A 115,343-nucleotide genomic window follows, 5' to 3' on the forward strand; every position below is an offset into this window, starting at 1 on the left:
TTACGGGGAATTGGTGGTGTCTAACATTAGAAGCTAACGACAAATTAATCAAAGTATCCTTGAACGTTTCCGTCCCCTTACGGGGAATTGGTGGTGTCTAACGGCTCGTGCTTCGTGGAATGAGAGGGCCATGCCTCCCAGTGTTTCCGTCCCCTTACGGGGAATTGGTGGTGTCTAACTAATAGTTGTGGAGTAAAAAGATAGTAACAGGTGACAATAGTTTCCGTCCCCTTACGGGGAATTGGTGGTGTCTAACGGTACGACTGTTATATGTGTGGGGGAAATTAATGATACCGGGTTTCCGTCCCCTTACGGGGAATTGGTGGTGTCTAACTGTTGGCTGGTGCTACCAAACAGAACCGCCAGACGTAAGCGACGTTTCCGTCCCCTTACGGGGAATTGGTGGTGTCTAACAGTCACAGTTCAGGCTAGCCAGGTAAAAGAACACGCTACGCGTTTCCGTCCCCTTACGGGGAATTGGTGGTGTCTAACATTATACAGATGCTGTTAGCTCTTTAAGAATATCGTTTCCGTCCCCTTACGGGGAATTGGTGGTGTCTAACTGGCGGTAGCGGCCCTTCTGCGGACGTTCGTACCGGTTTCCGTCCCCTTACGGGGAATTGGTGGTGTCTAACCCTACCCTTTGGAAACTATTGATATATTTAGTTTTCAAGGTTCAGTTGCGCCGAGCTACGGATAAGACAAAGTAACTTCAAGCATCAGTAGTAAAATCTAAAAGCTATTTTTATGAAAATTTAGCTTTACAGATAATTTAACCAAAAAATCGCCAGTAGTCAAGGCAAAAAACCAAACTTTTCTTTTATTAACACAACTTTACTCTTACATACTCCTGATAAATCGCTGCGACAAACTTGCCGATAACTTTACATTCTGTTACAAACCGCCAATCACTAGCAAAATCATCAACTTCAGCCTGCAAATCCCCACCAAAGACCAGACATCAAGCTTCACAAAATTAAATAATCTGGCGGTTCGTAAGGAGGTTGACTTCCATAAACTCGCGTTTGCTGTTTTGCAGTTGCATCTAGGGGATAAATCCTCAAACTATCCTCATTCAACTTCAGCGTAGGTAGCCAACGCTTCTCCAGTAGAGAGTTAATAGTTGACTCATCCAAAGGACACTCAAACACCGAATACTGTACCCGTTGACAGCGTTGTTCTAACAACTTCGCCAACTTAGTCCGCCGCTTATCGTCTGGTATGTCGTAACACACTAAATAAAGTTTTGGCATTAATTGAGTTTTCCCCAGAATTAATCTCATGTTCGTAGTCAGGACTTTAGTGCAATTGCAAGAAAGGACTAAAGTCCTGACTACAAACCAAGTTACTTAATCACAAACGCCTCATAGTCTAAACTCGACTGTAATAAACAGCGTCCTAAACTGCGGCATTGTTCTAGTAAAATTTGACTCAAGCTTAACTGACGATTTTGCGGCGGGTAAAGCATGGTAGTGCGAAATCTTCTCTCCAACTCACCCAGTAATAACTTTTTCGCCATAGTTCCCAACCAAATCCCCACCCCGTCAGGAGAGGGTAGAAAATCATCAGGTGTCAATAAATCCGCCTGAATCAGAGAAATCACCGCTTGGTCTACCACCACCGGTCTAAATTCCTCCATCAAATCCAACACCAAATTCGGGCGATAAGGTTCAATTGCGTGAAAAAATCCCAAATATGGGTCAAGTCCCGCCTGAACACAAGCCGCAAACACCCGCGCCAACAATACCCCATACCCCCAACTCAGCAACGCATTCACTGGGTCTAATGGTGGACGGCGATTGCGTCCGTTAAAATTCCACTGGCTAGGAAACCAATGCTTAAGTGCTTGATAATAAGTACGAGCGCAAATCCCTTCTACTCCCATCAGTTCATTCCGATTGAGGGGAGTTGTAGTCTTACCCAACTGGGAAGCATAGACACTGATTAAATCTATCGCCTCCGTTAATTCGCTAATTTGTCCATTAGTAGCACGGTTACGCCGTTGTAGCAGCACCCGTTGGTTACGAACTTTACCGATAACTAACTTTTGTGCTAACGCCATCCCGAAAGTAGTTTCCACAGTCCGGTATTGCGCTAGGCGAATAGTCGGGTTAGTCGCAAACTGTCCTTGAAGACGACCGCGAAATTGTCCATCTTGACGCAAAAAAATCGTCTCAATACCCCGGTCGAGTAACCGAGAAATCACTACATCCGTTAACTGTACGCCGGGTAGAACTATAACTAGAGTCAATTCCGCCAAGCGACACTTTGTAGATTGTTGCTGTTTCACAATGATTAAGGATTCATTGCGATCGCGCACAATAGTTCCTGGTTCAGTTAAATATAGGGTGGTCATGTGTAATTCGTAGTTCGTAATTCGTAATTCGTAGTTAGGAGTGGGGAATTGGGGTAACAATTTTCTCTTGTCCCTCTTATTCTCCACCATCCTGGAAGACCCCTCTTCCAAGGGGGTGTACAATGGGGTCATCCTAAATTAACGAGACGAGGTAAAGATTGTGTCTACATCTGTAGCGAAGAAATTGATACGCTATCGTAGCTGGATTGTGGCGGTAGTGAATGCAGCAACGACTTGGGTAATTTTGATTATTGCGCCGCTAGGTTTGTTCGCGGTGATTAGTTGTACTGTCGCTGTATTTTTAGGTAGTTTACTAGTGGGTGAGATTTGCGACAGGCTTTCATTCCAACTTTTGCGTAACCTCCAGCGCGATATCATGGAAGCCAGGCGCGAGACAGATAACCTTGATGTGGGACTTTCTAGCTATCTTGACTTATCCACACAACAAGAGGAAAAACGTAAATAAAACCATCAGGTTTGTGCTTAAGCAAACAGCAGAACCATCAAAATTTGTAATATCAGATGCCATTGATGAAATTACCTGCTAATAATATCTAAGGTCAGGTTAATAACTGCGACATCAATTATTAAGTATTTTTGCGGCTGTGAAATTTGTTCATACACGCCGACATGATTGTGCAAAAGATTGGATTGCTTAGATAAATGTCTCAGTAGGTGCTGTTTGTGAATTTTATTTAAGCAGGTAAGAATTTTGACAAAGTGTAAAGATTATTTCAAGTAATTAAATTACTAAGATTGCCAATTTTATGACAGACTCTCAAAAAAATATCGCCGTAGCAATTAGCTGGTGTTTAGCCTGGGGTAATCAGCGTGAACCTAATAATTTAGTAACTCAAACGCGTAAAGCGTTGACGGAGAAAAAAGAATTACCGCAAGAATTTCAGGAGTTGGTGAACAAGGTACAGAAATTACAAGCGGAAAACTTTCCTGATACTCTAGAGAAATTAAAAGCCTTACCAGCGAAATATCCAGAACATTGGAATGCTGAAATTGGCTTAGTTTATGGTGGTGCGACTAAGATTAAACAATATGTATTTGAAGCCGCCAAACTCCCAGATATTCGTGGTGCTTCTGCACTGCTGGATAGAATTAACCTAGTTGACTTACCTGCTTTTTTTCACTGCGAAACTCATGATGATTATCCCCAGTGTCAACGTGCTGAAGATTATTGTCAGAACGAAGTTAGAAAAGAATGGTTAGACAAAGATAGAAATTTTCCTGAACTTTCACAAGCACTCATTCCAGAATTAATCATTTATTCTACAGGTGGAAATATCTTGGCATTTTGTCCGGCTGCGTTTATTGATGATTTAGCTAACGCAATTGAAAAACGCTACACCGAAGAAACGTTAACGGCTAACTCTTGTGCAGTTGGTGAAAAATTTAAGCTGCTAGAAATTAGATGTGGGCTATTGCCAAATATTATTAATAATGATACATTTTGGATGGATAAATATTTAAATAATCTCAAACATCCATTAATCAAAGCTTATTTTGAACAACCTGATACATCACCAGAAAAAGCTTTTGAAGAACGCAAAACATTTAATGAATTAGCTGGTAAATTAGCATCCCTATTTAATCAACGACGTAACGGTAATGATATTTCTGATCGTCCCAGTCGTCGCTATCCACCAATGTTTGAAACCCATCCTTATATTATAAGAGATGAAGGCGATCGCCGTTCGGCCGTCATGCAAGCTGAAGAACTCCCCAATCAGCCTTGGTTTTCCGAAGCCTCCGCACGTAAGCGATTAGTAGGACAAATAGCTAAACGAGATAATAGTTCTACAGAATGGTATAAAAAATCAGGTTTTACATGGCAATCTGAAGACAATGCTATAGAAAGTTGGGTAAATAAATTTGAAGATTTCTTATACGAAATACCACATAAATATTATGGTAAAGTTCGCTCAGAAAATATTCACCCTAGCCGAGTGAAAGAAGCACTTTCTGTCAGAGAAATTGGTGATGCTTGCCAATCTAAAGGTTTCGTTGCCTATATCTACGCAGATGGTAATAATATGGGTGGTTACATTCAAAAAGTAATTAAAACACCAGAAGATTACAAAAATTTTAGTAGAGACATTTTTAAAGCTACAGAAGAATCTGTATATGCAGCCTTAACAGAACATCTCGAACCCCATAAATTAAACCAGAATTTACAAGCCGAAAGAAAAAGTACAAAAGCAGTTTGGATTCATCCCTTTGAAATTTTAACAATTGGTGGTGATGATGTGATGCTGATTGTCCCAGCCGATAAAGCATTAGCTATTGCTAAAACCATCGGCGAAGAATTTGAAAAAATACTTCTCAACAAAAGTGGTGATTATCAAGAAAATAAAACTTATCAACCTCAAGATGTGCATCGTTACCATCATACAAAACAGGTTACTGGTGAGAGACAATGCAAATTAAGTATGTCAACTGGTGTACTCATCACAGCAGAAGATACGCCGATATACTATGCACAAAAGCTAACTGAACAACTACTAAAATCTGCTAAAAAACAAGCAAAAGAACTGAAAAAAAATGACTACTATGGTGGTACTGTAGACTTCTTAGTGATGAAATCAGTCACAATGATTTCATCTAATATTAGTGAGTTTCGCTCAAACGGATTAACTAAAACTGGAAAACTCCAGCAAAAACTCAAATTGTATGCTGCACCCTATACACTGCATGAACTTGGTGGATTATTAGCAACAGCTAAGGCTTTGAAAGAGGTTGAATTTCCCAAGTCGCAACTTTACCAAATTCGGAGTTTGCTAGAACGAGGTAAACAAACAGCTATACTCAATTATCTATATTTCCGAGCGCGACTGAGTAACAAAAAAGCTCAAGAATTGTTAAAAACCCAATTTGAGGACGCATGGTGTAAACCTAAAGATGACAAAAATAAAGGAAACCTCGCACCTTGGATGTCTTTAAAAGAGAAGAAAGAAGACTCAGATGATAAAGTCACCTATGAAACTATTTGGCGAGAGTTAGTAGATTTATATCCGTTTATCGAAAATCCCAACAAAAAATTTAAATCTTCTCAGTCAGAAGCGGGGGTCTTGCAATCATGATTACATTAGCAAACTTACCCCAAAACCAAATCACAACCATCAAACTTACAGCAGTAATTGATACAGCTTTGTGTGTGGGTGCTGGTGGTTCTGATGGTTCACTTGCAGATAAACCCATAGTCCGCAACGCTAAAGGACAATTAATCATTCCCGCGTCCCAACTCAAAGGAAGACTGCGCCACGAATGTGAAAAATTAGCTAGGGGTTTAGGATGGGAAATATTTGATTCACCTAAAGCTGAAACCTTAACTCCAAAACAGGAACAAGTAGACAGCCGATTTTTAGACGAGTATCAAATACAAGGTTACAAAGGTTATCACTGCTTAATTTCCCAGATATTTGGAAATCCTGTACTTCCATCTCGCATAGTCGTTGATGACTTGATTTGTCCTCTAGAACGAGATGATTTACCAGAGGTATTACGTCCCGGTGTCACCATTAACCGCCGCCGTCACACCGCAGAAGATAACAAACTCTACTTTCTAGAAACTTCCCCAGCTAATAACCAGTTGGAATTTATCGGACACATTCACCTATTACCAGACTGTCCTACCCAGACTAAACCATTGATTTTAGCAAGCTTGCGGCATATTCACGCCCTGGGGGGAAGTAAATCGGCTGGTTTGGGTTGGCTGAGTTGGAAAGACTTGCAAACTTTACCACAAGATGATCAAGCCTGGGAAACGCTACTACCAAAACCCAACTAATTCTAGTTTTAATTACGAATTACGAATTGCGAATTACGAATTATCATGAAGCGGATTAAGTTAAATATTACAGCATTATCACCACTGGCGATCGCCGGTCAAAAACCTGGTTCTGTCAGTGAAGCCGAAGATCACATTCCTGGTTCTGTAATTCGGGGTGCTTTAGCATCTCAGATTTTACAACTATCCCAACAGCAAATAGCAGATATAGCCGACCAAGATTTAACAGCCAATGGTGGTGAATTTGCATCATTATTTTTAAGTGATGAACCAGCGATTTTTCAGAATGCTTATCCAGGCGTAGCTAAAATCGGCGAAATTTCCCAGGTTGTAACTGATGATGTGATGGTTTTACCAGCTACAGCAGTTAGTTCTAAAACTAAGTCCGGCTTTAAGTCCAACAAAGGTAACGGAGTTTTTGATACTTTAATTGACCGATTCTGTGCAAATGCGTACAATTATCCTTACGATCCTAGTGATCCAGAATCTATCAAAAAAAACACAGATACACGGGTTGAACCATACACCGGGTTTTACAGTTGTCACGATGGCAAATATCGCAGTCATTCTGTTAGCACCCGCTTTTTAACACGAGTGGGAATTAACCGCCGTCGTGCTACATCCGAGGAAGAAATACTTTATAGTATTGAAGTTTTAAATGAATCATTTGTAGAGAACCCTAAAGAACAAAATTGGCATCCTGTAGTTTATCGCAGTGCAATTTTACTTGAAAATGAAGACTTAGCTAAATCTCTCGCAAAATTTATTAATGATAATTCTCATATATTTCGGTTAGGTGGTGCGACTTCAAGAGGTTTAGGTAAAGTTCAAATCGAAGCGGAACTTGAAGAAGCTAGCACAGATGTTGAAAAAAGAATTACTAAGTTTAACGAACAATTAAAACAGCGTTGGCAACTTTGGTCAGTTTTCGGTCAACCAGAAAATAACTTATTAGAAAATTGGATCTACTTTACCATTGACTTACAATCTGATGCAATTCTGACAGAAAATTGGCGACGCACCACAGTTATTTCCGAGAAAATGCTCAAGCAGTTTACAGAAATCAATGATTGCTTAGAACTACATACAGCCTACAGTAGCTATAACTATCGTTCTGGCTGGAATGCTGCTTGGGGTTTGATGAAAGATATAGAGTTAGTCACAACTAGAGGTGCTGTTTATTTATTTAGTGTGAATAAAGAAAAGGAAAAAATATGGACTGATAAACTACAAGAATTAGAACTGAAAGGAGTAGGCGATCGCACCTGCGAAGGCTTTGGACAAGTGCAAATTTGTAATGAATTTCATAACGTATTTAGGGAGAATGCAAAATGAGTGATTTTTCAGAACAACAGAAGTTACTAAAAATCCAGAAAGGTATCCGCCAAGTTGAAGATGATTTAGTTAAATGGATTCAAGATGCTTTAGATAATAAACAATCTTATGGTGATTTAGAAGAATCTCAATTTCGTAACTTAGTGCGTATTTCAGACACAACAGACAGTGCAGAAGTAATTAAGAACTTCTTGCGTTATCAAGTAGGACGTGATAAGAAATGGGGGAAAGGTAAAGGTTCTTTAGCAGAAAAGATAGTTGAAGATATTGACACCAATATTAAAAAAACTGCTGAAGATATAGCAAAATCTTGCCAAGCCGACTATAAACCTATTTGGCTAGAATTGATTCGCCGTTATCTAGGATATGGCGCACGATATCTGAAATTTTTACGAGATGGAAATAAAAATTAAAAATTATTTTATAGTAAGGAAAACAGTATATTTATGCAAAAAATTCTTTTAGTCACAGTTGGAGGTTCTTATCAACCCATTATTACGGCTATTCGTGAATTAGAGCCTGATCGCGTTGTTTTTATCTGTTCTGATGGTAGTAAAGGTAGTAAATCGCAGGTAATAGGAGAAGGAACACCATGCGAAATCAGGCGTGGAACTGAAGTAATTGAAAGATTACCTAATATTCCAACACAGCTAGGATTAGGTGATCGGTTTCAACCAGATAGAGATTTGATTTTTATTCAAGAACCAGATGATTTAGCTGAATGCTATCTTAAAGTGACATCCTCTATTCAGAAAATTCAACAAGATTCACCAAATGCTCAATTGATGGCTGACTATACAGGCGGTACTAAATCTATGTCTGTAGGGTTAGCAATGGCATCTGTTGATTATCAAATCACACTGTATGTAACTACAACTGTCCGCACAAACATTATTAAGGTTGACAGAGGAGAATTAACAGGACAAGCCAGTATAGCACCTGTAGTTGCACAGCGAACTATTGAACAATTTTTACCAATTTTCTTACAACAATACAACTATCCTGCTGCGATCGCACAACTCAGAAGACTCTTATCTTCTATGTCATTACCACCTGAAACTAGACGTAAAATTCAAAGCTTATATGCTTGTTGTTCAGCTTTAGATGCTTGGGATAGATTTGAACATAGGGACGCTTTAGATTTACTTGAGCCTCAAATGAGACATCCTGAACTTAGAAAACTAGCGATATTTCTCAAACGTGTAATTAACAGCAGAGGACAAATAGATAAAGATTTCGATTGTAGTAGTGGTACAGAGGGACATGGCTACGAAATTGTACAGGACTTACTAAATAATGCTCAAAGACGTGCGGCTCAAGAACGTTATGATGATGCTGTTGGCAGACTTTATCGAGCTTTAGAATTATTAGTTCAGATTCGTCTTAAGAAAACATACGGTATAAAAACAGGTGATGTTGATATTCAGCAATTACCAGAGGCTTTACGAAGTGAATATGAGCAACAACGCTCTCCTGTTAAGGGTGTAATTCAACTAGCTTCAAGAAAAAGTTACGAACTGTTAGGTAAACTTCCCAATGACCCTATAGGAAAGCTTTATCAAAAAAATGCCAACAAAATTATTAATGTTTTAGAGGTTCGTAATAACTCATTATTTGCTCATGGGTTTAAACCGATTAATAGTGATGATTATCAAAAAGTAAGTGAAGTATTTACCAATTTTATTCAATCTGCTATTACATCTGTTGTTGAACCTAAATTACAATTACAACCTCCACAGTTTCCCAATACTTTAGAAGTTTAAAACCTATGTTTGACACCTTCAAAAATCGCCTAGAAATCACAGGCGTACTCACCACAATCACAGCCTTAAGAATTAGCGCAGGTCGTTCTAGTGAACCCATAGGCTCAGATTTACCTGTAATTAAAGATGCTTTGGGTAATCCAATAATACCAGGCTCTAGCTTTAAAGGTGCAATGCGATCGCGCCTAGAAAGTTTCCTCCGTGGTATCAATCCAGATTTAGCAGCCAATCCCGCCATAGAAGCCGAATGGTCAATTACCAATGACCGGATGAATGGAGAAAATGGTATTAAGAAAGATGTTGAAAAAGAACTTGAAAAATATCCCCAAGCAGAACGAAGTGGAAAAAGGGATCAGTTACTCACAGAGAAAATTATTAATGAAACTGATCTAATTTCTCTCCTCTTTGGTTCACCCTGGATAGCCAGCAAATTCCAAGTGCGTGATTTAACAATAGTAGCGGACACATGGTTTGGACAATATCAAGAAAGAGACGGTGTCGCTATCGATAGAGACACCGAAACCGCCGCAGACGGGAAACTCTACGACTTTCAAGTTGTACCAGCAGGGACGCAGTTTCAATTTAAAGCGGTGGTAGAAAACGCCGAGGAATATGAACTGGGACTGTTGATGATTGGGTTACACCAGTTTGAGACGGAACAGATACCACTCGGAGGAGGGCGATCGCGTGGCTTAGGTGTGGTTAAACTAGATATTGAGAAAATGCGCTGGCTTGATGTCAACAACGACCCAGAAAAACTATTAGCTTACCTACAAGAATTAGTTAATACGAATACAGGTGAGGATATACCCAGCTATGAGGATGGTAAAACATTCAAGAATCAATGGACTCAAGCACTTATCAATAAGTTAGGTGAGAATATATCTAAGACTCCCAGCACTGAAGCAACACAAAATTCTTGAGGAGGTCAATATGGCTTTCAGTAATTTCAAAACCATCGGTGAAGTTCTCAAAACGTTTCAAGTCACTTATACCGAAGCCAATTTTATTAATGAACTTGCTTTTACTATTTCTGACTATTTCCGCGAAGATTTAGAACTGATGATGCGGGATGCTGTTGTTGATAACTCAGAGTTTGCTATTTGTGAAAACCTGATTTATCCAGTTATCAAAGAAGTCTGGAAAACCTACCGCCATCATTTTATCCTCTGGAGTCATCAATCATTAAATTATCACGAAAAATTATCGGGTTTTCCTGAATATATTTTAGCTAAACGTTCTCCATTAGGAAAAGTAGTATTTGACAAACCATATTTCATTTTAGTAGAAGCCAAGCAAGATAACTTTGAAGCTGGCTGGGCGCAATGTCTAGCAGAAATGATTGCGGCTCAACGACTCAATGGAGAATACCAAATAATAATTTATGGCATTGTTTCTAATGGTGCAACATGGCAGTTTGGTAAATTAGAAGGAGAAAAATTTACTAGAAATATCACGCCTTACACTATATACGAACTAGATAAATTATTTTCTGTTGTAAATTTTATATTCCAACAGTGTCAAGTACAGCTAAATAATTTAGTAGCAGCTTAATCTTTATTATCAAATAAATCCAATCATGCACAAAAGATTTGTCAATCACTGCACAATTCATTTAACCATCATACCTGATGGGCCGATTTTAATTAAATCAGGAAAAGAAGGAGCAGACCCCACAAAACCTGATATGGAATTTGTCGAAACCTATCACGCTGGGGGACGTTCAATTTATTTACCAGGGAGCAGTTTAAAAGGAGCAATTCGCGCTCATGCAGAACGCATAGTTAGGACTGTAGGGAGAGATAGACGCGATAATAATTCTAGTTTACCTTGGGCGAATGACCCTTTAAATGATAAATATGACTATCTCAATAATGTTAAATCAACCAGCGATATTTATAAACTTTCTTGTTTTACCGATCAAATGTTTGGTAATACTTCTATTGCTAGTCGTGTCAGAATTGAAGATGCTCACCCAGATAGTTCACAGCCTCTCAGAATTGAAGAACGTAATGGTGTAGCCATTGATAGAGTATTTGGTTCTGTCGCAGTTGGGCCGTTTAATTATCAAGTCTGCACTGCTGGGGAATTTAAAACTAAAATCCATCTCAAGAATTTTACTTTAGCGCAATTAGGTTTAATTGGTTTAGTCTTGCGAGATTTAAATGATGGTTGGTTTGGTTTAGGCTTTGCCAAATCTCGTGGATTGGGTACTGTAGAAGTGAAATTAAATCAAGCTGTTGTACAGTATCCTGGTTGTATTTTATCAGAAGATAAACAGCAAATTTATGCTCTGGGTAGTGAGCAGAAATGGAGTAAGACTTTTCTTTTAGGTGTAGGGGAATTTTTACAAATTGAAGATGCAAAATTATATGGTTTTGCTAAACCAGACCATCAAGATACACCAGTCGCCGCGCAAGAAATGGATTTAGGTTTTGGTGTCCAACTTGTTTGGAGAGAAGGGACAGTTAACGATTTATTTGCAAGATGTGTTAGGTCTTGGAGTCAGTTATTAGTGGGTGCAAAATGAATCCTTTTGTTGGTTACAAGCAAGTACCGTTACAAGTTACTGAACTGATAGAATTAATCACAAAAATGGCTGAATTATCCCCGAAAAATAGTAACTTTTTTTTACGGTGGAGTCATCAAGTAAGTGGAATTATAGATAAGTCACCAACAGCAAATGAATTTCCAATGCTGGAAGGACAGATGTTTAATTATGATTATGAATTACGTTGGAAGCAAAAACATAAAAATACATATGAAGTGCTAATGTTGAGTATTTTAGGGGAATATTCAGGTTTTGAATTATTGGGTGAAAATTGGTTGACCAAAGACCATGATGCTCATTTATATCTACCTACAGAAACTCGTTTTCCTAAAGGATTCTCTCCTACAGATGTAGATGTAAAACAGCGATATTTTATTGATGAAAAAACCGCATCTGTACATTTTGTTGCTCTCACTACTAAAAAATCAACATGACAAGAACTCCTCCCCCACTACCCAGAAGACCGACTCCTAGAGAGTCATCTAACCCAGAACTAGCACCAAAGCCTTATGAGTTCGTTTCTTTCCCGTCAGAACGTCCTAACTTACAGCGTCCGGTGGGACATCATAAATATTTAAGCGATCGCCTACACGGTACACTCTATCTTACCCTAAAAGTGCAGACATCCCTGCACATATCCACCGGGATAGTTGCAATGGGTAGCGATATCGGTAGCAACCGCATCCCTCTAATTAAAACAATGGCGCAGGGAGTTGACCAAAAGCTCTCAATTCAAGGTAGTTCTCTCAAAGGTTGCATTCGGTCTGTATATGAGGCTGTAACCAATAGTACATTAGCTGTTATTACTTCTAAGTATAGAGATAAAATTCCCACAGAACGCCTACCTTGTCGCAACAAAGAACAACTGTGTCCAGCTAGTCGGGTATTTGGTGCATTAGATTGGCAAGGTCTGCTAGATTTTAATGACGCAAAGTGTGAAAGCATGGGCTTTAGCACTGGATTTATGCCATCCTTATATCGTCCCCGACCAGACCAAAGTAGCGCATACTTTATTAGAGGTAAAGCCGCAGGTCGTAAGTTTTATTACCATACCATTAAAGCCATTGATAAAGGACAAAATTCTGGTGTCCCCGTCCAACAAGCGGGGAGAGAATATACTTTCAAAACTCAATTACATTTCAAAAACTTACTCCCAGAAGAATTAGGAACTTTATTAATTGTATTAGGACAAGATTCTAAATATCCCTTAGCTTTAAAAGTCGGTGGTGGTAAGCCTATTGGGATGGGAACAATGACAGTAACTATCGATAAAATCAAACAGCCGCAAAGTTTAAAACAGCGTTATTCATCCTATGAAATTAGCGAAGCTGATGAACTCACAGGAGAAAAATTAGCACAATTTAAAGAGCAAAATATTCAAGTTGCACACTCACGCCTCATTCAAAAACCACAACTAGAAGAACTGACACAAGTGCTGCGCTACCCCACTGACCGCGAACCACCATCAGGGATGTATTAACTATGACCATAACAGATGCACAATGGGAAATTGCTCATGCGATCGCTCTAACTCTAGTAAAAGATAATACTGATGTCAACGAGTTAGGCAAAGCGGTTGCTTATCTGCGTGGTTACGTTCATCAACCAGATGCAACTTCCAGGTTTTTTAAGTATCTCAAAACCTTGGTAATTAATGGTAGGCAAATAGGACACAGTGGGAAAACTACAGATTATTATCGCAGTATCGATAAAGCTTGTAGCGATTATCTCAAAAGTGTTAGTGATGCTGACACCATCCTGCAAATTTTAGGTTGGGTATCTCGCCTCATGCGTTATTACAAAGATGCTGGCGTTCCCATTGGTGAAATTGCTACTCCTACAGCACCATCTGTAGAGTCAACGCGTCAAGCAGAAATTGCACAGGCCAGTAGTAATCAAAATTTTGTGGTAGGTCAAATCATGGAAGCTATAGTTACCGCCATAAAAGGTAATAAGGTGACTTACGAAATTCTAGAAACTACTCAAAAGCTGACTCAAAAAGAGCCAAGAAAAGCACCATTGCTGAGTGAGGGACAAAAAGTTAAGGTTGAGATTTTAGATTTCAAAGAAGACGGAAGCATAAGAAAAGTACAATGTATTGAATGATACTAAGTTCTGTAATGTATTGAATGATACAAAATTTTTATTTGGCAGATTTATATTTTCCAATGTAACATTAAATTATTACTCAAAATGAAGAATTTTGAGTGTTTAAGATTAAAACTTCTGGAGAAAAACAATGTGTCAAGAAGGCTAAATAATCAAAAGCAACCGACTCAACAGTATCGACAACCTCTAGCTAGCGTATTTAATGTGGAGAATGTAGTTATGAAAACCCAATTCAATATCTCTGTGTCCGTACAAGTCACAGTGTCTTCTCGTATATCTCACTTTGTCTCAAAGGATAGTCACACCTCTGCACTACAAAAAGAGGAAGTGCCTAAAAATTCAACCAAATTCAGCCTTCAGAGTAATTATCAAACAATTCAGCGTCTCCTAGGAATTTTATCTGTCTTACTGGTTGCTACAAATAATGGCATTCAAGTTTGGCAAAATTTACATAGTAACGAAAATATTAGTTACCTGTCTGATCAGTTATCTAGCATAAAGAAAGTTCAGCTAAATTCTAGAAAAACTGAATAAATATAAAAGCCTTGCTTTTGCAAGGCTTTCCTCAAATCCTTCTTAATAATGGCTAAGAACTAGTCTTTCTTAAGATGTTGCTGAATTATTAAATTTCAGAATTCACTCTATCAAAATCCTACTCTCTGTGAGTCCATATCTCTGTTTGAGATAAATTCATATCTGAATTCAGCAATGCTTGTCTTATCTTGAGACCAACTTGACTTTATCAGTCTGTAAAGATATTGTTTTAAATACTAGGAGCAAGATGTTTCAAACGCCTTAACAGGCTTTTCCGCCTACCCCGCAAGGGGATTGAAACACGCTCCTAGACGTTGATACTACCGTTGATTCGGTTTTTTCAACTTCCCCGCAAGGGGATTAAAAAGCGAAAAACTGAGCAACAAAAGTTAATGAAAACAAAGCCTTATAGTGAGTTGCGAAAGCGAATGACACCTGAGCGTAGGGCAGAAAGTGCAGCCCGTGCTAAGATGATGCTGCTTCAGATTAACCTGATGGAACTGAAGGAATCTTTAGCACTGACAAAAAATGAGTTAGAAAATGACCTCAGTTTTTTTTGAGCCTGCGATTTCTGAATTAGACACCCAAGAAGATATTCAAGTATCTACACTCTCTCGTTGTATTCAAGCTTTGGGTGGAAAGTTAAAAATAGTGGCTCATTTTCCCGATGAAGAGATTACCCTAGCTAAATTTGGTTGATAGCTAATTATATAAAATAGGGGAATGTAGTTGCAAAGTTTACATTTGGTGTTAACTTTGCGATCGCTACCAATCACTTTATTCCAACTACTATGTACAAGTACAATCCCTTAGACTGCTTACCTTCATCGACAGAATTACCAGACTCGGATGATACACCAGTGGATAACGAACTGCAAATATTAATTCCCAATTTGTTGTTAGCCATCTTAGCGACAATCTGGCAAAGCCGTGATGATTGGTTTTTTGGTATCAATATGGGTATATATCATACGCCAAATCAAGGCGCGATCGTTCCAGATGGATTTCTGAGTCTGGGTGTAGAACGTTTCGTGGGTGAAAATGGACGTTCTAGCTATGTTCTATGGGAAGAAGAGGGTATTCCCCCAATTTTAGCTTTAGAAGTAGTTTCGCAAACTTACAACGGCGAATATGAGCAGAAAAAAATTGATTATGCCGAGTTAGGCATTTTGTATTATGTCATTTACGCACCAACGCGGCTACGGCGTAAGCGTCAGCGTTTAGAAGTTTATCGCTTAGTAGAAGGTAAGTATATTTTACTGTCAGGTGATAAAATCTGGATGCCTGAAATTGGCTTAGGTATTGGACGCGAACGGGGGACTCATCAAGGTATGACGCGGGAATGGCTGTTTTGGTATGATGAAGCAGGTCAGAGATATCTGACACCAGAAGAGGCAAAATTTCAGCAACAGCAACAACTAGAACAAACTCAGCAACAACTTCAAGAACTTTTAACTAAATTACAACAAAGAGGAATTGACCCCAATACACTTTAACAGTTATCAGTAAAGGCTAAACTACTCAACCTTCAACGCCCGCCGCGCCAGCTTTGCGTAAGTCTTCACCGTTTCATAAGGCATTTGCAAATCTCCCGCCACCACTTGCAACGACTCGCCCATTTCCCGCCGTGCTAATATAGTTGCCCACTTTGATGCTACCTCAGAAGCGCGATCGCCTCCCGTCCTTTTTCGTTGGGCTGTAAATATCTCCGTTAACTCCTCAATTCTACTTGCCAAGAAACTTTCTACCTCTGGTACATCTGCGACAACTTGCGACGACCAACCCAAGCGGGTTTGACCCAAGCCAAATGTCGTTTTATGACCAGTACCGCAATAGGGTGCTAACTTACCTAAAGCATAAAACAACTGATAAAATTCCGGTTGTTGCAACGCTTGTCTAGTCAAACTAAACTCTACTGCACCTGTAAAACCTGTCACCGCACCCTTCTTGCCTGCTAGTATTTTTACTGAGGCGATTTGATGACGGGTAATCAGCACAGACTCATCTACCCAAGCTAGAAATGTATCTTGGGCTATCGGTATTCCTGAAAAATCATTCCAACGGCGTAGGTAACTATGAAATACATTCATCGGTACAGGTAAGGGTAGATGATGACCTTTGCGACGAAAGCTAGTAGGACTGATAAATCTTAAACTGAGATTTCCTCCATCTTCAGCATTAAGTAATTGAGTATAGGTTGTAGGCGCATGAACAATATTACACGCAAGAATCTGTAAAGGTGCATTCCGCAAACTCACCTCTGAAGGCAGATTTTTGACCCACTGTGCCAACCATTGCACCACTCTACCTGATAATGCTGTCACAGACCAACGATAGGTTTGATTAGCAAAAATTTTTAATTGCTTCCCACTACTGACTAATTCGCCATCCAATGCAGAGATAGTGAAGGGTTTTTCTGACTCGCCATCATGGAGATAAGCAGAAAGTTCTGGATTGGTTGAACGTACTTGGTCGAGAAACCAGGCATGGAGTCCAATGGTGTACTGAGGGTACAAAGACACATCTACTTTTGTGGCTAACTCAAATTCCAGTCCGACTAATTCTGTCTCTAGTGGCCAGTCGGGGTCAGAATTTGGGAGATTGATTTTGTTCTTGGGGCGACGCACCATTTATGCACTAGGTTGAGAGAGACAATGTTGCATACTTGCAGGATGACTTTGTTGGTTTTGTAGCATAGACAAGATGCCCGCCCTAATTATACAAGTTAAATGTGTAATACATTAAGCGATCGCCCTGGGAGGATTTCATCAACCTAGGTTTTTTACACTCTGCTAGCTGATCATAGAGAAAATCAGATGCGATCGCTTCAGGAACTTCTCAAGGGTGTGTTAGGCGATGACCAAATTGACTAAGGTAATTCCAACTTAGAGGCGTTAAGTTGGCTCATTTAACAATATATTCCGGTACTAGTGAAAATTTGCAGTTTGCAGAAACAACCAGACGCGCAAAAAATACCACCTAAAAAATAAATATCTCCATCTCTGGGTGAGAGCGTTAGCGCAGCTTACTGTAGGTATCGCTCTCACTAGACACTATATATTTGATCCCCGGATATGGCTTTGAGTTTAGAGGTAAATGATTCCGAGCGATCGCTCTTGGCTGGGGTAAACTGCCCAATAGGTGGATGATTTAGAGTGATGGATGGATCATTTGTCTCTTGATGGGGGGGTTCTGCGGGCTTTAACCTTGGTTGCACAGCAGTCGTCACTGCACCCACCGTAGACGCTGCCAAAACTCTTGTTTCTGGTAGTGGTGCGGCTTTTTGCAGGAATGTTTCTTGGTGTTTGACATTCATCAATTGAATGGACGACTGGCTACCATTGTCATTTTCGACTGGCGGGGATGAAACTAACACCAAATCGGGATCATAGTTGACTCTCTCAGACACCGTTGGTTGTTGGTGAAAATTTAACGCCGTCGTGGTAGTAGCCGTTAAACTGGCGGGAAATTGGCTACAAATTAGGCGTTCAAATTCCATATTAAAATGATAGAAAACTTGCCCTCGGCGCAGCCAAAATGCCAATATTTGCTGCACGGAAATTCCTTTATAGCGTCCTTGATAGAGAGCTTCAATGACCGCTAAATGTAGCCAATCTGGTGGATATTGTTTCCGCCAACGATGAATTAGCTCACTAGCACTGTAGCCACTGAGGTCAAAACTATAGTGAATTAAGAGGGCGATCGCCAAGTTGGCACAAGTTACTGGTACTGATTGTGACATGGGACTGTTGGACGCTGGCAAGAGGTGTAGATGATCTACCCAGTGCTTCTGGGAGACTAACCTGTAGGGAACTGTAGGATTTGTTACCAAGAGTTTCCAAGCTGATAAGCAGTGTCTATTATTCTACTTGGTCAATTGTCAACTGTCGAAATTATATAGGCTGAATTAACACTTGGCGCACGTTGAATTGCAACTAAGGCTTGATAGACCATTGCGGCAACTTCTGCCCTGGTTGCTTCCCGCGTGGGTGCTAGTAGTTTGGGGTCGGGGTGGTTAACAATAATTCTCTCTTGGGTGGCAGTAATTACGGCTTTACGGGCATACTCAGGAATTGTATTACTGTCAGTATAAGTGAAACTATTATTATTGGTTGTTGATAAGGCAAGTCCATTAACTAAGGAAACAATCACCTGTAGCCTTTGGACATTTTGGTCGGGGCGGAAAGTGCGATCGCTAAAACCACTGACAAAGCCACCACTAGCGGCGATTTGTAAAGCCTGATAAGCCCAAAAATCTTTGGGTACGTCAATAAAGTCTGTAGCTGGTCTGCGGGGTGTAGGGTTGAACGCACCCGCCACTAAAGCCGCATATTGGGCGCGGGTCATGGGTTTATTGGGCTGGTAACTACCATCAGCAAAACCATGAGTGATCCCCATATCTGCCAAGCCGCGAATAAATGCTTCCGCCCAGTGTCCGCCGAGGTCGGTGAAGGTGGGAAGGGCAACATCAACCCTCACAATATAAGGTGAAGCGATCGCCTGTTCTTGTCCATTTGTCACTAAAGCTTGATAAATTAATGTAGCAACTTCGGCGCGGGTGATATCTCGCAGTGGTTCTAGTTGATCTGTTTGGGGATAATTTACCACGAGTTGTTTTTCGGTGGCGGTAGCAATGGGATTGGTGGCATAACTGGGAATTTGGGCGCGATCGCCATATACACTTAACACATTGGGACTACCACCACTCAGCTTTAAGCCATTCACAACAGAAACTATCGCCTGCACCTTAGTTAAATTCTGCCCTGGTCGAAATGTACCATCAGGGAAGCCGCTAATAAAACCCATCTGGGCGGCTTTGGTAATTGCTGACGCTGCCCAAAAGTCAGATTTGACATCTTTAAATTGACTTTGGGGATTATTAGTGGGCAAATTAAAGGTTTTGGCAATCACCGCCGCATACTGGGCGCGGGTAATGGGCGCATTAGGGGCAAAAGTGCCATCAGGAAAGCCGCTAATAAAGCCCTTACCTACCAAAGCTTCCACAAAAGCAGTAGCCCAATGTCCAGCTAAGTCAATCAAACTGGTGTTAGCCGACTGCATGGGGTTATCTATGGTAGCGGCGAGAAAATTCACCTGACCCTTCACTTGGGTAGGATTTAACTTGTTACCCACAGAAATCAATGGCTGGACTGAGGAATTTTGAATATCAAATCCTCCATTGTCACTAAATATATTCCCGGCTACATCTTGAGTATTACCCAAATCAGGGACGGCATTTTCATTGACGAGTAGCCCACCTTGGGTATTTTTAATAATCAGGTTATCACGCAGCACCGGCCTAGCATTGCGAGAAAGTGCGATCGCAGTCCGATTATCAGATAATTTATTATTGGCAATTAAAGGTGCAGCAAAGTCACTAATAACGATACCCAAGGGATTCTTTTGCAAGACATTCCGCAAGACTTCCCCTTTACTATTACGTGCCATAAACACACCACTAGCGGCATTCTGCACAAATACATTATCGAGAATATATGGTTTAGCCGTACCGCTAGTAAATACACCTTCTCGACCGCAGTTAGTAAAAGTATTGTTGACTATATGAGGTGCTGTTGATTCCAGCCAAACCCCAGTTCCCTTAGCCACGGGATTAGTCACAGTCACACCTCTGAGACTGGTTTTATTCAATAAAACTAAGGTGACATTCTGCACACCAAAGCTAGGGCTTTGATATTCTCCACTCCCAGAAATTAAAATACCCGCACCTTTATTAGCTTCATTACCAAGCACCGTCACCTTTTCGGGGATTACTAGGGGAAACACTTCCTTATTCACAGTGCTATAAGTCCCCGCCGCCAACTGAATAATTGCCGGGGAAGTTGCTTTTAAAGCACGAGTCAGGGTTTTAAACGGACTTGTCCGTGAACCAGAGTTAGCATCATTCCCCGTAACAGGGTTGACATAGAGTGTGGCAATGGGGTTAGTATTCACCATTGATAATTAAGCAGCAATTGTTTAAATGACACCATGATAAAACAACAGTAACGGGAAATTGGGAATAGGGATAGGGAACAGGTGATAGGTGACAGGGGATAGGAAGGACTTTTAAGTCACCACTCTTCATTTCTGAATGTGGCTAAGGCACGGAAATAATTTTATGACTAGAAGATTGCATATTTTTCTTATTATCCTCAGATAAATCTAAAAGCCAGATTCTGAATTCTTCCCGAATAATCACTCACAGCTAGGAACACAGACTATGTTTAAACATGGAGTTTTAGCTTCAGTTGCAGGCGGCATAATATTAAGCTTGCTAACGACTGCTGCCGAATCAGCACAGGCATCTACTCTTGTATTTAGTGGATCAGGAGCTACAACAAATACTGCCTTCAATGATTTTCGCACAGCGATCGGCGGTGGCAGCCGCATTAATTGGGATGGTGTTCGTCTTGATGGGACTGATGCTAACCCTAACACTCAAATAATTGATTTGGGAAAAACAGTTGCAATTCCGGTTGATCGCTTCCAAGGTGCGGGTGCGCTGTTTTCAGAGCCTTATGCAGTCAGTGGCGATGGATTTGCTAGTGTCAATCCAGATACAGCAGGCCAGTTTCCCGCCTTCAGTCCGAACAATACCTTTGTGATGTTCGATTTCAACTCCGGCGAGTTTGAGGATCGTTCCATTGACCAAACCTTCGTATTGCCTGGCACAAACATTGCGGCTGGGACACGAGGTTTTGGTGCGATCTTCGTTGATGTAGAAGATCCCACAAGCAGCAGTATCGAATACTTCGGCACTACGAGCAGTGGCAATAAGGTCAGTCTGGGTAAGTTTTTCGTCCCCGTTGGAGCATCAGGAGAGACTCAGTTTTTGGGAGTTCTCTTCGACAACCCTGTTGTGACCGAAGTAGAATTAACCGTTGGGAGTAAAGCCCTATTTAGCTTTGATGGCACGACTATCCAATCATTTGGTAGTGAAGATTTAGCAAATGGTATTGATCTAGTTGCCACCGATGATTTCGTTTTTGCTGTACCAACTTTAGCAACCTTGACTCAAGTCCCAGAGCCAACACCACTCTCTGGTTTTGGGGTTGCCGCATTTGGAGTGATTGGTTTTCTAACAAGAAAGCGTCTCAGAAGGATTTAATTAATACCAATTTTTTTAAGCGTTCGAGGTAGCGTGCCGGAGGCTCTAGCTATGCCGCCGGCTTTACCTTATGCTTTGCTCCAGTCTGAATGACATTTTTATACCCCTTCCAACTTTTCAAACATCCTCTAAGAGATACTATACAAGTGCTTGACTACAAACAATCATCGGAATTGGCTGAGATAATACTGGCAGATGATTATTATTCCATTCCTGCATATTATGTTGTCGGTAAATCTGCACTAGTTGATTAAATAAATTCTGTCCTGTTAAACCATTACGGCGCAAAATGTTTAACTCTCGATGAATAGCTTGAGTTAGGGGGCTGCGAAACACACTTTCTAAAATATTGACTTGAGCTTTTAAATCTTCATCTCTAAGAGATTTAAAAAAAATTCTCAGTTCGCGTAAAATATATCTTTGCCCTTGAGTTAAACGCTGATTATATTGCCGTTCTGATTGACGATGTTTAACTTCTTCGGCAAATTGATATTTGATGGACATCACCACTGAGTTATGATTTTCTGGTAATTTATAGGTTGCAGCATTAGCATCTGATTTGATTGCGCCTAAAATTCGCGGGATATCTCTAGAAATAATCTTGCCGTTATTATCTATCAAAAATAACTGTTGATAACCTTTGATATCTGGTCTATTGGGGTCAGATGCTTCACAAAAAATGAATGTGCCTTTAGATGAAAGAGAAAATTTAGCTGTACGTATTCCATGTCCCACAACATCGGAAACAAAAGTACCGCCATAGTCTCTAATGTTTTGGACTGCATGATTAACGGCAACTTTTTGGAACTCTGCTAATTGTTTAGTAATTTTATTATCTTCTAAAATTAGGTCTTTGGGTTCTGTATCTTCTAAACGGTCTTTGACTAAACAATAAAGAGTTTTCATGTAAACATCATAAGGACTGACTGAAGCAACAGCCCAAGATTTTTGCATTTCTTGCATTAAGGCTGCATTAAAATCTTCTGCTTCGTTCCATAGTTCATTAAACGAATCAGTTAATTCTGTATGGTTGTCGTTACCGTGAATCATGACATTGAGTTCGGTATTGTGAGTAATACCGGAAAGGGTCAGATTAGATGAACCAACAATTGCAATACCTTTTTCGGTGCGTTCTAGGGGTCTACCTTGGCTATCATAGACAGTACCGTAGTCAAATATATAGGCTTTGGCGTGTAAAGTTCCTTTGGTGTAAACGCGGACATGAAGCCGTTTTTCTGCTATCATCTGCACGAGATTTTTTACTAATATCTCGGCTGCATCTGTTTGATCCATTAGTTCTATACTAGAACGGATATTGGCAGATGTATTGTTAGTTATCTGTTGTACTTCTGTTCTTTTGGGATAGTTTTGGGCTTCAATTTTATCGGCAATTAATTCTAGTCGTCGATATCCTTGGGCGATTTGTTCTATGGTTTTATTGTTGCTGGTGTTACCAATTAATAAGCGTAATTCTTTGATGTTTGTTAGTTTTTCTGCTATGGCGGTGAAGCCGGAAAGGAAGAAGTAACCGACGGCAAAATGTGCAGATGATGATGATGTGAGAATACAGTTGATTTGGTCTACTAATTTCTGTTGGCGATTGTCTATAATGTCATGTATAGGCATAAGTAAAAGAGTGTAAATAATTGAATTTTATAGTATATGTATTATATGTAGGGTGTGTTAGGCGTAAGCCGTAACGCACCGAAAGCTCCTTATATATTGATGACATCTTCGTAAATTTCTGGCATTGTGAGGGTTAATCCTATTGAGTTTAATTTTAATTCGTCTCCCTGGTTTAATATTTCTAGTGTCCAATTCCCTTGAGTGTCTTGGCGATAAACTTCAATTTTGATTTCATCTTGGGAAACTAATACATATTCTTGTAAGCTTTGTAATGTACGGTAATTGACAAGTTTTTCTCTTCTGTCTGTTAGTTCTGTGCTGGGTGATAGGACTTCGATAATTAAGCAGGGAGAGTTTAAGTAAAAGCGGTCTTTGTCTTCTGGGTCGCAGGTGACGGTGACATCTGGATAATAAAATAGGTTTTTGGCTTCGTTGGCTAGTTTGAGTCTGATTTTCATGTCAGCCATGAAGACGCTACAGGAACTACCCCGCAGATGGGAACGCAGTCTTGAGTAAATATTCCCTGATATGAGATTGTGTTCTTTGCTACCACCAGACATGGCGAATATTTGTCCGTCCAGGTATTCGTGACGGGTTTCGCTGGATTTTTCTAGTTCTAGGTATTCTTCGACGGTGAAGAGGTTTATGGGTGAGTACATGGTTTTACTTTGTTAGTCTCTTCTCTATTATCTGTAGGAAACCCAAGGTTGGATTTTCTGCGCTGAGAGTGATGTCTTTTTTGTTTCGCGCATTCGCCCTTGGCGTTCCCGCAGGGTAGGCGCAAAGGCGCAAAGAGGAGGGATGGAGAGTTTAGGAGTTAAAAGGGTGGGTAAGTAAAATGGTGTAAAAGTTTGTAGTGAGGACTTTAGTCCTCTCTTTGAGATGTTAGGGGAAGACGGAAGGGCTAAAGAAAGCCCTTACTACGAACTCAATTTACATTGCTTGACATTTTATAGTCCGTAAAGGGCGGCTACTCTTTCATCTATTTCTTTTTCCCAGGTTTCGCAGTTTACGCCTTTTGCATCTAGGCATTTTTGGACTAGTTGAGATATGGTTTCTTTTTCTGTGGTGGAAGCAATAGGTATGGGAATTTTACTCATGTATATACTGCGTAGTTCTAGGGTATTCCCTTGGATTTGAGAACAAATATTTTTGAGATATTTCCATACATTATTTGAATTTAATACGCCTAGTAAATAAAGTTCTGATGAGGGGATAATAAAACATTTATTATTCGGAAATAGCCCTTTATTGTCAATTGTAAAGCGTGATTCTTTAGCCATTTCTGGATAAATTATTTTAGGCTTCTCGAAGGAAGATATATATTGCATTTGTGGTTGTTGTAATTCATACCAGTTTTGTTTTGTGGCTCTATTTTCTAATTGTTGGCGATATAGCTGTAAATGTTCTATTACTCCTGGAAATTGATTTATATCAATTCCATGATATATATATAGTAAATATTTATTTTTATATTCAATACGCCATTTACGAACATTATCGCCTACCACCAAAGGTTTAATAATATTATTGTTGTTTGCATTGATTGTGATAAGTTCTTCTTTTTGGATTTCATCAATGTAAAATGCGTTGTTATATCCACTAACTATCCCACGGTAAATTTTTCCTTGAATATACTCATTTAATGGAATACCTACTTTTTCCATCTGCTTAATTAAGCTTGTAGAAGCATCAGTTGCTAATATCCAAGTTGACCCTATAATTGCACCATCTAGCAAGATATTTCCGATATGTGTTAAAAAATTCTTGGGTGACGGCTTCTACATCAAATTCTTGATCATGGCGTGTTTGAATTTCTAATGGTGACGCATTAGCGGGAATATCTTCTAAATCTAAGCGACTGATTATTTCTGAGGCGGTGCGTAATTGTTCGTCTTCTCCAACGGTAATACGACGGAAAAGTTTACGTTTTTGGAGGGTGTTATCGTATTTGACGTTGAGAAAGTGCCAGCGAGAATGAGATTTATTAGAAAATATAAATAGTGCATAGGGGTGTTCTTTTAAAAGATGATCTACAATTTTTCTTTCCCCTTGTCTAGATAATTCTTCAGATTTTAGTCGTGAGTAAATTACATGAAAGGCGTTATTAGTCCCACCTGATGCTAATAATAGGGGTTCTTCTATCAGTTCGTTAGCAACTGCTTCAGTTAGTTTCCGCCGCGAAAGGGTTTGATTAATTCTTTCGTAGTTTAATTGACTCCAAAATAATTTTTTGAGGGTGTCGATGTTTTTAAGATTTCGGAGTGAATCTAAGACTGACTGTTGTAGTTGTAAGGTGAACATAATATGGAGGTAAATTTTTGGTATAAGTCTGCACGGCAAGGTGTGGCTACTATTTGAAGTAGCAGGAGGAGGTTTGATTAAACGCAGAGGTACGCTGAGGTTTACGCGGAGGTACGCGGAGGTTTAATTAGTGTGAGAAATTTTGATAAGTTTAAATTGAGGTGTTAGGCATTTATGGGTGATGCTTAACAGTAAATAAGGGCAATTTATAGATGATTAATCTTTGAAAATTTTATGCTTAAAGTTAACTTTATATTTTTGATACTTGCCTCAGTAATGGCACTGATTTAAAGGAAATTTTACACCTTGCACCAGTTTTTCATGCCTTACACACCTATACTTCTGGGCAACTTGTGGGCAGTTTTTCACGTCAACGAGTGAGCGATGAGCCTGGCACTGATCAAGAGTGTCGGTAAAATGTCACTATTGTTGAGTACCCTAGTTTAAGTTGCGATCGCTAGATAACCGATGATTGAAGTTGAACATCTCAGTAAAATTTACGGTTCTACCTCAGCAATTACTGATGTAACTTTTAATGTTGAACCGGGGGAAATTGTAGGGTTTCTGGGGCCGAATGGCGCGGGAAAAACTACAACGATGCGAATTTTGGCGGGTTATCTCCCAGCTAGTAGTGGTACAGCTAAAATTGCTGGCTTTGATGTCCATGAAAGTTCTTTGGCTGTGCGTCAACGCATTGGCTATTTACCGGAAACGCCGCCGTTATATCCTGAGATGACGGTGGAGGGATTTTTGCATTTTGTCGCCCATATTAAAGGTATATCAGCAGGCGATCGCGCCGCCAAGGTGAAAGCAGCTATCAAACGTTGCAATTTGCAAGAAAAAAGTCAGGTAATTATTCGCAAGTTATCTAAAGGATATCGTCAACGGGTCGGGATTGCTCAGGCGATCGTTCATGATCCCCCAGCAATTATTTTAGATGAACCAACGGTGGGACTTGACCCCCGACAAATTATTGAGGTACGCAACTTAATTAAAAGCCTCGCCGGGACACACACAGTTATCCTGTCTACCCACATTCTCCCAGAGGTGAGTATGACCTGTAACCGCGTCACCATCATTAATCGCGGTCAGGTAGTTGCAACTAATACACCAGAAAATTTGATGACGCAGTTGACAGGCGGTGCAGGCTATGAAATAGAAATTGAAGGAGAAGCCGCCCTAGCCAAGCAGGTATTGCAAAACATCGCAGGTGTAAATTTGGTAGAGTCTGTACCTGTGAATGATCCTAGAGAAAACCGTGCCTACTTGCGGGTGCTTTCACAGGCGGGAAGCGAACCAGGAAAAGATATAGCTACAACTTTAGTCAGTTCTGGATTTAGTTTGCATGAAATGCGGCGTGTTAGTGCCACCCTCGAAGATGTATTCTTGCAACTAACCAGGGAAGAAAAAAATTTAGCCACAATTGACAAATCACCAGCTAGTGAAGGAGAAAAAGCGTAAATGGGTATAGTCCTGAGTAACATTATTGCCATTTATCGGCGAGAGTTACAGACTTATTTTGTCTCGCCTTTAGCTTATGCGATCGCTGGCGTGTTTTGGTTGATCGGCGGCTTATTTTTAGTGATGATTTTGCTGGGGCCAGATGGAATTTTACCAGCCGTCGCCTTTATCGATTTACAAGGACAACAATTAAACGTCCCAGTCCCACCTATTGATGTCCCCTACGAATTTATTAAAGCTTTTTTAGACCGCATGGGTTGGCTGTTGTTATTTATTTTGCCGATTCTCTCAATGGGACTCTATGCTGAAGAACGCAAACGGGGAACTTTAGAACTCCTAGCCACCTCCCCCATTACCAACTGGGCTGTAGCTGTCGGTAAATTACTAGGGGTAGTGACATTTTTTACTACTTTGATTTTACCGCTAATGGTGTTTGAAGCGATCGCCATTAGCAGTTCTAATCCCCCCCTATCACCTGTAATTCCCTTAGTGGGACACTTGGGTTTAATCTTATTAGCGTCGGCAATTCTATCTTTAGGAATGTTTATTTCGTCGTTAACGGACAGTACAATCCTCTCTGCTGTTTTCACTTTTGCTTTAGTTATATTGCTGTTATTTGTTGATTTAATCGCTAAAAGTATTGGTGGCCCCATAGGTGAAATTATTGGTCATTTTTCTTTGCTAAAACATTACAACACAATGATTCAAGGCATCTTTGATAGTAGTGCCTTAGTTTTATTTGGCAGTTACATCTTTTTAGGTATCTTCCTCACCGCGCAGTCAATTGATGCACTGAGATTTCAGAGACAATAGGGGTTTAGGTGACAGGTGATAGGTGACAGGTGACAGGGTAGTAGCAATTATCCCCAATGACTAATGACTAAATAAAATGACAACTATTAAACAAAAACAACTTTGGAAATATTTATTCTTACTGGGGCCGTTTTTCACTGTAGCGGGTTTAACGGCTGGGTTAGTGGCTGAGAGTTGGGGAGTTGTTCCCCTAGTGCTGCTAATTACAGGAATTCTTATTTGTGGCTTGTGGGTAGCTTGGCAAAGTCAGCGCAGTCAATGGTGGAAACGGCGTTCTACTCAAGCTGGTACTAACGCTTTGGTTGCAACTCTGGCGGTATTGCTAATCGTCGGATTAATTAACTTTTTAGCGACTCGCTACCAAGTGCGTACAGATTTAACAGATACGCAATTGTTTACTATTTCCCCCCAATCACAGGAATTAGTCCGTAACCTTAAGCAACCGATTAAACTCTGGGTGTTTGATGTTAACCAAAATCCTCAAGACAGGGAACTGTTAGCAAATTATCGCCGCCAAAGTTCAAAATTTCAGTTTGAGTATGTTGATCCCCAAGGTAGACCGGGATTAGCAGAAAAATTTGGTGTGAAAGATTACGGGGAAGTATATCTAGAAGCTGGCGACAAGCGGCAATTAGTACAATCAGTAAATGTCAATGAACGCCTCTCAGAGATTAAGTTAACAAATAAACTGCAACAATTATATAGCGATCGCATTGCCAAAGTTTACTTCCTCCAAGGTCATGGCGAACATCCCATTACCACTGGTGAAGGGGGAATGTCACAAGCTATTCAAGGTTTAAGCGATAAAAATTACACTGCTTCACCATTAAGTCTCACAGACAATCCCAAAGTTCCTGATGATGCTGATGTTGTCGTTGTGGCTGGCCCCAAACGCGAACTATTTGATGCTGAGGTCAAAGCTTTACAAGCTTATCTCAATGGTGGTGGCAACGTGTTACTCATGGTTGACCCCAATACCAACCCCAACCTCAACAGTTTGCTACAAGAGTGGGGGGTGCGTCTAGATGATCGTTTGGCGGTGGATGTCTCCGGTGCTGGTGTAGGACTTGGCCCTGCTGCACCTATCGTTAGAGATTACGGACAACACCCCATTACTCAAGATTTTCGCAACGGTATTTCTTTTTATCGTCTAGCTAGACCTCTGGAAATTACCCCAGTCGCTGGTGTGCAGTCTACTCCTCTACTCCAAACTAAACCCTATCCCGATAGCTGGGCAGAAAGCGACCTCCAAAGTGAAAAATTAGAGTTTAACCCTGACAAAGACCTCAAAGGCCCTCTAACCTTAGGTGTGGCTTTAAGCAAAACAATACCAGCTAAACCCACAGCCACACCTGCACCAACTACTTCACCCACACCACAGACTCAGGCTAGTCCTACTACTTCCCCGACTACATTACCCACACCCCAAAATCAAGCTAGTCCTACTACTTCACCCACACCCCAAAATCAGGCTAGTCCTACTCCTTCCCCGACTACATTACCCACACCACAGACTCAGGCTAGTCCTACGGAAGCTCCTCAAGCTGAACAGCCGTCTGAAAAACCTGCTACTGAGTCAAGGTTAGTAGTGATAGGGAACTCAGATTTTGTCACAGATAGGATATTCCAACAGCAACTTAATGGTGATGTATTCCTCAACTCAGTCACCTGGCTAAGTCAGCAAGATCAACAACCCCTTTCGATACGTCCCAAAGAACCGAAAAATCGCCGTATCACCATGTCAGCCGCCCAAGCCAACTTTCTCACCTTGTCTTCTGTGATAGTTTTACCCTTAATTGGCTTTATCACCGCCGTTGCTATTTGGTGGAAACGGCGATGAGTATGGGGACTATTGACTGTTGACTATTGACTATTGACTATGAAATTACCAAAAACAACTTTGATTTTAGTTTTACTCGCACTGGGGTTGGGAGGATTCGTTTATTTCTACGAAATTCGAGGTGCAACTCAGCGTGAAGAAGCTAAGGTGAATCAGCAGCAAATTTTCTCTTTTGCTGAAGAGGATGTGCAGGCTTTGACGATAAAGACTGCAAAACTTACCCTGAATTTGGAACGCAACCCTGAACCTAACCCTAAGTGGTTGCTCAAGTCTCCTGTGTCAGAGCCAGCCAATGATGCAATTGTTTCTTATTTAATGGATTTATTGGTTAAGGGGAAGAGCGTTAGCGCAGCTCCACCAAAGGTGGCTCGCAGTTTATCAATTCCAGCTAATCAAGCGGGAGATTTTGGTTTAAATCAACCCCAAGCCACTATCAATATTAAACTGAAGAATCAAAAAACTCATCAGATAGTTTTAGGCAAAGCCGACTTTAACCGTCGTTTCCTCTATGCCCAAGTTGACCCAAATACCCAACCAAATGGCAATATTAATGTGCTGTTGGTATCTACCGATTTTGAAAATGCGATAAATCGAGAATTATCTGAATGGAAACAACCTACAAATCAGGTTGAGCAAACGCCTACACCAAGCACCCCTGAACCGACTCCAACCAATAGCCAATAATATCACAGTAGAACCTAAATACGCGCAACAAAAATCAAAACTTTGCGCTTGCTTCCTTATGCTTGCAATGACGAAAATACGTTATTGTTGCGTAGTTCGTGTATAGGTGAGGTTGGTAATGATATATTATCTTTTTAATTTTCTGTTTTTATGACTGAAGCAACCGCAACCTTACTGATTTCTTGTCCAGATCAACGGGGACTAGTGGCAAAAATTGCCAATTTTATCTATTCCAATGGCGGTAATATTATTCATGCCGATCAACATACAGACTTTGCGGCTGGGTTATTTCTCTCCCGGATTGAATGGCAGTTAAAGGGCTTCAATTTACCGCGAGAATTAATTGGGCCTGCATTTAATGCAATCGCCCAACCTTTAGGTGCTAAATGGGAACTCCACTTTTCTGATACAATCCCCCGTATTGCCATTTGGGTAAGTCGCCAAGACCATTGCCTTTATGATTTGATTTGGCGACAACGCGCTCAAGAAATGTCTGCTGACATCTCCTTAATTATTAGTAATCATGCTAATTTAAAACCAATCGCCGACCAATTTAGTATCGACTTCCATCACATTCCTATTAATAAAGACAATAAACCAGAACAAGAAGCTAAACAACTACAATTACTCCAAGAATACAAAATTGATTTAGTTGTTTTAGCTAAATATATGCAAATTGTTACTCCTGATTTTATTGCTAAATTCCCTCAAATTATTAATATACATCACTCATTTTTACCTGCGTTTGTGGGTGCTAATCCCTATCATCGAGCCTTTGAACGGGGCGTTAAAGTCATTGGTGCAACGGCTCATTACGCCACTGCTGAATTAGATGCGGGGCCAATTATTGAGCAGGATGTAGTCAGAGTTAGCCACCGCGATGAAGTTGAAGATTTAATTAGAAAGGGCAAAGATTTAGAACGCATGGTGTTAGCTAGAGCAGTACGTTTACATTTACAAAATCGAGTTTTAGTCTACGGTAATCGCACTGTGGTATTTGAGTAAATAACTTTTTTTACCCATATTCCGCAGGTATATTTTAAATGTTATTTAAGTTTAAAACCATCATGGGGCAGGGCTTTCAGGATAAATTAACTTAAACTATCCTCTAAATAGCCCGCCATCATTCGTTTCATGTCAGCAATCATACCATCAACATTTCCACCATCTTTCTCAATGTCTTTTTCCTGCTGTATGAGATAACTCATACCTTTATAGAGGGCTTTCAATATCCGCGCAATCTGCCAACCCTGGATGGGGTTCAGTTCCGGACAAACCCGTAGGAGTAAATCGTAGATGGTTGCCAGTATCTCCTGATCGACCTGTTGAGCGGCTTCAGCCATAGTTCCTCCCCCTTCCTGCCCAGCATTTAGATGTCTAAAGGCAGGATGTTTGCGCTCAAAGGCAATCATCGGGTCAATCACTCGATCAACTATCGTGGCAAAATCTAGACCGGACACATCCTGTTGTAGCGAGGTCAACGTATTGCTGCCCAATTGCTGCATATATCGCTCCCCCAACGCTGTGAGGATTGCTTCCTTGTTAGAAAAATACTGGTACACTGAGCCAACTGAAATACCAGATCGCTCGGCTAAAACATTGGTGTTGATAGCTTCTGCCCCTCCTGCCGCCAGCAAATCGGCGGCAGTGTCCAGGATTAAATCACGCCGTCGCTGACCACGCTCTCCTGATGGACTACGGCGGGTTTTTTGTAATGTTGGATTACCATCCTCTGAAACGGTTGACTTCACTGTTTTATTCTCTGGCGATTGACGATGTGAGCTTTTACTCATATACTTCCAAATGTAGGTGTGAGTAATAGCTCACATTAACAAAGTTCGGACTAAATCTACAAGGAACACGCTCACCAGGGGATAACAATCATGAGTGGCAAAACAGCTTTTGTGACTGGAGCGACAGGTCTGCTGGGTAGTAATCTTTGCCAATTGCTAATCTCGCAGGGATGGCAAGTGAAGGGGCTGGTTCGGTCTATTGATAAGGCTAAACGCTTTATGGGAAGCAGTGGAGTTCAATTTGTTCAGGGTGATATTGAGAATGTGTCTGCCTTTGCTCAGGCGTTAAAGGGAGTAGATGTGGTGTTTCACACGGCGGCTTTTTTTCGGGAGTATTATCAGCCGGGTAATCACTGGGAGAAGATGAAGCGCATCAATGTAGATGCCACAATGGAACTTTTGCAAGCGGCAGAAGTGCAAGGGGTAGCAAAAACGATTTTTACCTCATCCAGTGGAGTGATTCAGACCTACCCACATCAGGCTGCTACTGAAACAGCACCTTACAGCAAATTCGCCCAAAAGAACCTTTATTTCAAAACTAAGATTTTGGCAGAACAGGAAATTTATCGGTTTCTGGAGACTAGCCAAATGGATGTGGTGATGATTTTGCCCGGTTGGATGATGGGTCCTGGGGATGCAGCACCGACTTCTGCGGGGCAACTGGTGTTGGATCTACTAGCAGGTAAGCTGCCAGGGATAATTAATGGTGGTGCTTCATTGACTGATGTTCGCGATGTAGCGGCAGTTATGGTTACTGCTGCCGAACGAGGGAAAAGGGGTGAGCGTTACATTGTAGCGGGATCACTGAAAACAATGAAGGATATTGCTTTAGAACTAGAAGCGATTTCAGGGGTGAAAGCTCCGAAAATGGAAATTCCTGATTGGATTGCACTTTCTATCGCTTGGTTGTTGGAAACCTGGGCAGGTTTGACGGGTGGGGTCAACTCTATGCCACTGGCTGGTATCCAAACTTTATTGGAAAAAGCGAACTTAAGTTCAGCCAAAGCTGACCAAGAGTTGGGAGTAACCTTTCGCCCCTTCAGGGATACGTTGAAAGATACAGTATTGTGGTATCAGTCTGAAGGCTATCTATAAAGACCTGTAGGCGATCGCTTTCTTACTGAGTAATATTCTGAAAAAGAAGATGCGATCGCCTATCAAAAAACTGTTTAAACCATTTCTATCTCTATCTGATGGTTTTTTAAGAAATCATATGTGAAATGATCTACAACATTTGTATCGACAAGTTCTAGATTATAAAAATCTACAAACTCATGATCAAAATATGGGCCTGCGTGCCAAGTGCCTTCATTTAACTTAATAAAACAATTACCCGGAATGCGGAAAGCAGCAATTTCTGCTAATACTGGTTCATGCAAATCATTATGGGGAGGACAAACTGCAATTAACCAATCTTTCCCTTCTAGAGAACCTAAACATTGTGTACATTGCACATGGCGAGTAATTTTATGAAACTTACGTCCTCGCTTTTGCAGTCGCATAATATAAAAACGCGGAGTGCCATTTTTTAAGTTGAGTTGAGCATCTTCTAAATCAAAAGCTTTCCCATCATCGCTAGGAAAAATTACTTGTCCATAAAGTTGAAAGTTTTCTGGTGTAATCCATTTCACTTGTAATTGTTCTACTGTTTGTGACGTATTCATAAAATTCTCTGTATAAGGTGAAAGGTAGGAGAAAGTTCGCGTAGCGTGTCGCAGACAAGGTAGGAAGAAAATATATTACTTAGCACCGGCTAAACGCCGCGCTACCGCTAACAGCACTCATTAATTACCATTGTAATTCTTTAGGAATCAGTGACTTAGGAATGATAGAAACTTGTTTTTCTCTATCACTAGGTTTTGTGTACCACCAAGCCCAAGTAATCAGAACTGCTTGTAAGGGAAGTCTAATTGCTTGAAACCAAGACGAATCTGAATATGGGATGTGTTCAATCTGAATATGATTTATTGCCTGGTTAATATTTGCAGGGAAAACCGCAATAAATAATGCAATTATTCCCCACGCCGCAGCTTGACTGACAGGCGGAACTAATAAACCGATACCGCCTAAAATTTCATAAAACCCACTCAAATAAACTAACCCTAAAGGATAAGGAAGTTGTGGGGGCATAATTTTGACGTAGGGTTCTGGGATAGCAAAATGTGTAATGCCAACTATGATGAGAGATACAGCCAGAATTATACGTAAGAGTTCTTTGTGCTTGTTCATGGGTGCGTCTAATTTATTCAATATCTCCACTGTTTCAGTTTGACTAACTAATATCAGCTTGTCTTCACTCAACAGTGGGAAAATTGACGCATATTTTGCCAAATAATACTTACGACTTTAGATTATTGTAGTAACCAAATGACTATTAATCTCAGGTTATATGACACTCAATTTTAGTCGCCGTCAATTTGTCTTGTATGGTTCAGCTACCGTTGCTACCAGCTTACTGCTAAAAGCTTGTAGCCAGACCACGACAACCCCAACAGTAAATAGTGGTGGTGGAGGGTTAAATAATTTTTGCTGTGGTGGATGATGTATTATTTTTGCCTCGCGCAAAGGCGCAAAGACGCAAAGAGAAGAATTTTTATCTATCCTCAAATGGGTTCAAAATGTCTTCAGGTAAAGGTGCATCTTGAAAATTATTACAAGCCAATAGTAATTAGTCACACCTGAATTTCCGTTAATTTAACTTCTGTGATGAATCTCTATTTAATGAGTATTGTATCTGTTTAATAATCTCAATTACTTCACTAGCAGATTCTTGCAACTCAATTTTTGCTTCTTCTGGTTTTTCATCCATCCATTTCATTACTTCCTCAAGAAGAGATTTTTTCCTGTCTTGTCGATGTTTACCACTTGGCATTTGTAATATCACATCTACTTGTGGGTTAAATTTTGCTGGGTAATATCGTTCAAAATCATGCTCGGAAAACTGAAGGAAATTACTCTCATTCCAACCACTACGAGTATATTTACTTTTTAAGTCTTCAATAATTTTCGCCTCGTTATCTCCTCCATCTACAACGACCCAAGCTAAATTTTTATAAATTGGTTGCAGGTGTAAAAAGACAAATAGATTATCAAAATCTCTAAACTTGGTTTCAACCTCATTGAGAGAATTTGCTGAATATGTACGTAGCCTACCTTTCAATTCAGGCACAAACCAAGGTATGAGATAATCTCTGATTATTCTCTCTGCTGAGGATTCTTCAAGAATTAACCAAGCTGACCACAAATCCAAATCAAAAAATTCATACCCCAATTCTTCAAGAACTTTCCGTCTAGCTTCAGGAGTATTATCTACTTCTTGTATGTGCGATGTAGGTAGGCGATTTTGAAACTCCATCGATACTGAAAAAAGCTTAGAATTAGGGCTTGCACCTAAATATTTAGCCACTATATTAGAGTGTGTTGTAATTATAAATTGATTATTGGCTGATTTTTCCCTAATCAAAGTAAGAAGTTTCTTTAACGCTTTCGGGTGAACATCATTTTCTGGCTCTTCAATTAAAAATAATTGATTTTCAGCCATACACAAATCAACAATTAATCCTACTAAGTTTGCAACACCTTCGCCCATAGCATCTAATGGTATATTTGCCTGGTTAGTTACTATATAAGCCGCTTTTTTGCCATTAGGTGAAGCAGTTGATGTAACTTGAAAGCCTATTATATCTTGGCAGGCTTGAAAGTATTCTGAATATGCTGGCATTTGAGGGTTGCATATACGATCAATTTTTGCGTATAGATGAAGCAGATCACCCGTTACAGAATTAGTTATATTCAAATTTATTGATTCGTTAAAACCAGCTACTTTTCTTTTTGAGAGATAGGGATATATAAAATTGTTAGGTTCTTTATTTAATATTTGTTCATTGTTCAAATCATTACTTGAAGGAAAAATCATTCTGTTACCAGCACTGAGAAACTCAAGAGTTATCGCATTTTTTAATATATTTAATTTAAATGAGAATTTATCTTCATAAAAACGTCTTAAAAACTCTACATTTGTATCATCAATCCATAACTGAACATATCCATTATCTTTGGATATTCGTAAATCCATGCTATTTAAACTAAAACCTTGTTGAATCCATAAGATAGACCTTAATAAACTTGATTTTCCCGCATTATTAGAACCTACTATCAGATTAAGTCCTTTAGCAAGTTGAATATTTGCATTAGAAAAGCTTCTAAAATTTTTTAATTCAATTTCAGAAATCCACATATAACTTATTTTGAGAGAGGTCAATAAAGTCTATCAACTATAACATCTCTATAGAGCATTTGTACTATAGAAATGTATCAAAATAATAGGGTAAGTTGTGCAAGTAATCAACTACCCTATCAATGTATTAAAAGCTTCCAAGTAAATAAACTACTTAAGAACTTAACCCAAAGCCGAATTTAAATCATTCTGCGCTTGTTCCAATGCTGCTGGTAACTTACTTGCATCGCGTCCGCCGGCTTGGGCGAGGTTTGGTCTACCACCGCCGCCACCGCCGCAGATTTTCGCGATCGCACCAACAAATTTACCCGCCTGTAAGCCTTTCTTGTTCACTTCAGGACTAAAGGCTGCAACTAAGCTGACTTTCCCCTCTTCAGGAACAGAACCTAACACCACTGCACCGTTACCGATTTTTTGCAGTAAGCGTTCGGCTGCGGTTTTTAATGATTCGGGGTCAACGCCTTCTAGCTCGGCGACGATGATTTTATGATCGCCTAAAGTGGTTGCTGTTTGGAGTAAGCTGTCAGATTTAGCGATCGCCAATTGTCCTTTCAGCGTTTCTAGTTGCTTCTCTGCATTCCTTAGTTCGCTTTGCAGGGTGGTGATTCTGTCTGGTAGTTCTTCGGGTTTGACTTTAAAGCGATCGCTTAAATCTTTAACTACTTTATCCCGTACATTTAGGTAATCTAAGATTGCGGGTCCGGAAACAGCTTCAATCCGCCGCACCCCAGAAGCCACACCAGCTTCAGCAATAATCTTGAATACGCCAATCTCCGCAGTATTACTGACGTGCGTCCCACCGCATAATTCCATCGACACATCAGGAAAATCGATGACGCGGACTTCATCACCGTATTTTTCCCCAAACATAGCTACAGCACCTCTAGCTTTAGCTTCAGCTAAGGGTAATACTTCGATTTTGGCAGAGTGGGCTTCGGCTATCCAGGTGTTAACCTGTTCTTCAACTTGTTGGATTTCTTCTGGAGTTAAAGCGCGGGGACAGTTGAAGTCAAAGCGCAATCTGTCAAAGGATACCAAAGAACCGGCTTGAGATATACCCTCATCCACAAATTTCTTTAATGCTGCTTGTAGCAGGTGAGTTGCTGTATGGTTAGCCTTAGCGCGACGACGACAAGCGCGATCAATTTGGGCGGTGACGGTATCGCCTACGCGCAGTGTACCGCGTTCGATGCGTCCGAAGTGGACAAAGAAATCGGATTCTTTCTTCACATCTTCCACGCGTACAACCACACCATCGCCGGAAATATAACCGCGATCGCCGATTTGTCCACCCGATTCGGCATAGAATGGGGTTTGGTTGAGGACAATCTGCACGTCTGTTCCGGCTTCGGCTTCCTCTTGAGAAACGCCACCCACTAATAAAACTTCGACTTTCGCTGTTGCTACTGGTTGGGTGTAACCGATAAACTCGGTGGCGTGGATGTGTTCTGCAAGTTTGTCGAGAGAACCTTGCACTGTTAAGTCAATGGTTTCGTGTGCGGCTTTGGCGCGTTCGACTTGCTTCTGCATCTCCACTTTAAAGCCAGCTTCATCAACGGTGAGGTGGTTTTCCTCAGCGACTTCTTGAGTGAGTTCTAGGGGGAAACCGTATGTATCATATAGTGTGAAAGCACTTTCACCACTAATTTGGTTTTGCCCTTGCTGTTTCACCTGTTGGATAATTTCCTCTAGGAGTTTCTCACCTCTATCTAAAGTTTTGAGGAAATTTGCTTCTTCTCGTTGCAGTTCGGCTTTGATTCCTGCTTCCCGTTGGCGGACATTGGGGTATGCTGATTCAGAAAGGGCGATCGCACTTTCGGCGACTTGGTTAATAAATTCCCCAGTAATACCAATTAATCGCCCATGACGCACCACTCGCCGAATTAATCGCCGCAATATATAACCCCTCCCCACATTGGAGGCGCGGATTTCATCAGCAATCATGTGGACAACGGAACGGACATGATCACCAATGACTTTTAAAGAAACTTTGGTGTTTTCATCACTGTTATGGTAATCAATCCCCGCAATTTTGGCGGCTGTCTCGATAATCGGGAAAATTAAGTCAGTTTCATAATTATTCGGCATTTTTTGGAGAATTTGCGCCATTCTCTCCAAACCCATACCGGTATCGATGTTTTTATTTTGCAGGGGTGTTAAGTTACCTTCTACATCCCGGTTGTATTGCATGAACACCAAGTTATAAAACTCGATAAACCGGGTGTCATCTTCTAAATCTATATTCTCATCGCCCCGTTCTGGGTGGAAGTCGTAATAAATTTCGGAACAAGGGCCACAGGGGCCAGTGGGGCCAGATACCCAAAAGTTATCATCTGCACCCATACGTTTAATTCTGGCTTCAGTTACACCAATTTGATCTCGCCAGATAGCAAAAGCTTCGTCATCTTCTTCATAGACGCTGACTACTAGTTGTTCTTTGGGTAAGCCAAAAACTTCTGTGGAAATTTCCCAACCCCAGGCGATCGCTTGTTCCTTAAAATAATCACCAAAGCTAAAATTACCCAGCATCTCAAAAAATGTATGATGCCGTTTGGTGCGTCCGACATTTTCGATATCGTTGGTACGGATGCACTTTTGGGAAGTTGTCGCCCGGTTAAATTCTGGTGTGCGCTGCCCCAGGAATATCGGTTTAAATGGTAGCATCCCTGCGATCGTCAACAGCACAGTGGGATCTTCTGGCACAAGGGACGCACTAGGCAACATTTGGTGTCCCCTTTGAGCATAGAAGTTAAGGAATTTGGCGCGAATTTCGTTACCGCCTATGAACTGGGGGTTTGAAGACATGGGAAGAAATGACAAATTAGTTTTATTTAAGGATTAAGGGCTAGTACCGCCGTGAATTCAAAATTCGTCTGATAAAGTTGGGCGGGACGGAAACCGACACCGCTACGCCATTTGCTACAACCGGGAGAACCCCGGCAACGCAGTGGTTCAACTTTGCGCTTATTTACACCGTACTGTAATAGTAGTCCTTCATTGTAGCAAGTGGCGTGGATTTAGGGGGATAAAACCACATTTTGCAACCAGCACTCCAGATGTGTGTACACATTAGCCCTTTGGGAGAAGGTTCAGCGTCTAGGTGTTAGGTAGCAAATGGGTTTTTTACGTGGTTGATTACTCTTCCACCGCGTTAATCCTACCACATTTAAGTGAGGACTAAAGCCCTTAATCGTGGTTTTCATCCCTGGTCTATTTACACAGCCTTTCCCCTAGGAATAAGCACTTTGGATGCAACTACATAGCTTTTTTTCAGGGGTTTCAACCTACCCTTTATCAAGGGAAAGTTAAGGAATAGTAACTACTTATGATTTTATTGAATTAAATTAAATTAATTCGTATTTATTTAAATTCAAAAAGCTCAATTTTAATAATCTGGAATATCTGCACAATTATATATATATAATTCAAATATCTTGCGGTTTACCAATTTCATGGTTGTATTTACTAATGCTATCTAGCTTTGTTACATTATTTCTTTAACGTGCTTAAAAATAGACAAAATAACTTATTTTATTAGTATTTTTGCACGAGTTTTATTAAAAATTTACATTTGGTAAACAGTATATAAAACTACGTAATTATTTGGGACTGTTGCGTATTTTCACGCTAAAAAGCTTTATTTTAAGTAAAATTACTTACAAAATTTTGGTATATAGTATATATGAAAATATATTTTTTTAGTATTTTATACTGAGGCTTCACAATAGAGATTACTATGATATTAAAGGTAAGTTAAATTTTAGTTTTCTTGAAGCGTAAATTATAACTTTATGACTAATTTAAATTCGCTTAAATTATCATCACCTGATAAATACATAATTAATATGATGCTTCTGTATAATATTCGGTATTTTTACTGTTTTATCAATCAAAATCAAAACAATAGACGATTAAAATAAATGAAAATAATCTAGTCTTTATATGTTTTAGTAAATGTATTAAGAGGATATTAAATTTTAAGGTTTTTGTTCATGCCAGATGTAAGAATGTATAGATATATACAAATACTTTTGGGAGAATAATAAATCTATAAGGTATTGGCAAAATAAACTTAAATATTAGCAAGAATAAAGGCAAAAAGCACAGCAATGAAAAGCAGCATTCTGGTCTTTGGAAGTCATAACTTTCTTGCCACACTTCCCGATCAGATTCATGATGCTAACACTTTTAATTTAAAAGTGATAAGTGATTTTAATCAGGCAGTGTCGCACATAAAAATTGTGCAGCCCGATATTATATTTGTGCAGGCAAGTTGGAAGGGTAGCATAAAAATTTGCAGCTGGTTAAAAGAACAAAACCAGCTATCCTGGATACATTGTATTTTAGTAGAAGATCGTCCCTATCTGTTATTTGAAAAAAGTCAACGCGGTTGGGAATGGGAGTTTGAGATAACTGCTCATGCCCTAAATTTAGGTGCAGATGCTTATATTTGGTTATTAACTGAAGAGACAAACGATCGCCTCACAACTGCAACCAAAAGTTTAATCTTAAGTCAATTAACAGTTGGTGTGCGAAAAGTCCAAAAGTATCGCGATTTGATGAATACTAATGATATTCTCTCAGCGATTGCTTTAGCAGATTCACTAACAGAATTAAATAATCGTCGCGCCCTAGAATGGGATTTACCCAGACAAATCAACAAAGCCCGGACTCAAGATATTCCCTTGAGCTTAATTATTATAGATGTAGACTTCTTTAAAAAGGTTAATGATCAACATGGACATTTAGTTGGCGATCGCCTTTTGCAATTGCTGTGTAGCCGTCTGCGTCATAATCTACGTAGTCAGGATATAGCATTCCGTTACGGTGGTGAGGAGTTTGTAGTGCTTTTACCTCATACAAAGGGTGACGAAGCACTGACAGTAGCTGAACGTCTCAATCGTATAGTTAAAGAACAACCCTTTGCTATCAACGGTAACTTACATCTGCATATCACCATCAGTTTAGGTGTGGCTTATTTCCTACCCAATGATGATGAAAAAGGAATGAACTTGTTAGATCGTGCCGATCAGTGTCTATTGGCCGCTAAAGCAGCTGGACGAAACCAAGTCATGGGTTGGGAAGAATACTCCCAAGTTTCCAGCCTGGAAGCTGTTTCTTAAAAGTAGGGGTATAGGATCAAAACCCTTAGACCCCTGTTAAGAATTAGCGATCGCATTTTGGCAATCTGCAACTGTACCGCGTTGTCCCATAACTTGGACTAAGGCTTGGTAACTAGACCAATTTTCTTGTAAGAGAGTTTTGGCTTGTAGGGCGTAAAACCTTTGTTTCTGCTGATAGGCTGACTCTGAAAAACCTAAAATCTTCAAGACACTAGCTAATTTACTTTGATCATCAGTACCACCTTCAGACTGATCAAAGACTAAATTTTCAGCTGCAATACCTGCCATGCAAACAGTGCAGTAACGATCCACCATTTGGGTACTAATTTTACCTTTCTCCAACTGCAAGGCTAATTCTTGATCATCAAAAGTCACGCAACCTTGTCCAGATTGCCCTTGTTTCCAAGCTTCCCACGCACTGAGGGTATAGCCTGTGACGGGAATTCCTAAAAGGTGGGCGACGAGGAAATGTCCAGCTTCATGGTGAATAATGCGATCGCGGTGTTGTGGAGAAAACCCCGCAATCCAATCTAAAATAATCGTACCCCCCTTACCCTGCAAGCTGAAACTATCAACCGTGGCTATACCCAAAATTGTGAAGGTAGCGATCGCGGGGATAGTGGGGGATAAGTTGATTAACGGCCCCAACAATGTCGATAGCGTTATCAGAAAAACAGATATGGCAACTAGATTGAGGGCGGTTTGGCTCATAATTCGTAATTCGTAATTAAACGGGATTTTAATGATCTTGTGCTTAATCTTCCTTAATTATATTGATGAATGCTCAATGCTAGAAATGGGAAAATAGCATGAAATGAGTTAACGATGATGAAAACACGGGTAGAGTCGCAGGGTGAGAATCCTAGAGATTGGTTGTGGCCATTCTGGCTGGCTTTGCCACTTTATCCCTACGGTAGACGGCGGACACTTTGCCGAGAAGTAGTTAAAGACACGATTTGGACATTCGACCAGCTGCATGGCATTCTCTACACCATAGTCCCCATTCGCATGACTGTGATCAAGCTAGATGCAGGTGGTTTGTTAGTTTATGCACCTGTGGCGGCAACTCCAGAGTGTGTAAGACTTGTGAGAGATTTGGTAGCCCAGCATGGAGAAGTTAAGTATATTATTCTGCCAACAAGTTCTGGTTTAGAACATAAGGTGTTTGTTGGCCCCTTTGCCAGATGTTTTCCCCAAGCACAGGTATTCATTGCTCCCCACCAGTGGAGTTTCCCCTGGAATATGCCCCTGAGTTGGCTAGGATTTCCCCAACGCACACAGGTACTACCAGAAGATAGCAACCAAGTTCCCTTTGCTAATGAGTTCGACTATGCAATTTTAGACATTAACTTAGGACGAGGCTCATTTGTAGAAGTGGCAATGTTCCATAAGCGATCGCAGACTCTACTTATAACCGATGCAGTATTATCCATACCAGAAGATCCACCAGCCATCAGCCAATTAGACCCCTACCCTTTACTGTTTCACGCCAGAGAACACGCACACCAAGTTATTACAGATAATGCCACCAACCGCCGCCAAGGGTGGCAGCGCATTTGTTTATTTGCCATTTACTTTCGTCCCGGTGCGCTGCAAATCACTGGACTGGGGGAGATGTTACGCGATGCTATGCAAGCACCAGATCACTCACCCAAGGCATACTTTGGCTTATTTCCGTTTCATTGGCAAGATAATTGGCAGCAGTCATTTACTGCACTGCAAGGTAATGGTAGACCATTTGTAGCCCCCATTTTACAAACCCTAATTTTTCCCCAAGCACCAACCCAGGTACTCAATTGGGCGAATCAAGTCGCAAAATGGAATTTTCAGCAGATTATTGCCTGTCATTTTGATGCACCATTTGCAGCTAGTCCCGATGAATTTCGTCAAGCATTCGCTTTTTTGGAGAAAACCCCTTCTCACTTCAGTAACCAACCTCTCCTAGAAGCAGATATACAATTCATCAAAGAATTAGAAAGCAATCTAGTGCGCCGAGGTATCGCCACACCAGCAAAAGATCAGGTTTAAGGCATTAGGAAATTCAATGCGTGGATTTTAGATTATTCAATCCAAAATCTAAAATCTAAAATTCACCTGTCGCCTGTCACCTGTCACCTGTCCCCTGTCCCCTCGCCCCATACTCTTCCGGCGTATTGATATCCAATAATACAGCCGGATCATCAAATGCAACCTTGTTAATTGCACCGTAAAATTCTTGGATAATTTGACGTAAGCCTAGAGTTTCTTCGCGAATATTTGCTAAGTGCGATCGCATTTGATGAGCAAACAATATAGGATGCCCCATTTTATTTTGATATACAGGTGCTGTAATTAAGGCTGAATTGTCTTGATGTGCTTGTAATAGTTGCTGGTAAATCCCTGCTTCTCTGGGTTGATCAACTGCGGAAATTGCTAAAGTTTCAAAATTTGGGGGAATATGTTCTAACCCTGCCAAAATAGAAGTTGTTTTCCCAGCATGACTATGAGGATTAATCACCGTTAAACTACCAACAAGACAATCCTTCTGTCGGTCAATATTATGTGAACCTAACACTACTACAGGAGTAAAGCCGATACTCAACCACTGTTCTTGTTGATAAGTTAATAGATTTCGACCTGCACCCCAACTTAGTGAGGTTTTGCAGATACCCATGCGAGTAGATTTACCCGCCGCTAAGATGAGAGCAAACTTTGTCAATTTACGTTCCAGTTCCAATTATGATGGCAATTGCTCTGACCAACTCATCCGGGTCGATGGGTTTGGCAATATGTTGTTGAAATCCTGCTTGGAGTGCTTGTTGTTGGTTAATTTCTCCCGCATAAGCAGAGAGTGCGATCGCTGGAATATTTCCTCCCTGCTGAGGTGAGTATTGTCTAATTTGCTGAATCAGACAATGACCATCCATTTCTGGCATACCGATATCAGACACTAGTAAATCAGGCACAGATTGATTGAAGAGAGTCAATGCCTGTAATGCTGAAGCGGCTGTAGTAACTTCTGCGCCCGCTTCTGTGAGGATGAATTGAGCCAAATCGCGCATATCTGGATCATCATCCACAACCAATATTTGAATACCTTTAAGGTCGATCGCACTTGACAAATGGCTATGAGCTGAAGATAGCTCCTGTTCAACAACCCTTAAAGGCAATCTGACTGTGAATGTTGTTCCCAGATTTTGCCCTGGACTATCTGCCTCAACTGTTCCCCCATGCAGTTCTGTTAATTGGCGGACAATAGCCAGTCCTAATCCCAATCCACCGAATTTTCGTGTCGTCGCGCCATTCTCTTGACGGAAGTATTCAAATACGTGTGGTAAAAACTCTGGGCTGATGCCAATTCCTGTGTCTTTAACTTGAAGTTGAGCATACATTTCCACCTGTTCTAGTTGCACTTCAACTTGTCCTCCAGTGGGAGTAAACTTCACAGCATTAGAAAGGAGATTCCAGACAACCTGTTGTAAGCGGTTGGTATCACCGGCAACTGTTCCAGAGACAGGATTGAATATGGTTTGGATTTGAATATTCTTGGCTTCTGCTGCCAATCGTACTGTTTCTAGGGCGGCTTCAATGGTTGCAGCTAAATTAACTGGTGCGACATTTAACGACATTTTTCCTTGAAGGATGCGGGAGACATCCAATAAATCCTCAATCAATTGCGCTTGCAACTTAGCATTGCGTTCGATTGTTTCTAAGGCTTGGTCAGCTTTTGCGGGATCTAGCCGCTTACTTCGCAGCAGTTTTGTCCAACCTAGAATCGGATTGAGGGGCGATCGCAATTCGTGGGACAGCACAGCCAGAAATTCATCTTTAATTCTGTTAGCCGCTTCAGCTTTGGCGCGAGCGTTTTGAGCTATGCGGTAAAATTGAGCATTATCGATCGCTAAGGAAGCACGGCGAGCTAGTTCCTCAGCTAATTGTAAATTGTTCTGGTCGTAGCGTTGTCCAGACTCGGCACAGATGAAGGAAATCACGCCCAGAATTCTATCCTGGATGCGTAATGGCACTGTCATGGCAGATTTAAACCCAACAGAGCGCAAAATTTCTAAATGTTCTGGATCACGAGCTGCTTGTACTAATAATTCATCGGGAATATCTGGTATTAACTCTGATTTTCCTGTGCGTAATGTCCATGCAGCACCTCTAGGAGCATCCGGGTTCAGAGGATATTTCTGTCTGATTTGTTCCGCCCATTGGAGTTTGCCGGGGTCGATGTGAGCTACTGCAATCTGCTCGATAGAACTATCTTCTTTCACTATGTGGACTGTACACCAATCTGCTAACTCTGGTACTGCCAACTGTGCTACTCGCTCTAGGGTAGTTTGGTAGTCGAGGGAAGATGCTAAAACTGCGCTGGCTTCTGCCAGAAAGCGTTGATTGCGCTCTAACCTGACTTGCTCTGTGACATCTATCACATACGCTAAAACATCTTCTAATTCATGGTTGGAGTTGGTTGTGGGCAGATAGTAAACATTGTAATAACCGGGGGAGCGATCGCTACGACCAGGAGCATTGATAGGGAGGCTGAGTGCAATAAAGCGATTTCCTGTCTTGTAAATCTCATCAAAGACTGCAACTATTCCAGGATCAATTTGACCAAAAAGTTCAGCAACTGAATGTCCTAAATGCTGTTCACGAGTGAGTCCATTGATTTGAGCTAATGCTTCATTAATTGCAATAAATCTCTGTTTGGCATCTAATAGAGCAATTCCCACCGGAGAAGTTTCAAAAATGGTTTTTAGCTGGCGTTGTGCGGTTTCGGCTTGCATTCGGGCAATGCGTTCACTCTCTAGTAATTGTTCTCGTTCTTGTTCAGCTTGTTTGCGCTCTGTAATCTCAACGACAGCACCAATGGAATTTTTTGGTTTCCCCTTCAAGTCGTAAGTAAACTGTCCCCTAACTTCCACCCAGTGAATAGAGCCATCTGACCAACGCAGCCGATATTCGTGGTGGTACTCTTTCTTAGCCCGCTTGGCTTGCTGAAGTTTAGCCTTAGTTTGTGCTAAATCATCTGGATGCACCCGATTTGCCCAAAGTTCATAAGTGGGTTGACACTCATATGGTTGCAGACCTAACACCGTGAAGTGTCCTTCTGACCAGCTTATTGCACCAGTTTTTATGTCCCAGTCCCACGTTCCCATACGTCCGACCTTCAGTGCCAATTGTAACTGCGCTTCACTTTCCCGCAATGCTTCTTCTGCACGCGATCGCTCTGCGGCTAACCAAGTTTGTTCAGCAATTTGCTCCATCAGTGCCACTTCCTCCTCTGTCCAGTAATGAGGAGTAATATGGTGCAGCACAAATAACGCCACAAACTTTCCTTGTTTTACTAACGGCACACATAAAAGAGATTTGGTTTCAATGGCATCAAAGGCAGCCGCACCCGCTCCCCTAGTCCGAGGATCACTATCCACATCATCCACAACAATTGTCTTGCCCTGCTTGAGTTCCGCAATGATTTCCTGTCCAAAAGAATTCATGTGGTGAGAGCCAACCACGCTGATCACGCCGTTGCAGTAGTCGCGCTTGATGATAACGTATTCTTGGGTGGAATCAATTTCACCATAGGTACACCGAGTAACTTGGAAATGCTCCCCTGTGGCACACACCACCTGCCGCATAATTTCCTTCGTGTCTTGAATGAAGCGAATAGCATCATTTAATAGAATTAAAAATGCTTGTTGTCTCTCTTTGGATTGCAGCTGTTCAAGCAGTTGTTTGCGCTCTGTAATATCGACGGAAACGCCAATCATGCGAACTCCCTGTCCAGTGGCATCAAGATAAACTCTTCCTTGACTGTTAAGCCACCGCACTACTTTGTCTGGAGCAATTACCCGGTACTCTTGCTGATAAACTATTTCCCCGCTAGCTGCTCTTTGAGTTGCTTCCCTGATTTGCAGCTGATCATCTGGATGAATCACGTCTACAAATTCTTCTGCCGTACCTTCTTCCAGCCCCCAAACCCGGAGTGCATTGGGAGAACAGACCACGCGATTGGTGATTAAATCCATGTCCCAGGCAACCATCTGCGCCGAGGATAAGGCAAGTTGTAAGCGTTCTTCAGTCTGTCGCAGCTTTTCCTCAATCTGCTTGATTCGCGTTACATCTTGAAACATCCCAATGGCAACGGCCGGATGCCCATACATTGCCGGTAAGGTTTCTCCCCAGCAAAGTGTCGAGCGAATACCTCCAGGTGTATGCCAGTTCATTTGATAGTTTTGCAGCCGTTCTCCCTGCGCTAATAGCACCGCAGGCATTCTCTCGGTGGGGATGCGATCGCCATTGGCATCGGTGCAATAGTAAGCATCGGGGTATTCATCCAGGGATTTATTTTTCGGTATGTCGCCCCCTGCCAATTCATTAGCAATGCGATTAGAGAAAGTAACTTTTGCTGTGACTGGTTCAACAAAGACCGTTGGTGTTGGCATCAAATCCAACACAGTTTCTAACCATTTCTGCTGCTTTTCTAATGCCTCAGTTTGCTGCCTTAGTGCTGTTTCTATTCGCTTACGCTCGGTTATATCTTGAAATACAGCCACAGCCGCCACAATTTGATTTTGGCTATTGAGAATGGGTGCAGAATTGACACTAATAAAAGTTTGCCTATCATCACTTTGTAGCTTTAATTCTTCATTAGAGACTACCTCACCTGTTTGGAGCGATCGCGCCAATGGATAATCATGCGGAGCATACATATGTCCAGCAGAGTCAAAGGCTACAAATGGTGTAATAGGTGCGTATTCTTCGAGTTCCAGGGACTGTTCATAGCTGTACCCAATAATTTGTTTGGCTTGTTCATTTGCCAGAACTAATTTGCCAGATGCAGCATCGGCAATTAGCACACCTGTTGGTAACTGCTGTAAAACAGCTGCAAATCGACTATGTTCAGTCTCAAGCTCATGCCGCAACCGCTCCTGTTCTGCCTCGGCTTGTTTGCGATGTGTGACATCACGAAAATACACGGTTACACCCTCAGCCGAAGGATAGGCGTTGGCTTCTAAGCAACAGCTAACAGGCTCTCCAAATTCTTCCCATGAAACAGCAACTTGTTGAGCTACGGCTTGATGCAGTGCTTGATATGCTACACCACCTACCAGTTCAGGAAACACTTCATGCCAAATATGTTTACCAATGAGTTCCTCTGGCGTTTTATGTAAAATTTTAGTTGCTGCCTGATTCACATAGGTGTAGTACCAATTGCGATCAAAAGCAACAAAGGCATCTGTAATGCTTTCCAAGATTGTTGTCACCCGGCGTTCAGTTTCTTGAGCAGCAAGAAATTCTGTGTGTTGTTGCTGAGTAAGTCTTGTGTCGGTCATGTCCCGACTAATGACTATCACGGAAATGGGTGTTCCCTGTTCATCCAATTCAGGAACTAACCGCGCCTGATAAAACCGCACACCAGACGGGGTGGCAAATTCAAATTCAATTTCCTGTTCTTGAGCAGTGGCAAACACCTGACGTAAATGCTCTTCCCAGAATAAGCATATGGGGTCTGACATAAATTCAGACATGGATTGACCGAGTAGAGTATCCCGCGAAAATCCCAAGGCTTGCTCGACAATACGGTTGGCATACAGGCAACGAATTTGCGAATCGAAGCGAGCGATCGCATCTGGTGCATTTTCCAGTAAGGCTGCTAACTCTTGTTTCTGCCGCTCTAAGGTGGCGATTACTTGCTTTTGCTCCAGGATAAGTTCTTGTAACAAAGCGTTTTCAGGACTTGCCCTAATTTCCTGGAAATCGAGATGCAGCTCATTATCCAGGCTGCGGGCAAAGTATTCAATTAATTCTGAACGAGAAGTTCCTTGTTTTTGCGCTGCCTCATCAAGCGATCGCCACGCTGTACTAGTAAGAGATATACCAACTCGTTGTTTCTTTTCTAATTCCCAATTGCTAATAAACTTACCAGTAGAGTCGCGCTTCATGTAGATTCATCCGTAGGCATACACGGTTGTTTATATTTAATCTTAATTACGCCCTAATTAGGATCTTTCTTAAGACTGAGGTTTTTATTTAAAGAAAAGTTCGAGTATTTTTCGATATCTCCAAACTGGAAGGCTTTATTAACAACACTATTATTCACAGCGTATACTCAGCAAGGATATACCTTATGAGAGCAGGACACCCTAGATTATATTTTCTGATAGCGATCGCCCAGTTCCACCCCGACGCACTTTAATTAATTCTGCACAGATGCTAACTGCAATTTCTTCTGGGGTTAAAGCCCCAATATCTAAACCAATGGGTGCATATATCCGGAGCAAATTACCCTGAGCTTGCAACATTTTATAAACAGTATCAACACGTTTTTTACTACCAACCATGCCAATATATTGTGCATGACAATGCTTTAATATTTCTAAAGCTGATATATCTTGTAAATAACCTCTAGTCACTAAAGCAATATATAAATTAGAAAATTGCTGAATAGTTTCCAAAATTGAGCTAATAGGTTGTGCTAAGACTAACGAGGCATCGGGAAATCTTTCTGGGGTAGCAAAATCTAGGCGATCGTCTTGTATTATAGTTTTAAACCCTGCTATCTTAGCAATCTTAGCTAGGGGAATAGCAATATGACCTGCACCAATAATTAATAGAGTCGGTGGTGGTAGTAAAGGTTCAATTAAAGTATGATTTTTTAGTTGCGGTAATTCGGGGACATTTGCTGTTTCTAAGTAGGGTTCGGCATTGATATTTAAAGGTGTAATAATTGCCCCTGGTTGACCAGATGTAAGTTTATCGATAATCTCATTCACTAAGCTTAAACTAGCATCACCTGACCATAACTCCAACCATACCAACATTGTGCCACCACAAACACCTTGAATTTCTCGGTGCGGTGCGCCTGATAAATCAATTTCTACCAATTGCTTTTCGCCATTTTTTAAGACTTGCAAAGCTTGTTGATAAACTTTACCTTCTCCCGCACCGCCGCCAATTGTACCGTAAGTTTTCCCATCGGCGCAGATCATCATTTTTGCACCTACTTCTCTGGGGACAGAACCTTTGGTACTAGTGACTGTGGCTAAAACTACACCACCTTGTTTTAAAGCCGCCGCTAGTTGTTGGTAAAACTCAAGCATGAGAACCTGATTGTTTTGTTATTGACAATTTACCAATTGATTTGCAACATTTGATTTCCACCTTTCTGGAACTCGTAAGCAACAGGTTTCACCTGTACTTTAAAACCTTTGCTAGATAGCTCCTGAATAACTGGTTCAAGGTATGGAGATGCTTCACCATCAAGCTGAAGCAAAGGGAAAATCCGAATTTCTGGAGCGATTCGCAGAAGTTCATGAATCGAATCCATGTGTAAATCCAGCGATAACTGTTCCGAATACAGAAAGAGCAAATGAGAACAGACACATAATTCAAACTGATGATCAGTAAATTCTAAACTGGGTAAAGATTGATCTAAATAACGCCCTACAGCTTTCCCCTTTTCATAATCCCATAAAAATTTTTTCATGGCGGCGAGCCGAGCCTCACCAAGCTCATCAGCATGATGAAAGTTCTTCCAAATATAGCGATGAGCGTTTTGCTTGACCTGTGAAACGACTGTCTCATAAGTTTCTCTCACACGCTGCTCAATCTGTGCAGCAGAAAACTGATAAATCGGATCAATAGACACAACAGAGTATCCTAATTCTGTCATTTCAGCGTTGAAGCTAGCCGGCCCATCGCCGCACCCCAAAATTTTGGTGTTCAAATCTGCCTCTGACAGATTAAACATCAATTTATACTCTTCTAGAGTTCTACCCCAAGGGACAACTTTATTGAGTTTCATTTTTAAACGCATAACAGGTTATTTCATATCTTGCCTGCTTTAAGTTTGAATGTTACCCCGCATCACCAGAGATTTTCAGATTTTCTGGATAATACGGTATCCCCAACCTATTTGCTACGGTTTTCATCACAAGTTTGTTTTGTCAACCCCTTGTAAAAAATATTTACATAATGTTATATTCAGTTACATAAGCAAGCAAAGGAAAAAAGACATGACAAGCAAAGGCTTCACAATGAACGAACTCGGTCAACTCAACAACTTTGCCATTGAACCAAAAGTTTATGTAGATCAAACCCCAAGAGCAGGTTTTACCGAGTACGCTGAGAAACTCAATGGACGCTTGGCGATGATTGGCTTTGTCTCACTTATTGCTGTAGAAATAATCACAGGAAACGGCTTGATTGGATGGCTGACAAACCTGTAACTAAGTTTGCAAGTCAATTTTGAATATTTCACTCAACAAATAAAAAAGCAATAAAACAATGAAAACTGACTTTGATTTTCCGACAAAAGATTTAATTGGAACTGTTGTATTTAGACCTGATTTCAACAACTTTGAAACTATCAATGCTAACCAAGCTTGGTCATTATTTTTCAGTGCAGGTCAAGATGATAAAGGACTGGGGGAGGACACTGAATTAGGCAGATTTTTCACCAACATTTTAATTGCGGTGGGAGTAACAGGAACTCTGTGGGCAACTTTTTTCAGCAATTTGGGGTAAAAATTTGAGTTCTGCTTGTAAATTTAATAACTTTATCTGAAGCCTTGGTTCTTGTAACGAAGGCTTCTTTAAATATTTAGCGATCATTCAAAACAAAATGAAGAGAGAGTTACTGGTATCTTGCACGATTATCAATAAACTGGTGCAAGATGTTAGTATAAAGCATACCTTTCAGAACAGCAAAAATTTATACTTCTGGCTTCTGGAAGCAAATGGGTTTATGAGGCTTCGCAATTTTCACAAATCACCTAGAATCGCCACATAATTTCTTAAAAATAGAAAATATACCAATAATTTAAATATGATCTATCTTTAGTTAGACAGAAAAATACTTATTTTTATTTATTTTGGGTAAAGAATAGCACGATTTAATACGTACAAAAAATACAGTTAGATTAATTTATCTGTGTTTATTTAAGTTTTCACGTGTCTAAATTATAGGGTTTAAGTTTACGCTACCCTAGAATGCAAAATCATCTTTAGGAGTTGACATACTATGTCAGAATTGATTCAGACGATCCTGGATAGTGAAGAAAAAAGTGATTTGCGGGGCTTTGTTAGTCAATTACGCCAAAAAGAGCAGAATTATTTACTGCGGAATGACATCTTGAATGAATATAGTGAATACTGCACCAAATTTGAGAAGCCAGAGACGTTTTATACTTCTTCTCACTTAGGAAAATTAATTTACTATACCCAAGAGATTATTCAAGAAGACTCAAATCTATGTTTTATCATTCGTTCCAAGATTGCTAGTCAAGAAGTTTATCGCCTGACAGCAGACTTAGATGTTGAGTCGATGACGGTACAGGAATTATTAGATTTGCGCGATCGCTTCGTCAATAAATTTCATCCCCAAGATGGTGATCTGCTAGAGTTAGACTTTGGCCCTTTTTACGACTACACCCCAGTCATCCGTGACCCCAAAAATATTGGTAAGGGTGTAGAGTTCCTCAACCGTTATCTATCTAGCCAACTCTTTCAAGACCCCAAACAATGGCTAGAAAGCCTATTCAACTTCCTCCGCCTACATCATTACAACGGTGTCCAGTTATTAATTAACGATCGCATTCAATCACAACAGCAGCTTTCAGATCAAGTTAAAAAAGCTATCAACTTTGTGAGTGATAGACCCAACGATGAACCCTATGAACAATTGCGGTTGCAATTGCAAACGATGGGTTTTGAACCAGGTTGGGGTAATACAGCCTCTCGTGTGCGAGATACCTTAGACATTCTGGATGAATTAATCGACTCACCCAACCCCCAAACTCTCGAAGCCTTCATCTCTCGTGTCCCGATGATTTTTAGAATCGTCCTGGTGTCAGCACATGGTTGGTTTGGACAAGAGGGGGTTTTAGGTCGTCCTGATACTGGTGGTCAGGTGGTGTACGTCCTCGACCAAGCCAAAAATTTAGAAAAGCAACTACAAGAAGATGCTGTACTCGCCGGCTTGGAGGGGTTAAATGTCCAACCCAAGGTGATAATTCTCAGTCGCCTCATTCCCAACAGTGATGGGACTCTTTGCAACCAACGCCTCGAAAAAGTTCACGGTACAGAAAATGCCTGGATTTTGCGTGTCCCTCTGCGGGAATTTAACCCCAATATGACGCAAAACTGGATTTCCCGATTTGAGTTTTGGCCTTATCTCGAAACCTTCGCCATTGACGCAGAACGGGAACTGCTGGCAGAATTTCAAGGTAGACCAGATTTAATGGTGGGTAACTATACCGATGGGAACTTAGTGGCGTTCTTGTTGGCGCGACGGATGAAAGTGACTCAATGCAATATCGCCCACGCTTTAGAAAAATCCAAATACTTGTTTAGTAACTTGTATTGGCAAGATTTGGAAGATAAATATCATTTCTCTTTGCAATTCACTGCTGATTTGATTGCGATGAATGCAGCCAATTTCGTCATCAGCAGCACCTACCAAGAAATTATCGGCAAAGCAGATAGTGTAGGGCAGTATGAATCTTACAAATGCTTCACCATGCCTGAGTTGTACCATGTGGTGAACGGGATTGAATTATTTAGTCCCAAGTTTAACGTCGTACCGCCTGGGGTAAATGAAAACGCCTATTTTCCCTATACACGTTTTGAAGATAGAGTAGAAAGCGATCGCTCACGCATTGACGAAATGCTATTTACTTTAGAAGACCCTAGCCAAATCTTCGGTAAACTCGACGATCCTCATAAGCGTCCTATCTTCTCAATGGCGCGTCTAGACCGGATTAAAAACATGACTGGTTTAGCAGAATGCTTTGGTAAAAGTAAAGAACTGCAAGAACATTGCAACTTAATTTTGATCGCCGGTAAGTTGCGGGTGGAAGAATCAGACGACAATGAAGAACGGGATGAAATCGTCAAACTTTATCACATTATTGACGAGTACAATCTGCATGGTAAGATTCGCTGGCTGGGTGTGCGCCTATCAAAAACTGATTCTGGCGAAGTGTATCGAGTCATTGCTGACCACCAAGGTATTTTCGTTCAACCAGCTTTATTTGAAGCCTTTGGTTTGACAATTCTGGAGGCGATGATTTCAGGATTACCAACGTTCGCAACCCAATTTGGTGGGCCATTAGAAATCATTCAAAATAAAGTCAATGGATTTTACATCAACCCTACGCATTTAGAAGAAACAGCCCAAAAGATTCTAGAATTTGTCACTAAATGTCAAGAAAATCCCCAATATTGGAGTGTGGTTTCTCAACAAGCAATTGACCGAGTATATAGTACCTATACTTGGAAGATTCATACCACTAAACTGTTGTCATTAGCCAGAATTTATGGTTTCTGGAACTTTACATCCAAAGAAAAACGTGAGGACTTGTTGCGCTACCTTGAGTCTTTATTCTATTTAATTTACAAACCCAGGGCGCAAGCACTCCTAGAACAGCATAAGTATCGATAACAATTTCTAATTCGTAATTGTAATTAAAAATTACGAATTACGAATTACGAATTATTATCGATATACCGTCAACGACCTCCAAGTATTTGACCCGACTACGCCATCTACTTGGAGATTACGCTGTACTTGAAAGGCTTTAACAGCACTTTCTGTTAAAGCCCCATAAACTCCATCAACGGGAAGATTATAGCCATTGGCAACTAATAATCTTTGCAAGACTCTCACTGCACTACCTGAATTACCAAAACGTAGATTTGGTACATTTCTGATAGACCTTTGAGAGCGTCTAGCAATAATAATTTCATTACGGATTTGTTGGGCTATAATACGTGGTTGACGCGGAACTTTTACCCTCACAGCCTGAAAATTTCGGAACTCATCTACACTATAAGCATCCTTGATTAAATCTGTTTTTTTAATCGAAGATTGTTGATTTTCAGGATTGAAAGCTAATTTAATATTTGAGGAACTTTCACTTGGCGGCACGAATTCAGGCGGCGTGATTTTTGCAGATGACACTAACTGATATGGCTCAACATATGTTGTTTTTTTCACGCCATTGTCAAGCTGAATTACAGGCTGCTTGGGTACAATCGACGGAGGAGTTTGCTTGATTGCTAATACACCCGTCACCAGCAAGACAATATCATTCATGGTAATTGATGTCACTATCACCCATATTTCCTTTGACAGAAAAAATTCATTAATTCCGGAATAGTGCTTACTTAAATCTAATGAGTTAAATTTTGAGCAATTGTAGAAAATTAAAAATCAATGAGTTAGAGTTGCCAACATCATGTCCTGATTACTTTTGAGTTGGAGATTTTTTCCTGGTAGCAGAGTTTTAATTCCTCCAAGTGATTTTTTGATACTGCAAATGACAGCAGTTAATCATTTGGTTAACTGCCAAATTGCCTATATGCAGCATTTTGTAATTTATTTGCTAATAAACTTGACAAGAATAATAAACTCTAGATGCCAAAGAAATTATTCCACCTTAAGCGGTATATCTATATGTGTATTTTTTAGATTTGAGAGTTATAAATTACTTATGGGATCAGTGTTGTAATAATTAGTTTTAATAATTCTAAAAAATGTCAAAATTACTACTAAAAATAAAAAGTGATGGCGTAACCACCCAGCGTAGGCGATGACCTCCGGTCGGTCGGAGACCATCGCCTGAAATTCAACTCACTAAATTAGACGCAAAATCCCCGACTTCTTGAAAAAGTCGGGGATTTGAAGAAATATTCAACTGTGAGAACTACTACCCAAGACCCTCAATTGCTGGGTGAAAGTAAAAAGCGAATCCCAGTACAGTGTAAGCAGCTAATAACAAAGTCCCCTCCAACCAATTAGACTTACCATCAGAACTAATACTATTAGCAATTAACACCGATACAACCACAGCCACTAATTCAAAGGGTTGAAAATCTAAATCCATTGGCTGACCTAGTATCCACCCGGCAATTACTAATACAGGGGCGACAAATAGGGCAATTTGCATACTAGAACCCACAGCCACTGATACAGAAAGATCCATTTTATCTTTCATGGCTACGGTGACAGCTGTGGCGTGTTCTGCTGCATTACCCACAATGGGAACTAATATCACCCCTGTAAACAGTGCTGTTAACCCTAGTTGGGAAGTCGCCACTTCTAGGGTATCAACCAATAACTCCGACTCTAACGCTACCAACAGGGTACATACTAACAACACCCCACTCCACAACCAAATATTTGGTTTAGTATGGGTTTCCTCAATTTCAGTTTCTACCACACCAACATCATATAAATAGGCGTGGGTTTTCATGGAAAATAGTAGGGTGAGGGCGTAAACCAAAATCAACACCACAGCCACCGCCAAAGAGAGATTTTGCAGGACTGGTTCGCCAATGCCTTTAGCAGTGTAGTTCATTGCTGTGGGTAGCAACATGGCAATTACGGCCAAATTCATGGAAGAAGCATTTACCCGCGCCACAATTGGTTGGAATGTCTGTTCTTTGTGTCGTAGTCCACCCAAAAGCATCGAGAAACCCATTACCAGTAGTAAGTTACTGATAATTGAGCCGGTAATACTGGCTTTGACAACATTAACTAGTCCAGCATTCAAAGCCACTAACGCAATAATCAGTTCGGTAGCATTGCCAAAAGTGGCGTTTAACAGCCCCCCCAAGCTTGGCCCTACCACTACTGCAATTTCTTCTGTAGCTGTACCCATCCAAGCAGCCAGGGGCAGAATTGCTAAACCTGCGGTGATAAAAACTAGCAAGTCTCCCCATTCGAGGAAATGCGCCGCCAAGGAAATGGGACTAAAAAGTAAGAGAACGAGAAAAAGAATGTTTTTAGCTGACATTTGTGATATTTAATTGATCTGTTTACCAGTCATATTGCTGAGTACTGTTAGCGGTAGCGCGGCGTTTAGTCAGTGCTGAGTGAAAAGTGCTGAGTTGGTAAATGACAAGACACTTTAAACCAATTCGCAATTCGCAACTCGCAATTACGTGTTGTAACGGGGATTTACACCCCGCCACAACACTTACGGCTTGATAGAAGCCGGGGATTTAAACCCCTACTACCTTGTTAAGAAAAAGTATATTTTGTCAATCAGGCAAAATACCCAAAAAGCTTTGAATGGAAATGATCATCGTTAAAGGAAGTGGCGGAAGTTCAGCAGCCAAAGTAGTCTTGTTATGTCCTCGGCGCGCGAACTGAAAGTTTTTAGCAAGCTTGTAAATTTATTGGTGTAACTTCTTTCCAGGATTCTGACTCATTAGCCGCACACCAAAGATCATATTTTTGTTGCAAGTTGAGCCATAGCTCAGGAGTTGTTTGCAAAGCAGTAGATAAACGCAGAGCCATGTCAGGTGTGATGCTTGCTCGTTCGTTCACTATCTCAGACATTGTTTTACGGGATACACCAATGATGTCAGCAAAATCAGTAATTGTGATATTAAGTGGCTCAAGATACTGACGCTTGATTAAGCCACCGGGGTGTCTGGGTTTTCTTTTGGTGATCATCGGCTTCAGTCTCCTAATGATAGTCTTCGTAGTTTACGTCGTAAGCATCACCCTCTTCAAATGTGAAAGTTATACGCCAGTTTTTGGTGACAGTAACAGACCACTCCCCTTTTCTATCACCTTTTAGTTGGTGTAGTCCAGAACCGGGGTATTGCATATCTTTGATTTCGGTGGCAGCGTCAAACGTGTCAAATATATCTAGAAGCTTTTCTGCGTGTGCTGGCTGAACTCCACTCCTGTTATCATCTTCAAAAAGTTTTTTAATACCCTTATGTTTAAAAGTTTTAATAGTCACAGATATTGTAACCCCTAGGGTTACATGAGTCAATTATATGTTATGTCAACAAGGTAGCCAATGTAAACTATAGTTGCAATTCCTTATGATTTCGTAATTTTCTTTAGCAAAACTCTAAATTAAAAATGATATTTTTACACCACAAATAGTTTTTAATATATTAAAAGATAATTAAACTTTTCATTATTTCTGCCAATCAAAAAAAACTCAAATAATAAGCACCGTTCAAAACAACCAGTAACTAGTCCATGACGGGGTATCATAACTAATAGTTCCGTCAAATCTGGAAAACAGCCTGGCGATAACGCAGATTTACTATCATAATAAGATCACATTTGTCGTAATTTAGCTGTATTCCGTACTCATAGTTTTCATATATACCGGATTTTGCTTTCAAACTGGTGTAGAAATGTTTGAAGTAAATGTTTCCGGCATAAGTGTAAGTTTTTTTTTGGATAAATATACATGACTTCTGCTGCTGAACGGCCAGCTATCTCTGGCTCAACATCAACATCAACATCCAATTTCCCTAACAAAGATCCTCACAACAGCGATCCCTTGAGCAAAGCTACAGGTGTGTATGTGACGGTGCATGGTCATTTTTACCAGCCGCCACGGGAAAATCCTTATTTAGATGCCATTGAACGTCAACCTAGTGCCTCACCTTTCCATGATTGGAATGAGCGCATTCATTGGGAATGCTACCGTCCTAATGCTTTCGCCAGAGTGTTAAATGACCGAGGTGAAGTGACGGGGATCGTCAATAATTACGAATATATGAGCTTTAATATTGGCCCGACTCTGATGTCGTGGCTAGAACGCCATGATGTGGAGGTTTATCAACGAATTTTAGAGGCGGACGCAAAAAGTTGTCAGCGATTGCATGGTCACGGGAACGCGATCGCGCAAGTATATAATCACATCATCATGCCCTTGGCGAATGAACAGGATAAATACACCCAAATTCGCTGGGGGAAAGCAGACTTCCGTTCTCGCTTTGGTCGTGATCCCGAAGGGATGTGGTTAGCGGAAACCGCTGTAGACTACGCAACCTTAGAAGCTTTGGTGACTGAAGGTATTCGCTTTATTGTCCTCGCACCATCCCAAGCTCTGCGTTGTCGTCCCTTCCCATCAGAAAATGATCCCCAACCAGAATGGCACGAAGTTGGCGGTAATCAGATTGATCCCACCCGTCCCTATCGTTGTTATTTGCGCGGGGATCGGGGAATGGGAAATCTCAATGACCAATTGCCAATTCCCACTTCCCAATGCCCATATATTGATATTTTCTTCTACGACGGCCCCATTTCACGAGATATGGGTTTTAGTGATGTCGTCTATAATTCTCACCACTTTGCCGGGCGCATTGGTTCAGCTGTGCGTGGGGATCACCGTCAGTCACAATTGATTTCTGTGGCTACAGATGGGGAAACCTTCGGACACCATAAAAAGGGAACAGAAAAAACGATCGCCTACGCTTTTATCGAAGAGTTTCCCCAAAATGGTTGGACAGTGACAAACTTCGCGCATTACCTCAGCTTAAATTCACCCAGATGGGAAGTTGAGTTAAAATCTGTGACAGCCTGGAGTTGCGCCCACGGTGTAGACAGATGGCAAGATGACTGTGGTTGCGGAGGTGAAGGCGGTATCTGGCATCAAAAATGGCGGCGGCCATTGCGGAATGCTTTAAATTGGCTGCGGGATCAGTTAGTTGCAGTTTATGAAGAATCTGGGAAACAATTATTCCGTGATCCCTGGCTAGCAAGAGATGAATATATTAATGTCATCCGCGATCGCTCTGCTGCCAATGTTAGCCGGTTTCTGGCTCGTCATCAAACCCATAAACTCACCGCCGCCGAACAGGTAGACGCTTTGCGCTTATTAGAAATGCAGCGTCATAGTTTATTTATGTTCACCAGTTGCGGCTGGTTTTTTGAAGAACTTTCCCGCCCAGAGGGAACTCAGATTATGCGCTACGCCTCCCGCGCATTGGAACTGGCGGGAGATGTGGCTGGTGTGCAACTAGAAAAAGGCTTCCTCAAACGCCTGGGTTTAGCTCCCAGTAATGTTGATACTTTTAGACACGGTGCAGAAGTATATCGCCAACTGGTACAAACTGCCCAGATTAGTTTTAAACAAGTAGCGGCCCATTACTCCATTACATCCATATTTAATGGTCAGGGATCAGCCCCCGGTAATCACCAAAAGCACATTTATTGCTACACCGTCAATGAAATAGACTACCAATTGCAACGGATGGGATCGTTGACTTTAGCAGTTGGTCATTTAAAGTTAGTCTCTGATATCACCTGGGAAAGCGAAAACTTAGTCTTTGCCGTCCTGCATTTAGGCGGTTGGGATTTCCACTGCTGCATTCAACTATTTACCGGACGACGGGACTACAGCCAGTTGAAAGAAAAGCTGTTTAGCGCACTGCAACAAGCTAGCGCAGCCCAAACCATCTTGGTGATGACACAGGTATTTAGTGGTCAAGCATACAACTTGCAAAATCTGTTTGCAGAAGAACGCCACCGCATCATGCGGTTACTTTCTCAAGAAACCCTGACACGGTTAGACCAACTTTACACCCAAGCCTACCGCGATAATTATGGTGTACTAGTAGCCTTTCACCGCGATGAGCTGGCTGTACCCCAAGAGTTGCAAGTGGCAGCCGAGATTGCTTTAGGATATCGCTGCATGACTACATTGCGATCGCTAGAGCAAGATATCACCGAACCTGCGTTGGTTTGGAATCACATAGTAGAATTAGAGGCGATCGCCACTGAAGCGAAACATCTGCGTTGTCACTTAAATATTCCTGAAGGCAAGCAGATGCTAGAACAGTTGATTTCGCGGTTACTCTGGAGATTGCTGCACGATAGCAATGGTAGTTTTGCTACTGATATCCAATGCCTAGAACGGTTGATTGATGTGGCATATCAGTTAAATATTGGCATTTCATTACACCAATCCCAAGAACTATACTTTAGCTGTCTGCACAGTCAAGTCATACCCTTATGTCTGACTAGTCAAGAAGATCCTCATCAGTGTGAGAATTTACTCAAGTTGGGGCAGAAGTTGATGGTGGATGTTAGTTCTGTTCTGAATTAATTGGCGTAATAATTCTAGTTTAGTAATTATGCCGGGTGTGTACTAAGTTATACGTCCGGCTTTTATGCAACTTGATGATTAATTTGATTGACTTTCAACTGTCCTGCTGATTTTAATTTCACGCACTAGCTTCCTTTTTTGGTTCAAAGGAAGTTCCACAAAAACATCCCGCGCCATCTCTGCGCCGTAGGCTATACAAGCTAGGACATCTTCTCTTTCTATACTTGGATAAGCTTTCAGCACTTCTTCAATTTTTGCGCCACCAGCTAAATCTTATTTGTAATCGCCTCTAGTTCTAACATATCCATTCTTTATCATTATTTGGCTTTCCTATCTCTCTATCTAGCAATGAATTTAATTTTGTGCGATTACGTAGAGAACCTGGTTACAATTTCCGTAACGGAACTGACGAAAGCTGTAGAAAGAGGTTAGGTTAGTGTTTAAACAACAGCCGTACCCCAGCAGCTATGGTAAAAGAATTAGCAATCCGCACCTGTGGATTAACTAAGCAATTTGAACGGCACGTAGCCGTTAATGATGTTGACTTAGAAATCCAAATGGGTGAAGTATATGGACTGATAGGCCCCAATGGCGCAGGTAAAACAACTCTCATTCGGATGTTGGCAGCAGCTGAAGAACCAACTACGGGTGAGATTTATATTAACGGCGATCGCCTGCGTCGTGACAAGAGTAACCCCACCCTCAAACGTCGTCTTGGCTACCTCCCCGATGATTATCCACTGTATGAAGATTTAAATGTCTGGGACTACTTAGATTATTTTGCCCGTTTATATCGTCTGCGAGAACCACGCCGCACCCAACGCTTACACGAAGTTTTAGAACTCATCCAACTGGGTAATAAACGCCACAGTCTCATTTCTACCCTGTCGCGAGGGATGAAGCAGCGTTTGAGCCTAGCACGGACTATTATCCATGAGCCGATTTTACTGCTTTTAGATGAGCCTGTTTCTGGACTTGACCCCATTGCCAGAATGCAGTTTCGGGAAATCATCAAGGCGTTGCAAGAAGCAGGGATGACAATTTTAATTTCTTCCCACGTCCTCAGCGACTTAGCAGAACTATGTAGTTCTGTAGGCATTATGGAGTTAGGTTTTTTAGTAGAAAGTGCTTCACTCCAACATCTTTATCAACGGCTGTCTCGTCAACAAATAATTTTAACAACATTAGGTGATTTAGAGGCACTTTTAAGTGAAGTTAAACATCATCCTTGTGTAGAAGAGTGGGAAAAATTACCAGGAAAAAATAGCTTAAGAGTGAATTTCTCCGGGACACAGGAAGACTGCGCTGAATTATTGCGATCGCTAGTTAAATCTGGCTTTCCTATTACTGATTTTCACTGCATACAAGAAGACCTAGAAAGTATTTTCTTGAAACTGGGACACAAACAAGCATCTTAATTATTTAATGGGGAGATTTTCCAATGATGCTGAATTTTATCGATAAAATAGGTGACTGGAATCCTCAATTATTGAGAGAAATTAAAGGTCGTCTCAAGGTTTTTAATATAGTCATTGCTGTTTGCTTATCGCTTATTGCTCAACTGGGAATTTTTCTATATCAACTTGGTTCTTATCCTGGCGAAAAATATGCCATGTCAGGAACATACTGTAATTTAAGTGCAGGGTATCAACAACGCCTTAATTCAGTTTACCCATTAATTAATCAAGTCCAGCAAAAAATTAATTCCTATACTAGTAAGCCAAATTTTGATCCGGTAAAACTTCAGGTATTAAAAACACAACTTGCCAACTTAAAAACTGAACAGACCAAGCTTAATAAGCTTTTGTATGATACATTCTGCCCCACTGACCAAATAAATCTTCAAATATGGTGGCGAGACCACTGGGAATATATATTCTTAACTCTCAGTGTGATGTTTGTCTTTATCTTATTAGTTGCAGGCACATATTTACTCATCAATAATTTAGCTCAAGAAGATCATCGCGGCACTCTCAATTTTTTGCGTCTCACTCCTCAATCAGAGATGAGTATTTTAACAGGCAAAATGTTAGGAGTGCCAATTGTTATTTATCTCATAGTTCTAACTGCCTTACCTTTACATTTGTTGGCTGGATTATCTGCCAAATTTGCCTTTAGTCACATTCTGAGTTTTGATATAGTTCTTGTGGCTAGCTGTATTTTCTTCTACAGTTATGCACTGCTATTTGCTTTAATTAGTCGTTGGTTTAGTGGCTTTCAACCTTGGTTAGCTAGTGGTGCAGTGTTACTATTTTTGTTCATTACCCTGAATTTATCATCACACAGCACCAATATTCACAATACAGCTACGTGGTTGAGACTGTTAAGCCCCTTTGATATGATGGGTTACCTATTTGGTAACTTATTTAGTCGCTATGATCAATCATCTCTTGATAAATTACAGCTTTTCTATTTACCACTAGGTAAAAGTCTTGTGGGTTTAGTAGGCTTACATTTACTTAACTATGGTGTTGGCATTTACTGGGCTTGGCAAGCACTACAGCGTCGTTTTTGCAATCCCAATACAGCAGTTTTGAATAAATCTCAAAGTTATTGGTTTGTAGGTTGTTGTCAATTAGTTTTTTGGGGATTTACTCTACAATATACAAATAACTATTGTTCTCCTTATGTGAACAATTGCTACTACGATTTGAATCATCAAATAGGACAAAACTTTTTTATTATCGCTTTTTTTAACTTAGTTTTATTGTTTGGGATGATGGTAATTTTATCACCTCATCGTCAAGAAATCCAAGATTGGTCAAGGTATAGTTATCACCAAGTTTCTAATCGCAAATGGTTTTTGAATAATTCATGGTTAAAGGATGTAATTTGGAGTGAAAAAAGTCCGGCTTTGATAGCAATGGTTATTAACCTTTTAATTATTCTTACCCCCTTAGTAGCTTGGATTATTCTTGCCCCAGCATTAAATTTCCATCATAACAATGCCATTGATTGGGTGAATAAAATTGGCAGAATGAAAGCTATTCTATCTGTAGCCTTATTTATTAGCATGATGATGATATACACTACCTTAGCTCAACTCATGCTATTAATGAAAAATCCTAAACGCGGTATTTGGGCAATGGGAACTGTAGGTGTAGTCATGTTTATACCACCCACCATTTTAGGATTTTTAGGCATTTCACCCTCTGAAAACTCCCTAATTTGGTTGCTGTCTAGTTTTCCCTGGGTGGGGATACAAGAAGCTGCAACAATCACAGTTTTTATGGCACTTTTATCTGAGTTAACTGTTTTAACATTGTTGAACTTTAAACTCAATAGGCAGATAAAATTAGCAGGAGAATCTGCCACTCAAGCATTGCTCGCCGGACGTTAACTATATCGTTTGTAGTGTTCGCGTAGCGTCTCGTAGAGAGGACTTCAGTCCTCTCCTTATCCATGAAAGACTACGCGAATAAAATAAGGACTAAAGTCCTTACTACGAACTAAAAATCATCTGCCTGTTGCATACTTCTTGCAAACCAATTACCAAACAAGTTTTAACTATGCACACTAATTGGCTAAATCAAATCGGAGACTGGAATCCCCAACTATTAAGGGAAATTAAAGGAAGGCTAAATAAACGTAATGTGCTACTAGCAATTACTACCTCGTTATTGAGTCAGTTGGGAGTGTTTATTTATTTCCAAACTCTCTTACCGAATAGTGATCATATCTTGTATCCTAGACCTAATAGATACTGTGCAGACAAGTATTTAAATATTGCAAGTCAATGTTTTTTAGATGCTTCCGGCAATATAAATATAAACTGGCAGCTATGGTTTCAAGATACATTCACCTGCTTGAGTATGATCGGATCTTTTGCAATTCTCGTGGCGGGTAGTTATCTACTTATCCACGATTTATCTGCTGAAGAAAGACGTGATACGCTGAATTTTATTCGCTTGAGTCCCCAATCACCACAAAGCATTCTCTTCGGTAAAATGCTAGGAGTTCCCATACTTGTATATTTGGGAGTATGTATAGCGATTCCTGTACATTTGTGGTTAGGTTTAAATGCTGAAATTCCTTTGCGCTTCATTTTCAGCTTCTATGCAATTGTGATTACTACTAGCCTGGTTTACTTCAGTGGCGCACTGTTATTTAGCTTAGTTGGTTCTTGGCTAGGTGGCTTTCAAGCTTGGTTAGGAAGTAGTGCCGTTTTAGGGTTTCTCATATTAACTCGGCAAGGACTCAGAGATGAAATATCATTTGATTACCCCATTGCAGTCTTAAAGCTGATTAACCCCTACTATTTTATTCCTGGCTCAGGTTTATCTAATTTCCAGTGGTTTGCTCTACCATTAGGCAATAGTTGGGCAATAATCATTGGCTTTGCTGTATTGATTCACTTACTGGGGAGTTATTTTTTCTGGCAATCATTGCAACGTTGCTTCCGCGATCGCAATGCTACCATGCTAACTAAACAGCAGAGTTATTTACTCACTATTGCTTTCACAATTATCACCATCGGCTGTGCAAATTGGTCAAAATTAGTCTTTGGTGAGGGCAGTTATTCTTCTGCATTAACAGAAAATATGGCTACCCTGATATTTCTGAATTTGTTTTTGTTCTTGTATTTAATCGCCGCACTGACTCCCCATCGTCACACCTTACAAGATTGGGCGCGTTATCGTCATATGGCTTCTCCGCAGGGAGGTAAGCGTAAGTTAATGCAAGATTTAATTTGGGGTGAAAAAAGTCCGGGTGTAGTAGCGATCGCCATTAATGCCATAATCGCTATTAGCGGCTTAAGTTTTTTCACTCTCATCTCTTTAAGCAGTGCCACTGACAAATTCTATACCCTAATCGCGCTAATTTTTGCTAGTACTTTAGCAGCCATCTATGCAGCCTTAACCCAGCTACTTTTATTGATGAAAAATGGACAGAGGCTATTTTGGACTAACGGTATTCTGGGTGCTGTGATAATTTTACCCGTAGTCACTTTAGCCATATTATTTTCCCGTATCCAAAACCAAACTTTCTTGTGGCTATTTTCCGTAGCTGCACCTATTGTTGCTTTGTCCCCATTACGCGAATTATCAGCAATGACAAGTTTCTTCGCAATTATGGGACACACAGGTATTTTAGGTTTGTTGTTGTTCCAAATGACGCGCCAACTAAAGAAAATGGGAGAGTCGGCAACGAAAGTGTTATTGGCAAGTAGTTAATTCTATTTTTCAGAAGGGACACAGAATGGTAAAGTTTGAGGCTAAGAGGCAGCATAATTTGTCATGATTGATCTAATTACGAATTAATGTAATGCCACAAAATAACTCAGCCGCTATTGAATTCTGTGATGTTACCTTTAGCCGCAACCATCGTCCTTTGGTGTCGCGGCTCAATTTCGTTATTCATCGGGGGGAAGCGTTAGTATTACTCGGACGTAGTGGTAGCGGTAAAACTACCACTATGAAATTAATTAATCGTCTGTTTACACCCACTCAAGGGGAGGTTTTATTTGATGGTGTGCCGACAACCCAGTGGGATGAAATTAAACTCCGGCGTAAGATTGGTTATGTCATTCAAGAGACTGGTTTGTTTCCCCACTTTACAGTAGAACGTAATGTGGGTTTAGTCCCTAGTTTGGAAGGTTGGCAACCTAAACAAATTAAAACACGAGTATACGAATTATTGCAGTTGGTAGGCTTAGAACCGACACAATTCGCTAGGCGTTATCCCCACGAACTATCAGGGGGACAAAAGCAAAGAGTCGGTGTAGCCAGGGCGTTAGCAGCAGATCCACCTGTATTATTAATGGATGAACCCTTTGGCGCACTCGATCCCATTACCCGCTTAGAATTACAACAAGAATTTCGGCGGTTGCAACAGGAATTAGGTAAGACAGTGGTTTTTGTCACCCATGATATTCAAGAAGCCTTTGTTTTGGCATCGCGAATTGGGTTAATGTATGGGGGAGAATTGGTAGTATTAGGGACAAAGGATGAATTTATGCGATCGCAACATCCTGAAAGTCTGGCATTCCTGCAATGTCTGCGTTCACTGCAAGACAACTTATGAAAGATTTCTTCCTGTTTAAGTATGCTCCTGAAATCTTGCAACACACCCTGGAACATTTATTTTTAGTGGGTGTTGCCATTAGCATTGCCATCATTATCGGTATTCCTTTAGGAATTTTAATCACCCGTCAAACCCAACTGCGACAACCAATTTTAGGTGTTGCTAATATTCTCCAAACGATTCCCAGTTTGGCATTATTTGGCTTATTGATTCCTGTCCCTATCATTGGTGGAATTGGTGTTGTTCCTGCAATTGTTGCCTTAACTTTATATTCCTTACTACCAATAATTCGTAATACTTATACAGGTATAACAGGAGTAGACCCAGCAATTCGGGAAGCTGGACGAGGGATGGGGATGACAGACAGACAATTGTTATTACAGGTAGAAATTCCCTTAGGAATGGGGGTGATTTTGGCGGGGGTGCGAGTAGCGACAGTTATTAGTATTGGCATTGCAACTATTGCCGCCGCAATTGGTGCTGGAGGCTTGGGCGTATTTATTTTTCGAGGAATTTCAGTAGTAAATAATCAATTAATTTTAGCTGGGGCAGTGCCGGCGGCGGTAATAGCACTAGTGGCTGATTTATTGATTGGATGGCTAGAGAAGAAATTAAAGGTGAAAAGTTAATAATTTTGCGCCACCATGTGTTATGAAAAGATTTTTGATAGTTCTCTTATTAAGCTTTGCATTAGTGATGGCGATCGCCAGTTGCAATACCAACCCAATAAGTAGTAGCGGCGATATTATTGTAGCATCTAAAGATTTTACAGAACAAGATATTTTAGGCGAAATTTTAGCTCAACAAATTGAAGACACCACAGATTTGAAAGTAGTTCGCCGTCCTCGCTTGGGCGGTTCTTTTGTCTGCCATCAAGCAATTACTGCGGGTAAAATTGACGCTTATATTGAATATACAGGTACAGCATTTACTGGTATTTTAAAACAAGCAGTAATTAACGACCCCAAAGTAGTTTATGAAAAATTAAAACAAGCCTACGCTCAAAAATTCCAGCTAGAAGTAATGCCTAGTTTGGGGTTTGAAAATACTTTTGCCATCATGATTAGGGGAGAAGATGCCAAACGCTACAACATTCAAACCCTATCCGAAGCAGCTCAATATACACCCCAATGGCGCGGCGGTTTTGGCTACGAATTTCTAGAAAGAGAAGATGGGTTTCCAGGGTTAGCTAAAACCTATAATTTAAAATTTACCAAACCACCGCGAATTATGGACTTGGGTTTAATCTATAGAGCATTAATTCAAAAACAAGTGGATATGGTAGCAGGGAATTCCACAGATGGACAAATTGCTCGCTTGGGTTTATTCGTTCTCAAAGATGATCAACAATACTTTCCCCCTTACGAAGCCACACCAATTGTCAGACAAGAAACCTTAAAAAAATACCCCCAAGTCGAAAAAGCGATTAATCAACTAACAGGGAAAATATCCGCCGATGAAATGCGAAAACTTAATTATTTAGTAGAAGGAGAACTCCAAGATATTAAAGAAGTAGTACGCGAATTTCGTAAATCCAAAGCACTTCTCAATCCCTCTTAAAAACTCCTCTCTGGCTATAACATACCTCATTTGATGAAGAAAGCGTCATTATCCCGAAATGTGGATAACTAACTCTCGCGCATGACTGCGCTGGCGATGTTCCCAAATATAGATTCCTTGCCAAGTTCCTAAAACTAAATGACCGCGATTAATGGGGATATGTTCAGAAGTGTGAGTCAGTGCTGTGCGGATATGTGCCGGCATATCATCAGCACCTTCCGCATTATGAATATATTGTCCTGATTCTGGTACAAGTTTCGCCATGAAGTTGGCTAAATCAACTAGTACATCTGGATCGGCGTTTTCTTGAATGACTAAACTGGCGGAAGTATGGCGTAAAAATAGCGTGCAAAGTCCAGTTTCTATTCCTGATTCGGCAACTGTTGCTGCGATTTTTGAGGTGATGTTAAGGAATGATTTGCCGTTAGTAGTAATTCTTAGGAGTTTTTGGTAGTGAGTCATAAGTTGATGTTGAAAACGCAAAGGTACTCAAAGGTAAGCGCAAAGGTACGCGGAGTTTTTACACTTTTATCGACTGGAAGTAATTAATCATAGCTTGGGCGATCGCCTGATTTCCATCTTTAGCTAGTGGCTGTGATTGTTTTGGTGGTTGGAGTGGTTGATTGAGGAAGTCCCAGTCACCTTGAAAGAACTCGTCGGGTGTGACAATTTGATGCAAGTTGTAATTTACCAGTCCTTCTAAAAGAAAAGCTGCTTCCGCAAAATCATCACGGGGAATGGTGACAAGAGGGACATCGAATAGGGTAGCTTCGGAGAATGTGCCGTAGCCAGGCTTAGAAACAACCCGTCCGCAAATGGGCATAAAATCGACGGGGCGGAATTTTCGGTCATTAATTTTGATTAAATTGGGTAAATCTGGGGCAGTCTGATCAAAGACAATAAATTGCCAGTCGGGGAAATGGCGGAGGTTGTCGTAGGGAATTTGTTGTAAACCCAAACCACCGAAGGTTAACAAGATAGTTTTGTCTTGAGGTGCGGTGATGCTCCAAACAGCACGGATTTCCTCAGTCGTGTAACGGGGAGTACCACCAGTTAAACCGACATCTGTAATATTGGGGAAAGCTTGCATGGGTTCGTGAAAGGGTAAACGAAATAAGCGATCGCACTCTCCATAACACTCACTAATCCAATCAGCGATCGCCACAAATTCCCCACCCCAGTCACGGTAGATTAAATCCCAGCCAAAGTTACTCATCATCCAACAAGGTATACCTGCTTTTTGAGCAAATAGAGGCGCGAGGAAAGGAATATCTGCCAATATCAACTGCACACGATTTTGGCGAATGAAATTTACTTCGGAAGCAATTAACGAATTTTGCCGCTTTTTAATATCTAGTAATTTCGCCAAGGTGGCGTTTTTATCCATATTTAAGCTATCCGCTTGCACCACACCCAAATCAAAAGCGCGCGGACGATGGATAAAATCACCCTCTATGTAACATTCCAGCAACCACCGAGGCGCAGTAGTCACCATAATTAACAGGACTTCTGGATATAACTTTTGAATTGTTGCGGCTACAGATGCAGTACGGGTAGCATGACCAAAGCCGTGGTTGGTGATGGCTACATATAAAATTGGGCGTTTCATGTTGGGGTGTGGGGAGTCTGTACCGAACTTCAGCTAATTACTGGAATCTTGGAGACTGCCGCAATGTTTACAGTGTGGTAAATGTTTGTAAGTCAGATTATGGCAGTTTTGACATTCAACATATTGATAATAACCACAGTGGGGACAATAGGCATCATTCTGCTGAATTTTTTTTGCACATTTGACGCAGCGTGATTTTTGAACTCTGCTAACAGCCTGAAGTTTAGGGTTAAGGATAATTTTTTGAAAAAACTTGATGATGCCAAAACCAATCAAGGGAATTAACAAGATATAAACATAGCTGATGAGGAAAAGTAATCTACCCAGAACTGCACTAATAAACTCAAATATAACTTGAGAAATTAAGCCAAATTGCAGAAATTCAAAGGTTTTGAAGATTAAGGGAATAAAAAAGATCACCAACAAATGCCAACTCATCAGCGAGATGAGTCCATATCTTCTACGCTGGGAAAATTGATGTACTAATAAGGCAACAAAAATTAGTGGTAATAGAAACAAAGACTGAAAAGCCAATTGGATACTTGGATACCAAAACGATGCTTGCTTATAGCCTTGCTCAACTTTGATCAATTCATTTTCTTTCTGAAGAAAGCCTAGAAAACTAACACTTTCTGGTTGATTGATTAGTTCATTCTTTAGCAGCGAAATTTCTTGTTTTCGTTGGGAAATTTTGAGATTATTATTTTCTAATTCTTGTTTAGCTTTTGCGGCACTGACTTGATTAATGGATTGCCCAGGAGTTTGTCCGGCAATCTTTTCTAAGAGTGTAGAGTCATACTGAGCGCGAATCTGATTATTAGATTGTTGAAAATTATTAATTTGTACTTGTTTCTGATCAATGGTTTTTATGGTTTGCTGATTTTTGGAGTTATTAATCTTATCTTGGGATTCTGCATACTGTAAACAAGTGGGTGAAACTTTTCCTAGATGACCTGCTTCAGCTTGCTGATATATTTCTGATCGGCTAGGTTTATTGTTACTATCAAATCGCAATGATAGTCTGACAATTTCATAGTTTTTATCTTTAGTAGTTTGTTTGCTGTAACTTTGCCATTCGGAATAGCAGGGATAAGCTTGTGTGGGGCTGAGATGCCATCTACTAATATCATCCAGTCCTGTAAAAACGTTGATTAAGATAAAAATATCAATCAAGATAATCACAATCAAACTTACCCTATTCAAAGGTTCATTGTTGATTTTTCTTGACTTATTAAAAAATCGGTTGAATATTCGGCGGATGTTGGTAAACATATTTTTTAAAAAGGTTCTGATATTAATGAATTAACTTAGGTTTAAAAGTTTGTAGTAAGCACTAAAGTGCTTAAAAAAATTAGGACTAAAGTCCTTACTACGAACTTGCAACTTGACGCAATATTATTGCCACTCCTCAAATTCGTTATTGGTATTACGTAGCAATGAAGTGATTTTAGTGCGGTGGGTTTCAAAGTTAGCGGCGATGGAAATTAGAGCAACACCAACTAGTAACCCAACTACCCATTTGAGGAAGGGGTAGCGCAAGCTAAATATTACTAGTTGATAAATACTGGTGATGAAAAAGGCGGTTGTGCCAACGTAAAGAAATGCCCGCACACGTAAGGCTAACCCAGCAAAAATAGTAATCAGGGCAAATCCTCCCGGTATCAAGGGGGTGTTTTGATAAAATACGATTGCCCAGCCGCAAATTATACCACTGCTGATTAATCTTAAAGTGTGACGGGGTAGTTTATTTTCTGGCTGTTGCATTGGGGGGTCTACTTGGGCAAGATACAGCAGTGATAAACCAATGACTGTCACATACCATAAGGAATCCAGGCGTAAGCTATCGAACCACAAAAACAACGCCCAATCTATCAAAACCACACTAATATATGTGAACCGAATATTTTCCCCTAACTTGGCTAGAAAAACATAGTATGCAGCCGCTATTACCAAGGTAATCGGGTAAACTTCTAGTCTAGTTTCCGCCAGAATGACTAGGGGGACAATATAAGCGGCTAGTTGCCAAGGTTGTTTAGACCAGCCCCAACGCTGCCAAGGTAGACTGTATAAGAAGTAAGCAAATATGCAGGCGATCGCACCATTCCAAGGTACTAACGCCCCGGTAATAAACTGTCCGACGGCGGTTTCTCGCCAATAAACCCTCATCCCAGCTATTAATAAGAACCCCAGGTACACCCAAAAGTCTGCTGTGGGGATGCGTCCAAAGACTAGGGTGTCATTTTCGTTAGCAGATTGTTTACCTTGCAAGATGGCATAGGAAATCAAAAATGCCCCTGTTCCTAAACCCACCATACGGTTAACTTGAATAGGTAGGACAATTGCCATCATGAGTAAGCCGCTACTCCAAACCCAGTGTAGATGGGCAATACCTTTGAGTTCTTGGGGGGTGAGGCGTAACCATGTTATCAGCCACGGGGTGAGGACGCGGTAGACTGACATGATAGTCGTACCCAGGGCAGCCATTGCAATTAAGCCGTCTCCTAAACCACCGCCAGAGGCTTGTAACATTTGATAGAAGAGGAGTTCATAGGCAGAGATAGAAATGCCGATAATCCCCAAATACAGCAAGGGTTTTAAATCACGGGTGCGTCGTCCTACCCCAACAAAGATTAATGCTACACCCAAAGAAGCCAACCCCGACCAATTTGTAAAGATATTTACCCGCAGCAATACACTAAATGCACCATAAATCAAGGGTAAAACGTGGAAGCTGCTGGGTAGTCGAGTTAATTGAAATCTGCGCCGCCACCATTCGCCCAAAATCTGCGAGAATAAACCCAAGGCAATATTAGCGATCGCCACACGAATAATTGAATGTTCCCCAAAGCCCAACACTTCGGCAACTAATAACTCTACACCCCAACCGATGCCATAAAATGCCCAGTTTGTGGGTTGTTGCCAACTACGATAAATAATGGCTGCTAAGGTGATGGTTGTGGCGATTAAATACCAAAATCCGGGAGTGACAGAACCCTGATACACTAAGGACGAATGTAGGGTCATTAAGAATAACTCTACAGTGCATAGTGCGATCGCCCATTTATCACTAGCGGCTGCATACATCTCCGCTAATTCATCATCTTGTCGTAATAGTATTGTTCGTCCTAACCATAAGCTGAAAGTAGCGATCGCACCGACAACAAACCACCCCGGTATGGCTAGGCGTGCTAAACCAGGGATACCTTCCCACAGCAACGCCGTGATGAAACTTAAACCAAAGCCAATGGTGACACCGGCACATTCTTGGCTGAATAAATAGCGGGTGTTGGCATACATCACACCAGTACCCACACCCAAACCAATTAATCGCATTCCTGGAAGGGGTAAGGTGAGTAACTGCGCCGCACACACCGTCAGAACACCCAAGAAACTATTTGTAGTCAGGCGTTGAGTTGTCCGACTAGCTAAAACTGTGAGTGCGATGGGTGTAGTTAACCAAATTACTCCCCAATAGTCTTGGCTGTTAATGACTCCTGTCCAAGCTGATTCCGCGTTTGTCCACAGCAACAAGAAACTCACGGCTGCAAGTGCAAATCCCATATGCCATGCACTACGCCGCCATAGTTCATTTTGACCTAACCCCCTATCACCAAGGCTAAATCCCCACTCTGCTAGCATCAGGACTAATAAAATACTTGCCCACAGATGAAAAGCTAGATTTGGGAATAGCCAATCAATCCCCGAACAAAATGTCAGCACTCCCATTGTGTGAGTCAGGTACACCAAGGGAATAGGGAGAGGAGAACGCCGTTTGCTGACGACTGCCAGAGTGATGGTAGAAGAGAGAAAATTGAGCGATCGCAAGGTAGGATTAACGGTAGCGATCGCAGTTAAACAAGCCCCAAATAACAGGGTGATAAATTCGCCAAATTGTGCTGTTTCTCGCTTACGGGCTTGGTGTAAAATCTCCGTCACCACCACCATGAACACTAGGTAGGGAAATAACACCACACTCAATAAAGCCCAAGGTTCATTTTGCGATTGGGTGAGTTGCGTTCCCACCGTGATAGCTAATTGCTGTAAACCAGAGGGAACTAGCCGCCAACCCAACCAAATCGCCTGCAAGCCAATGACAAAGAATAATAATAAATCAATCTGTAAATTATATCTGTGCAACCGGACTGTCACCGCCCACAAAGCCAAGCCACTCACAGCTATAGCTTGGGCTGGATAATTAAATACTGCTACCAACCACCCCAAAAATAGCAAAATCCCGCCCAGTCTTTCCCAAATCACATCCGCTTGCAATACAGGAGCATTATTTTCCCTCGCTCCCTCGCTCCCCTGCGTCCCTGCGCTCTTACTTCCCTGCTGTGCCAACCAAGTTCCTAACCAACCACAAATCCCAATAGCTAAACCTAATTGAGTAACATCAACCCTAGCAACAAATATTCCTCGTCCTAGTAAGAGTAATAAAGCATAAATAATTACAGACGCATATAAATTAATCCCTAATCCCGGTGGTTGTGCCTCTGGTGGTGTAGGTGGCTGGCGGCGATGTTGATACAGCGTCAGGATAGTCGTACCTACCATTGCCACATAAATCGCCGTCAGGGGAAATAAGGGTAATTGCCAACCCCAATGCAGATAAGTCAATCCCAAAATATTGAATAGAGGTAACTTGCCTCTGGGTGCATTGGTGATGAGTGTGCGATTTTTACATAAAATAACCGTAATTATGGTTAGAATTGGAGATGCGATCGCCACTGTCAACCAGTCTAAGGGATTACGCCACAACCCGAAGCTATCCATTGCCCAAAAGTTAATCGGCACTAACAACAGGGTGACAATCAACAATGTCTGAGCCGTTAATCTCAAGTTATTTTGTTTACCAGCCCAAAAACTTAAACCCCAAAAAGTCAAAGTATAAGCAAATAACACTCCATACTGTCCCGAAGCTGGGAATCGCTCCCACTGACTCGCCGCCAACACCCCAGAAGATAAGACTACTAAAAATACACCCAAAAACAGCAGCCAACGGACGCTTAATTCTGCCCCCAAAGACTGCAACATTTGGTTAGCAAAATTGGGTTTTGCTGGTTTTTTGGGTTTTTTGGGTTCTTCAGGTAGATAGGCAATTAATGGCTGTTCTAATCTCCTAGGGGATGCAGCTACTAGCTGTAGTTCAGGCTCAACCTGGGGTTGTAACTCCACTCGACAGGAAAGAAATTCTCGACATACTTGTCTAACTTGGATATCGGATATTAAACCCAAGCGCAACCATATATCCAACCCTGCCAATAACTCAGGATGGTTGGAAGATATTTTTAATTCAATTTTAGGCGGATGCTCAAAGGGCGATGACATAAGCCGGAGGGGGTTTAGTAGAGATACTTAAATCTTCATTCGATTACAGTATAGTTATGCGCTTACTATGCCAGTTATTTTACTGACCGATAGTAATTAAGATTTGCTGAAAAATAAAGAAAAGGTGACAGTCTCTAGATTATCAGACTAGAGAAGTATATTCAGGTGTAAGACAAACCCTAATTATTGAGGTGGTATAAATATTTTCTAATAATCAAGAATCTCAATTCCCAATACGGTTCGGATAAGATAATTTGCCAAAATAATAACGCCTGTAGAGACGTTACACTGCAACGTCTCTACCCACCCATAAGGTTAACTGAACCGTATTGTCCCGATTCCTTGCAGAAATCGGGATTCTCAAATTTGGCGTAAATATGTCGTCGAAAAAATTAGCTGGCGGGATAGCCCGCCGCAGCTAGAGCATCCTTGATAGCAGTTGCTGATGCTTGTGACTCTACATTAACCAGCTTAGTCTGAGGGTCTGCCTGGACGATCGCCTCAGCATCAACTGTTTTGACTGCATTAGTAATCTTGCCTGCACAAACAGAACAAGCCATGTTGGGAACTGTGAGTTGAATTGTCATAGGTTTACGGAAATTTAATAATCTGCGCTTTAATCATATCTATGCCATAGATACGATTAAAGTTCAAATAGCAACATAGACAGATAATTGATGCATCTGTACAACAGGTTATAATGGACGTAACTGGATTCGAACCAGTGACCTCTACGATGTCAACGTAGCACTCTAACCAACTGAGCTATACGTCCTTACCACACGATTTATCATCATAGCATATTTTTATTATCAAGCAAATATTTGTTTTTGCTCCCTACGGCTGAAGTCGTTTCTTGGCTTGTGATATGAGTGTTTGTGCTTCTGCGTAGGCTGTTGTCCCGGACTTCACGGTACTTAGCTGGTTGATAATCCCCTGGATTTGCGATTGAAACTGCTGTTGGTCGGAGGGAGGAGCAGCAATCAATCTCTGGATTTCATTATTAGCCTGTTTCAGCGATGATTGCGACTCTATCTCAGATTGCAGTCGAGTCTCGATAATGCCTAAATTAGTTTGATAGGTCGCTAATAACTTCTGGGCTTCTAAATAACCAGGTTCTTCTACCCGAATTGTTTGCAACTGCTCAATAGCTGTTGACCACAATTTAGTAATTTGTTTCCATTGAGTATCTGTATGGGGTGGATTTTGGGCAGATTTAGCGGCTGCAAGGGCAAATTGTTTTGCACCCTCAATTAATTTACTGCTGCGGGGGTCAACGATACCTTGAATTTTGCTTTGGTAGCTGACTAATAATTTTTGGGCTTCTACATAGCGGGGATTTTCTAAAGGAACTTGATTAATGCGGTTAATAGCCTGTTGCCATAATTCCGATGCAGCTTTTGGCTGAGTTGGCTTGGCTTGTTCGGCTGCTAGGTCAAATTCTTGGGCGGCTGTGATGAAATTACCGATACGTGCGTTCTCAAAATCACGTTTGTATGCGTTCAGTTTAGTTCGTGCTGTCTTTGCTGCTAGTGTTTGTTGGGGAATTTGTTCTAATTGGTCTATTCCTTCTTGCCAAATTGCGATCGCTTTTTCTCTATCTTTAGTATTAGTAGCTTGTTCATATTGCTGCTTTGCGGCTTTTAGTGTTTGTTCGGCTTGGGAAAGTGGGACTAAAGCGTTTTTATCTTGAAATACTATGGCTTCTATCCTCCCTACCCGTTGACGTGCTATTTCAAACTCATCTACAGTAAACCGCCAGGTACAGCCAAATAAATTACAGTAAGCCTGGGGATAATACCCTAAAAACCAGACTGGTAAATTATCTAAATTTCGTTTTGCGGCTTTGACTTTTTCACCACCACGTTCAATATCTGCTGGACTAGTAGCTTTATTAATTAATTGGTCTGCTTGTTCCAGGTTGTGAATTGCTCCCCGATAGTGATAATCCATATTGATATAACTAGGCAATAGTAGGATGGGTACAGTTTTCGCCACAGGCCAGCGAATCATCGGATAAGGCAAATTCACCACCCAAAGCACCCCAGCTGCACCACCTACAAGAATCGCTACCCACTTGATTTTATTAAAAATACCAGGCGGTTGATTGGCTTGTGCAGCTTGTTTCAGAATTTTCTCGCTGAATTGTGGATATATGTCCACAACTGTTTCACGCAGTTCATCTAAACCAACTGGAGAGCCTTTTTCTGTCCGCAGTTGTTCTAACCGTTTAATAACTATTTCTTGTTCGATTTTACTCACTTGGTCATCACCACTGCATTTCTGCACTTCCGCTAGCAGTAGTTTCCAGGCTTTTTTATTAAGGCGATACATAGATATAAGCTGTAACTTATCAATCTAGTATTCCCATTAATTGTGAGAAAAATCACCAAAATTTACCACAGTCAAATAATCAGACTCATCAATACAGATAAGTAAAATCTCGAAAAACTATTGCTAAAATTTATAAGTCTTATAATAAAAACTTGATAGTTATAGAATGTCAACTGCTTTAATTACCGGTGCATCAGGTGGTATTGGTAGAGCCTTTGCCCAAGAATTAGCTGCACGTCAAACAAATCTAGTTCTCGTTGCTCGTTCAGAAGCGAAGCTACACCAGCTTGCTCAAGAATTACAAGAGCAATATAAAATCCAAGTGGATGTAATAGTTAAAGACCTTACAGAAGTCGATGCGACTGCGGCTGTATTTGATATCACAAAAACTAAGGGATTAACAATTGATTTATTGATTAACAATGCTGGTTTTGGTGACTATGGGGATTTTGCCAAAAGCGATCGCGATCGCCAAGTTAAGATGGTGCAGTTAAATGTTTTGGCATTGGTAGATTTAACCCATAAATTTTTGCCTCTCATGCGTCAACGTGGTTCGGGAAACATTATTAATGTTGCTTCTATCACGGCGTTTCAACCGATCCCTTACCTTTCTGTTTATGCCGCTACTAAGGCTTTTATCGTTAGTTTTAGTGAAGCATTATGGGCAGAAAATCGTGAATATGGTGTACGTGTTTTAGTCACTTGTCCAGGACCAACAGAAACAGAATTTTTTACGGAGGCTAATTTTCCTCCAGCTTTGGCGGAAACCACAAATAAGGTGATGACTTCTGAAGAAGTTGTGCGTCACTCCCTCAAAGCTTTAGAAACCGGAGAGCCAACGCTGATTGTTAGTGATTTTAGTACGCAACTGAGAAGTTTAGTCGCTCGATTAGTTCCCCGAAAAACTTTGTTAAGTATGTTGGCTAAACATTTTAATGTTTAAGATACTTCACATATATCTTGTTAATTGAACGCGGTAGCGTTCTTTTTTAGTGACGGCTATTTCCCCAACTTCTAAGCGTCCTTTACCGCGAATGGCGATTAAGTCACCGGATTTAACGTGAGAACTGGCTTGAGTAACTTCTTTCCAATTTACACGCACATCACCGGAATCAATGAAGTCTACCATTTTACTGCGAGACATCCCAAAACCAGCAGAGGCGATCGCATCTAACCTTAAGGAAGCTTCTACAGTTGTTAATTCTTTCTTCTTCGGTTCGCGGATTTTTAACTCGCTCAAATCAATCGGCTGGGTTTTGACAGGAACAGAACGCACCTGTTGAAGACTCATCGTCAAGAATTCTGCCAACTCTGGTACAACTATTGCTTGCGCTCCCCGTTCTCCTAAAACAATAATGTCTCCAGTTTTTTCTCTGACAATACCTGTCCCTAGCATTGCGCCGAGAAAGTCGCGGTGTGTCGCTGAATCAAATAAGAAATTCCCGGCTATTTCTAGTGCTATTAAACTGACTTGAGATTGATCTAAAGGTAACTCAGAACGGGCGATCGCTACTCTTTGGCGTTCAGCTTGCGGATATCCACCCCAAGCCAATAGTTGCACGTCTGTTAACCGACTAAACACCCGTTGCATTTCTGCCAATTCGGGAGGGGACAGAAAATCTGTCATCACCACTTCCCAAGTTTTAATTGCTTGTTCTGCTTGGTCAATTACACGAGCTAGACTATCTCGATTTTCAACACCCTTTAACAATTCTTCTCGTGGTAGCATTCTTAAAATGTAAACTATTATTCATTTAATACACAGTAGTGGTGTCAGCGTAACCTTGGATATTTTCTGGTTCAAACTGACGTAATATCCGAGTTGATTGTCGGGAGAGAGCTTCAGAACCCTGAACTACAACCAGATACTTACCAGCATCTAAACGATTACGGTAGGGTAAAGCATCACCACTACCCACAACCAAGCCAACTCCTCCCCCCACAAATACGCTACCCATAGCACCACTAGCAGCACCCAACAGGCCACCAATGACGTGATTACCAATTTCACCAGCCCAGGCGAAGGTGTCTAAACCCGTACTCAGACTAAAGGTAAAACCTGCAAAAAAGCCAAACGGTACTAGCCAATAAGCCATGAGTTGTGCTTGTTTTTTGGCTTGAGCATTGGGGTCAATTAAACCAAATTCGTCGGCAGTTTTATAACCTTTACCCAAAATTGTGCTATTTATGCCTTCTTCTTCTAACGCTAAGTAAGCAGCCTCAGCTTGGATACGGTCTGGTAGTACTGCAACAAGGTAATTCATTGATACGATAGTATTTTTCTTATGGAAGTTTTGCCCTAATTACCAGCGTATCAGGATTTATTGCTGATTGGGTGTTAGGCATTGGGATGAACTTTTCCCATTGGCCATTCCCCAGAAATTATTTAATTTTGAATTTTGAATTGATTTGTCCCCATTCCCTACCTCAACTTGTCCATTGGCTCACAAAATTTATCTACACCTTGCTTGAGGACGTACATTAAAACTGGTGTGGCTAAAATTTTGGGAAATGTAGGTATTGTTTTGAGATGTGTCACCATCTCTTTGATTGAGCCGTTTTGTAAGTCTTGTCTAAATTCTTGTTCGCAAATCACAGCACGCCACCTTTTAGCCAAATCACCCAGCCACTCGGAATTAGCTTGTTCTGGTTGTTGTCCGGCTTTAATCGCTAAAGTCATTGCTGCATCTTCTAAATCTCCTTCACAGTCCTCAATCAATTCTAGGGCTTCCATCGCCCCTTGATCATCTACCAATTGAGAACGAAATATGGCAATTTCTTGTGATGTGACTGTAGTCATGAGTTTTGATAAATAGTCATTAGTCAATAATCTTATATGTAATCTGCTTTGATTTTTGAACTTACTTGTGTAGGTGACAGGTGACAGGTGACAGAGAGGGAAGCAGGGAAGTAGAGGAGAGAAGCTAATGACTTGGATTATTGCTCGACAAAATGCTGAGTCCTAAGTAGTAAGTTAGACAACTCAGGACTCAGCACTCAATACTCAATACTCAGCACTCTTATTGAGTATTAACTAAATCAGATAACGCTCTGGAGGTGACAGATCGTCGTAAATCAGCCAAGGCTCGGTTGTAATCTAAAATCGCGGTGATGCGATTACCTTCGGCTCTAGTTAGTTCGTTTTCGGCGTTAATCACATCTGTTTGAGTACCTACACCAGCTTGGAATCGCAATCGCGCTAAACGTAGTGATTCCTGAGCTTGCTGTAAGGCAGCGTTGGCAGTTTGGACATTCTCTAGGTTAGCTTGCTGTGTGAAAAATGCTTGTTCTACTTGAAAGCGGATTTGGTTGCGCTGTTCGGCAAATTGGGTTTCCGCGATCGCAATATTTTTCCTGGCTTGGGCTGCTCTAGCTCTGGAAGCCCCGCCATCAAACAAGTTCAAACTAGCTCTAACTCCAAAAGAATAACCGTCAGTAACGCTGACCCCGTCGTCAAACTGATCTAACAGGTTGTAGTTAGCGACTAAGCTGACTTGTGGCCCCAGATTAGCTAGTGCCTGCCGTCGCTGTTGTTCGCTAATGTTACGTTGTGCTAGTTGCTGTTGCAGTTCGGGACGATTTTGATAGGCTAATATGATGCTTTCTTCTAGGGACTTATTCCAAGCACTTGCTGCTTCTACTGGGTCTGCGGTACTGATGTTTACTACCTGGGGTAAGCTCAACAGAGTTGCTAAGGTACGGCGGGCAATTTGCTGCCGAGACAGAGAATTAGTTAGTTCTTGTCTAGCATTAGCTAAGTTTACTTCTGAGCGCAGCACATCAAACCGCGTTCCTACACCAGCTCTTTCTAATGCTTGGGCATCTCGTAAACTGGCTTGGGAATTTTCCACAGCTGATTGAGCAATGCGTACCCGTTCATCTGCTTCTTGTAAGTTGTAATATTCCCTGGAAACATTCCTCTGGATTTCTTCAGACTGGCTCTCTACAGCCAACTCACTCAACCGAATCCGTTCCTCTGCCTCTTTGATGCTAGCGTTCCGTCTGCCAGAGGTGTAGATGTCATAGCTCAATTGTGCTTGACCGTTGAAGGATGTACCGGGTTCATCGGAGTTAGAAACCAACCCCCGATTTCGATTGGCTTCGTCTTGGAGTTGTCCGCCAGCAGATTGGCTACGGGTGATATCACTACTGATAGAAAGATTAGGATACAAAGCCGCCTGAGCTTCTTTTAATACCGCTTGCGATCGCTCCAGTTCCAACAAAGACACCTGTAAATCCCGATTATTCCGCCGCGCTATTTCTAGAGCCTGTGTCAAAGTAATTGGCTGATTTCCCTGGATTGTAACTTCCTCGGTTTTGGTAGGAAATTGCAAGGGATTAGCGTTAGGAGTTAGATTATCTGGGACTTGTTGAGTATTAGTCTCAGATATAGGCGTTTCTGTTGTTGGTTCAGTGGTAGTATCTTGGGCGAAATCAACAGTTTCTGGGGTAGTAGTTCTTGGGGGGATTGGATCGCTATTTTGAGCTAGCTGCTTTCCAACCCAATTAGATTGAGGACAGTTTGTTGCTAAAATCAGCGTTGCCGAAGTCCCTGTCTGTAGAGAACAACTGTTTGATGCCAACAATCTTGCTGCACCTGCACCCCTTACAGATGCTTGTAAAGCTATTGGTAACTGAGTTCTGAGATTTGTTGGCGGTGCTGGGTTTTGAAGAGAAGTAGTAATCGGCACTACTGTCTTAACTAACTCTGGATTACCACTAGCTAAGTTAGTTTGTTTTTGATTGTTTTTAAACCGATTCTGTTTAAGTCTTTGGATCAGATCGCGATTAGGTGACGCGCTGACAATTTCAACATCATCTTTTAGAGATTTTTGTTCAATGGCAATACCAGTGTTTTCTGTCAAGATAACTGGATTAGTCTTACTACTTAAAGACCGTAACTTCAGTGCTGACAAATCAAAATTGTCAATGATCTCTGGAGAACCTGGGACTGTATTTGATGGTATTAGTGTCCGAATACTGCCTGCTACCAAGGTTTGACTATCGTTAGAAGTCAAGACACTAGGAGAAGACGCTAGTTGTACACTACTTACCTTCATGGCCTCAGCCACAGCTGGCTGAGTGGTTAATACAGCTGCTGTCACACCAGGCAAGAAACTATAAAGTAATTTTTGTCCTTTCACCGCATCCCCTCACACGAAAATCAATCTGGCGGCAGAAAACTTTTCTTCACAACAGAATATAGCACGATACTAAATTAAAGAAGGAATATAGTACGATACCAAATCTAAGAATCCGAACCCTGTTTATCTTCAAAACGCTTCATTATGCGAGAAAGCTCCGCCTTTTCATCAATGCTAACGCGGGTAGGCGCACCACTTACAATTCTTTCATAGTTACGGAAAGAATCTTTAATATCGGGACCGTCGGCAGTGATATTGTATTCACGAATACCTTTGTCATGCCATGAGCCTCGCATTTTAAATACGTTGATTGCTCGTGACATTTCTCCACGGATTTCGACATATTGTAGCATTAAAATTGTGTCTGTGATTGTGGAAATATGGGAATCTGTAATTGAATGTGACCCCATAAATTGATCTGTGGTGTTAGTAAAGAAACCAGTGATTTCTTCTTGTTTAGCATACCCAGTCACACCAATCACAAATTGTCTAAAGGCATTATTACTGACTCCTCTTGCCATAGCCGAAAGAGAATCAATGGCAATGCGTGCTGGTTTAAACTCAGCAATTTCTGATTTAATAATTTGCAGGTGATCTTCTAAACCAGTAGATTCGGGATAAGTACAAATAATTTTGAGTAATCCTTGACGTTCTAATTCTTCAAAATCAATTCCCCAAGAATAAGCATTGCGAGATAGTTGAGCGCGTGATTCTTCATAAGCAAATAATATAGCCCGTTCACCATTGACGCAGCCATTCTGGATAAACTTGCTTACCAGTAGTGTCTTACCCGTACCTGTTGCGCCTGTGGCTAAAATAATTGAATCTTTGAAGAAACCACCTCCACACATTCCATCTAGAGTTTTGACTCCAGAAGAAACACGGACGTTAGATGACCTTTGTGTGAGGCGCATCGCACCTAATGGGAAGATGTTCACCCCTTCATTGGTAATAGTGAAAGGATACTCTCCTTTCATGTGAGTTGTACCGCGCAATTTGAGAATTTCAATGGTGCGGCGACGACGTTCTCCTTCCAAAACGTTGCGGACAATGACCACATTATCCGACACAAATTCTTCTACCCCAAAGGAAGCTACAGAGCCATATTCTTCACTGCGTTCTGTGGTAATGACTGTAGTTACATTTAGTTGTTTTAACCGTGCAACTAGACGAAAAATTTCCCGGCGGACTACTCCAATGGCTTCATACTGTTGAAATACTGCTGTAATGGAGTCAATTGATACTCTCTTAGCTTTGTATTTGCGAATGGCGTACTGCAATCTCTCAATCAAGGCGGAAAGGTCAAAGTTCCCGACAATATCTTGACCTTCTGGATCTGGGGAAGCATCGAGAATAAAAAGTTTACCCTCATTAATTAAACGTGGCAAATTCCAGCCAAAAATATGAGCATTTTTAATAATATCGCTGGGAGCTTCTTCAAATGTAACAAATACTCCCGGTTCATCAAAGTAAGTAATACCATTATAGAGAAACTGTAGAGAGAATAATGTTTTACCTGTACCTGATGTGCCACTTACTAAGGTAGTTCTTCCCACAGGTAAACCACCATGACTAATATCGTCAAAACCCTCAATCATCGTGCGAATTTTTTCTACGCCACCACCAGATGTAGGCTTTTGTTCTTGTTGTTCTTTCTCACTCATTGTTTTTTATAAATGGGTACTGACCCCAGGAATTTGATGACTAAATTCTGTTATTTTAAGCAAGTTTCTATGATTTAAAGTTCGTCTTGTTCTTCCCAATCTTCTTCAATCAATTCTTCATAAAGCAAATCTAATCCAATCAATACTCGTTCACGGTCTGAAAGATCACCAATAATTTTCCGGACAGGTGGAGGCAAAATTTTAGATAATGTTGGTGTGGCTAATATCTTATCTTCTTCTGCCAGTTGGGGGTTTTTCAGGACATCAATTACTTTTAAAGCATAAATACCTTGAAATTCCTGGTCTAAAATATTTTTGAGTGTTTTGAGTGCCCTGACTGAATTAGGTGTGTTCCCTGCCACATAAAGCTTGAGAACATAAGTTTTTCTGGCTTTATTCATAAAGGAAAAAGCAAAATATTAACATGGTAATATTGGACATTTTCATGAATTCAGAAGTGGTGAATTCTGCTTATTTAAAAATTGCACATCTATAGGCTTCACACAAGTGGGCTAGGATGTCTATAAGTGTCAAGCGATAATCTAGTAATGTTTCATCGCTTCTCCCTTCTAATTGTAGCTGGGTGGAAAATTCATCAATGAGTTCCATATGAATTTCTATAATTTGTGGCACAGGAATATTAGCACAAAATACTACATTGATAAATTTATCGATCTTTTCTTTTAGGGTTTTGTCTGTAGTAAAGTAATTTATGAGAATTTTTCGATAATCTGATTTGAGTTGCTGCAATAATACTTGCCGATCAACTTCTTGAGTCATGTGGTGACAAACCTGTTGTGTTTTCTGCTTGTGGTTTGCAAAGGCATAAGCATATTTACTAGTAAAATTTTCGTTAATGGTAGAGGAGAAGCATTTCAGTTGGTAATAAATCAGAGATGTTGTAGTGGCGATTAAAGGTAGAAAGCAACTAAAATGCTCTATCTTGCCACTTAAACCTATGTTGTTGATACCGACTGGTTGCTCTGGCGGATCTAAATTTTTTTTAACATCTGGTGGAAAAATCAATATTGGTAGTAGCATTTACATACTTATATATATCTCACGTTAATCATCAGGCAAAATTACGAGTGAAGTTAATAGTGAAGGGAAATCACCACGTCATGTATGTACTAACCGCTATCTCAAACTCAATCACTATCTATAATCAGATAGTGAACGATTGTGGAGATAGCTGCGGTCTTAGCTGGGGTTGTTGTCGAAAAAACATTACTTAATTTATGATTTGCATATGTATATCTCTCTAAATCAGGATTTTCTATTTTACTCCTTGATAAGATACTTAAACGAATTTAAAGTATTGTCGCATTTTCAATAATTATAATTCCTCAAGGTTCTAAAGCGAATCTTTGGAGTCATAATTGTCATAGCTGTCGCTATTGATGAAAAGTTGCCCTGCCAGTGGCAGACTGGTCTGGCTTTTCAAAGAGAGTTGAACGTGGTCAAGTAACAGGCCGCATCTGGCGAACTATTGAAATTAAACATCCATGTTCAAGGGAAGCAATTCCACTGATTCAATAGTGTAAAAGCTGGACAAGATAGCTGATATGAGTCTTCTGAAAGAATACTGCTTCAGGCGCGATGCCTACGGCGGGCGCAGCCATCGCTATTTGCCCCCTGCGCTGATGGTAAAGCCAGAGGCGTTTACAAGAAGAATGACCCCCAAAGCCTTATGTCAATGCTACAGTATCCGCTTTATGAATTTCTGGCAACTGGTTATAGTTGCTCAGAAACTACTTCTCTGGCAGTGGTGCTGGAGATATTTGAGCAAAAGCAGTGCGATCGCTTAATCATAGTTGATCAACAACACTGCCCCATCGGGGTGCTAACTTCGGCTCGGCTCACACAGCAGTTTTTGCTAACTACAGGAGATGGACAACTTGTAAATTTACAACAACCACTTTCTAGCTTGGGTCAAGGCATAATTGAGCCAATACAGATATTACCAGCTACTCATTGTCTAGAGCAATTGAGTTTATTGTGGCACTCTAGCCAAAATAATTTAGAGTGGGTGTTAGTTGATGTTGATGGCAAATTTTTAGGACTATTTAATAGTGTACGGCTGTTAACGTTGCTAGCTAAAGAACAAGTAGCAACCCCATACTCTACTGTTAGCCCATCAGAGCCAATACATCAAGACACATCATTGATTAGTGATGGCAGAATTAGGCGATCTTCTAGACTCAAACAACGTCAAAGTCAAGGATACAAACCACTAGTACAGCTATTGGAACGACTACCTTGGCCTTTGATGCTGCAAACAAGTACAGGTCAGGTGTTAGCTCGAAATCAAGCGTGGTGGCAACAATTGGGATCTCTGAAAGACCCAGAAGGGATCAGACAACAAGTAGAGGCAATTTTAGCTGCCACCCGCATCAAACAACCAGAATACGCCAACCCAAAAACACAGAAAGTTTATGCTCGTGGCGATGGCAATGAGCTAGATAATAATTACACTTTACCAATCACCGACTTACCACCTTTAAGAACATATAACCCACAAGTACCGCCACAAGATAGCAAGACTAGTGGCGGTCGCTGCTTTCTCGATAGCCAAATGGGTATTTGCACCTGCATTGTCGAAGTGCAAAGCGGTCAGGAGCGAGTTTGGCAATTTACGAAAATTCCTTTAGATAATCCAGATTTAAAACTCCCCATTTCTCAGTCAGAAGCAATACTCTACAACGATAGCTTGTGGTTAGTTTCCGCAACTGATGTCACCGAACAACAGCAACTTTGTAAAGAACTAGCAGCGAAAAACGCCGATCTCATTCAACTCAATCGCTTAAAAGATGAGTTTTTAGCCTGTATTAGCCATGAACTCAAAACCCCATTGACGGCGGTACTAGGTTTATCGCGGTTATTAGTAGACCAGCAGTTGGGCGAACTCAATGAACGTCAAGCTAGATATGCAGGGTTAATTCATCAAAGTGGCCGCCATCTGATGAGTGTGGTTAACGACATTTTAGACTTAACCCGCATGGAAACAGGCCAGATGGATCTGACATTAGTACCTGTAAATATACAATCTATCTGCGATCGCGCTCTCTCCGAAGCGAAGGCTGTTCACAACCAAACCAACAAAACCCCGTCGAAGGCTCAAAAATCTACCCCTCGCTCATCAGCAGTAAAATTTACTATGTCGATTGAGTCAGGTCTAGAGCAGATCACCGCCGATGAATTACGCTTGCGCCAGATGTTGGTACATCTGTTATCTAACGCCTTTAAGTTTACGGAGATATCCGGCGAAATCGGCTTACGCGTGAGTCGTTGGGAAGGGTGGATTGCCTTTACCATTTGGGATACAGGTATTGGTATTCCTGAACATCAACAACATCTAATTTTCCAAAAGTTCCAACAACTAGAAAATCCCCTCACCCGTCAGTTTGAAGGCACAGGTTTGGGACTAGTCTTAACTAGGGCTTTGGCGCGTCTTCACGGTGGCGATGTCAGTTTCTTGTCACAGGAAGGACAAGGTAGCCAGTTTACCTTACTTTTACCACCCAGTCCCCCCACTACAGGCTTTGCCGAATCAGACAGAGAAACAGCAGAAGTTAACGATAGCGAAAGTATTGACACACTCGAACGTGTTAACCATACTAGCCAACATCCACTCATCTCCTCCCAACGGTTAGTGCTGGTAGTTGAGGCGGTAGCTCGATACATTCAAGATTTGACCGATCAGCTCAAAACTAATGGTTATCGGGTAGTCATTGCCCGTTCTGGCACAGAAGCCGTAGAAAAAGCCCGTCGCTTGCAACCACAAGCTATATTTTTGAATCCCCTATTACCCTTGTTGTCGGGTTGGGATGTGCTGACATTACTCAAATCTGATCCCGCAGCTCGTCATATTCCCGTGATTGTCACAGCGACAGGGGCAGAAAAAGAACAGGCATTTGCTAACCGAGCCGATGGTTTCTTAAACTTACCAGTTGAGGCACAGTCTTTGACACCATTGTTAGACCAATTATGTGAGACACCAAAAGATCAGCAGCCTAGTTTAAATAATAGTGAAGAAATTGAGCCAAACAATCCCCTAAAAATCCTGAGATTAGTCAATCCTGAGTCAGAATCAATCAATCCCCACCCTTCACTACAAGAACATCGGGTGATTGAAGTAGATGACTTAGATCAAGCAGAACTCTTAGCTAGGGTTTGGCAGTTTGATGTGATTTTGCTGGATGTAGATAGTTCCTTAGCAAAAACTTATTTACAACAATTGGCTCAACATCCCCGCTTGGCTGCTTTACCTTTAGTGACTTGTGATGTCGTCACTACCCTCACCGCATCCCAAATACCGGGTTTGTCAGTGTTTCCTTGTTTAACACCATTGAATCCAGACGATAGCGATGGACATCACAAACATCCATTATTATCAGTTCTGCAAATTGCCTCTAGTGTCGGCTATCCCCCTAACATCCTAGTGGTAGATGTAACCATGTTACAGGACTTGCCACAGACCAGACGCAAACAAGTCAAGGGTTATGGCAAAGCCAAAAATTCTCCCCTCAATCAAAAAACTGCGGAACGGGGAACGGAATGGTTTCAAGCTTTAATTCAGTATTTGCAAACAGCAGGGTTAAAGGCAACAATAGCACGATGTTGGGCAGAAGTTTTACAACAAATGCGTCATCAAAGCGTAGATTTGCTACTGATTTGTTTGGAAGTTTCAGCCATTCATCCAGACGTATTGAAAGCACTGAAAACTTTGCAAGATTTACCATTAAAGTTGCCACCAATTTTAGTAATTGATCAAAGATTAAATCCAATTGCTGGTAATTCTCGCACTAGAGCCACTCAAAGTAAAAATGGGCAAAGAACAAAAACTGAGCCGGAATCTATAGAAACTGTTCTAAATGCGATCGCTACTCAAATTGTGCCTCGTTCTATATCAATGGAAGAGCTATTAAGCCAAATCAATCAAACTTTAAGTATCAAGGTGAGGCGAGGAAAATATTAATGGGGACAGGTGACAGGTGACAGGGGATAGGTTAGATAGTAACTCATTCCCAATTCTCATTAACTAAGATATATCTAACTTCTGAGATTTCATTTTTTTAAAATTAATGCGAGTTAATTGGTAAGCACCTTTGATAGCTAAATTTTGATAATTATCAGGCTGCAAGTCTATTTTAAAGAAGTTTCTTTTTTCAGTTAACAGTAACATTGAAGCTGGATGATTTGGCTGATTAGCGACAGTTTCAATATACTCAATACCCTCTCTTGTCAACTTGATAAATTTTATGTGTTTGTGGCTATAAAAAACTACACTCGGCTTTTTAAAGCCCACCATGATTATTTCTTCTTGTGGTTTCTGGAACTGTACAACAGCCGCAGATAAATCTCTTAAAGGTAGTTGACGTTCTTGATCAACCAACAGCAAAGCTGGCATGAGCATGATCATCAAAAATGCCACAAATCCTAATAAATTTACCCCAATAATTGAGTGCCATTGGCGACTTAATATTAAGACCGCAACAATGAATGCAAATAGTAGCCAAATCCAACCACCTATTTGTGGTAAACCAGAATCTTGAAGTATTTGGTTAAAGTTAGGAGCAGCTGGATCTTTACCTAAGAAATATGATAGGTGAAATAATGCTACTGATAATACAGATAAAAATACAACATTTATCCAACTACTTACCTGTAAAAAAGAAATTGGGTAAGTAATCACTGTTCTACTCGTATTTGGCTCTGGCTGGGAGAAAAAGTCACTCCACAGTAGAGCTACCAAAATTGCTGCGGCTGGCATTAAAGGTAATACATAACTAGGCAGTTTGGTGACAGCAATAGTAAAAAAGCTAAAAATGCTAATAAACCAAATAAACGCAAATAAACCTAATTGCTGAGAGCGTTCTTGAGTCCGCCAGTGCGATCGCTGCCAAAACTTCAGTCTGATCATTGCCAAAGGTAAGTACACTGAGTATGGCGCAAACAATAACAGCACAATTAAAAAATAAAAATACCAAGGTGCTGAGTGACCATTAACTACATCTGTGAAGCGTTCTATGTTGTGATAACCAAAAAAGGAGTCAATGTAATTCGAGCCATTGCGCCAAGTTACTAGCAAGTACCAAGGGGCAGACAAACAAGAGATAATTACCAGTCCCGAAAACAGCCGCATTTCCCGCACTACTGTCCATAATTGTCCCACGTACAGCAAAAATGCCCCAATAATCAGCCCCGGTAAAACAATTCCCACTGGCCCTTTCGTCAAAATTGCCCCAGCAATCAACACATAACACGCTAAATACCATTTGTTGGGAAACGGCGATTGGGTATTGAGTATTGGGTATGTATTATTTTTTACGTTATTTACTTTGTCTCTTCTCCCTGTCCCCTGTCCCCTGTCCCCTGTCCCCAATTGTGCATATCCCCGAAAAAAGCACAACAAAGCTGAGGCTATACACCCTGTCAACAACATATCTGAGACACCAGTCCTTCCCCAGATGATCATTTCTGGATTAAGTGCTGTGATGGCTGCGGCAACGACTGCGGCTAAATAGGGGCGTGTAAGAGATGAAACAGGCTTTAATTCATCTTTTTTACTCAAAGACCAGTAGATAGTATAAAACACCAAAGCCGTAACTCCCATTGCCGCCAGTGCTGAGGGGAGACGTACAGCCCATTCATTCACCCCAATCACAGCATAGGCGATCGCTTGCAACCAGTAAATTAAAGCAGGTTTATCAAACCGAGTTTCACCATTGAAATAAGGAGTAATCCAATCCCCCGTTAATAACATTTGACGGGAAGCTTCAGCAAATAATGGCTCAGTTTCGTCAATTAAGCCAACACTGCCTAAATTCCATCCATAAGCTACCCAACCAAGTACAACTAACCACACAATCACCACAGTCACAGCAAGGGCTGGACGTTTCACTATCTTATTAAGCCACTGCTCAAAAGCTTGGGGAAAGCTCAATTTTAACCTCATCAGTAGTTACTCAATAGTCAATAGTCAATAGTCAATGTCATACAGTTATTTAGTCGTTGAGTGACTACGTTTTGTTCTTCGTGATTTGGACTTTCATTCCCCACTCTTAACAATTCAAAATTCAAAATACCCTACGGGTTCGCGGTAGCGTCTCGTAAGAGAAGCAAGCCTACAAAATTCAAAAATAACTCAGCACCGGCTGAACGCCGCGCTACCGCTCTAAGCGCAGCTATGCCCGCAGGGCTTTACACCACTCCCCACTCATTACTCATTACTCAGCACTCATTACTTACTCAGTAACATTACCCATTCTTGTTTTTGGTCATCCCAGGTAGGTAGAGAGCTTTCTCCTACAACATATGGCCCCCAATAGTGACGAGAACCATCCTGGGCAAAGGCTACCAAGATATCACCTGTTTCTATTTTGAGGTTGCCTTGAGGTAGAGACAGAATTAACCCTTTTTCGCTACCTTCTTGGGGATCAAAATCCCAATGGGCGGGAATATCAGTTTTTTCTTTAACTGAACCTTTTTTAACTGACTGTCGAGCCAATAGAGCCAATCGCACAGGCTGATCTGTTTGATTGCTCATGCGTAAATTGCCTAAATATTTAGTATTGCTACTCAAGGACTGGCGAGAAGCCAATATAGAGATAGTTTTTTTAGTTTTTTGTTCTGATTTGTTACTCTGAGTCGTTAGTGGATTTGAAATAGCCGTAGAGTTACCATCTGTCAATGCCACAGGTGATGCTAAATCTTGATTTTCTGGTGTTACAACAGTAGATGGCGATGACGATGTATCTGGGTTCGTAGTTTCAAAAGACACACTCATATCTAAGCATCCTAACAGTAAACCCATCAGTCCCAAAGAGCCAGCGATAACCGCAGCATTACGATACCCGGAAGACTTCATATTGATATTGATTTAGAAATAATGTTTTGTTTAGGCTTGACCAAATACTAGCCTATTATCACTAGTTACGTTCAAGAGAAGTTTTCTACTTGCCTAATAGAAAATCTCGATAATTTGGCTGACAAATGTATCATAGATATCATATTTACTGAGAATTATCTATCTGAAGCATTACTGGAGATAGTCAAGGTAAAAAGGTGTAAAGTCCTGATGATACTGGAATTGATGTCAGGCATGATCAAGTATAAACGCCAAATATTATACCCATAACATATATTTACTCGGTGAAACACCAGAAGAAATTTTTAGTATGGAAGTAATTTGAGTCACAAGGTAGCTTTGCTTAAACAACCAAATATACCAACAGCATATTATTTACATCTCTTAATATTTTACAGCCAGTCCTGGGCATGATGAAATGATATAGCCAGATCAAATTAGTGTATAAAGACGGAAGGGTATAGCGATGTAAGGGAAGCAGAGGGAGAAAAATCCAATGCCCGATACCCAATGCCCAATGAATATTGACTAGGTAAAGCCTGATTCAATGCAAAACACACGTCTTAACAACTTGTTTGATACCATTGCTAGACGTTTGGGGCAATGGTTTTCTAATCCTTGGCGGCGGCTGTCGCTCCTGCTGATTAGCTTTTTGTTTGGCTTTTTCTTGGGGACGGCAATTTCCACTATAGCAGGACAACGTGGTGTAATAGATATTTGGGTAGCTGGGGTATTAGTCGTCATGACAGAGGTCACAAGCAGAATATTCTATAGCCAGAGTTTTTTTGCTAGGCGAGCCTTGTGGGTAGAAGTGCTGAACCTTTTGAAAGTTGGTTTTACGTATAGCTTATTTATTGAAGCCTTTAAACTAGGTTCATGATTAACGATTGGTTACAAGCAATGGGGACGGCAAGTGGGCAACAAGCAGCACAAGCCGCAGCCTTAAAAGATAGATCAAGGGCAAAAGCCTTTGGGATCACGTCGGTTAATGTAGAGCAAGTGATTCAAGAGCGATCGCAGCTTTTACAATCTGTATTACCAGCTTTTAGTCAATTTTGCCAAAATCGCCTGCATACCCCCATAGACAGGATGTTACCTGTGTTGTGGGACTTGTGGCTACCCCTGGCGGTAAAAATAGCATCACAACATCAAAAGTTACAGCGTCCTTTCATTCAAGGCATCTTAGGGAGTCAAGGAACAGGTAAAACTACGATGTGCCAACTGTTGGGGTTGATTCTCCAGGAGTTGGGATATTGTAGTGTGAGTTTATCTTTAGATGACTTGTATAAAACTTATCATGAGCGTCTAGCATTAACCCAAGAAGATCCCCGCTTAATTTGGCGTGGCCCACCGGGAACTCACGATGTAGACTTAGGGATAAATGTTCTAGAGCAAATTCGGCAATCACAAACTCCTGTTAGCATCCCCCGCTTTGATAAATCTGCCTACAGTGGTGCAGGCGATCGCACTCATCCAGAGATTGTAGAGAAAGTTGATATTTTGTTATTTGAAGGTTGGTTTGTCGGTATGCGGCCGATAGATACGCTAATATTTGACGATGCACCGCCACCCATTATCACTGATGTTGATAGAGCATTTGCCCGTGACATGAATACTCGGCTGAGTGAATATTTGCCACTGTGGGAAAGATTAGATAGCTTAATTGTGTTATACCCCAAGGATTACCGATATTCTGTAGAGTGGCGCAAACAAGCAGAACGACAAATGATTGCGGCTGGTAAATCTGGGATGACAGATGCAGAGATTGAAAAATTTGTCAATTATTTTTGGCGCTCGCTCCATCCAGAATTATTTATCAAACCCTTAGCTCAATCTGCTTCATGGGTTGATTTAGTAATTGAGATTGATCAAGATCATAGCTTGACTGTTGATTGAAAAGACCAGGGGAAAAGCAACTCATACCCCATGCCCTCAATATTCTTTCCCAACTTCCTTCCATAAAAAAGTAGTAGAGGAGGGAAGTTTGTTGTATTTTTGGCAGCGATCGCGTCCGGCAATTTTAGCTTGATATAATGCGCGATCGGCTTCGTCAATAATTTCTTGAAAATCGGAGTTGGGTTGAGGCGTAATAGTCGCTACACCAGCACTGATGGTGACATAAATATTCGCTTGTGAAGTGCTATGTGGTACACCCAACAACCGCACCGATTGGCAAATGGCCTCAGCGATATGAACTGCACCCTCAGCATCTGTTCTGGGTAAAATTACAGCAAATTCTTCTCCGCCATAACGGGCGACTAAATCAGCCGGACGTTTGACACTATCTTGAATAGCTTTAGCAACCAATTGTAGACAGCGATCGCCTGCCCGATGACCGTAGGTATCATTATATGCTTTAAAGAAATCAACATCACAGAGAATCAAAGACAAAGATAGTTGCTCCCTTACCATGCAGTGCCACTCTTGGGAACAATATTCTTCAAACCTACGGCGGTTAGCAATTTGAGTCAATTCATCAATTGTTACCAACCGTTTTAATTCTCGATTAGCAGCTTCTAGCTTTTGTTGGAGATGGGATTGTTGAATCAAACGTTTGACTCGTTGACGCAAAACCGGCCAGTGAATTGGTTTAGTAACATAATCGATAGCACCCACTTCAAAAGCGCGATCAACAGATTCTTTGTCTTCCAGTCCAGTAATCATTAAAACTGGTGTATGCTTGCTATGGTCTAGTAATTGTAAGCGAGTGCAACACTCAAATCCGTCCATATCCGGCATAATTGCGTCTAGAAGCACTATGTCTGGTTGCAGTTGATGAAAAACACTCAATGCCTCTCTACCATCTTGAGCTTCTACCGTCCGATATCCTTCATATTGTAGAGATAGTCGTAACTGCGCCCTGATAAATGGCTCGTCGTCAACAATGAGAATTAAAGACGGCTCTTGTAGGACACTAGTGTTCATGATCTCTCCTGATTAATTTCTCTTTGCAAAGCAGTTTTGACTCGCTCATACTCTTGACAAAGTTGTGAGCCGATTTCTGTAATACCTGCCAAGTCACTACTACGCCCCTGTATTTCTAGTTGCTTGCAAAGTTGTGCCAATAATACTGCTCCCACTGAGCCACTGCTAGATTTAAGTTTATGAGATGTATTCCATATAGCTTGGGCATCTTTGGTTGTGATTGCTACACTAATATTTTGGATCAATTTAGGAGCTTCTGTCAGGTAACATTCTATTAATTCAGCAAATGCACCTGCTTCTCCGCACAACATATTACGTAATTCTTGCAATATTTTAGTATCAATAACGTTTATTTTTGACACGCAATTTGCTGAGACATTGGGGTTGGGGCAGAGAATTTGGGAACTGATGGGATCATGAAGTTTGAGGGGCTGACATTTACCCAGTGCTTTGGCTAAATCATCAATCTGAATTGGCTTACTGATATAGTTATTCATGCCAGCTGCTAGACAGGCTTCGCGATCGCCTTGCATAGCATTAGCAGTCATGGCGATAATATAGGGACGAGAATCAGCACTCCAAGTTTGACAAATTCTCCGGCTAGTTTCTAAGCCATCCATTTCTGGCATATTCACATCCATCAAAATGACATCATAAGTCTGACGTTGTAATGCTTCTAAAACTTCTAACCCATTAGCGACTACGTCAGCCCCATAGCCAATTTTTTTTAGCATGAGTAGAGCAACTTTCTGATTGACTACCATGTCTTCAGCTAGCAGCAGCCGCAGTGGTAATTGCTCTGCCAAATTTTGCTCGATGGGGGTGGGATGAGAATGAGAAATGCTCGCTCGAATTGGTTGATTCCCCAAATTATAGGTAAGAACATCGTACATTTGAGATTGCTTAATTGGTTTATGGAGATAGGTAACAAATCCCATATCTCTAAAATGAGAATCATTGTCTTGCTTACCCCAAGAGGTGAGGATTATCAAGGGTAAATATTGATAAGCAGAACGCCTGCGGATTTCCCGCGCTAAGGTCAAGCCATCCATTTCAGGCATCTGCATATCTAAAATTGCAATATCAAACTTGATTTCCTGGTCAAGCAAAGCTAACGCTTCTACACCAGATGACACAACATAAGTTTGCATTTGCCAAGGTTCAGCTTGTAAGCGCAAAATTTTGCGATTGGTAGAATTGTCATCAACTATTAACAAGCGTTTACCGATCAACTGTGTTGGGGCAGTTATCAATTCATCGCCATGAGGATCAGTAAAGATGGGGGCTGTCATGGCGAAGTAAAAGGTAGAACCTGGGGTTGAGGTAGTAGATGATACGGGCTTTTGGCTTTGCCATCCTGAAGGGGGACTACCACCTACAGATCCTTGACTGTCCACCCAAAGATGACCGCCCATCATCCTCCCTAAGCGTTTACTAATTACTAGTCCTAATCCTGTACCGCCATATTTGCGAGTCATGGAGGCATCTGCTTGCACAAAAGGTTGAAACAGGCGTTTCATCTTCTCAGATGGAATACCGATGCCTGTGTCTTGGATGCTAAAGAGAAGTTCGCAGCAGTTTTTTGCTTTGGGAGTGCTATGTACAGAAAGAATCACTTCGCCTTTTTCGGTGAATTTAATAGCGTTGTTGAGCAAGTTGGTTAAGATTTGCCGCAGACGAGTTAAATCACCGACAATCTGAGTCGGCACTTGGGGATCAATTAGATAAGCTAGTTCAATATCTTTTTGGGCAGCCTTGGAGGCTAACAAGTCAATTACTTGTTCTACGCAAGTTCTAATATTAACAGGCTGTGCTTCTAGTTCTAATTTCCCTGACTCAATTTTGGAAAAATCCAGAATGTCATTAATGATGGTGAGCAAAGCTTCACTACTGGTTAAGACGGTTTCTAAAAAGTCTCGCTGTTGGAGTGTCAAATCAGTATTGAGCAGTAGTTCTGTCATGCCGATGATGGCATTCATGGGGGTGCGAATTTCATGACTCATCATCGCCAAAAATTCACTTTTTGCCCGATTTGCTGCTTCTGCTGCCCTTTTTGCCCGTTCTAAGGCAAAGTTTTTCAAAGTGAGTTCTTCCCGTTGGCGGGTTTCTTTTTCGAGGAGTTGCGCTTGGGCAAGGGCAATGCCTAACTGTGCGGCTACTGCCTCTAGTAATTCAATTTCGTCCTGATTCCACTGACGGAAATGACTACACTGGTGTAAGCCGATCGCACCATTGGGTTCTCCTTGATAAGAGGTGCGGATGGCTAGCATGGATTTCAAGTCAATTGCCCGACACATGAGGACGAAAGATTCTAGTAAAGGATCTTCGTAAACATTGGGTGAGGAGATCGCTCGATCATGGGTCATCATTTCTAGACCGTGCGGATTCCCCGACATCGGTATTTCTAGTTTCTCCATAAAGCAGAAACCAGGGACATTATTATATTCTGCTACTAGGGGAATGCGGGGAGAGGGGTCACAAACGTAGGCATGGATTAAACAGCGATCAACCGCAAAAGCTTGTCCAATTTGAGTCGCGGCGGTGGCAAAAATTTCTTTAATATCCAGACTTTGACGAATTTCTTGAGTAATTTTTTCCAGGAGCAGTGTCCGATTTAACTGTCTTTGCAATGTTTCTTGTGCTTGCACTCGTTCGGTAATATCTTTGATTGAGCCGACCATCCGTACTGGATTACCTTGTTCGTCCCATTGGGCAGTAGCATGAACTAATACCCACTTGTAAGTGTTATTGTGGCAACGCAGACGATACTCTATGACATATTTGGGGATTTTGCGACTGAGATAATTTTGCTTGACAGCGATGACGCGATCGTAATCTTCGGGATGAATGCGGCTAGTACAATCTTCGTTACTACTGATGGGTTGATAGTTTTCTTCTCCTACTAACTCTGCCCAGCGTGCCGAGCGAAAGGTTTCCTGGGCAATAATATTCCAATCCCAAATCGCGTCTTGATTGCCTTTAATGACTAGTTGCCAACGTTCTTCACTTTTAAGCAATGCTTCTTCTGCACGTTTACGCTCAGTAATGTCAATGGCAATTCCTCCTATGAGACACTCCTCTTCTTGACTGGAAATCGGAAATTTATACACCAAAAAATCTCGCACTGTGCCGTCAGCACAGGGAGCAGACTCCACAACTTCCACTACTTGATTGGTGCGAGCAACTGTTTGAATAGTCTCTAGAAAGGGTTGAGCAAATTGGGCTGGATAAATATCAAAAATGCTTTTGCCAATTATTTTTTTTAAAGGTAATTTAAAGGTGCGCCGATAATTTTCACTTAGGTAAATAATTTTACCTTCAACGTCTGTAATCCAAGCATGGGTGGGGCTATGATTCATGAATGCTTGGAAGCGTTCTTCACTGCGATGTAGTAAAGCTTCTGATTGTTTGCGTTCGGTGATGTCACGATTGACGCTAATTGTGGCTATATTTTGTCCTTGTTCATCTTGCAAAGGTACTATGGTGGTTTCAGAAATACCCTGGCTACCATCTTTGCGAACAAAGTTAATTTCCCCTGACCAACGTCCATGTTGAGTAATGTCTTCAATGATGGCGTTATTCAAGGCTACGTCTGCTTCAGGCTGATGTAACGTGTTAATAGATTGTTCACAAATCTCGGCTTTGGTATAGCCAAATATCCTTTCGGCGGCAGGATTCCAGTCGAGAATTTTCCCTTTTAAATCAGTGATGATGACGCCATCGTAGATATTTTCAAAGGTAAGGGCTTGCCGACGTAGCGACATTTCTGCTTGTTGGCGTTCACGAAGTACAGCCTGCTGTTCGCTAATATCTATTTGAATGCCTAGGAAGTGGGTTAATTGACCTGTTTCGTCATAAATGGGAGAAATGTTTAATTGATTCCAAAATAATCTGCCATCTTTGCGGTAGTTTCGCACAATCACTGTGCAACTTTTACCAGCTTTTAGGGCTAATCGCAGTTCATTGAGTGTTGGTTGCTGGGTGTCTGTACCTTGCAAGAAGCGACAATTCTGCCCAATGACATCTGTGGCACTGTAGCCTGTGATTTGCTCAAAGCCAGAGTTGACATAAATGATGGGATTGTTGGCTAGTCTGGCATCGGCAATGACAATACCATTACTAGTAGCAGCCAAGGCTCTCTCCCGCAAGCGCAGGGTTGCTTCTACTAGTTTCAAGTCGGTAATATCAAACATGAAACCTCGCAGCAGCACGGGATTTCCATCGGTTTGGACTACGCTTACAATGTCTCGCAGCCATACAACTCGGCCATCGCCGGCAATCATCCGGTATTCCATCTCGTGGTTTTCGCCTCTAGCTATGGCTGCTAGACAAATACTTAATGTCTTTTCTCTGTCTTGGGCATACAGATGATTTAACCAAAAATTCTCTTCATACCATTGGGCAACGGGATATTCTAATAGGGTTTCAGCTTGTGGCCCTACATAGGTAAAACGCCAAGTTTTTAAATCTAATTCCCAGGGAATGACTTTCGCTGTTTCTAGTAACTGCCGCAATCGGTTTTCACTAGCACGCAGAGCCATTTCTGTTTGTTGTTGTGCAGCAATTCTTTGCGCTAATTCTTGGTTGATGGCTGCTATTTTACGGTTGCTAATTTGGGTAACTTGTACTAAATAAGTTAATAATGTGAGTCCCCCAGCCGCTAATATTCCAGCTAGCAAGACAAAGGTGGGCAGAGGTGAGTGTAAATCTGCTAATAACTCAGGAGTTGGATAAATCTGTAATTGCCAGTTGACTCCGTACAAGTCAATATTGATTTGTTGATGCCAAGATGCTGGCACTGGCGATGATGTATCTTGGCTGTAAATTAAATCTTTGCTGTCAAATACCCTAATTTTGTAACCCTCAGGTATATGCAAAATAGAATCAAAAAGGGTTTGAATGTGGAAAATTCCTAAGATAAATCCATGAAATTGCTTGTTACTATATAAAGGTACACAGGCTAAAAATCCCCAGACACCTGGTTCTCGCTTCATTGTACGAGTCAGCATAGTTTGATGATTCCTACCTGCTGTTGCTAAGGCTTGCTTTTGTTGATTTACTTGCTTCCAGTTAATATCTTGTGCTGCTTGATTATTAGCTAATGGCACAGTCCACCGTACCCGCCATGACGGATCAACCCTCTCAATTGCTTGGTAGCCGCCATAATCTTGTATATAGGTTGCGGCTTCTACTTCCCATTGCGTTTTTGAGATACTATTGTGCAGTTGCCAGTGTTTCCCCATGCGCTCTAGGGCTAGAATGCGATATTGTAGTTGGGTAACTAATTCGGTTTTAGTTGCGATCGCTTGTTGTTGAATCAGTTCTTGTATATTGTTTTGCTCTGCAACTATTAATCTCTGCCAAAGGATAATTACTACAATGAAAATCACAACACCAACCAGAAGCGGCAGCAACTTTTGGGGGCTAAAAAATTTCACCAATGTAAATCTCTGATGTTTGTGCTGCCTGTACACTGATTCATCCTCCAGCACTTTGAACAAGTCTGTAGCTAGTTTTTTCTTTGTAAGTAATTAAAATTAGCCATAGCAAGGGGACAATTACGCAAAATCCCAATCGTAAAACAATTTATACATCCTTTGTTGACTTAAATCTATTGATTTTATATTTATTTCTTAATTGTTTACATTTTTTTAATTTTATCAATCATGTCCTTTTGATGTTTTCAATAAATCAAAATGAAATTTTATCTTAATTTAGAATTAATTGCCTAATTAAATTCAAATAATTATCTATATCACAGCATTTCAACTCAGCATATATATAGCTATTAGCTTGATATATTACGACAATAAAAATTTATCCAATATTAGTATTAGTATATTTGTTTCTGAAACAGAGAATATAGATTTGTGTCTTTGTAGTGACAGATGTTAAACTACAAAGACACAAAATATTTTTTATTTGACCAAACTCAGTACGGAGTTATCTTGGCTCATACGTACTCGCTTTTAGTCCCTATTGTCTGTAATAGCTGATAAAAAGGTTGCCAATTATCCGTTTGAGCAATTTCTTCCCAAATTGACTCAATTACAGGTCTTAATAATACAGTTTTGGGATTGTAATAACTTAGAGTTTCAGCAATACTCTGCATTTGCTCAGGATCAAAATGATTTAAGATTTTATGGTAAAGTAAGCACCAATTATCAAAAATTGCTGATTTATCCGATGTAGGTACAACATCTGAAGGGTTGAGTACCAATCCTGGTTCTTCTCTCCACTTAGAGGAGAAAGTACGAGCCATTTCATAGAAAAATTGATGATACCCAACTTGGCTATCTTGCAGAAATTGAATAGTTAGACTTAACAATTCATCAGCTTCAGGCATAAGCAACTGCTCAAAACCTAATTTTTTCAGCATTAAAGAACGATATTCCGCAACGTAATAATCACCAAATTTTGCCAGTCCAGCGTCTAAATCACCTTTATCGATAACTGACCTTAATGGTTGTTGGAGCAATTCCAGATTTAATTGGCAAATACCTGGTTGATGACTATAACAATAGCGTTTGTAATAGTCGAAATATGCAGCAGTGAAGTAAGGGTCATAAGTAGGAATAAACGCATAAGGACCGTAGTCAAAGCTTTCCCCAGTAATTGCCATATTGTCAGTATTGAGAACTGCATGACAAAAACCTGCGGCCATCCACTGTGCAACTAGTTCTGCGACTCGTTTAACTAATTCGGCATAGAACAAAGCATATTTATCTTGTTCATTAACTAAGTGCGAGTAATAATGCTCAACTACATGGTCTAATAACTTTTGAATTAAATCTGGACGTTGTAAATAGTACAAACGCTCAAAAGTCCCAAACCGAATATGTGAACTACTCATCCTGACCATTACAGACGAACGAGTAGGTGAAGGTTCATCACCGCGCCACAGGGATAAACCAGTTTCAATCATCGTGAGACAGCGAGAGGTACGAACCCCCAACTGATGTAAGGCTTCTGCTGCTAAAACTTCCCTGACCCCACCTTTGAGGGTTAGCATCCCATCACCACCACGGGAATAGGGTGTTCTCCCAGAACCTTTAGTACCAAAATCATAGAGTTCGCCATCAATACCACGGACTTGACCATATAAGAAACCCCGTCCGTCACCTAACTGGGAGTTATATTCCCCGAATTGATAGCCGTGATAACGCAGTGCTAAAAATGGTTTACGTCCTTGAAACAAGCTAAAAGCTGTAATAAAGTCTTCGTCCTGAACGTCTTTGGGATTTAGACCCAATTTGGGTAATAGGGCATCATTGCGCCAGCGCAGAGTATGTTGAGGAAATTCTGCTGCGGCTACTTCATCATAATAATCATCACCCAAGGATGCCAAAGCTGGTTCGTAATTCAGGGTGAGAAAAGGATTGAGAGAGTTTTTGGTGTTGGGAGTTTCAGCTAAGGTCATTATGAGCAAAGCATAATTTATTCTTCCCTCAATAGTACATCTGACAGCATCTCTCGCGTGAATTAGATAATTAAAACTTGGGGACTGAGTATAAAAACCTTATACATAGAGTGTAGCTAATACTTGTGATTAGAAATTACCTTTTTATGATCAAAAATAGCTGCCCGAAATTATTGATTAAGAAAAACGGTACTTTGCATTTTTTAAACTTATAAATGCAATAGGTTGACTACATATTGAGATTCACTATAGGAATCATATTTAATTTCTGAAATATGTGTAGGGTGCGTTACTAACACACCCTACACATACTTAAATTTTTTCAATAATCAAATCTGATCGATATAAGTTCTAGATTTATGCCATAAATTCAATAGTTACCATCAATAAATACTGATACATTGAAACTTCCTTAGGGCTTTGACTGCCAACGATAAGTTTTTACTTATATGTCCAATCTAATATTTATTTAATAATTGCCTTCTCAGAGTTAACCACTTTGGCAGAAATACCTGTAAACTAATTTCAATGAATGAAGAACTGCTTTAAACCAACCCGGCAAAAGACATTAAACTAGCAAAATTTAGCCATGATAATTATTTTTAATAATAAGTAGTTATCAAGGGCTAGTTCAATATAAGGGAAAGTTTCATAACGGTTGCAAGAAACATCAGATTTCACTTGCATAAATTGTGGTGCATAAATAAATTAAATTACTGGATTTAGGAGTTGTGATGTCAGACTTTTTTAACCAAATTTCTCGCCGTAAATTTATCGCGACAGCAGGCGCATCAGCTGGTGCTGTGTTCTTGAAGGGTTGTTTAGGAAATCCCCCAGAAGCTAACACAGGAGGGAATAACCAATCTGCACCAACTGCTCAAGCAGCAGCAAATACTAGCCCAGAACAAGCTCCAGAAGTAACTAAAGTCAATTTAGGATATGTGCCGATTGTGGAAGCTGCGCCTTTAATTATTGCTCAAGAAAAAGGCTTTTTTGCGAAGTATGGTATGACCAATGTTGAGCTAGCCAAACAAGCTTCTTGGGGTGCAGCTAGAGATAACGTAGAAATTGGTTCGGCTGGTGGTGGTATTGATGGTGGTCAATGGCAAATGCCTATGCCTCATTTAATTACGGAAGGTTTAATTACCAAGGGTAATAAGCCAATTCCCATGTATGTATTATGTCAGTTAATCACACATGGAAATGGGATTGCGATCGCCAATAAACACCAAGGTAGCGGTATCGGCTTAGAATTAGCGAGAGCTAAGGCTGTATTCTCCAAACTCAAAGCCTCCCCCACGCCCTTCACAGCCGCCCAAACCTTCCCAGCCGTTAACCAAGATTTCTGGATTCGTTACTGGTTAGCAGCCGGAGGTATTGACCCCGATGCAGACGTAAAATTGCTCACCGTTCCATCAGCGCAAACCGTCGCCAACATGAAGACAGGAACAATGGATGCTTTCAGTACCGGCGACCCCTGGCCTTTCCGCATCGTTAAAGACAAAATTGGCTATATGGCTGCACTGACAGCAGAAATTTGGAAGAATCACCCCGAAGAATATCTTGCTATGAGAGCAGATTGGGTTGACCAACATCCCAAAGCCACCAAAGCTTTATTAAAAGGCATCATGGAAGCTCAACAGTGGTGCGACAACTTTGATAACCGCCAAGAAATGGCTAATATTTTGTCACAAAGAGCTTATTTTAATGTGCCGGTTGATGTTTTAATCGACCCATTCATGGGTAAATATGACATGGGTGAAGGTCGCAAAATTGATGACAGATCAATGGCAGCTTTGTATTGGAAAGATGAAAAAGGTAGCGTTTCTTATCCTTATAAGAGTCATGATTTGTGGTTCATTACCGAAAGCGTGCGTTGGGGATTCTTGCCTAAAGATTACATTGTAAATAATGCTGCCAAAGCTAGAGCATTAATCGATAAAGTCAACCGCGAAGATATTTGGAAAGAAGCAGCGAAAGAAGCAGGAATTGCGGTTGGTGATATTCCGACAAATACATCTCGTGGTGTAGAAGAGTTTTTTGATGGTGCAAAATTCGACCCCGAAAACCCCGAAGCATACCTCAAAAGTTTGCAAATCAAAAAAGTCAGTGTTTAATCAATAGCTTTCTAGCGACGCGATTCATCTCATCTGGGTATTGAGTAGAATTTACACCTCTACACCCCTTTTCATTTGTCATCTGAGGAACATTAAAAATCATGACCATAGCACAAAGAAGAGCTGCTAACCCAAAGTTTGAGAACAGCTTCCTATCTCGTCTGCAAAAACAATTTCCTGAACTTGTTCCGCCGATTTTGGCGATCGCAATTTTTCTCGCTATCTGGCAACTGTTTTCTTGGACTCCTGGCGCGACATTACCAGGGCCTATTAAGGTTATACAAGATACTTGGATTTTGATTTTGTATCCCTTTTATGATAGAGGTGGCATTGATAAAGGATTATTTTGGCAGATTTGGGCTAGTCTGCAACGGGTAGCTATTGGTTACTCTTTAGCTGCCGTGATTGGTATTGCTTTAGGCATTGCGATTGGTGTGAATAAAACCATGTCTAAAGCTTTAGATCCTCTGTTTCAGTTATTGCGAACTGTACCGCCTTTAGCTTGGGTGCCGATTTCCTTAGCAGCTTTAAGACAAAACGAACCCGCCGCCTTGTTTGTCATCTTTATTACCGCAATTTGGCCGATTCTCATTAACACGGCTGTAGGTGTCAAAGAAATTCCCCAAGACTATAACAATGTTGCTAAAGTGCTGCAACTGTCTAAAAAAGACTATTTCCTTAATATTCTCATTCCTGCGGCTTTACCCTACATTTTTACTGGGTTGAGAATTGCGATCGGTTTAGCTTGGTTAGCAATTATCGCCGCAGAAATTGTCATGTCAGGAATTGTCGGTATTGGTTTCTTTATCTGGGATGCCTATCAGAATAACTACATCAGCGAAATTATTTTGGCACTAGTTTACATCGGTGTAGTGGGTTTGTTACTAGATAAACTCATGGCTTGGATTCAAAACCTGATTTTACCGACAGAACAGAAGTAATACCAATTCGCAATTCGCAGTTGGGTAGGGTGCGTCAGTGCGATAGAACCGAACTATACTCAGAAATTATTCATGCTGACGCACCCTACAGTTTGGATATTTTTTTATCTGGAAGTCCCTAATTGATGGTTAACGGTTAACCGTTAACTGTTGATGCTGAGTATCACATTATCCGTTATTAGTCATGTTTATGAAACTTATTGCCACAATTTAAATTTTTCATGGGTAGGAAACTAATGATAAACATTGATATATCACAATGATTATTCAATTCCATAAACAATAAAATTTACTAATCAATCGCTTCAGGAATTGGCATTTTACTAATTTTTTTTTTCAGGTAAACATAAGAGATAAGAAAACTCGCTCTACATAATATATTTTTGGATAAAACTAATGGTCGCACTCACACAACTTAATCAAGTTAACCCCAACCCTGGAAGATTGACAATTGAAACTGTGGAAATTGCCTCTCAAACAACTGCTATTCGTTGTCTAGATTGGGATAGAGAGCGTTTTGATATTGAGTTTGGTTTAAGGAATGGCACGACTTATAATTCTTTCTTAATTCAGGGTGACAAAGTTGCTTTAGTTGATACTTCTCACCGCAAGTTTGAGCAGTTATATCTGGAAATAATTACAGGATTAATCGACATAAATCAGGTTGATTATTTGATTATTAGCCACACTGAACCAGATCATAGTGGCTTAGTTAAAGATATGTTGCAATTAGCTCCTGATATTACTGTTGTTGGGGCTAAAGTAGCTATAAAATTTTTAGAAGATATGGTTCACCAGCCCTTTAAATCAATGCTGGTAAAAAGTGGAGAACGCCTAGATTTGGGCAATGGTCACGAGTTAGAATTTATTTCTGCGCCTAACTTACATTGGCCTGATACAATCTTCACTTATGACCATAAAACTAGTATTCTTTACACCTGTGATGTGTTCGGAATGCACTACTGTGATGATCACACTTATGATGAGAATTTCAGTGCAATTGAAGAAGATTTTGCATATTATTATGACTGCCTCATGGGGCCAAATGCGCGTTCTGTTTTGGCAGCTTTAAAGCGGATTGAAAAGTTAGAAATAGGAACAATTGCAACAGGTCACGGGCCTTTACTAAAATACTCTCTTTCTGAATGGATCGGACGTTATCAAAATTGGAGTTTAGAGCAAGCTAAAACAGAGACATTAGTGGCTTTATTTTATGTTGAAGATTACGGTTATAGTGAGAGTTTAGTAAGAGCGATCGCTTCCGGTAGTGCAAAAACAGGTGTGGCGGTAGAGTTAGTAGCTCTCAATGATACTGAACCCCAAGAAATCAGAGAATTAGTTGCACAAGCGGCTGGTTTAGTGATTGCAATGCCTCCCCAATCTTCAGCTGTAGCACAAGCAGCCTTAAACACTATCTTGGCTGCTGCTCACAATAAGCAAGCAATTGGTTTATTAGAGTCGGGAGGAGGAGAAGATGAACCCGTTTACCCCTTACGCAATAAGTTTCAAGAACTAGGATTAATTGCAGCTTTTCCCCCTATTTTAGTTAAGGAAATTCCCACCAAAGTCATAGAGCAATTATGTGATGAAGCAGGAACGGATCTAGGGCAATGGTTAAATCGCGATCGCACAATCAAACAAATCAAATCTCTCAATAGCGAAATCGAAAAATCCCTAGGGCGGATTAGCACAGGATTGTATATTATCACCGCCAAAAAAGGAGACGTTCAAAGTGCAATGCTGGCTTCTTGGGTGACACAAGCAAGTCTTAACCCCTTGGGAGTAGCGATCGCAGTTGCCAAAGATAGAGCCATCGAATCCTTAATGCACGTAGGCGATCGCTTTGTGTTAAACGTCTTGGAAGAAGGCAGATATCAAGGATTAATGAAACATTTCCTCAAGCGTTTTGCTCCCGGTGCAGATCGCTTTGCTGGAGTCAAAACATATCCGGCTGCTACCAATGAATCGCCTATTTTAGCTGAAGCTCTAGCTTACATGGAATGTGAAATCACCAGCCGCATGGATTGTGGAGATCATTGGGTGATTTATAGCACCGTTCAAACTGGACGAGTTGCCGAGGTAAATGCACTAACCGCCGTCCATCACCGCAAAGTTGGTAATCATTACTAATTTGTGAATTGTTATTCTTCCCAGCCTCCTTGTCCCCCTTGTCTCCCTACCCCATGCGCAGAGTTCTCTAATTTTGAATTTTGAATTTTGAATTAATTAGCCCCCTTCCCTAATCTCCTCACAACAGCCATGTACAATCCTGCTGAAGATAACTCAACCCCTATGTATGAAATCAATCGGGGACGCGTCGTGCGAACCTTGGAATTTATCCAAGACGTGATAGTGATTTGTCTGTGTATTGGTTTATTTAGCTTCATGTTACTTCAGGTGAGAGATATGTTTCTCTCCTTACTTCCGCCGCTAAATTTTCATGCTGTCACCGCCGATATTCTTTTTTTACTAATCTTAGTTGAGTTATTCCGACTGCTGATTATCTACCTACAGGAACATCGCGTATCTATTGGGGTAGCTGTGGAAGTTGCCATTGTTTCGGCATTACGAGAAGTGATTGTTAAAGGTATTCTAGAAACCAATTGGACTCAGGTTTTAGCTACTTGTGCCTTCTTATTAGTTCTAGGAATCTTACTAATTCTGCGAGTTTGGCTACCCCCAACTTTTGAAGGCATTGATCCAGAACAAGCAGTATCTAAACGCTACAAGAATCGAGCCAAATCAGAATTAATAGAAACCAACCACCATTAATTATAAGGGTGTAGGGGAGACAACATCATGCCTAATACCCAATGCCCATATCAAGAGAGGTTACTATGTCTGCTGTAACAACCAATCGTCAAAGAGATGTTCAGGTTGCTGATATTGGTCAAGATACATTAATTTTGCGATCGCGGACTTGGGAGAGACTAAAATTTGAGGTTGAGTATTCCCGCCAAAAGGGAACTACAGCCAATTCTTATCTTATCCAAGCTGATAAGAAAGCCTTAATTGATCCCCCTGGTGAATCTTTTACGGAAATTTACCTCCAGGAACTAGGGCAACATCTAGATTTCACCACCCTAGATTACATTGTTCTCGGTCATGTCAACCCCAACCGTAGAGCTACTTTACAAGTGTTGCTCTCTCAAGTTCCTCAAGTCACCTTAATTTGTTCTCGCCCTGGGGCTAATGCACTCAAAGCGGCTTTTCCTGAGTGGGAATCACGCATTCAAGCTGTGCGCTCTGAAGATACTCTAGATTTAGGACAGGGACATCATCTTACATTTGTCCGCGTACCTACTCCCCGTTGGGCTGATGGATTGTGTACATATGATTGTGCCACCAAGATTCTTTATACAGATAAATTCTTTGGCGCACATATTTGCGAAGATACCTTATTTGATGAAGATTGGAAAACTTTAGACGCGGAACGTCGTTACTATTTTGAGTGTCTCCATGCACCCCAAGCTAAACAGGTTGAAGTTGCTTTAGAAAAATTCTCGGTTTTCCCCGCCAAATCTTACGCCCCTGCTCATGGGCCAGTTGTGCGTTACAGCCTCAGCCGATTTACTTATGATTACCGCCAATGGTGTCAAGGGCAAAAATCTCAAGAATTAACTGTGGCGTTGCTTTATGCTTCTGCTTATGGAAATACAGCAGTTTTGGCAAATGCGATCGCTCAAGGTTTAATTGAAAATGGAGTTAATGTAGAATCTATTAACTGTGAACTAGCAGATACCGCCGAAATTACCCGCATTGTCGAAGCAAGCGACGGATTTGTTATTGGCTCACCCACTTTAGGCGGCCATGCACCTACTCAGATTCAAACTGCTTTAGGAATAATTTTAGCCACAGCAGCGAAAACCAAATTAGCCGCAGTATTTGGTTCTTACGGCTGGAGTGGAGAAGCCATTGACTTATTAGAAAACAAACTCAAAGATGCCAATTATCGTTTAGGGTTTGAATCAATTCGCGTCCGCTTCACTCCTACAGCTGAAGTTCTTCAACAATGTCAACAAGCCGGTGCAACCTTTGCCCAAAACTTGAAGAAAACTAAAAAATTGCGGACTACCCGCCAAGTTGTTACAGAAACCCATGTAGATCGTACCGAACAAGCAGTAGGGCGGATTATTGGTTCTTTGTGTGTAGTCACAACTCATGATGAAGACACCCACAAAGGTGTTTTAACTTCTTGGGTATCTCAAGCCACCTTTAACCCTCCAGGAATCATGATTGCGATCGCTGATGAACAAAATGCAGATTTAATGTGTCATTCCGGCGATAAATTTGTGCTGAATATTCTCAAAGAAGGTAGAAATGTCCGCCGCTATTTTTCCCGGCAAAGCACTTTAGGAGATAACCCATTTATCAATCTTTCTACTAAAACCGCCGTTAATGGTTCTCTCATTCTCACCGAAGCATTGTCTTATTTGGAATGCACAGTTCAAAATCAAATTAAATGCGGTGACAGATGGTTAATTTATGCAGTAGTGGATAACGGCGAAGTCCTTGAAAACGAAGGATTAACCGCCCTCGAATACCGTAAATCCGGCAGCTATTATTAACCCTTAAAACTCAGCGTCCCTCTGCGCCAACCTCAGTGTCCCTCTGCGTTAAAAACTCACTCCCCCAATTACTATGCCTACATTTGTTGCTGTTGACCAAATTGACAAAGTATTTAACCTAACTGGCGGTGGTCAATATATCGCCTTGAAAGGAATTGATCTACAAATTAAAAAAGGTGAATTTGTTTCTTTAATTGGTCACTCCGGTTGCGGTAAATCGACTTTATTAAATATGATTGCTGGTTTGGATTTACCCACAGAAGGTATTGTGACTCTGGAAGGACAAAGAATTACCAAACCCGGGCCAGATAGGATGGTGGTATTCCAAAATTATTCTTTGTTGCCTTGGCGGACGGTACGAGAAAATATTACTCTGGCTGTAGATTCAGTCATGCGGGGAATGCCGGCAGCTGAACGGAAGGCGATTGTTGAAAAACATATTGATATGGTGGGTTTGCGTCCCCATGCAGATAAACAGCCGGGGATGTTATCGGGGGGACAAAAACAACGAGTTGCGATCGCTCGCGCTCTAGCGATTCGTCCTAAACTATTACTATTAGATGAACCCTTCGGCGCACTCGATGCCCTGACACGGGGTAACTTACAAGAACAGTTAATGCAAATCTGCGAAGAAAATCAAGTTACCGCCGTGATGGTAACTCATGACGTAGATGAAGCAGTGCTGTTGTCTGACAGAATTGTCATGCTCACCAACGGGCCAGAATCGAAAATTGGTGACATTCTCGAAGTTGATATCCCCCGCCCCCGCAAACGCATGGAAGTAGTAGAACACCCCAGCTACTACAGCTTACGGAGTGAGATGATTTACTTCCTCAACCAGCAAAAACGGGTGAAGAAAATCCGCGCCCGTAAAATAGCCGATGTGGCTAGGCATGGGTTAGAAAAAGTTAACCTAGAAATTGGCTTCTTACCCCTCACCGCCTGCGCCCCCTTAGCAGTAGCCAAAGAAAAAGGTTTCTTCACCAAACACGGCTTAGATGAAGTTAACCTCATCCGGGAAAGTAGCTGGCGCGGTATCGTTGATGGTATGGCTGGCGGTTATATTGATGCAGCACAAATGCCTTCTGGGATGCCCATGTGGTTAACACTGGGAGGACATGATAATAAACCCCTCCCCGTTGTCACCTCCCTCACCATGACGCGTAACGGTAACGCCATCACCTTAGCTAAACGCTTCTATGACCAAGGTGTACGTACCTTATCTGATTTCAAAGATTACCTACTGCGTACCCGCGAACAACGCCACATCATGGGCGTAGTGCATCCAGCATCTATGCACAACTTACTCCTACGTTACTGGTTAGCGGCTGGGGGAATTGACCCCGACTTAGATGTAGACATGAAAACCATTCCTCCCGCCCAAATGGTAGCCGACTTACAAGCCGCCACCATTGACGGTTACTGTGTCGGTGAACCTTGGAACTACCGCGCCGCCGAGGAAGGTGTAGGCTTTACCATCGCCACAGACTTAGAAGTTTGGTTAGGACATCCCGGTAAAGTTCTCGCTGTGCGGGAAGATTGGGCAGAGAAATATCCTAATACTTATATTGCCTTAACCAAAGCCTTACTCGAAGCCTGCCAGTATTGTGCTAACCCCGAAAATGCGGAAGAAATTAGACAAATTTTAGCAAGTAGAGATTACGTTAGCACCGATTTAGAATACATCCAACTAGAAGACCCTAACGGCGTTACCTGTGATGTAGACCATCCACTACGCCAGTATGCTCACCATCAATTTTACTCCGAGTCAGCAATTAATCGCCCCAGTCGCACCGAACAAATGTGGATTATGAGTCAATTAGCCCGTTGGGGTGACACTCCCTTTCCTAGAAACTGGGTAGAAATCGTCGAAAGAGTGTGCAGCGTTCGTATATTTAGCACCGCCGCCAGAGAACTAGGTTTAGATATCAGCTACACCCGCCAACCCATTCAATTATTTGATGGAACACCCTTTAACGCTGATGATCCCATCGCCTACCTCAACAGCTTACAAATTAAACGTGATGTTTCAGTTGCCGAAGTCATCCTAGACTCACCCACTAAAAGAGTAGCTTAAATCAAAAACGAGCCTTTGAACTCCGTTCACGAGCCTTTGAACCCCGTTCACGAGTATCAGAACCTCATTCATTTACAAGCAATCAAAACTCCCCATCTTACCCTCATTCTCCGCGTACCTCTGCGCTTACCTCCCCAACCTTTGCGTTAAAAATCCCCCCTCAAATCACCATGCAAAACCGCACTACAACCCTCAAATCCCCCTCTTTCACTGCCAGTAACTCCACACCTTTCTTAGAAATTAAAGACGTTACCAAAGTCTACCCCACCAAAAAAGGCCCCTTCACCGTCCTCGACGGCGTAAACCTCAACGTAGAAAAAGGTGAATTTATTTGCGTCATTGGTCACTCCGGCTGTGGTAAATCCACCTTGCTGAATATGGTGTCAGGCTTTAACATTCCCACCACCGGACAAGTCTTACTAGAAGGTCAACCCATCACCAAACCAGGCCCCGATAGAATGGTAGTCTTTCAAAACTATGCTTTATTACCTTGGCGCACAGCGTTTGAAAACATCTACCTAGCAGTTAACGCCGTTTACCCCAACAAAATAGAAGCCGAAAAACGCGCAATTGTCCGAGAACACCTAGCAATGGTGGGATTGGGTGATGCGATGGAAAAGAAACCCCCCCAAATGTCCGGCGGTATGAGACAACGGGTTTCTATAGCGCGTGCTTTAGCGATTCGTCCCAAAGTCTTAATTTTAGACGAACCTTTCGGCGCACTAGACGCGATTACCAAAGAAGAATTACAGGAAGAACTGCTGAAAATTTGGAACGAAAATCGCTGTACCGTGTTGATGATTACCCACGACATTGATGAGGCCTTGTTTTTAGCAGATAAATTAGTGATGATGACCAACGGCCCACACGCCAAAATTGGTGAAGTCATGGAAATTCCTTTTTCTCGTCCGCGCGATCGCAGCCGCATTATGGAAGATCCACAATATTATAAGCTGCGTAACTACGCCTTAGATTTCCTCTTTAACCGTTTCGCCCACGATGATGTCGGTTAACAGCGTTCCCAGATGACAAAGGTTAGAACTTAGTTTCTACCACCTCTTAGGGTGCAAAATATTGCGCCCTTTTTTTGTCAAAAAGTAAAACCCCAGAACTGGGAATTTCTGGGGTTGTTAACCTGACCACCTCTACTTTTATAGTTGAAAAAACATGGTAGATTTCACGTCCCATTGGACTTAAGTATGTAAGTTATGTCTGAGATAAAACTAGAAAGATTCCTTTTTCTCTGCTATGCAAAATACTAGTATTTCTATATCTTTTATAGGGAGCTAGCCTTGCTAAACAAACTACCACAGATGTATTTTTAAAATCGCATATATTTGGTGTTTCCCATGAAAATTTAAATCATGAATCATTACTTTTGGGCAAACAAAATTTAGATATAAAGATATAATTCCATTGGTTATGTCTGATTTATGATATAAAACTACTTGTTTTATTACTCTTATTCATCAAAAATAAAAGCATCATGATAAACACATGATTGTAGCCCATTAAAGTGACAGAAGACCTCACAAATGTCTGCCTAGGCAGACATTTTTTATTAAAGAAATCAGCGATAAAAATTTGTATCTTAAGTTTCGACTAAAAACATATTTAATCTCCTTGAAAAGCAGACTTCAGATAAATATGTATAAACTGAGCTTTCTGTCTATATCAATTTATCTATGTAAACCATATTTTTTTCAAGCACTCTCTTTTACTCAAAATCTGGACTAAATCTTTTGTTGCGTTAATGTGACAAGACCGTGAGACATTTATAAGATTAGCCGTGACCAATTACCAAATTCAAAGACCTCATTTGGGGTGATCACACAACTAGTACCGCAAAGCGGAATTCAAAATTTAAAATTCGTCATGGAAAGTTTGGCGAGACGGAAACCGACACCACCCACTTTCCCAAAAATTTAAAATGAATACAGCGTAAGTGTTGCGTTGATTTTGAATAGTTGGTTTATTTACATCAAGCTGTACTAGGTTACTCAACACACAGCTTTATCAAAATTTGATATACTCAAGAAGTGTTAAGATATATTACAGTTTCTCATAAGTCAGAATTTCATCTGAAAACTGACCGATTATTCAACATTCTCAGAAAACTCACAAATGACTCTATCGATTCGTCCCGATCTGACTTCTGCCGATCAGGTAATGTTATCTTTAGCACCTAAAGAAAAGCAAACTATCACAGAAGCAGAAATGATGCAGGCTGTGCGAACATTGTTGATTGGATTAGGAGAAGATCCAGACCGTGAAGGGCTAAAAGATACTCCAAAAAGGGTAATGAAAGCCCTACAGTTTCTGACAAAGGGATATGATGAATCTCTGGACGAACTGTTAAATGGAGCAGTATTTACAGAAGATGCTCATGAAATGGTACTGGTTCGAGATATCGATATTTTCAGTTCCTGCGAACACCATATTCTACCAATTATTGGTCGCGCCCATGTTGCCT

At 41.0% G+C, this 115,343-nt stretch carries 89 protein-coding genes, 1 tRNA gene, 1 pseudogene and 1 CRISPR repeat array (1 of these 92 running past the window's edge); of the genes and pseudogenes, 48 read left to right on the forward strand and 43 right to left on the reverse strand.

From position 1 onward, the window contains the following. Window positions 1-65 precede the first annotated feature (65 nt). Window positions 66-635: direct repeats of the CRISPR family, unit length 37 nt; unit sequence GTTTCCGTCCCCTTACGGGGAATTGGTGGTGTCTAAC. Between the two features lie 333 nt (window positions 636-968). Both cas2 and cas1 read right to left on the reverse strand, forming a co-directional pair. Further along, window positions 969-1,253, reverse strand: coding sequence for a CRISPR-associated endonuclease Cas2 (gene cas2, locus VB693_RS09965; RefSeq protein WP_323266122.1), 285 nt, complete (start codon window positions 1,251-1,253; stop codon window positions 969-971). A gap of 92 nt (window positions 1,254-1,345) precedes the next feature. Then, window positions 1,346-2,446 carry a CRISPR-associated endonuclease Cas1 gene (cas1, locus tag VB693_RS09970; protein ID WP_323266123.1) on the reverse strand — a complete coding sequence of 367 codons (1,101 nt, stop codon included), beginning with the start codon at window positions 2,444-2,446 and terminating at the stop codon, window positions 1,346-1,348. Window positions 2,447-2,516: 70 nt separating this feature from the next. Between cas1 and csx18 the strand changes: the two genes are divergently transcribed. The 16 genes from csx18 to VB693_RS10050 all read left to right on the forward strand — a co-directional run bounded on the left by csx18 (window position 2,517) and on the right by VB693_RS10050 (window position 15,943). Further along, window positions 2,517-2,822, forward strand: coding sequence for a CRISPR-associated protein Csx18 (csx18, locus tag VB693_RS09975; RefSeq protein WP_323266124.1), 306 nt, complete (start codon window positions 2,517-2,519; stop codon window positions 2,820-2,822). A gap of 301 nt (window positions 2,823-3,123) precedes the next feature. Then, on the forward strand, window positions 3,124-5,448 hold the full coding sequence (cas10, locus tag VB693_RS09980) for a type III-B CRISPR-associated protein Cas10/Cmr2 (RefSeq protein ID WP_323266125.1): 2,325 nt from the start codon (window positions 3,124-3,126) through the stop codon (window positions 5,446-5,448). Then, a complete protein-coding gene (locus VB693_RS09985; protein WP_323266126.1) occupies window positions 5,445-6,155 on the forward strand; it encodes an RAMP superfamily CRISPR-associated protein in 711 nt (236 codons plus the stop codon). Before cas10 ends, VB693_RS09985 begins: the two co-directional genes overlap by 4 nt. Before the next feature lie 45 nt (window positions 6,156-6,200). Continuing rightward, on the forward strand, window positions 6,201-7,490 hold the full coding sequence (csx10, locus tag VB693_RS09990) for a CRISPR-associated RAMP protein Csx10 (RefSeq protein WP_323266127.1): 1,290 nt from the start codon (window positions 6,201-6,203) through the stop codon (window positions 7,488-7,490). Beyond that, complete coding sequence (locus tag VB693_RS09995; RefSeq protein WP_323266128.1) at window positions 7,487-7,903, forward strand: hypothetical protein; 417 nt, start codon at window positions 7,487-7,489, stop codon at window positions 7,901-7,903. Before csx10 ends, VB693_RS09995 begins: the two co-directional genes overlap by 4 nt. A gap of 33 nt (window positions 7,904-7,936) precedes the next feature. Next, window positions 7,937-9,253 (forward strand): TIGR02710 family CRISPR-associated CARF protein, encoded by a 1,317-nt coding sequence (locus VB693_RS10000; protein WP_323266129.1) that lies wholly within the window; start codon window positions 7,937-7,939, stop codon window positions 9,251-9,253. A gap of 5 nt (window positions 9,254-9,258) precedes the next feature. Further along, window positions 9,259-10,176, forward strand: a complete 918-nt coding sequence (gene csx7 / locus VB693_RS10005) for a CRISPR-associated RAMP protein Csx7 (RefSeq protein ID WP_323266130.1) — start codon at window positions 9,259-9,261, stop codon at window positions 10,174-10,176. 10 nt (window positions 10,177-10,186) lie between these two features. Then, complete coding sequence (locus tag VB693_RS10010) at window positions 10,187-10,807, forward strand: hypothetical protein (RefSeq protein ID WP_323266131.1); 621 nt, start codon at window positions 10,187-10,189, stop codon at window positions 10,805-10,807. Window positions 10,808-10,832: 25 nt separating this feature from the next. Then, window positions 10,833-11,783, forward strand: coding sequence for an RAMP superfamily CRISPR-associated protein (locus VB693_RS10015; protein ID WP_323266132.1), 951 nt, complete (start codon window positions 10,833-10,835; stop codon window positions 11,781-11,783). Continuing rightward, window positions 11,780-12,238, forward strand: coding sequence for a hypothetical protein (locus tag VB693_RS10020; RefSeq protein ID WP_323266133.1), 459 nt, complete (start codon window positions 11,780-11,782; stop codon window positions 12,236-12,238). Before VB693_RS10015 ends, VB693_RS10020 begins: the two co-directional genes overlap by 4 nt. Next, window positions 12,235-13,284 carry an RAMP superfamily CRISPR-associated protein gene (locus tag VB693_RS10025; protein WP_323266134.1) on the forward strand — a complete coding sequence of 350 codons (1,050 nt, stop codon included), beginning with the start codon at window positions 12,235-12,237 and terminating at the stop codon, window positions 13,282-13,284. The genes VB693_RS10020 and VB693_RS10025 overlap by 4 nt, the downstream gene beginning before the upstream one ends. A gap of 2 nt (window positions 13,285-13,286) precedes the next feature. Continuing rightward, on the forward strand, window positions 13,287-13,910 hold the full coding sequence (locus tag VB693_RS10030; RefSeq protein WP_323266135.1) for a hypothetical protein: 624 nt from the start codon (window positions 13,287-13,289) through the stop codon (window positions 13,908-13,910). Window positions 13,911-14,045: 135 nt separating this feature from the next. Further along, the gene (locus VB693_RS10035; protein WP_323266136.1) at window positions 14,046-14,447 is read left to right on the forward strand and encodes a hypothetical protein; all 402 of its coding nucleotides are present in this window, start codon (window positions 14,046-14,048) and stop codon (window positions 14,445-14,447) included. A 392-nt stretch (window positions 14,448-14,839) separates the two neighbouring features. Then, a complete protein-coding gene (locus VB693_RS10040; protein ID WP_323266137.1) occupies window positions 14,840-15,007 on the forward strand; it encodes a hypothetical protein in 168 nt (55 codons plus the stop codon). Next, window positions 14,988-15,146 (forward strand): hypothetical protein, encoded by a 159-nt coding sequence (locus VB693_RS10045; RefSeq protein ID WP_323266138.1) that lies wholly within the window; start codon window positions 14,988-14,990, stop codon window positions 15,144-15,146. The genes VB693_RS10040 and VB693_RS10045 overlap by 20 nt, the downstream gene beginning before the upstream one ends. Before the next feature lie 92 nt (window positions 15,147-15,238). Beyond that, a complete protein-coding gene (locus VB693_RS10050; protein WP_323266139.1) occupies window positions 15,239-15,943 on the forward strand; it encodes a Uma2 family endonuclease in 705 nt (234 codons plus the stop codon). Between the two features lie 21 nt (window positions 15,944-15,964). Here the strand turns inward: VB693_RS10050 and cas6 are convergent, their stop codons facing one another. The 3 genes from cas6 to VB693_RS10065 form a co-directional block, all read right to left on the reverse strand. Next, window positions 15,965-17,077 carry a CRISPR-associated endoribonuclease Cas6 gene (gene cas6 / locus VB693_RS10055; RefSeq protein ID WP_323266140.1) on the reverse strand — a complete coding sequence of 371 codons (1,113 nt, stop codon included), beginning with the start codon at window positions 17,075-17,077 and terminating at the stop codon, window positions 15,965-15,967. Window positions 17,078-17,493: 416 nt separating this feature from the next. After that, the gene (locus tag VB693_RS10060) at window positions 17,494-18,189 is read right to left on the reverse strand and encodes a hypothetical protein (protein WP_416233380.1); all 696 of its coding nucleotides are present in this window, start codon (window positions 18,187-18,189) and stop codon (window positions 17,494-17,496) included. Between the two features lie 131 nt (window positions 18,190-18,320). Continuing rightward, window positions 18,321-20,402, reverse strand: a complete 2,082-nt coding sequence (locus tag VB693_RS10065; RefSeq protein ID WP_323266142.1) for an S-layer homology domain-containing protein — start codon at window positions 20,400-20,402, stop codon at window positions 18,321-18,323. Window positions 20,403-20,667: 265 nt separating this feature from the next. Here VB693_RS10065 and VB693_RS10070 point away from each other — a divergent pair, with 265 nt between their 5' ends. Continuing rightward, window positions 20,668-21,555 (forward strand): PEP-CTERM sorting domain-containing protein, encoded by an 888-nt coding sequence (locus VB693_RS10070; RefSeq protein WP_323266143.1) that lies wholly within the window; start codon window positions 20,668-20,670, stop codon window positions 21,553-21,555. A gap of 138 nt (window positions 21,556-21,693) precedes the next feature. On the opposite strand, the gene VB693_RS10075 is transcribed toward VB693_RS10070, so the two are convergent. From VB693_RS10075 to VB693_RS10090, 4 genes are all read right to left on the reverse strand, one after another. Beyond that, window positions 21,694-23,181 (reverse strand): phospholipase D-like domain-containing protein, encoded by a 1,488-nt coding sequence (locus VB693_RS10075; RefSeq protein WP_323266144.1) that lies wholly within the window; start codon window positions 23,179-23,181, stop codon window positions 21,694-21,696. An 89-nt stretch (window positions 23,182-23,270) separates the two neighbouring features. After that, window positions 23,271-23,840 carry a Uma2 family endonuclease gene (locus tag VB693_RS10080; protein WP_323266145.1) on the reverse strand — a complete coding sequence of 190 codons (570 nt, stop codon included), beginning with the start codon at window positions 23,838-23,840 and terminating at the stop codon, window positions 23,271-23,273. A gap of 291 nt (window positions 23,841-24,131) precedes the next feature. Next, complete coding sequence (locus VB693_RS10085) at window positions 24,132-24,920, reverse strand: TaqI-like C-terminal specificity domain-containing protein (RefSeq protein WP_323266146.1); 789 nt, start codon at window positions 24,918-24,920, stop codon at window positions 24,132-24,134. Beyond that, the gene (locus VB693_RS10090; protein WP_323266147.1) at window positions 24,874-25,485 is read right to left on the reverse strand and encodes a hypothetical protein; all 612 of its coding nucleotides are present in this window, start codon (window positions 25,483-25,485) and stop codon (window positions 24,874-24,876) included. The genes VB693_RS10085 and VB693_RS10090 overlap by 47 nt, the downstream gene beginning before the upstream one ends. 468 nt (window positions 25,486-25,953) lie before the next feature. On the opposite strand from VB693_RS10090, the gene VB693_RS10095 reads away from it, so the two are divergent. From VB693_RS10095 to purU, 5 genes are all read left to right on the forward strand, one after another. Next, the gene (locus VB693_RS10095; protein ID WP_323266148.1) at window positions 25,954-26,946 is read left to right on the forward strand and encodes an ABC transporter ATP-binding protein; all 993 of its coding nucleotides are present in this window, start codon (window positions 25,954-25,956) and stop codon (window positions 26,944-26,946) included. Continuing rightward, window positions 26,947-27,759: an ABC transporter permease gene (locus VB693_RS10100; RefSeq protein WP_323266149.1), complete on the forward strand. Its 813-nt coding sequence runs from the start codon at window positions 26,947-26,949 to the stop codon at window positions 27,757-27,759. Window positions 27,760-27,835: 76 nt separating this feature from the next. Continuing rightward, window positions 27,836-29,599, forward strand: a complete 1,764-nt coding sequence (locus VB693_RS10105) for a GldG family protein (protein ID WP_323266150.1) — start codon at window positions 27,836-27,838, stop codon at window positions 29,597-29,599. Between the two features lie 39 nt (window positions 29,600-29,638). Next, on the forward strand, window positions 29,639-30,283 hold the full coding sequence (locus VB693_RS10110) for a DUF4340 domain-containing protein (RefSeq protein ID WP_323266151.1): 645 nt from the start codon (window positions 29,639-29,641) through the stop codon (window positions 30,281-30,283). Between the two features lie 150 nt (window positions 30,284-30,433). Next, complete coding sequence (gene purU, locus VB693_RS10115) at window positions 30,434-31,288, forward strand: formyltetrahydrofolate deformylase (RefSeq protein ID WP_323266152.1); 855 nt, start codon at window positions 30,434-30,436, stop codon at window positions 31,286-31,288. Window positions 31,289-31,374: 86 nt separating this feature from the next. On the opposite strand, the gene VB693_RS10120 is transcribed toward purU, so the two are convergent. Continuing rightward, window positions 31,375-32,076: a TetR/AcrR family transcriptional regulator gene (locus VB693_RS10120; RefSeq protein WP_323266153.1), complete on the reverse strand. Its 702-nt coding sequence runs from the start codon at window positions 32,074-32,076 to the stop codon at window positions 31,375-31,377. Between the two features lie 90 nt (window positions 32,077-32,166). Here VB693_RS10120 and VB693_RS10125 point away from each other — a divergent pair, with 90 nt between their 5' ends. Next, window positions 32,167-33,171 (forward strand): SDR family oxidoreductase, encoded by a 1,005-nt coding sequence (locus tag VB693_RS10125; RefSeq protein ID WP_323266154.1) that lies wholly within the window; start codon window positions 32,167-32,169, stop codon window positions 33,169-33,171. A 74-nt stretch (window positions 33,172-33,245) separates the two neighbouring features. On the opposite strand, the gene VB693_RS10130 is transcribed toward VB693_RS10125, so the two are convergent. Together VB693_RS10130 and VB693_RS10135 are read right to left on the reverse strand one after the other, a co-directional pair. Then, window positions 33,246-33,740, reverse strand: a complete 495-nt coding sequence (locus tag VB693_RS10130; RefSeq protein WP_323266155.1) for an ureidoglycolate lyase — start codon at window positions 33,738-33,740, stop codon at window positions 33,246-33,248. Between the two features lie 124 nt (window positions 33,741-33,864). Further along, the gene (locus tag VB693_RS10135) at window positions 33,865-34,305 is read right to left on the reverse strand and encodes a DoxX family protein (RefSeq protein ID WP_323266207.1); all 441 of its coding nucleotides are present in this window, start codon (window positions 34,303-34,305) and stop codon (window positions 33,865-33,867) included. Between the two features lie 160 nt (window positions 34,306-34,465). Here VB693_RS10135 and VB693_RS10140 point away from each other — a divergent pair, with 160 nt between their 5' ends. Further along, the gene (locus tag VB693_RS10140; protein ID WP_323266156.1) at window positions 34,466-34,618 is read left to right on the forward strand and encodes a hypothetical protein; all 153 of its coding nucleotides are present in this window, start codon (window positions 34,466-34,468) and stop codon (window positions 34,616-34,618) included. 147 nt (window positions 34,619-34,765) lie between these two features. Here the strand turns inward: VB693_RS10140 and VB693_RS10145 are convergent, their stop codons facing one another. After that, window positions 34,766-36,313: an ATP-dependent nuclease gene (locus tag VB693_RS10145; protein WP_323266157.1), complete on the reverse strand. Its 1,548-nt coding sequence runs from the start codon at window positions 36,311-36,313 to the stop codon at window positions 34,766-34,768. Between the two features lie 162 nt (window positions 36,314-36,475). Beyond that, the gene (gene alaS / locus VB693_RS10150) at window positions 36,476-39,118 is read right to left on the reverse strand and encodes an alanine--tRNA ligase (RefSeq protein WP_323266158.1); all 2,643 of its coding nucleotides are present in this window, start codon (window positions 39,116-39,118) and stop codon (window positions 36,476-36,478) included. 1,304 nt (window positions 39,119-40,422) lie between these two features. Between alaS and VB693_RS10155 the strand changes: the two genes are divergently transcribed. Next, entirely contained in the window at window positions 40,423-41,436 is a 1,014-nt protein-coding gene (locus VB693_RS10155) for a diguanylate cyclase (RefSeq protein WP_323266159.1), read from the forward strand. Window positions 41,437-41,472: 36 nt separating this feature from the next. On the opposite strand, the gene VB693_RS10160 is transcribed toward VB693_RS10155, so the two are convergent. Further along, window positions 41,473-42,147 (reverse strand): ATP-dependent Zn protease, encoded by a 675-nt coding sequence (locus VB693_RS10160; RefSeq protein WP_323266160.1) that lies wholly within the window; start codon window positions 42,145-42,147, stop codon window positions 41,473-41,475. A gap of 114 nt (window positions 42,148-42,261) precedes the next feature. Between VB693_RS10160 and VB693_RS10165 the strand changes: the two genes are divergently transcribed. Then, window positions 42,262-43,464: a DUF4336 domain-containing protein gene (locus VB693_RS10165; protein WP_416233379.1), complete on the forward strand. Its 1,203-nt coding sequence runs from the start codon at window positions 42,262-42,264 to the stop codon at window positions 43,462-43,464. Window positions 43,465-43,540: 76 nt separating this feature from the next. Here the strand turns inward: VB693_RS10165 and VB693_RS10170 are convergent, their stop codons facing one another. From VB693_RS10170 to VB693_RS10185, 4 genes are all read right to left on the reverse strand, one after another. After that, complete coding sequence (locus VB693_RS10170; RefSeq protein WP_323266161.1) at window positions 43,541-44,134, reverse strand: nucleotidyltransferase family protein; 594 nt, start codon at window positions 44,132-44,134, stop codon at window positions 43,541-43,543. A gap of 1 nt (window position 44,135) precedes the next feature. Beyond that, window positions 44,136-49,361 (reverse strand): PAS domain S-box protein, encoded by a 5,226-nt coding sequence (locus VB693_RS10175; RefSeq protein ID WP_323266162.1) that lies wholly within the window; start codon window positions 49,359-49,361, stop codon window positions 44,136-44,138. A 201-nt stretch (window positions 49,362-49,562) separates the two neighbouring features. After that, window positions 49,563-50,519, reverse strand: coding sequence for an XdhC family protein (locus tag VB693_RS10180; RefSeq protein ID WP_323266163.1), 957 nt, complete (start codon window positions 50,517-50,519; stop codon window positions 49,563-49,565). 29 nt (window positions 50,520-50,548) lie between these two features. After that, entirely contained in the window at window positions 50,549-51,223 is a 675-nt protein-coding gene (locus tag VB693_RS10185; RefSeq protein WP_323266164.1) for an SAM-dependent methyltransferase, read from the reverse strand. Window positions 51,224-51,434: 211 nt separating this feature from the next. Between VB693_RS10185 and VB693_RS10190 the strand changes: the two genes are divergently transcribed. From VB693_RS10190 to VB693_RS10200, 3 genes are all read left to right on the forward strand, one after another. After that, entirely contained in the window at window positions 51,435-51,647 is a 213-nt protein-coding gene (locus VB693_RS10190; protein ID WP_190707791.1) for a chlorophyll a/b-binding protein, read from the forward strand. A 58-nt stretch (window positions 51,648-51,705) separates the two neighbouring features. Next, complete coding sequence (locus VB693_RS10195) at window positions 51,706-51,945, forward strand: hypothetical protein (protein WP_190707788.1); 240 nt, start codon at window positions 51,706-51,708, stop codon at window positions 51,943-51,945. A gap of 496 nt (window positions 51,946-52,441) precedes the next feature. After that, on the forward strand, window positions 52,442-54,862 hold the full coding sequence (locus VB693_RS10200) for a sucrose synthase (RefSeq protein WP_323266165.1): 2,421 nt from the start codon (window positions 52,442-52,444) through the stop codon (window positions 54,860-54,862). Between the two features lie 54 nt (window positions 54,863-54,916). Here VB693_RS10200 and VB693_RS10205 read toward each other — a convergent pair whose 3' ends face one another. The 4 genes from VB693_RS10205 to VB693_RS10220 all read right to left on the reverse strand — a co-directional run bounded on the left by VB693_RS10205 (window position 54,917) and on the right by VB693_RS10220 (window position 58,178). Beyond that, window positions 54,917-55,516 carry a peptidoglycan-binding domain-containing protein gene (locus VB693_RS10205; protein ID WP_190707784.1) on the reverse strand — a complete coding sequence of 200 codons (600 nt, stop codon included), beginning with the start codon at window positions 55,514-55,516 and terminating at the stop codon, window positions 54,917-54,919. 613 nt (window positions 55,517-56,129) lie between these two features. Then, a complete protein-coding gene (gene cax, locus VB693_RS10210) occupies window positions 56,130-57,218 on the reverse strand; it encodes a calcium/proton exchanger (protein WP_323266166.1) in 1,089 nt (362 codons plus the stop codon). Window positions 57,219-57,583: 365 nt separating this feature from the next. Next, window positions 57,584-57,883 (reverse strand): HigA family addiction module antitoxin, encoded by a 300-nt coding sequence (locus tag VB693_RS10215; protein ID WP_190707780.1) that lies wholly within the window; start codon window positions 57,881-57,883, stop codon window positions 57,584-57,586. Between the two features lie 13 nt (window positions 57,884-57,896). Beyond that, a complete protein-coding gene (locus VB693_RS10220; protein WP_323266167.1) occupies window positions 57,897-58,178 on the reverse strand; it encodes a type II toxin-antitoxin system RelE/ParE family toxin in 282 nt (93 codons plus the stop codon). Between the two features lie 465 nt (window positions 58,179-58,643). On the opposite strand from VB693_RS10220, the gene VB693_RS10225 reads away from it, so the two are divergent. Further along, complete coding sequence (locus tag VB693_RS10225) at window positions 58,644-61,289, forward strand: DUF3536 domain-containing protein (protein WP_323266168.1); 2,646 nt, start codon at window positions 58,644-58,646, stop codon at window positions 61,287-61,289. 78 nt (window positions 61,290-61,367) lie between these two features. Here the strand turns inward: VB693_RS10225 and VB693_RS10230 are convergent. Beyond that, window positions 61,368-61,547: pseudogene (locus VB693_RS10230) on the reverse strand (DUF433 domain-containing protein); the annotation flags it as partial. Between the two features lie 209 nt (window positions 61,548-61,756). Between VB693_RS10230 and VB693_RS10235 the strand changes: the two are divergent. The 6 genes from VB693_RS10235 (at window position 61,757) to VB693_RS10260 (ending at window position 68,873) form a co-directional block, all read left to right on the forward strand. After that, window positions 61,757-62,707 (forward strand): ABC transporter ATP-binding protein, encoded by a 951-nt coding sequence (locus tag VB693_RS10235; RefSeq protein ID WP_323266169.1) that lies wholly within the window; start codon window positions 61,757-61,759, stop codon window positions 62,705-62,707. Window positions 62,708-62,730: 23 nt separating this feature from the next. Then, the gene (locus tag VB693_RS10240) at window positions 62,731-64,629 is read left to right on the forward strand and encodes an ABC transporter permease subunit (protein ID WP_323266170.1); all 1,899 of its coding nucleotides are present in this window, start codon (window positions 62,731-62,733) and stop codon (window positions 64,627-64,629) included. A gap of 169 nt (window positions 64,630-64,798) precedes the next feature. Further along, the gene (locus VB693_RS10245; protein ID WP_323266171.1) at window positions 64,799-66,463 is read left to right on the forward strand and encodes a hypothetical protein; all 1,665 of its coding nucleotides are present in this window, start codon (window positions 64,799-64,801) and stop codon (window positions 66,461-66,463) included. Between the two features lie 91 nt (window positions 66,464-66,554). Further along, window positions 66,555-67,313 carry an ATP-binding cassette domain-containing protein gene (locus tag VB693_RS10250; protein ID WP_323266172.1) on the forward strand — a complete coding sequence of 253 codons (759 nt, stop codon included), beginning with the start codon at window positions 66,555-66,557 and terminating at the stop codon, window positions 67,311-67,313. Continuing rightward, window positions 67,310-67,942 (forward strand): ABC transporter permease, encoded by a 633-nt coding sequence (locus VB693_RS10255; protein ID WP_323266173.1) that lies wholly within the window; start codon window positions 67,310-67,312, stop codon window positions 67,940-67,942. Before VB693_RS10250 ends, VB693_RS10255 begins: the two co-directional genes overlap by 4 nt. A gap of 22 nt (window positions 67,943-67,964) precedes the next feature. Then, a complete protein-coding gene (locus VB693_RS10260; RefSeq protein WP_323266174.1) occupies window positions 67,965-68,873 on the forward strand; it encodes a glycine betaine ABC transporter substrate-binding protein in 909 nt (302 codons plus the stop codon). A 48-nt stretch (window positions 68,874-68,921) separates the two neighbouring features. Here VB693_RS10260 and VB693_RS10265 read toward each other — a convergent pair whose 3' ends face one another. From VB693_RS10265 to VB693_RS10295, 7 genes are all read right to left on the reverse strand, one after another. Further along, entirely contained in the window at window positions 68,922-69,335 is a 414-nt protein-coding gene (locus VB693_RS10265) for a secondary thiamine-phosphate synthase enzyme YjbQ (protein WP_323266175.1), read from the reverse strand. 58 nt (window positions 69,336-69,393) lie between these two features. Then, on the reverse strand, window positions 69,394-70,482 hold the full coding sequence (locus VB693_RS10270) for a glycosyl transferase (RefSeq protein ID WP_323266176.1): 1,089 nt from the start codon (window positions 70,480-70,482) through the stop codon (window positions 69,394-69,396). A 33-nt stretch (window positions 70,483-70,515) separates the two neighbouring features. Then, window positions 70,516-71,754 (reverse strand): hypothetical protein, encoded by a 1,239-nt coding sequence (locus VB693_RS10275; RefSeq protein WP_323266177.1) that lies wholly within the window; start codon window positions 71,752-71,754, stop codon window positions 70,516-70,518. A 123-nt stretch (window positions 71,755-71,877) separates the two neighbouring features. Next, window positions 71,878-75,810, reverse strand: a complete 3,933-nt coding sequence (locus tag VB693_RS10280; RefSeq protein ID WP_323266178.1) for a DUF2157 domain-containing protein — start codon at window positions 75,808-75,810, stop codon at window positions 71,878-71,880. 392 nt (window positions 75,811-76,202) lie between these two features. Then, a complete protein-coding gene (locus VB693_RS10285; protein ID WP_190707743.1) occupies window positions 76,203-76,397 on the reverse strand; it encodes a heavy-metal-associated domain-containing protein in 195 nt (64 codons plus the stop codon). 114 nt (window positions 76,398-76,511) lie between these two features. After that, window positions 76,512-76,585, reverse strand: a tRNA-Val gene (locus VB693_RS10290). 62 nt (window positions 76,586-76,647) lie between these two features. Beyond that, a complete protein-coding gene (locus VB693_RS10295; protein ID WP_323266179.1) occupies window positions 76,648-78,144 on the reverse strand; it encodes a hypothetical protein in 1,497 nt (498 codons plus the stop codon). A 166-nt stretch (window positions 78,145-78,310) separates the two neighbouring features. On the opposite strand from VB693_RS10295, the gene VB693_RS10300 reads away from it, so the two are divergent. Continuing rightward, window positions 78,311-79,087: an SDR family oxidoreductase gene (locus VB693_RS10300; protein WP_323266180.1), complete on the forward strand. Its 777-nt coding sequence runs from the start codon at window positions 78,311-78,313 to the stop codon at window positions 79,085-79,087. 6 nt (window positions 79,088-79,093) lie between these two features. Here VB693_RS10300 and VB693_RS10305 read toward each other — a convergent pair whose 3' ends face one another. From VB693_RS10305 to VB693_RS10335, 7 genes are all read right to left on the reverse strand, one after another. Beyond that, window positions 79,094-79,873 carry a photosystem II S4 domain protein gene (locus VB693_RS10305; protein ID WP_190707738.1) on the reverse strand — a complete coding sequence of 260 codons (780 nt, stop codon included), beginning with the start codon at window positions 79,871-79,873 and terminating at the stop codon, window positions 79,094-79,096. A 25-nt stretch (window positions 79,874-79,898) separates the two neighbouring features. Then, window positions 79,899-80,408, reverse strand: coding sequence for a hypothetical protein (locus VB693_RS10310; protein WP_190707735.1), 510 nt, complete (start codon window positions 80,406-80,408; stop codon window positions 79,899-79,901). Window positions 80,409-80,566: 158 nt separating this feature from the next. Next, the gene (locus tag VB693_RS10315; protein WP_323266181.1) at window positions 80,567-80,944 is read right to left on the reverse strand and encodes a hypothetical protein; all 378 of its coding nucleotides are present in this window, start codon (window positions 80,942-80,944) and stop codon (window positions 80,567-80,569) included. Between the two features lie 220 nt (window positions 80,945-81,164). Next, complete coding sequence (locus tag VB693_RS10320; RefSeq protein ID WP_323266182.1) at window positions 81,165-83,288, reverse strand: TolC family protein; 2,124 nt, start codon at window positions 83,286-83,288, stop codon at window positions 81,165-81,167. Window positions 83,289-83,392: 104 nt separating this feature from the next. Next, window positions 83,393-84,952, reverse strand: a complete 1,560-nt coding sequence (gene kaiC / locus VB693_RS10325) for a circadian clock protein KaiC (protein ID WP_323266183.1) — start codon at window positions 84,950-84,952, stop codon at window positions 83,393-83,395. 74 nt (window positions 84,953-85,026) lie between these two features. Then, on the reverse strand, window positions 85,027-85,353 hold the full coding sequence (gene kaiB, locus VB693_RS10330; protein WP_190707725.1) for a circadian clock protein KaiB: 327 nt from the start codon (window positions 85,351-85,353) through the stop codon (window positions 85,027-85,029). 70 nt (window positions 85,354-85,423) lie between these two features. Continuing rightward, entirely contained in the window at window positions 85,424-85,993 is a 570-nt protein-coding gene (locus VB693_RS10335; protein ID WP_323266184.1) for a KaiA family protein, read from the reverse strand. Window positions 85,994-86,642: 649 nt separating this feature from the next. Here VB693_RS10335 and VB693_RS10340 point away from each other — a divergent pair. Beyond that, entirely contained in the window at window positions 86,643-89,930 is a 3,288-nt protein-coding gene (locus VB693_RS10340) for an ATP-binding protein (protein ID WP_323266185.1), read from the forward strand. Between the two features lie 63 nt (window positions 89,931-89,993). Here VB693_RS10340 and VB693_RS10345 read toward each other — a convergent pair whose 3' ends face one another. Together VB693_RS10345 and VB693_RS10350 are read right to left on the reverse strand one after the other, a co-directional pair. Beyond that, window positions 89,994-91,910 carry a glycosyltransferase family 39 protein gene (locus VB693_RS10345; RefSeq protein ID WP_323266186.1) on the reverse strand — a complete coding sequence of 639 codons (1,917 nt, stop codon included), beginning with the start codon at window positions 91,908-91,910 and terminating at the stop codon, window positions 89,994-89,996. 285 nt (window positions 91,911-92,195) lie between these two features. Next, complete coding sequence (locus tag VB693_RS10350; RefSeq protein ID WP_323266187.1) at window positions 92,196-92,822, reverse strand: hypothetical protein; 627 nt, start codon at window positions 92,820-92,822, stop codon at window positions 92,196-92,198. 547 nt (window positions 92,823-93,369) lie between these two features. Here VB693_RS10350 and VB693_RS10355 point away from each other — a divergent pair. Continuing rightward, window positions 93,370-93,702: a DUF565 domain-containing protein gene (locus tag VB693_RS10355; RefSeq protein WP_190707714.1), complete on the forward strand. Its 333-nt coding sequence runs from the start codon at window positions 93,370-93,372 to the stop codon at window positions 93,700-93,702. Beyond that, entirely contained in the window at window positions 93,699-94,718 is a 1,020-nt protein-coding gene (locus tag VB693_RS10360) for a glycerate kinase (RefSeq protein ID WP_323266188.1), read from the forward strand. The genes VB693_RS10355 and VB693_RS10360 overlap by 4 nt, the downstream gene beginning before the upstream one ends. 36 nt (window positions 94,719-94,754) lie before the next feature. Here VB693_RS10360 and VB693_RS10365 read toward each other — a convergent pair whose 3' ends face one another. From VB693_RS10365 to VB693_RS10375, 3 genes are all read right to left on the reverse strand, one after another. After that, complete coding sequence (locus VB693_RS10365) at window positions 94,755-95,747, reverse strand: PleD family two-component system response regulator (RefSeq protein ID WP_323266189.1); 993 nt, start codon at window positions 95,745-95,747, stop codon at window positions 94,755-94,757. Beyond that, a complete protein-coding gene (locus VB693_RS10370; protein ID WP_323266190.1) occupies window positions 95,744-101,185 on the reverse strand; it encodes a PAS domain S-box protein in 5,442 nt (1,813 codons plus the stop codon). The genes VB693_RS10365 and VB693_RS10370 overlap by 4 nt, the downstream gene beginning before the upstream one ends. A gap of 515 nt (window positions 101,186-101,700) precedes the next feature. Further along, window positions 101,701-103,167 carry a protein adenylyltransferase SelO gene (locus tag VB693_RS10375; RefSeq protein ID WP_323266191.1) on the reverse strand — a complete coding sequence of 489 codons (1,467 nt, stop codon included), beginning with the start codon at window positions 103,165-103,167 and terminating at the stop codon, window positions 101,701-101,703. Window positions 103,168-103,901: 734 nt separating this feature from the next. Here VB693_RS10375 and VB693_RS10380 point away from each other — a divergent pair. The 8 genes from VB693_RS10380 to folE form a co-directional block, all read left to right on the forward strand. Continuing rightward, window positions 103,902-105,284, forward strand: coding sequence for a CmpA/NrtA family ABC transporter substrate-binding protein (locus VB693_RS10380; protein WP_323266192.1), 1,383 nt, complete (start codon window positions 103,902-103,904; stop codon window positions 105,282-105,284). 101 nt (window positions 105,285-105,385) lie between these two features. Next, on the forward strand, window positions 105,386-106,225 hold the full coding sequence (ntrB, locus tag VB693_RS10385) for a nitrate ABC transporter permease (RefSeq protein WP_323266193.1): 840 nt from the start codon (window positions 105,386-105,388) through the stop codon (window positions 106,223-106,225). 396 nt (window positions 106,226-106,621) lie between these two features. Beyond that, a complete protein-coding gene (locus tag VB693_RS10390) occupies window positions 106,622-108,355 on the forward strand; it encodes a diflavin flavoprotein (protein ID WP_323266194.1) in 1,734 nt (577 codons plus the stop codon). Between the two features lie 129 nt (window positions 108,356-108,484). Next, window positions 108,485-108,997, forward strand: coding sequence for a phosphate-starvation-inducible PsiE family protein (locus tag VB693_RS10395; protein ID WP_323266195.1), 513 nt, complete (start codon window positions 108,485-108,487; stop codon window positions 108,995-108,997). Window positions 108,998-109,062: 65 nt separating this feature from the next. Then, window positions 109,063-110,793 carry a diflavin flavoprotein gene (locus tag VB693_RS10400; protein ID WP_323266196.1) on the forward strand — a complete coding sequence of 577 codons (1,731 nt, stop codon included), beginning with the start codon at window positions 109,063-109,065 and terminating at the stop codon, window positions 110,791-110,793. Between the two features lie 73 nt (window positions 110,794-110,866). Next, window positions 110,867-112,870, forward strand: a complete 2,004-nt coding sequence (locus VB693_RS10405) for a nitrate ABC transporter ATP-binding protein (RefSeq protein WP_323266197.1) — start codon at window positions 110,867-110,869, stop codon at window positions 112,868-112,870. A 170-nt stretch (window positions 112,871-113,040) separates the two neighbouring features. Beyond that, window positions 113,041-113,883, forward strand: a complete 843-nt coding sequence (locus tag VB693_RS10410) for a nitrate ABC transporter ATP-binding protein (protein ID WP_323266198.1) — start codon at window positions 113,041-113,043, stop codon at window positions 113,881-113,883. A 1,111-nt stretch (window positions 113,884-114,994) separates the two neighbouring features. Further along, on the forward strand, window positions 114,995-115,343 hold the 5' portion of the coding sequence (gene folE, locus VB693_RS10415; protein ID WP_323266199.1) for a GTP cyclohydrolase I FolE. It continues 302 nt past the right edge of the window; 349 of the gene's 651 nt are visible here — the first part of the coding sequence; the start codon lies at window positions 114,995-114,997; its stop codon lies beyond the right edge, outside the window.

This window comes from Anabaena sp. UHCC 0399 (genome assembly GCF_034931465.1).
Taxonomy (GTDB): Bacteria; Cyanobacteriota; Cyanobacteriia; order Cyanobacteriales; family Nostocaceae; genus Trichormus; species Trichormus minutissimus.

What these genes read in the sequence shown, in the direction of transcription:
- ntrB (WP_323266193.1), top strand. Translation starts at nt 105,386, where the DNA reads ATGACCATAGCACAAAGAAGAGCTGCTAACCCAAAGTTTGAGAACAGC.
- VB693_RS10160 (WP_323266160.1), bottom strand. Translation starts at nt 42,147, where the DNA reads ATGAGCCAAACCGCCCTCAATCTAGTTGCCATATCTGTTTTTCTGATA.
- VB693_RS10125 (WP_323266154.1), top strand. Translation starts at nt 32,167, where the DNA reads ATGAGTGGCAAAACAGCTTTTGTGACTGGAGCGACAGGTCTGCTGGGT.
- VB693_RS10405 (WP_323266197.1), top strand. Translation starts at nt 110,867, where the DNA reads ATGCCTACATTTGTTGCTGTTGACCAAATTGACAAAGTATTTAACCTA.
- VB693_RS10075 (WP_323266144.1), bottom strand. Translation starts at nt 23,181, where the DNA reads ATGCCTATACATGACATTATAGACAATCGCCAACAGAAATTAGTAGAC.
- kaiC (WP_323266183.1), bottom strand. Translation starts at nt 84,952, where the DNA reads ATGAGTGAGAAAGAACAACAAGAACAAAAGCCTACATCTGGTGGTGGC.
- VB693_RS10285 (WP_190707743.1), bottom strand. Translation starts at nt 76,397, where the DNA reads ATGACAATTCAACTCACAGTTCCCAACATGGCTTGTTCTGTTTGTGCA.
- VB693_RS10060 (WP_416233380.1), bottom strand. Translation starts at nt 18,189, where the DNA reads ATGTCACAATCAGTACCAGTAACTTGTGCCAACTTGGCGATCGCCCTC.
- kaiB (WP_190707725.1), bottom strand. Translation starts at nt 85,353, where the DNA reads ATGAATAAAGCCAGAAAAACTTATGTTCTCAAGCTTTATGTGGCAGGG.
- VB693_RS10345 (WP_323266186.1), bottom strand. Translation starts at nt 91,910, where the DNA reads ATGAGGTTAAAATTGAGCTTTCCCCAAGCTTTTGAGCAGTGGCTTAAT.
- VB693_RS10300 (WP_323266180.1), top strand. Translation starts at nt 78,311, where the DNA reads ATGTCAACTGCTTTAATTACCGGTGCATCAGGTGGTATTGGTAGAGCC.
- VB693_RS10315 (WP_323266181.1), bottom strand. Translation starts at nt 80,944, where the DNA reads ATGACTACAGTCACATCACAAGAAATTGCCATATTTCGTTCTCAATTG.
- cax (WP_323266166.1), bottom strand. Translation starts at nt 57,218, where the DNA reads ATGTCAGCTAAAAACATTCTTTTTCTCGTTCTCTTACTTTTTAGTCCC.
- VB693_RS10380 (WP_323266192.1), top strand. Translation starts at nt 103,902, where the DNA reads ATGTCAGACTTTTTTAACCAAATTTCTCGCCGTAAATTTATCGCGACA.
- cas6 (WP_323266140.1), bottom strand. Translation starts at nt 17,077, where the DNA reads ATGGTGCGTCGCCCCAAGAACAAAATCAATCTCCCAAATTCTGACCCC.
- VB693_RS10110 (WP_323266151.1), top strand. Translation starts at nt 29,639, where the DNA reads ATGAAATTACCAAAAACAACTTTGATTTTAGTTTTACTCGCACTGGGG.
- VB693_RS10270 (WP_323266176.1), bottom strand. Translation starts at nt 70,482, where the DNA reads ATGAAACGCCCAATTTTATATGTAGCCATCACCAACCACGGCTTTGGT.
- VB693_RS10000 (WP_323266129.1), top strand. Translation starts at nt 7,937, where the DNA reads ATGCAAAAAATTCTTTTAGTCACAGTTGGAGGTTCTTATCAACCCATT.
- VB693_RS10400 (WP_323266196.1), top strand. Translation starts at nt 109,063, where the DNA reads ATGTCTGCTGTAACAACCAATCGTCAAAGAGATGTTCAGGTTGCTGAT.
- VB693_RS10200 (WP_323266165.1), top strand. Translation starts at nt 52,442, where the DNA reads ATGTCAGAATTGATTCAGACGATCCTGGATAGTGAAGAAAAAAGTGAT.
- VB693_RS10410 (WP_323266198.1), top strand. Translation starts at nt 113,041, where the DNA reads ATGCAAAACCGCACTACAACCCTCAAATCCCCCTCTTTCACTGCCAGT.
- VB693_RS10365 (WP_323266189.1), bottom strand. Translation starts at nt 95,747, where the DNA reads ATGAACACTAGTGTCCTACAAGAGCCGTCTTTAATTCTCATTGTTGAC.
- VB693_RS10070 (WP_323266143.1), top strand. Translation starts at nt 20,668, where the DNA reads ATGTTTAAACATGGAGTTTTAGCTTCAGTTGCAGGCGGCATAATATTA.
- VB693_RS10275 (WP_323266177.1), bottom strand. Translation starts at nt 71,754, where the DNA reads ATGTTTACCAACATCCGCCGAATATTCAACCGATTTTTTAATAAGTCA.
- VB693_RS10080 (WP_323266145.1), bottom strand. Translation starts at nt 23,840, where the DNA reads ATGTACTCACCCATAAACCTCTTCACCGTCGAAGAATACCTAGAACTA.
- VB693_RS10105 (WP_323266150.1), top strand. Translation starts at nt 27,836, where the DNA reads ATGACAACTATTAAACAAAAACAACTTTGGAAATATTTATTCTTACTG.
- VB693_RS10015 (WP_323266132.1), top strand. Translation starts at nt 10,833, where the DNA reads ATGCACAAAAGATTTGTCAATCACTGCACAATTCATTTAACCATCATA.
- cas1 (WP_323266123.1), bottom strand. Translation starts at nt 2,446, where the DNA reads ATGGTGGAGAATAAGAGGGACAAGAGAAAATTGTTACCCCAATTCCCC.
- VB693_RS10090 (WP_323266147.1), bottom strand. Translation starts at nt 25,485, where the DNA reads ATGTTCACCTTACAACTACAACAGTCAGTCTTAGATTCACTCCGAAAT.
- VB693_RS10030 (WP_323266135.1), top strand. Translation starts at nt 13,287, where the DNA reads ATGACCATAACAGATGCACAATGGGAAATTGCTCATGCGATCGCTCTA.
- VB693_RS10175 (WP_323266162.1), bottom strand. Translation starts at nt 49,361, where the DNA reads ATGAAGCGCGACTCTACTGGTAAGTTTATTAGCAATTGGGAATTAGAA.
- VB693_RS10135 (WP_323266207.1), bottom strand. Translation starts at nt 34,305, where the DNA reads ATGAACAAGCACAAAGAACTCTTACGTATAATTCTGGCTGTATCTCTC.
- purU (WP_323266152.1), top strand. Translation starts at nt 30,434, where the DNA reads ATGACTGAAGCAACCGCAACCTTACTGATTTCTTGTCCAGATCAACGG.
- VB693_RS10250 (WP_323266172.1), top strand. Translation starts at nt 66,555, where the DNA reads ATGCCACAAAATAACTCAGCCGCTATTGAATTCTGTGATGTTACCTTT.
- VB693_RS10190 (WP_190707791.1), top strand. Translation starts at nt 51,435, where the DNA reads ATGACAAGCAAAGGCTTCACAATGAACGAACTCGGTCAACTCAACAAC.
- VB693_RS10140 (WP_323266156.1), top strand. Translation starts at nt 34,466, where the DNA reads ATGACACTCAATTTTAGTCGCCGTCAATTTGTCTTGTATGGTTCAGCT.
- VB693_RS10120 (WP_323266153.1), bottom strand. Translation starts at nt 32,076, where the DNA reads ATGAGTAAAAGCTCACATCGTCAATCGCCAGAGAATAAAACAGTGAAG.
- VB693_RS10165 (WP_416233379.1), top strand. Translation starts at nt 42,262, where the DNA reads ATGATGAAAACACGGGTAGAGTCGCAGGGTGAGAATCCTAGAGATTGG.
- VB693_RS10255 (WP_323266173.1), top strand. Translation starts at nt 67,310, where the DNA reads ATGAAAGATTTCTTCCTGTTTAAGTATGCTCCTGAAATCTTGCAACAC.
- VB693_RS09995 (WP_323266128.1), top strand. Translation starts at nt 7,487, where the DNA reads ATGAGTGATTTTTCAGAACAACAGAAGTTACTAAAAATCCAGAAAGGT.
- VB693_RS10390 (WP_323266194.1), top strand. Translation starts at nt 106,622, where the DNA reads ATGGTCGCACTCACACAACTTAATCAAGTTAACCCCAACCCTGGAAGA.
- VB693_RS10180 (WP_323266163.1), bottom strand. Translation starts at nt 50,519, where the DNA reads ATGCTTGAGTTTTACCAACAACTAGCGGCGGCTTTAAAACAAGGTGGT.
- VB693_RS10240 (WP_323266170.1), top strand. Translation starts at nt 62,731, where the DNA reads ATGATGCTGAATTTTATCGATAAAATAGGTGACTGGAATCCTCAATTA.
- VB693_RS10395 (WP_323266195.1), top strand. Translation starts at nt 108,485, where the DNA reads ATGTACAATCCTGCTGAAGATAACTCAACCCCTATGTATGAAATCAAT.
- VB693_RS10310 (WP_190707735.1), bottom strand. Translation starts at nt 80,408, where the DNA reads ATGAATTACCTTGTTGCAGTACTACCAGACCGTATCCAAGCTGAGGCT.
- VB693_RS10355 (WP_190707714.1), top strand. Translation starts at nt 93,370, where the DNA reads ATGCAAAACACACGTCTTAACAACTTGTTTGATACCATTGCTAGACGT.
- VB693_RS10205 (WP_190707784.1), bottom strand. Translation starts at nt 55,516, where the DNA reads ATGAATGATATTGTCTTGCTGGTGACGGGTGTATTAGCAATCAAGCAA.
- VB693_RS10375 (WP_323266191.1), bottom strand. Translation starts at nt 103,167, where the DNA reads ATGACCTTAGCTGAAACTCCCAACACCAAAAACTCTCTCAATCCTTTT.
- VB693_RS10340 (WP_323266185.1), top strand. Translation starts at nt 86,643, where the DNA reads ATGTCAATGCTACAGTATCCGCTTTATGAATTTCTGGCAACTGGTTAT.
- VB693_RS10245 (WP_323266171.1), top strand. Translation starts at nt 64,799, where the DNA reads ATGCACACTAATTGGCTAAATCAAATCGGAGACTGGAATCCCCAACTA.
- VB693_RS10335 (WP_323266184.1), bottom strand. Translation starts at nt 85,993, where the DNA reads ATGCTACTACCAATATTGATTTTTCCACCAGATGTTAAAAAAAATTTA.
- VB693_RS10260 (WP_323266174.1), top strand. Translation starts at nt 67,965, where the DNA reads ATGAAAAGATTTTTGATAGTTCTCTTATTAAGCTTTGCATTAGTGATG.
- VB693_RS10050 (WP_323266139.1), top strand. Translation starts at nt 15,239, where the DNA reads ATGTACAAGTACAATCCCTTAGACTGCTTACCTTCATCGACAGAATTA.
- VB693_RS10360 (WP_323266188.1), top strand. Translation starts at nt 93,699, where the DNA reads ATGATTAACGATTGGTTACAAGCAATGGGGACGGCAAGTGGGCAACAA.
- VB693_RS10195 (WP_190707788.1), top strand. Translation starts at nt 51,706, where the DNA reads ATGAAAACTGACTTTGATTTTCCGACAAAAGATTTAATTGGAACTGTT.
- cas10 (WP_323266125.1), top strand. Translation starts at nt 3,124, where the DNA reads ATGACAGACTCTCAAAAAAATATCGCCGTAGCAATTAGCTGGTGTTTA.
- VB693_RS10155 (WP_323266159.1), top strand. Translation starts at nt 40,423, where the DNA reads ATGAAAAGCAGCATTCTGGTCTTTGGAAGTCATAACTTTCTTGCCACA.
- VB693_RS10045 (WP_323266138.1), top strand. Translation starts at nt 14,988, where the DNA reads ATGACCTCAGTTTTTTTTGAGCCTGCGATTTCTGAATTAGACACCCAA.
- alaS (WP_323266158.1), bottom strand. Translation starts at nt 39,118, where the DNA reads ATGTCTTCAAACCCCCAGTTCATAGGCGGTAACGAAATTCGCGCCAAA.
- VB693_RS09985 (WP_323266126.1), top strand. Translation starts at nt 5,445, where the DNA reads ATGATTACATTAGCAAACTTACCCCAAAACCAAATCACAACCATCAAA.
- VB693_RS10350 (WP_323266187.1), bottom strand. Translation starts at nt 92,822, where the DNA reads ATGAAGTCTTCCGGGTATCGTAATGCTGCGGTTATCGCTGGCTCTTTG.
- VB693_RS10215 (WP_190707780.1), bottom strand. Translation starts at nt 57,883, where the DNA reads ATGATCACCAAAAGAAAACCCAGACACCCCGGTGGCTTAATCAAGCGT.
- VB693_RS10225 (WP_323266168.1), top strand. Translation starts at nt 58,644, where the DNA reads ATGACTTCTGCTGCTGAACGGCCAGCTATCTCTGGCTCAACATCAACA.
- VB693_RS10235 (WP_323266169.1), top strand. Translation starts at nt 61,757, where the DNA reads ATGGTAAAAGAATTAGCAATCCGCACCTGTGGATTAACTAAGCAATTT.
- csx7 (WP_323266130.1), top strand. Translation starts at nt 9,259, where the DNA reads ATGTTTGACACCTTCAAAAATCGCCTAGAAATCACAGGCGTACTCACC.
- VB693_RS10095 (WP_323266148.1), top strand. Translation starts at nt 25,954, where the DNA reads ATGATTGAAGTTGAACATCTCAGTAAAATTTACGGTTCTACCTCAGCA.
- VB693_RS10185 (WP_323266164.1), bottom strand. Translation starts at nt 51,223, where the DNA reads ATGAAACTCAATAAAGTTGTCCCTTGGGGTAGAACTCTAGAAGAGTAT.
- VB693_RS10100 (WP_323266149.1), top strand. Translation starts at nt 26,947, where the DNA reads ATGGGTATAGTCCTGAGTAACATTATTGCCATTTATCGGCGAGAGTTA.
- VB693_RS10130 (WP_323266155.1), bottom strand. Translation starts at nt 33,740, where the DNA reads ATGAATACGTCACAAACAGTAGAACAATTACAAGTGAAATGGATTACA.
- VB693_RS10010 (WP_323266131.1), top strand. Translation starts at nt 10,187, where the DNA reads ATGGCTTTCAGTAATTTCAAAACCATCGGTGAAGTTCTCAAAACGTTT.
- VB693_RS10305 (WP_190707738.1), bottom strand. Translation starts at nt 79,873, where the DNA reads ATGCTACCACGAGAAGAATTGTTAAAGGGTGTTGAAAATCGAGATAGT.
- VB693_RS10280 (WP_323266178.1), bottom strand. Translation starts at nt 75,810, where the DNA reads ATGTCATCGCCCTTTGAGCATCCGCCTAAAATTGAATTAAAAATATCT.
- csx10 (WP_323266127.1), top strand. Translation starts at nt 6,201, where the DNA reads ATGAAGCGGATTAAGTTAAATATTACAGCATTATCACCACTGGCGATC.
- VB693_RS10265 (WP_323266175.1), bottom strand. Translation starts at nt 69,335, where the DNA reads ATGACTCACTACCAAAAACTCCTAAGAATTACTACTAACGGCAAATCA.
- VB693_RS10040 (WP_323266137.1), top strand. Translation starts at nt 14,840, where the DNA reads ATGAAAACAAAGCCTTATAGTGAGTTGCGAAAGCGAATGACACCTGAG.
- VB693_RS10025 (WP_323266134.1), top strand. Translation starts at nt 12,235, where the DNA reads ATGACAAGAACTCCTCCCCCACTACCCAGAAGACCGACTCCTAGAGAG.
- VB693_RS10295 (WP_323266179.1), bottom strand. Translation starts at nt 78,144, where the DNA reads ATGTATCGCCTTAATAAAAAAGCCTGGAAACTACTGCTAGCGGAAGTG.
- VB693_RS10065 (WP_323266142.1), bottom strand. Translation starts at nt 20,402, where the DNA reads ATGGTGAATACTAACCCCATTGCCACACTCTATGTCAACCCTGTTACG.
- VB693_RS10020 (WP_323266133.1), top strand. Translation starts at nt 11,780, where the DNA reads ATGAATCCTTTTGTTGGTTACAAGCAAGTACCGTTACAAGTTACTGAA.
- cas2 (WP_323266122.1), bottom strand. Translation starts at nt 1,253, where the DNA reads ATGCCAAAACTTTATTTAGTGTGTTACGACATACCAGACGATAAGCGG.
- VB693_RS10145 (WP_323266157.1), bottom strand. Translation starts at nt 36,313, where the DNA reads ATGTGGATTTCTGAAATTGAATTAAAAAATTTTAGAAGCTTTTCTAAT.